Origin of the sequence: Nonomuraea sp. NPDC050536 (assembly GCF_044457685.1) — a bacterium.
Taxonomy (GTDB): Bacteria; Actinomycetota; Actinomycetes; order Streptosporangiales; family Streptosporangiaceae; genus Nonomuraea.
Genome location: NZ_JBITHD010000008.1, coordinates 287,209 through 379,129 on the forward strand (window position 1 = coordinate 287,209; position 91,921 = coordinate 379,129).

A 91,921-nucleotide genomic window follows, 5' to 3' on the forward strand; every position below is an offset into this window, starting at 1 on the left:
GTCGTGGCGATGACTCGCCAGCCGCGTCGAGCGAGCTCGTTGGCGAGGACGAGCCCCAACCCTCGAGAGGCTCCGATGATGAGAGCTTGGCGGTTGGACGTGGTGGACACATTCACTCCTTCGCGGTAGGCCTCTCAATCTAGACGCAACGTCGCGTCTAGACAAATGTACGGCACCGCTGACGGGTAATGTGTCCCGCATGCCCGCCGCGAACTCTCAGCCCCGCAGGGCACGCTCCGGCCCCCGGCGCGACGAGGCCGCACGTCTAGCCGTGCTTCATGCTGCGGACGATCTGCTCGTCGAGCACGGCTTCGGCGCTCTGACCATCGAGGCGATCGCGCGTCGTGCCGGCGTCGCCAAGCAGACGATCTACCGTTGGTGGCCCTCGAAGGTCGAGATCCTCCTTGACACGCTCATCGAAGACAGCGACAAGCGCTTTCCCGTCCCTACGGACAAGCCCACGGCAGAAAGCATCCGTGGCTACTTGCGCGGCTTCGCGGGATTCCTCACCCGCGACCCTGCCGGCAAGGTCCTGCTCGCACTCATCGCCCAGGCGCAGCACGATCCCGACACGGCCAAAAGCTTCCACCAGCGCTATCTCGGTCCACGCCGTGAACAGGAACGTGACATGCTCGCGCGTGGAATCGACGCCGGCGAGATCTCACCCAGCCTCGGCCCCGACGCCACGATGGACGCTCTTGTCGGCCCGATCGTCTATCGCGCCCTGACGGGGGCGAGTATCCCCCACGATCTGGTGGACACCCTTGTCGAAGACCTGCTCCGGCCCCGCTCCAACTAGGTGTCCGCCCAGCTCTTCGCCGGCCCGATCAGCCAGGCGTAAGGGGCCTGTAGCGCGCGAGGGGCGCCCCCTCAGCGCTATGTCGCTTCGTGGCGGCTGTGGGTGTTGCGGTGGGCCGTGCGCCAGGCTTTCGGGCTGGAGCCGAACTCGCCGCTGAACCAGCGTGAGAACGTGCTGAGGGCGGAGAATCCCAGTAGTTCCGCGATCTGGGTGAGCGGGCGGTTCTGGTTGCCGAGGTACTGATGGGCGAGCTGTACGCGGGTGGAGTTGAGCACCGATGAGAACGTCTCGCCGGATCGGGCGAGGTGGCGGTGCACGGCCATCGGCGCTTCCGCCGCCGCTTCGGAAAGTCCATCCGGGAAGGCTACGGGCTGTCGGAGACCAGCCCGTTGGCGACCTGCACGCCCCGTGCGTGACGGCTGGTTTCGCACCGGCGACCTGGCCTCCCGGGACAAGGACGGCTGGCTCTACATCGTCGACCGGGCCAAGGACATGATCATCCGAGGTGGTTTCAACGTCTACCCACGCGAGGTCGAAGAGGTGCTGCTCTCCCACCCCGCCGTCAGCCTGGCCGCCGTCGTCGGGGTGCCCCACGTCACCCACGGCGAGGAGGTCAAGGCATTCATCGTTCCCGTACCCGGTTCGGAGATCACCGCGGAGACCCTTGTCGCCTGGTGCCGCGACACCATGGCGGGTTACAAGTACCCCCGCCTGGTCGAGCTTCGCGACAGCCTGCCCATGAACGCCACCGGCAAGATCCTCAAGTGCGAACTCCGCACCGAGACGGCACCGCTCGGCGGACAGTAGCCATAAGTACGGCGGCACGCTGCCGCGGAGGCATCGACGCGAACCCCCACAGGCTCGGCGACCGGCCAGAATGAGGGGCGGGACAACCCTGATCGAGAGGCGTCGATGACTGAAGAGAGCGCGGAGGTGTTCGTCTCGGTCGCGGAGCGGGTGAGACGGAGCCTCGCGGACGCATCACCAGGAGAGCGGCAGGTCGCCCGGATGCTGCTGGCCAACTATCCGGCGGCCGGGCTGGAGACGGCCGCGCGGCTGGCCAAGCGCGCGGGGGTGAGCGCGCCGACGGTCGTGCGGTTCGTGGCCGGACTGGGTTTCGCCGGCTACCGGGCGTTCCAGCAGGCGCTGCGCGAGGAGATCGAGGCCCGGCGGGCGTCGCCGCTCACGCTCGGCCAGCAGGTCGGGGAGGGAGGCCTGAGGCTGTCCGCGGCGGCGGCCTTCCGTCAGCGGCTGGACGAGTCGTTCGCCGCGCTGTCCGACGCCGAACTCGACGAGGTCCTCGCGCTGCTGGCGGACACGACGCGGCGGATCACACTGATCGGCGGCCGCTACTCGCACATCCTCGCCGAGTATTTGGACCTGCACCTGAGGCTGCTCCGCCCGGCAACGAGGGTGCTCGACGCGCGGCCGGAGAACATGGCGGCGTTCTGCGCGGACGCGGGGCGCCGGGATGTGGTCGTGGTGTTCGACTATCGCCGCTACCAGCGAGACATCGTGGAGTTCGCGCGGCGCGTGCACGATCGGGGCGCCAAGATCGTGCTCTTCACCGATCCCTGGCTGTCACCCGCTTCGGACGTCGCCGACCTCGTCATTCCGGCCCGCGTCGAGGCGCCGAGCCCGTTCGACAGCCTCGTCCCGGCGATGGCACTGATCGAGACGGTGGTCGCGGGCGTGACCCAGCGGCTGGGCGAGGCCGGCGAGGCCCGCCTGCGGCAGGTCGAGGAGATCGCGGGGCAGGTCACGATGGACTAATGAAACAAAAATTTCAAACCTGACTCTTGACGGGCGCCATGAATGTTCTATTTCATGCTGGGAAGTGGGCCGCGCGACCGCCGGCCCGACTCCGCCCCCTCTCGGGAGGTGCCATGCCGGAACAACTGCGCCCGCCTCGCAAACTACGACTATGGGAAGCGCTCGCCCTGTCCGTCGGGCTCATGGGCCCCACGCTCGCCATGGCGCTCAACGGCGCGGGCGTGGCGGGCACGGTGGGCAAGGCGGTGCCGCTCGTCTTCGTCCTCGGCCTGATCGGCGTGGCGTTGGTCGCCTATGGATTCGTCCGGCTGACGCGCCATTTCAACCACGCGGGCTCGGTCTACGCGCTGGCCGGAGTGACCCTTGGTCCCCGTGCCGGATTCTTCGGCGGATTCGCCCTGGTCGGCACCTACCTGTTCTTCGCTGTGTGCACGCTGGCCGCCACGGCGGTGTTCGCCGAAGCCTTCGTGCACGCTCTCGGCCTGTCCTGGGGGGTGCCCTGGTTCGCCGTTGCCGCCGTGGCCGCCGCGGGTGTCTGGGCGGTCAACTCCCGCGAGTCCCGCGTGACGGCTCGCACGCTGCTGCTCGTCGAAGGCGTCGGCATCGTCGGCATGCTCGTGCTCAGTGCGATCATCGTGGCCCGCGCGGGGGCGGGCACCGCGCCCGGCGGTCAGACGCTCGACCTGTCGGTCTTCGGTATGGAGGGCACCACCGTGGGCGCGGTGATGACCGCCACCGTGTTCGCGTTCCTGTCCTGGGCCGGATTCGAGGCGTGCGCGTCGCTCGGCGAGGAGACCGCCGACCCGCGCCGCAACATCCCGCGTGCCCTGGCCGGCAGCGTGCTGCTGACCGGTGTGCTGTACGTCTTCGTGATGTTCGCCCAGACCATCGGCTTCGGCACCGGCGAGCGCGGGGTGTCCGCCTTCGCCGGGGCGGAGTCGTCGCTGTCCGCCCTCGCCGAGGCCTATGTCGGCACCTGGTTCTCCCTCGTGATCGCCTTCACCGCGATGGCGTCCGCGTTCGCGGCCTCCATCAGCTCGGCGGCGGCGGCGAGCCGGCTGCTTCTCGCGCTCTCCCGCGACGGCTTCGGCCCACGTGTCCTGGCCCGCACCGACCCGCGCACGGGGGTGCCCACCGTCTCGCTGGTCGTCGCCCTCGCCGTGGCCGTGCTCGCCGACGTGGCCCTCGACCTGGGCGGAGTGAGCGCCTTCGACGCCTACTACTGGTTCGCCACCCTCGGCGTGCTCTGCCTGCTGGTGGCCTATGCCGTCGCGGGGGCGGGCGTCGTCGCGTTCATCGTGAAGGGGCGCGGCCGGATCCCGAGGCGCGAGATCGCGATCCCGGTGCTGGCGATCGCCTACCTGTGCTTCGTCTTCTACAACCAGTCGGTGGGGCAGGACAGCCCACTCAGCTACTTCCCGTGGATCGCCGCGGCCTGGTGCCTGGCCGGCCTGGCTGTCGTGCTGGCCGCTCCCGGCCTTGCCGGTCGGATCGGGGAGAGCCTCAGCGCCGAGCTGGCCCGTCCCGAGGAGCAGGCGGTCGCCGGGGCCGGAGGGACGGCATGAACGTCTTCATCGCGACCTGCGACCTGGCCGGGCACACGCGCGGCCGTGCCGTACCCGCCTCCAGAGAGGCCGCGGTGCTGCGCGGTGGCACCGGCTGGGTGCCCGCCGACCTGGCCCTGACCTGCTTCGGGACCATCGCCGAGAATCCGTTCGGCTCGACGGGCGACCTGCGGCTGCTGCCCGCCCCCGCCACGCGCGCCGACATCCCGGCCGACGGCGACGTCCCGGGGACGCGGCTGTACCTGGCCGGGCAGACGCTGCCGGACGGTACGCCGTGGGAGTGCTGCCCCCGCACCTTCCTCGCCGACGCCGTCGAGGAACTGCGGGCGGAGGCGGGACTCGTCCCGGTGGCCTCGTTCGAGCACGAGTTCACGCTGGCCGCACCAGGATCGCCGGATTCCGCGGGGCCGTTCTCCTTCGAGAGATACCGGACCGCGGAGCCGTTCGGCTCCGATCTGGTGGCACTCCTCGAAGGGAACGGGTTCGCGCCCGAGACCTGGCTGCCCGAGTTCGGCGAGGCGCAGCACGAGATCACGCTCGCCCCCACCGACGCCCTCGCCGCCGCCGACCAGGCGGTGCTGCTGCGCGAGCTCGTCCGCGACCTAGCCAGGCGGCGCGGGCGGCGCGCCTGCTTCGCGCCCATCCTGCACCCGGCGGGCAGCGGCAACGGCGTGCACATCCACCTGTCGTTCAAGGGCGGGGCCATGCATGACCCCGGCAGGCCGGGAGGCCTGTCGGAGCAGGCCGCCAGGTTCTGTGCGGGGATTCTGCGGCACGCCGCCGCGCTCACCGCGGTGACCGCGGCGAGCCCGGTGTCGTTCCTGCGCCTCACCCCACACCGGTGGAGCGCGGGCGGGGTGTTCCTCGCCGAGCGGAACAGGGAGGCGATGCTGCGCATCTGCCCTGGTTCGGAAGCCGAGTTCAACGTCGAGTTCCGCGCCGCCGACGCGACCGCCAACCCTTGGCTCGCGCTCGGCGTCCTGCTCAGGGTCGGCCTGGAGGGGATCCGCCGCGGCTACCCGGAGCCGGTCGTCTGGCCGGAGTCGGTGACCGAGGATGAGCTCGCGGCCGTGCCGCCGCTGCCCAAGTCGCAGGACGAGGCGCTCGACGCACTCGAGGCCGACGAGGTCGTGCGCGGCCTGTTCGCGCCCGACCTCATCGACACGTATCTGTCGGTCAAGCGGACGGAATCGCGCGCGCTCGACGGTCTGGATGACGTGGAAAGCTGCAGGAGGATCGCTGATGTCTTCTGAGTCCCTCGATCAGTCGATCGAGGCCATCGCGCTGGTGGACCACCATGTCCACGGCGCCTCGGGCCACGACCTGTCCAGGGAGGAGTTCGAGGAGCTCATCACCGAGTCGGACCGGCCGGTACCCGGCTGGATGAGCCAGTTCGACTCCCAGATCGGCTTCGCGATCCTGCGGCACTGCGCGCCCGTGCTGGGTCTCGACCCGCACGCGCCGCCCGACGCGTATATGGCGCGGCGTGCCGAGCTCGGCGCCGCGGAGGTGAACAGGCGGCTGCTCACCGCGAGCGGGATCGGCCACTTCCTGGTGGAGACCGGCTATCGCGGCGACGAGATCCTCGGCACCGCGGGCATGGCCGAGGTCACCGGGCGGCCCGCCGAGGAGGTCGTGCGCTTGGAGGCGGTGGCCGAGCAGGTGGTGTCCGAGGGTGTCAGTGCGGCCGGGTTCGCCGCGCGCTTCGCCGAACTGCTGTGGAAGCTCAGCGGTACGGCCCGCGGTCTCAAGACCATTGTCGCCTACCGCCACGGGCTCGATCTCGACCCGAGCCCGCCCACCCCCGCCGAGGTCACGGCGGCAGCGGGGCGATGGCTGCGGGCGATCGAGGAGACCGCGACGGTCCGGGTCGACGATCCGGTGCTGCTACGCCACCTGATCTGGACCGGGATCGAGCGCGGGCTGCCGCTGCAGTTCCACATCGGCTACGGCGATCCCGACGTCGACCTGCACCGCTCTGACCCACTGCTGTTGCGGGGGCTCATCGAGAGGGCCGAGCCCAGTGGGGTTCCCCTGCTCCTGCTGCACTGCTATCCGTTCCACCGCAACGCGGGCTACCTCGCCCAGGTCTACCCCAACGTCTACTTCGACGTGGGCCTTGGAGTGAACTACACCGGAGCGCGCAGCGTGGCCGTCGTGGCGGAGAGCCTGGAGCTGGCGCCGTTCGCCAAGATTCTCTTCTCCTCCGACGCCTGGGGCCCGGCCGAGCTGCACCACCTGGGAGCCTTGCTGTGGCGCCGGGCGATGACCCGCGTCCTCGGCGGTTTCGTGGCCGACGGGGAGTGGTCGCCGGCGCAGGCGGTCCGGGTGGCCACCATGATCGGCAAGGAGAACGCGCGTCGCGTCTACCGCCTGGGAGACGACGCGTGACGGATCGCATCGAGCGCACCCCAAGCCAGACGCGCGAACGCCTGCTAGCCGCGCTGCGCGCCGAGCTCCCCGCCGCCTGCGAGCTGCGGCGCAGGCTGCACGCCGAGCCGTGCGTGTCCGGGCAGGAAGGGCCGACCCTCAAGCAGGTGCTCGACGCCCTGCCCGCCGCGGCGGCGCCGGATCCGGTGGCCGGCACCGGCGCCCTGGTCCGCATCGGCGGCGACGGCCCCGCGGTCGGAGTACGCGGCGAGCTCGACGCCCTGCCGATCACGGAACAGACGGGGGTGCCCTGGGCGGCCGGCAACGGTGCCATGCACGCCTGCGGCCACGACGTCCACCTCGCCGCGTTGGTCGCGCTGGCCAGGGCGGTCGACAGGGCCGGCGGGCCGGCGCCGATGATCGCGGTGCTGCAGCCGCGGGAGGAGACCTACCCGTCGGGCGCGCTCGACATCGTCGAGTCGGGCGCGCTCGTCGCACACCAGGTGCGGGCCATGGTCGCCGCGCACGTCCAGCCCGTGCTCGGCGCCGGAGTGGTGGCCTGTACCCCAGGCCCGGTCAACGCCTGCGCCGACGAGTTCACACTGACCGTCAGGGGCAGCGGCGGACACGCCGCCTACCCCCACCTGACCAGGGACCCGATACCGGCGCTGGCCCAGATCATCGTGGCCGCGCAGCAGCTCGTCAGCCGCGACGCCGACCCGATGGTGGGCACCGTGGTCACCTTCGGGACGCTTGAGGCGGGCACCGCGCCCAACGCCATACCGGGTGAGGCCGTCACCCGGGGCACGCTCAGGACGATGTCGGAGTCCTGGCGGCCCCAGCTCCACGAACGCCTTCGCGCGGTCGCGGAGGGCGTCGCCAAGGCGCACGGGTGCGAGGCCGAGGTGCGGATCCTGCGTGGTGAGCCGGTGCTCGTGAACGACGCCCGCCTCGCCGCCGAGGCCGCCGCGCTGCTCGGCGGCTTCGGCCACACGGTGTCGGCGCCGCTCCGGTCGTGCGGCGCCGACGACTTCGCCTACTTCGCGGCGGATGTGCCGTCGCTGATGCTCTTCGTCGGCACCGACACGGCGGCGGGGCTGCATGCTCCCACGTTTCTGCCCGCGGACGAGAGCGTGGCGGCGGTCGCGGAAGGTCTGCTGGCCGCCTATCTCGCGGCGGCGCGGATCCTCATCGAGCCTGTGGGCGCCGAGAACCGTGGGGGCGCGCCCGTCGGGCAGCGGCGGTAGACGAGCCGGCTCGCGGGTCGTCCGACTGCGAGCCCTGATCACCATGGCGAGGAGTTGCCCCCTTCAGAAGATCAGAGACTGAAGCGGGTGCCGCAGGTGGCGTTACCCGGATGCTACGACCTCGCCGGCCGTGACCTGGGGAGGGTTCGGAAGCAGGGAGGCGAGCTGCTCCCGCACGAAGCCCGCGGCCCTTCTGGTGGATTCTTCGGCTCCAGCTTGATCTTCATAGACGCTGGTGGAAAGCATCACCCCATCTCCAGCGTCGACCCAGTAGTAAGCCACGAACCCGGGAACCTGGCTGATGAGCGCTACGAACCCCTCGCTCACTCGGCGTCCCGCCTCGGCGGGATCGGTTACCCCCTCGTATCGCCGTACCGTTGCGTACATGGATGAACTCCCCCTGGGCTCAAAGATCACTCCGTGCGGGAGGACATACCCCCGCCATGCGTCCTCCGACGCCAAGGGACTGTAAATACGACGGAACTCGTCGACCACGTCTCTCCTGCTGTCGGCCGGCAGGACGCGCTACCTCTCCGATGGGGAGTTGTCGTCCGTCTCGATGCTCGCGATTGCGGTCGCCAGACCAGCCAACGCCGTGCGCGGATTGGTCTGGATCTCGGGGAAGCGCTCAAGGGCACGGATCTCCAGCTGCGAGAGGTTACGCGTCACCAGCGCCGGCCCGGCGGGCGTCTCGTGTTTGATCAGCAGGATCGAGCCCACCCGCAGGCACGCCTCCGGCACATCGGCAAGGCTGGTGACCAGCGTGGAGACGGCTTCGGCCAACTTCCCGTCCACCTCCGCCTGCCGGGCATCCAGAGCGATCAGCTCCACGGCCCGCTCCGCCTTGACCAGCCGCTCCACGACCTCGCGGGTCTGCATACTCCGCCCCAGCGCCGCCTTGGCCCGCCGCCAGATCGAGCCCCGCTCGATCTGGGTCACCTGGGGCGGGTCGTAACCCAGCTCCTCCGCCAGCCGGTCAAGAGCCGCGAACACCCTGGCGGCGATCTCCTCGTCGTTGATGTCCAGATAGGCCTCGACCTCCATCGTGGCCGGCGCAGAATCCCCAGTGAAGATCACCGGCAGGCCGCCGGGCCCTTCCACGACGTCTCCCGCTAAGACGGCCGCTGCCACTGCCTCCCTGTTCGTTCGCAGCTCAGCCGCCCCGTCCTGGATGCATCGCAGCGCCTGGGACGCTGACAGCCCGAACCGGCCCATGAGAAAGCCCTGGGCGCGCTGCACATTCGCCTCTTGCTCGGCGGCTTGCTTGTCGGCGTAGCGAGCCAGGCTCATCTCGATCGCCGGAGCCAGATCGCCGGCGTAGAACGGCTTGACTATGTACCCGTAACCACCCGCTTCCTTGGCCTTCTCCACCAGGTCGTGCTGGCTGAAGGCGGTGAGGAAGACGACGGGGGCGATGCCCTCGGCGTTGATCTCGGCGGCCGCCTGGATGCCGTCCTTGATGGGCATCTTGATGTCCATCAGCACGACGTCCGGGCGCAGCTTCCGCGCCAGTTGGACGGCGGTCTCGCCGTCAGCCGCCTGACCGACGACCTCGTACCCGCTTTCGGTGAGATTCTCGGTGATGTCGAGGCGGATGAGCGCTTCGTCCTCGGCGACGAGGACCTGCGTCGGATGCGGCACCGGGCCTCCAAAGAGGAAGGGGACCTCGGGCCCGACGCTATCCCAGGACCATGCCTCAGGACGACCCGGCGACCGCTTCGTCCCCATGCCTGACCGATGCCCGACCATGTTCTGCCACATGATCCGTCGTACAGGCGTTCGCGAAACAAGCCGAGCGTCTCCTGCTGCTTCGCCGACGCGATCTCCAGCTTGCCGTAGAGCGCGTCCGTCACCATCTAGTAGATCGCCTGGAGCCCTCGGCGGCGTCGGCCGGCCGCGGTGAAGCGGAACAGTCGCGGCCGACCATCCCCATCAGCCGGTCCGCTCTCCCGGGAGCCGGGACTGCACGAAGGTCCGGAACCGTTCGGCGATAACGGCGGGGGCGTTCAGGTCGGGTGCGTTGTGGTCGAGACCGGGCAGGATCTCGTGCCGGGCGTCGGGCATGATGTGGCCCAGGTAAGGGAGCACACGGGTGAGGTAGTCGGGGGATTTGTCGCCGCCGAGCAGCAGCGTCGGGGAGTCTACGCTCGCATATCTGGCACCGTCGGAGTCCAGGCGGATGATCTCGCGGATCTCGGCGGGGGTCGTCGCCATCATCGCCCGCGTGTCACGGCCGTCGGCCCCGCGCAACAGCATGAACGCCAGCGCGCGGAACACCGGCGTCGGCGCGTCGCCGATGGGGGTCAGGCGAGTGGCCTTGAGAAAGACCGCCATAGCCGCGGCGTGCCTGCCCTCCTCCAGCAAGCGAGTGAACGACGGCAGCCAGTGTGCCGGGAATGACCCGCCGATGCTCACGCCCGGCTCGTAGACCACCAGCGCGGCAACCCTTCGCCGCAGCCCGAGGTGTAGAGCGATCAGGCCGCCGTAGCTGTGCCCGAAGACCAGGCCTGCGCCCGTGTGATCCATGACGGCCAGCGCGTCGTCGACCTCGGTCTCCACGCTGTAGTCCGGCCCCTGTGGATCGCTCTGGCCGCGCCCACGCCGCTCGATCACGTGCACGCTGTGAGCGCCGGACAGCTCTTGTGCCAGGGCCTGGTAGTGGTGGGCGCGCCGGTTGTTCCCAGGTATCACGACCAGCCCGGGGCCCTGTCCCACACTGAGTGCGGCAATCGTCGCCCCATCCCGCGAGGTCACTTCTCCGGTCCGCCACTCCATCGATGCCTTGCCGCTCACTTACGTCCTCCTTCACGGTGGTGGAGGCATGAGCATGGCCGCCGACGCTGTTATCCAGCTGGCAAAACGCTGGCGCGCAAGCTCGTCGGCCGTGGAGACACTTCAGCGGAGGCTCGGGGTGATTGAGCCTCCGCTGAAGCAGATCATTCACTTCTTGAAGGCGTCCTTCACCTTCTCTTTGGCTTGCTTGAGACTGCCCTTGGCCCTTTCCGCCTTCCCCTCCGCCTGCATCGATTCGTTATCGGTGGCGTCGCCAAGGCCGTCCTTGATCCTGCCTTTGATCTCTTCAGCTTTCCCCTTGGCCTTATCCTGACCAGCCATATCGCGGCCTCCCCTGTTGGATACTCGCGCTCCGGCTACCCGTAGCGGGCGAAACCATGCATCGTCCGTGCATGAGGCGTGTGCGCGACTGCCTGACGGGTAGTCGGCTGCAGGTGCGCCCCTCAAACGCATCGGAGGGTTCCATGCCTCCCCCGAGCATCACGTACGGCGGGCGTCCGCTCCGCCGGAAGGTCCCACCGGCCTCGACAGGCCGCCGTGGGTGGGCATACTCAAACGCACCGCCAAGGAACCACAGCGCTGATCATCGTGATGGCCGTCGGCGCGGTCGCCGTCGTCTTCACCGGGCAGCTCGCCGACCAGGCCGGGCGGGTGCTGGGCATCGGTCAGGTCGCCGTGACTATCTGGGACGTCGTCAAACGGCCCGTCCTCATCGTGTTCCTCATCTGGCTGTGGATCACCAACATCGCGGTCCTGCTCGGTGTGGAGTTCGACGCCGAGCCGGCCAGGGCCCGCGCCATCGAGGCAAGCCACCCGGCCACCGAGGAGCCGTACCTCCCGCCACGCGACGCGCAGAAACACCAGCCGGAAGATCAGCGGGCCTTGGCCGTGGCGCGGCGGTTGGCCTTCTTGATGGCGTCGACGAGTTCGTTCTTCGATGGTCCGGCGCAGCCCTTCCTCGGCCTACACCCGTGGCCGCCCGGTTCTTCGGTCAACACCCGATCGCCTCGAGCCGGAGGCTCCCTCCAGAGATCACGCGCTCGTACACGGCCTCGGTTTGCTCGGCGATGCGCGGCCAGCCGTAGCGCAGGTGGGCTCGGCGGGCTCCCGCGGCGCCGAGCGCCCTGCGCCTGGCCGGGTCGGCCAGCAGCCCGCGCACGGCCCTGGCCAGTGCTACCGGGCGGCGCGGCGGCACCAGCAGGCCCCAGCCGGCGACCGTGTCGAGGTGCCCGCCCACGGCGGAGGCGACCACGGGCACGCCACAGGCCATCGCCTCGACCGGCGCGATCCCGAACGGCTCGTACCACGGCACCGTCACCACCGCGTCGGCCGACCGGATCAGATCGGGCACGTCCTTGCGCGGCACACTGCCGACCAGCCGTACTCGCCCGTCCAGGCCGTATCGATCGGCCAGATCGTGCAGCCGCGCCGACTCCGCATCCTCCGGGTCGCCGCCCGCGATCACCAGTTCCACACCGGGGAGCCGGCGCAGCGCGTGGATCACCGTGTCGATGCCCTTGCGCGGCACCAGCCGGCCGATGCTGAGCAGCCGCCCGCCGCGGGGGATGCTCCACCATCGGCCGTCGTGGGCCTGGTTGTGCGGTGGGATCGGGTAGAAGCGGTCGAGGGCCACGCCGCACGGCACGACCGTGATCTTGCTTGGGGACAGGCCCATGGCCAGCAGTTCGCCGACCTCGTCGCTGCAGGTGGCCACGATCGCATCGGCGTGTTGGCCGATCTCGCGCTCGGTGGCGATACGGTGCGGCGGACTGGTGTCGGACTCGCCCTGCCAGCGCCGCTTCACGGTGCCCAGCGCGTGGTAGGTCTGCACGACGGGGATCCGCCCCGTCGCCATGAGCGCCGCCTGGCCGCTCATCCAGAAGTGCGCGTGCACCAGGTCGAGGTGCTCGTTGCGCCAGCGTTCGCGCAGGATCCGCGCGAAGTGCGGCATGTGCTGCGGTAGTTCGTCCTTCGGGACCGGTTCTGGTGGTCCGGCGGGTACGTAGTCGACTTCCACTCCGGGTGCCATCGGCACCCGGTCGGGTGGTTCCGGCGATGTGCGCCGGGTGTGTACGACCACGGTATGGCCGCGCTCGGCCAGCGCCGTGGCCAGGGCGGCCACGTGGACGTTCTGACCGCCCGCGTCGACCCCACCGATCGCGGCCAGCGGATCGGCGTGTTCGGAGATCATGGCTATTTTCATGCGATCAGTTCCCTCACTGCTTTGACCACCTGCTCGGCGGGGTCATGGAAGATCGCGTTTATTCCGAGAAATCTCATCTGCTTTCTCCCTTAAATGACTCCGCAACCGCTACCGAGCGAAGCGGCTCTGAAACCTCGCCACGTCTCGACCAGGGGAAACGCCTAATACGGCTACTCTGTGTAGTCGTTTGCGGTGGTGATCTCCGGGTAGCCGGAGCCCAGGCAGCAAGGGAGGTGCGCGGTGTTCGAAGGCGGTCGTCCCGGCGCGGTCCTGTTCGACCGGGACGGGAGCGCGGGCAGCCTCAGTGGCGCCAGGTCAGCGCGGCAGACGGTCCCAAGGCGAGGGAGGTTGGGTGTTCGGCAGGCGCCGGTGGGTGGGGGCGGTTCAGCCGCGGCCGACGGTCTGGTGTTCGGGCTCGACGATGGCGACGATGCGTTCCTGTGCTCGGGCGTAGGGCTGGCCGGTGTATTTCCTTGAGATCTGGTCGATGATCTCCCGCGCTGCGTCACCTTCGAGCCATTCGATCACCCGGCCGCGGACGATGACAGGCTCGAACGGGTTGTCGGCGGGCGTCAGGGAGAGCGCCACCCGCGGGTCGCGGCGCAGGTTGCGGGCCTTGCGCGAGTGCGGACCGGTGAGAAAGACGATGTGGTCGCCGTGGGTGCCGACCCAGAGCGGGACGGTGTGGGGCGAGCCATCAGGCAGCACGGTGGCCAGGTGGGCCAGCGAGGTGCCGTCGAGAGCGCGGCGTACGTCGGGATTGAGCATGTTCTTCTCCTAGCGGGTGTCGTTGGTGAGCCACACGGCATGGTCGTCGGCTGGGGTGGTGCGGTCGAAAGGAGGGCGAACCCGGTGTCGGCGGTGCAGGTGGTGGGGCGGTGCCGGTGGTGGCGCGGTGTGGGCGGTGTGGGTGCTGAGCATCGCGGGCCGCCGTGGTGAGGGTCAGTGAGGGTCAGCGCTGGACCTGGTAGTGGAGGTGGGTGACGCCCGGCGTCGGGACGGCTTGGAGCAGGTGCAGGCGCACGTGCCCGGGCAGCGTCTGGAAGAAGGGGCGGCCGCCGCCGAGCAGGATCGGCACCTGGTGGAGGATCACCTCGTCGACCAGGCCCGCCTTCAACGCCTCGGTCGCGACGCCGCCGCCCATGAGGCCGACATCCTTGCCATCGGCGGCCTTGAGAGCCGCCGCGACCGCGTCTTCGATGCCGGTGGTGATCAGGGTCTGCCGGTCGGTGATCTCCGGCGCCGGCCGATGGCTGAGGACGACCAGCCGGGCCGCCGGGTGCGGGCTGCCGCCCCCGAAATGGTCGGAGTCCTCATAGGTGTTACGGCCCGCCACGACCGCGCCCACGCGCCCGGCGAGGGCGTCGAAGACCCGGGCGCTGGGCTCGCTCAGGTGGAACCCGTCGAATACCTGGCTGGGCGTGTCGCCGTCGAAGTACCAGTCGAAGAGCATCGTCGCGTCGCCCAGTCCGCGCCCGGCACCCGGGTCGCGACCGGTGATGTAGCCGTCGACCGATACCGCGTGGGCGGTGATGACCTTGCTCATCCGCGTGATCCTTTCGGAGTTCCTTCAAGAGACTCCATGACCATAACATCGAGAGTTCCTTGAGGGAACTCCAATCGCTAGACTGATCTCATGCAACGCACGAACTTCGGTCAGATGGCCTGCTCCATCGCGCGCACCCTCGACGTCATCGGGGAGCCGTGGTCGCCGCTGATCCTGCGTGACGTCTGGGTAGGCATGAGCCGGTTCGACCAGCTCCAGGCCGATCTCGGGATCTCGCGCAAGGTGCTGACCGAGCGGCTGAACCACCTCGTCGACCAGGGCGTGCTCGAGCGCCATCCCTACGACCAGCGGCCGCGCTACGAGTACCACCTGACGGCCAAGGGCGCCGAGCTGGTCGACCTGCTCCTGGTCATGACCCGCTGGGGAGACAAATGGCTCGCGGGCGAGGCCGGCCCGCCGGTGCTCTACCGCCACCACGCCTGCGGCGAGATCAGCCACGTCGACCTGCGCTGCGCCCACTGCGGCCAGCCGATGCACGCCGGCGACGTCGACCCACTGCCAGGCCCCGGCGCAGCCGCGTGATCGAGAGCCACTCCCCCGGCCCGCGGCGGAGTCCGCGTACGCGATGCCGGACTCGGCCGTCACTCCACGAGCTGAGGGGTTGGTCAGGAGAACCCGCGGGCCATTGCCGCGCCAGCGCGACACCACCGTGTCACCCGCTCTGAGCTGGGTGCTCGTGGTGCTCGCCGGCGTGGAGGGCTCCTACAGTGGGTGTTTGTGCTTTACGGAAGATCTGCGGAAATCAGCGCACTCGACGAGGTGATCGCGCGGGCTCGCGACGGCTTCGGCGGCGCAGTGGTGTTGCGGGGGGAGGCGGGGGCGGGCAAGACCGCTCTGCTCGACGCGGCGGCCGCGCGCGGTGGCGCGATGCGGGTCTTGCGGACCACTGGCGTCGAGTCGGAGTCCGACCTCGCGTTCGCGGCGCTGCACCAGGTGCTGTGGCCGGTGACCGGCTCGCTCGACGCGTTGCCCGAGCCGCAGCGCGTCGCCGTGCACGCGGCTCTGGGGATGGCCGTCGGCGGCGCCGGCGATCGGTTCCTGCTGGGAGCCGGTGTGCTCTCGCTGCTGGCCGAGGCCGCCGCGCCGGACGGGCTGATTTGCGTGGTCGACGACTTCCAGTGGGTCGACCGGGCTTCGGCCGATGCGCTGCTGTTCGCCGCCAGGCGGTTGAGGACGGAACGGATCGCGATGCTGCTCGCCGTACGCGGAGACGCTTCTGTCAAGGGCGTGCCGCTGACGGTGGACGTGCGCGGCCTGCCCGAGTCCGATGCGGCCGAGCTGCTGGAGTCCCGCCACGGCGTGCTGCCCGCCCAGGTGAAACGGGACCTCGTCTCACTGACCGGCGCGAATCCGCTCGCCCTGGGCGAGATCGCCGCCCGCCTGACGCGCGCGCAGCTCGCCGGGCGCGAACCGTTTCCGGACCCGCTGCCCGGTGGCGCCCGGCTCTTCGGCGATCGGGTGACCGGGTTGTCCGCCCCCGCTCGGCTGGTCGCCTTGGGCGCCGCCGTCGAAGCTGACCTCGACCTGGTCCTGCGCGCCACCGACCGGCTGTTCGCCGAGCAACAGGTACGGCCCGCCGCCCGATCGGCCGGGGCTGGGCGGGTGGCGTTGGCCGAGCTGGAGGAGACCGGGCTGGCCGAGGTGTCGGGCACGAGCGTGCGCTTCCGTCATCCACTCATCCGATCCGCGATCCACGAGGCGGCCGCTCCCGCCGACGTCCGCCGCGTACACGCCGTCCTGGCGGAGCTGACCGCGGATGACCGCCGCGCCTGGCACCTGGCCGGAGCCGCCCTGGGTCAGGACGAGCGGGTCGCCGCCGCGCTGGTGACCGCCGCGGAGCGGGCGCGCGACCGCGGCGGGTACGGCGCCGCCGCCACGGCCCTGGCCAGGGCCGCCGAGCTGACCCCCGAGCCGCGCACCCGTGCCGTCCGGCTGAAGGACGCCGCCGTCGCGGCCTGGCTCGGCGGCCGCCCGGGACAGGCGGAGTCGCTGCTGGCCGAGGCGCGCGAACGGGCCGACGGGGATGCCATCCTCGCTATGGAGATCGCCCAGCTCCGGGGCCGGTTCGAGCTGAACTCGGGCAACGCCGCGGAGGCCGTACGGATCCTGGCGGCAGGCGACAGCCTGGACATGCTGGCCGACGCCGCGGAGGCGGCCGCGTACGTCGGCGACACCGCGGCCATCATCGAGCTCGGCCGCAGGGCCGCGGCGCACCCCGAGGGGTTCTTGCGGGACACGGTGGCCGGGATCGGCCTGACGCTGGACGGCGACGCTGCCGGGCCGGTCCTGCTGCGGCGGGCGCTGGCGCGGGCAGGCGAGCTGGAGGACGCGGCGGGGTACCTGTGGGCGGCGGCCGCGGCCAGCCAGCTGGGCGAGTCGGACCTGGCCACCGAGATGGCCGGCCGGGCTGAGCGAGTGGCCAGGGTGTCGGGGATGACCGGGCAGCTGCCCGTCGTGCTGGAGTTCGTGGCGACGGCCGAGCGCATCGCCGGGCGGCCGGCACGCAGCCAGGCCATCTCCGAGGAGGGCCTGGAGCTGGCGCGGGAGGCCGGGTACGAGAACACGGTGGCCGCGCACCTGGCCAACCTGGCCGTGCTGGCTGCGTTGCGGGGTGAGGAGGAGTCCTGCGAGCGGCAGGCCCGCGAGGCGCTGGCCATCGCCGTCCCGCATCGGGTGGGTTTGCGGGTGGGGGTGGCCGCGTACGCGCTGGCGCTGCTCGACCTGTGCCTGGGCCGCTATGCGGCGGCACACGACCGTTTCACGGCCATCGCCGCGGCGGGACCGGGCGCGGGGCACCCGACCGTGGCGTGGCGGGCGGCACCGGACCGCGTCGAGGCCGCCGTGGGCGCCGGCGACGAGGCCGGCGCGCGGGCGGCGCTGGAGGCGTACGAGCGATGGTCGGAGCACGCCGCGACGGCCGAGTCGCGCGCGTTGCTGGCCCGCTGCCGGGGCCTGGCCAACTCGTCAGAGGACGCCTTCGGCGAGGCGCTGCGGCTGCACACCAACCCGTTCGAGGCGGCCAGGACAGCGTTGCTGCTGGGTGAGCGCCTGCGCCGCGCGCAGCGGCCGGGCGAGGCGCGGGCGCATCTGCGGATGGCGTGGGAGACGTTCGAGCGGGCGGGTGCCCGGCCGTGGGCCAGGCGCGCGCAGGAGGAGTTGCGGGCGGCGGGCGAGAGCGGGCAGGCCCCTCCCCCGGCCGTGCTCGATGCGCTGACCCCGCAGGAGCTGCGCATCGCGGGCCTGGTCGCCGACGGGTTGTCGAGCAAGCAGATCGCCGCCCAGCTCTTCCTGAGCCCGCGCACGGTCGAGTACCACCTGTACAAGATCTATCCGAAGCTGGGCATCGGCTCACGTACGGATCTGGCGCGACTAGTAGTTCTACAGAAGGCGCCAGTAGCCGAAGACCACATGCTGTGAGGCATGCAAAACGTGAACATCTGGAGTGAAGAGTTCGGCGCCGAGACGGACACGCCGATCCTGCTGATCATGGGTTCGATGTCGCAGGGCATCCTGTGGCCGGACGAGTTCGTCGGCCGGCTGACCGCCGGAGGCCGCCGGGTGATCCGGTACGACCACCGTGACACCGGCATGTCGGGCACCGTCGACTTCGCGGCGCAGCCGTACACGTGGGACGACATCAAGAACGACGTCTACCGCGTGATGGACGCCCACGGCCTGGAGAGCGCGCACCTGGTCAGCCACTCGGCGGGCGGGCTGCTCGGCCAGTTCATCGCCGTGGAACGGCCGGAGCGGGTGCGCTCGCTGACCGTCATCGCCTCCTCGCCGCTCGGCGGCGGTGAGGGTCAGGTGCTCGTCCGGGCCCTGATGGGGCAGCCGCAGCCCGAGGGGAGCCTGCCGGAGCCGGCGCCGGAGTTCGTGGCCTTCTACCGCGCGCTGATGACCGCGCCGCCGCCGGAGGGCCGGCGCGCGCTGGTCGACGGCATGATCGCTGAGCAGCGCGTGCTGCACGGCACCGGGCTGCCGTTCGACGAGGACGCGGCGCGCCGGCTGCAGGAGCGGATCTACGACCGGGCCCGCGACCTGTCGGCGGCGGCCAACCACCGGATGGCCGCGATGGCCAAGCCCGACTTCGAGCCGGTGGGCGTGCTGCACCAGGTGAAGGCGCCCACGCTGGTCATCGAGGGCAGCCACGAGCCGGTCAAACCGGGTCACGGCGCGATCATCGCCGAGCAGATCCCGGGGGCGCGGCTGATGATCGTGGCCGGCATGGGGCACACGCTGCCGCCGGAGGCGCACGAGGAGCTGGCCGCCGCGATCCTCGCGCACACAGCCGAGTGACGTGCGCTCTTCAAGGACCCGGGTGACCACGCCATCTGATCACCAGGCAAGCTTGCTGCGGCAACCGCCATCACAGGAGCAACGGAAGGACTGACACATATGATCTTCACCCAAGCCGAACTCGACTACCTGGCCACGCAGCACGTCGGGCGGCTGGCCACCGTCTCGCCCGACGGGCAGGTGCAGAACAACCCGACCAATTTCTTCGTCGATGCCGACGCCGGCACGGTCGTCATCGGCGGGGGCGCGCTGGGCAGGTCGAAGAAGTTCCGGAACGTCCAGCAGGGCAGCACGGTCGCGTTCGTCGTGGACGACCTGGCGACGGTCGATCCGTGGGCGCCCCGGGGCATCGAGATCCGGGGCAAGGCGGTGGCGCTGAGCGACCAGGAGCCGCCCCTGCCGGCTCTGTCCCGGGAGATCATCAGGATCACCCCGACCAGGATCGTCTCCTGGGGGCTGGACGGGCCGCGCACGAGCCGCGCCGTGTGATCTGCGAACCGCGGGCTCGCTCTGTCGATGAGGCCGGCTGTCGTTCGTGTAGTCGGTGTACGAGCCGGCCGGCGGCCGGCGCATCGCGACGAAGCCAGGAGGCGTCATGTCCGAGCCGAAGGTCTTGCTGAGTGGCCTCGGAATTCCCGAGTCGCCCCGGTGGCACGAGGACCGGCTGTGGTTCTGCAACTGGATCGACCGGCAGATCGTGGCCGTTGGCCTCGACGGCACGCCGGAGGTCTTCCCCGCCCGAAGTCAGGGCCAGCTGATGGGGTACTCCATCGACTGGCTGCCTGACGGAAGACTGCTCATGACCGGGGACGAGCTGCGCCGCCAGGAGCCCGACGGCTCGATGGTCACGCTGGCCGAGCAGAAGGGGAACGAGATCGTCGTGGACAAGCACGGCAACATCTACCTCAACGGCGCGGACTTCAACTTCTCCGGTGGCGAAGCGCCCAAACCCGGCTACATCAAGCTCGTCACCCCCGACGGCCAGGTACGCCAGGTCGCCGACGACATCCAGTTCCCCAACGGTATGGTCATCACCCCCGACGACCGGACGCTGATCATCTCCGAGTCGTTCGCGGGCCGGCTCACCGCGTTCGACATCGACGCCGACGCTGGGCTGTCCAACCGGCGAGTCTTCGCCGAAGGTCTCGGCCCGGACGGCATCTGCCTCGACGCCGAAGGCGCGGTCTGGGTCTCCACCAGCGAGTTCTCGATCGTCCGCGTCGCCGAGGGCGGCGAGGTCCTGCAGCGCGTCGAACTCCCCGAAAACCGGGCACCGTTCGCGCTGGCGCTCGGTGGCCCGGACCGGCGAACCCTGTTCATCATGACCGCCGAGTGGCGCATGGCCGACGACGTCGCCACCAACCTCGACCGGCTGAACACCGGGCCCCGTACCGGAGAGATCTTGACCCTCCCTGTCCGGATACCGGGCACCGGCCGGCCCTGACCGCGATCAGAACCGCGAGGCCTGGCCGCCGCCGACCACGAGGGGGTACACCAGGAGCACGAACTCGTATTTGGGCTGGCTGTTCAGTTTCCGCGTTCTCGGATCCTCCGGGTCGGCGGGGCTGGACTCCTACGGGATCTATACGGCGCCTATACGAGCGCTGATCACCCTGAGCGCGACTGTCCGATCGCGCTCAGTGGAGGCTGACGGTGTTCAAGCGATTAACGCGGCGCACCGCGTTACCGTCCCTCGTCGTCCTGGCGCTGGTGGCCTGGACGCTCGTACCGAACCAGGCCGGCGCAACGACGATCCCGATCAAGACCCAGGCGCCGGCCAAGGCCGGCTGCCCCGACGAGATGCCCACCCAGATCGCCGCTGAGCTGGCCGCCAAGGTGTGCGGCAAGCGAATCAGGGCGGCCGCCATGACCACGCAGACCGACGAGTACTACGTCAACCCTGACGGCACCATGACGCTGGAGCACCGCTACCGGCCGGTGCGCGTCAAGCGCGGGCAGGAGTGGGTCGCCGCCGACGCGACGCTGGCGGTCAGCGCCGACGGCTCAGTCGCTCCCAAGGCCGCCGCGGCGAGCTACCGCTTCTCCGGCGGCGGCGAGGGCCCGATGGTCACCGCCGAGGCCAAGGGAACCCAGGTCAGCCTGGGCTCGCCGGTCGGGCTGCTGCCCAAGCCGGTGCTGGACGGCGCCCGCGCCACCTACCCCGACGTGATCCCCGGGGTGGACCTGGTGCTCACCGCCGACGTGGACGGCTTCGCCGAGCGCCTGGTGGTCAAGAACCGCCAGGCCGCCGCGGACCCGCGCCTGGCCGAGCTGGCCTTCCCTGCCCAGGCCAAGAAGGGCGTGCTGAAGGCCGACAAGTACGGCAACGTGCAGGTGGTCGACGGCGACGGCGACCCGGTGTTCACCGGCGCGGCGCCCGAGATGTGGGACGCCGCCGAGGAGGCCGCGACCCTCAGGAACACCGGCGTCCCCGGCAGGCGCGCCAGGATGGGGCTCAAGCTGTCCGGCGGCAAACTCAAGGTCACCCCGGACGCGGCGCTGCTGACGAACCCCAGCACCATCTATCCGGTGACGCTCGACCCGAGCTTCACCGCGGCTCGCTCCAGCTGGACCTACGTCGACTCGGCCTACCCGAGCAGCGCCTACTACAACTCCTCCAACGACGCCACCGCCGGCACCTCCAACTCCGGCGGCTACAAGCGGCGCTCGTTCTTCAACATGGGCCTGTCGGGCATGGGCACCGGCAAGCACATCGTCTCGGCCACCTTCCAGCTCTACGAGACCTGGGCCTGGTCCTGTTCGGCCAGGAACGTCGGGCTGTACAGGACCGCGGCGATCACCTCCTCGACCAACTGGAACAACCAGCCCGCCTCCAACCTGACCATCGGCTCCAAGAACGTGGCCTACGGCTGGTCCTCCAGCGGCAGCGGCGGCCCGTCGAGCTGCCCGGCCAGCTGGGTCGGCTGGGACGTGGCCAGTGCGCTGCAGGACATCATGAACGCCGGCGGCACGTCGATCACGTTCAAGGTCCAGGCCAGTAGTGAGACCGACAACTACTACTGGAAGCGCTTCGAGAACAACCCCCACATCTCCATCACCTACAACACCGTCCCGGCCACACCCACGAACCTGGCGATGGCCCCCTGCTCGACCTGCACCAACCCGGCCACCACGAACGCCACCCAGCCGACGCTGTCGGCCAAGGTGAGCGACGCCGACGGGCAGGCGCTCCGCGCCGACTTCGAGATCTGGACCTCCGACCATGTCACCAAGCTGAGCGGCGGCTCGGTCTCCGGCGTCGCCTCCGGCGGCACCGGCTCGTGGAAGGCGGCCTCCGCGCTGGCCAACGGCACCTACGGCTGGCGGGTGCGCTCCTACGACGGCACCGACTACAGCGCCTGGTCGGGCTGGTTCGGCTTCACCGTGAACGCCACTCCCCCCGCCGCCCCCGCCGTCTCCTCCACCGACTACCCGGAGGGCGACTGGGCCAAGGGCGCCGGCCAGGCGGGCCAGTTCACCATCACGCCGTCCGGCTCCGGTGTGGCGGCCGTGTTGTGGGCCTTCGACGGCGGCGCCCTGCAGTCGGCGGCCAGCACCGGCTCGCCGTACACGCTGAGCTGGACGCCGGCCACGGACGGCCCGCACACGCTGCAGGCGTGGGTGCGCAACACCGCGGGCAGCGTGTCGGCGGCGACCACGTACACCTTCAACGCGGGCACCTCGGCCGTGACCTCGCCGACGGACGGGCAGAGCACGGCCCGCCGCACGGTGCTGTCGGCCGGCGGCAGCCCCGGGCTGACGGCGGTCACCTTCTCCTACCGGCGCGGCGAGGCCGACACCTGGCACCAGGTACCCGCCGCCGACGTGCGCAAGCGCTCGGACGGCTCGGCCATCACCTGGCCGGTGGCGATGAGCTCGGGCGTCTCGCCCGACCTGGTGTGGGACACCACGCACACGCTGGCCGAGGACGGGGTCATCCAGGTGCGCGCGGAGTTCACCACCTCCTCGGGCACGGCGGCCTCGCGCAGCGTGGACCTGGTAGTGGACCGCGACGCCGAGGGCGCGACCACCCAGCCGGTCGGTCCCGGCTCGGTCAACATGCTCACCGGCGACTTCAGGATGGCGGCCACCGACGCCAACGTGTTCGGGGTCGGCCTTATGCGCTCGTTCTCCTCGCGCGACCCGCGCCGGGGCTCCTCGCTGCAGGGCGTGGCGGCCATCTTCGGCAACGAGTGGACCCCGAACGGCCTGGCCCAGGCGGGGCAGGGCACGTTCGTGCAGCTCCACGCCACCTCGGCCACCTCGATCGAGCTGACCGGTGAGGACACCTCGGTGGCCTTCACCAAGAACGCCGACGGTTCCTTCACCGCGCAGCCGGACGCGACCAACATGAAGCTGACGTACGACGCGGCAGCCGACCGTTACACGCTGACCGACTCCACCTCCGCCGAGCGGACGGTCTTCGCCAAGGTGGACCCGTCGGCCACGGCCTACCTGGTCCGCGCGGTGTACCCGGCGGTCGGTCAGGGCAGCACCGTGTTCGTGTGGGAGCCGGTCGCGGGCACCGCGCTGGCCAGGCCTATCAAGATCATCGCACCGACGTGGGCGGTGGCCGCGCAGTCCGACTGCGACGTCGACACCCTGGCCGCGCTGCCCAAGGGCTGCCGGCTGATCAAGATCGACTATGCCACCACGACGACCGCGGGAACCCAGCTGGGTGACGTGGCCGGGCAGGTCAAGACCATCAGCCTCTGGGAGGGCGGGACGAGCGCGCCGCAGGGCCTGTCGGAGTACCTCTACGACGACCTGGGCCGGCTCCGTGAGACCTGGAACCCGAACACGCCCGACGTCAAGACCCGCTACGACTACGACCTCAGCGGACGGGTCAACCGCTACTCCCCGCCCGGCGAGCTGCCGTGGACGCTGACGTACGGCAAGGCCGGCAACCCCGACATCGCCTCCGACGGGATGCTGCTCAGCGCCTCCAGGCCGACGCTGCGGCCCGGCACACCGAGCGAGACCAACGGCACCGCCACCAGCTCGGTCGTCTACGACGTGCCGATCAGCGGCGCGGGCACGCCGTACCCGCTGGACCCGGCGACGGCCGCAGCCTGGGGCCAGAACGATCCCCCGGTGGACGCGACCGCCGTCTTCCCCGCCGACCAGGTGCCCGCCAACCACACCGGGCGCGGCGGGCTGGCCGCATCCGACTACGGCCGGGCCACGATCACCTACCTGAACGCCTCTGGCCAGCTGGTCAACCGGGCCGAGCCGGGCGGCGCCATCTCCACCAGCCAGTACGACGGGCAGGGCAACACCGTGCTGAGCCTGTCGCCGGGCAACCGGGCGCTCGCGCTCGGGCAGGGTGCCAACGCCGCCGCCGACCTGACCCAGCTCGGGCTGATCAACACCACGACCGCCGAGCGGGCGCGGCTGCTGTCGGACCAGAGCGAGTTCAGCGCCGACGGGCAGCGCACGCTGGCCGAGTACGGACCCCTCCACCTGATCAGCCTGGGCGGCGCGACGGTGGCGGCCAGGAAGCACACCGTCAACGCCTACGACGAGGGCAGGCCGAGCGACGCCAAGGTCTCCAACCTCGTCACCACCGTCACGGTCGGCGCCTGGGTGCAGGGCCGGTCGACCGACGGCGACCAGCGGGTCAGCAAGGCCTACTACGACTGGAACAGCGGCAAGAAGGTCAAGACCGTCGACGACCCCGGCGGGCTGGCCATCACCAAGACCACCACCTACGACACCGAGGGCCGGGTGATCGGCACCACCTCGCCCAAGGGCACCGACGCGGGCACCCAGACCAGCGAGTACTACACGGCCGACGGCACCGGCACCTGCGGCGCCAAGCCTGAGTGGGCGGGGCTGCTGTGCCGTACCAAGGCCAAGTCCACGATCAGCGACGGCGGGACGAACCCCACTGAGCTGGTCAGCAAGGTCTACACCTACGAGGCCGGCGGGCGCGTCACCGGCGCGGCCGAGAACGCCAACGGCGTCACCCGGACCACCACGACCACCTACGACCCGGCGGGCGAGATCGTGAAGACCACCGTCACCGGCGGGGTCGGTACGGCGGTGCCCGACGTGACCACCACCTACGACGCGGCCGGCCACGTGCTGCAGACCACGGCCACCGGCGGCACCACCATCACCAGGACCTACGACGTGCTGGGCCGCCAGATGTCCTACACGGACTCCGACGGCGGCACGACCAGCGTGGAGTACGACGCCCTCGACCGGATCACCAAGAAGACCGACGGCGCGCCGTCCACCGTGACCTACGGCTACGACGCCACCACCGGCCTGCTCACCACGATGACCGACTCGGTCGCGGGCACCTTCACCGCCACCTACACCCCCGACGGGTCTCTCACCAAGGAGACCATGCCCGGCGGGGTCAGCTACGGCGTCACCAGGGATCCGTTGGGGGCGCCGACCTGGCGCGGCTACCAGAACGCCGCCGGGGTCAAGCTCCTGGACGACTCGGTGACCTGGTCGATCCACGGCCAGCAGCTCACCCACAACGGCCTGTCCAGCCAGCTGTTCGGCTACGACAAGCTGGGGCGGCTGACCGGGGTCGACGACACCGTGAACGGGACCTGCGCGCGCCGGGCCTACGGCTACGACGCCGACTCCAACAGGACCTCGCTCACCAGGAGCGGCTGCGACGGCTCCGGCGCGGTCGCCGAGAACCACGCCTACGACGGCGGGGACCGGCTGGCCGACTCCGGATACACCTACGACGCCTACGGGCGCACCACCGCCACGCCCGCCGGGCTGACGGTCGACTACTACAACACCGACCTGGTCAAGTCCATCACCTCGGGCTCGCTGCGGCAGTCCTACACCCTGGACCCGCAGCTGCGCCGCAACACCACCACGGTGGAGCAGCTTCCCGGCGGGGTCGTCGGCAAGCGCGTCGAGCACTTCGACGCCGACGACGACACCCCCGCCTGGATCGTCGAGGGCGGGACGGTCACCAGGAACGTCCACTCGATCTCCGGCGGCCTGGCGGCCGTCACCTCGGCGACCGGGGACGTCCGCCTGCAGCTGACCAACCTGCACGACGACATCAACGTGGTGCTCAACCTCACCGACGGGGTCCCGCTGGCGCTGGACTTCGACGAGTTCGGCAACGCGCGGCCCGGCCAGCCCACCACCCGGTACGGCTGGCACGGCGCGGCCGAGCGGGCCTCGGACACCCCCGACGGCTCCATCCTCATGGGCGTGCGCGTCTACCAGCCCAAGCTGGGGCGGTTCCTGCAGACCGACCCGGTGGCAGGCGGCAGCGCCAACGCCTATGACTACGCCAACCAGGCACCGACCTCCAACGCGGACCTGGACGGCAAGAAGTGGTACTGGTGCACGAACTTCTGGCACTTCGCCTTCTACCACTGCGGGATCAACTACGTCTGGTACCACAGCGCCTGGCGCTACGTGTACTGGGTGAAGACCCCCGCCGGCTGGTGGGTCCGCGGCGTGTTCTATGACTACTGCACCAGCTCGCCCGACAAGCCGTTCGGCTTCGACTTCCGTGCGGCGTGCATGATGCACGACTACGGATACGCCCTGCGCGGGATGGGCTACATCTCCAGCAGGCACCAGGCGGACAACGTCTTCTACTACGTCCTGTACTACGGCGTCTGCCCGCACTATTTCTTCAGGTCCTTCTGCAGGGGCATCGCCTACAAGTACTACCTGGCCGTCTGGTACTTCGGCTGACACGGACACCGGCGGGACAGAGGACACCGTCCCGCCGGTGTTCGTACGGCATGTCTTGACGGGAGTCAAACCATCATGCACATTGAAGCGAATTTGATCTTCTTTGTGCAGGGGACGCGATGGAGTACGCCGTCTTAGGCCCGCTTCAGGTCTCAGCCGATGCCCGGCAGCTCCCGCTGGGAGCTGGTAAACCACGCGCCCTGCTCGCCGAGCTGATCTGCCGAGCAGGGCGCGCCGTCTCCCCCGCCGAACTCGTCGAGGCGCTGTGGGGCCGGCGCCCGCCCCGTACCGCCACCGACAACCTCCGTCTCTACGTTCACCAGCTGCGCAGGACGCTGGGCCGCGACCGGATCGTCCGCACCGGCACCGGCTACGTGCTGGTGGTCGAGCAGGGCGAGCTGGACGCCGCCCGCTTCGAATCCCTGGCCGAGCAGGGCGGCACTGCACTGGCCGCCGGGGACCACGAGCGGGCGGCCGCGCTGCTCAGGCAGGCGCTCGCGCTCTGGCGCGGCCCCGCCTACGCCGGGCTCGACCTCACCCAGGGGTTGCGCGACCACACCCACCGGCTGGAGGAGGAGCGTCTGGCCACGCTGGAGAACCGGATCGAGGCCGACCTGGCCCGCGGCCGGCACGCCGCCCTCATCGCCGAACTCAGCCACCTGGTGGCCGAGCACCCGCTGCGCGAGCGGCCCCGCGCCCAGCTCATGCTGGCCCTGACCCGGTCGGGACGGCAGGCCGAGGCGCTTGCCACCTACCAGGACGCCCGCCGGGTCTTCGCGGCCGAGCTGGGGCTCGATCCCGGCGCCGAACTGCGTCACCTGCACCAGGCCATCCTGACCGGCACGCTGCCTGTGGACACCGCCACCGTCCCCGCCGACGAGCCCGCCCTCGCCCAGCTGCCGGCCGACATCTCCGACTTCACCGGGCGCACCGAGGAGCTTGCCGAGCTCGTGGACCTTCTCGGCGTCGACCCTCCGCCTGGGCCCGGCCCGGTGCGCGTGTGCGTGATCACCGGGATGGGCGGGGTGGGCAAGACCACCCTGGCCGTCCACGCCGCCCACCGGATCGCCTCCCACTACCCCGACGGCCAGCTCCACGCGAACCTGCACGGCGCCGAGGCCACGCCCGCCGACCCCGCCCAGGTGCTGGCCGCCTTCCTGACCGCGCTCGGGGTGCCGCGCTCGACGCTGCCCGAGACGGCCGAGGAGCGGGCCGCGGTCTTCCGCAGCCGGCTGGCCGAGCGGCGGATGCTCGTGGTGCTCGACAACGCCGCCTCCGAGCAGCAGGTACGCCCGCTGCTGCCGGGCACGGGCGGCTGCGCCGTACTGGTCACCAGCAGGGCGCGGCTGGCCGGGCTGTCGGGGGCGACGCTGATCGAGCTGTCGGTGCTGCCGAGCGGGCAGGCCGTACAGCTGCTGTCCAGGATCGCGGGCCCCGAGCGGGTGCGCGCCGAGCCGGAGGCGGCGGCCGAGATCGTGCGGTTGAGCGACCGCATCCCGCTGGCCGTACGGGTGGCCGGCGCGCGGCTGGCGGGACGGCCGCACTGGTCACTGAGCCGGCTGGCCGGGCAGCTCACCGACGAGCGGCGGCGGCTCGACCAGTTCAGCGCGGGCGACCTCGCGGTGCGGGCCAGCCTGGCGCTCAGCTACGTGGGGCTGGACCACCAGGCGCGCCGGGCCTTCCGGCTGCTCGGCACGCTGGATGTGCCCGACTTCGCCGGGTGGGTGGTCGCCGCGCTGCTCGACCTGCCGGTGGGGGCCGGCGAGGAGCTGGTCGAGAAGCTGGTGGACGCCCAGCTGGTGCTGATCGCGGGCGTGGACCCAGCCGGGCAGCTCCGCTACCGCTTCCACGACCTGGTGCGCCTGTACGCCCGCGAGCTCGGCGCCACCGAAGACGACCCGCACGCGGCGACCCAGGCCCTGAGCAGGGTCTTCGGGGCGTGGCTCGCGCTGGCCGAGCTCGCCACAGAAAAGCTGCCCGGCACCACCACCTCGGCCATCATCCATGGGCCGGCTCCCCGCTGGGACTCCCCCGACGGCGCCGCGTGGAAGTACCCGGCCGAGCGCGACCCGATCGCCTGGTTCGACGCCGAGCGCGCCGCCTTCATCGCGGCGATCCGGCAGGCGTGCGCGCTCGGCCTGAGCGCGCTCGCGTGGGACACGGCCTGCTGCGTGGAACGCTACTTCGACGTGTGCGGGCTGTTCGACGACTGGCGCTCGCTGCACGAGCGCGTCCTCGACGCGTGCCTCGCGGCCGGCGACCGGCTGGGCGAGGCGGTGGTACGGCGGGGCCTCATGCACGCCACCACGTGGATGGAGTCGGGCGGCGAGGCGATGGCCGCCCAGTACGACGGCGCGGGGCGGCTGATCGAGATGTTCACCGAGCTCGGCGAGCAGCGCGGGCTGTGCGACGCCTACGTGCTGCGCGCCTGGGGCCAGGCGGCCAGGGGCGAGATGGCGCAGGGCCTGGAGTCGGGGCGGACCGCGCTGAGCCTGGCCGAGGAGACCGGTCACCTGGGCGGGCAGGCCAGGGCGCACGTCTGCATGGCGGTCGCGTACGGCACGCGACGCATCACCATGGCGATCGAGCACCTGCTGCTCGGGCTGGAGCTGGCCGAGAAGCTGGGCAACCCGCGCTTCGAGGCCACGACGCTGCAGTTCCTGGGGCTGGCGCACGGGCACGCCAGGGAGTTCGAGGCGGGGCTTGAGTACATGGTGCGGGCGCTGGCCATCTACCGGCAGATCCGCGATCCGCTCCTGGAAACCATGGGACTGGTGGCGCTGGCCAGGCTCTACGCCGTTCACCACGACCCGCGGGCCCGGGCGGCCGCTGAGGCGGCCGAGGCGCTCAGCCGCTCCCACCGCCTGGCCCACCATCGGGCCGACGCGCTGTGGGTGCTGGGCGAGGTGGACCTGGCCGAGGGGCGGATCGAGGAGGCGGTGTACCGGCTGGAGGAGTCGGTGCGGCTGTGGCGAACGCGGGGGTGGCAGGAGTTCCTGGCGGGTGCGCTGGCGAGCCTCGCGCAGGCGTACGCGGCGGCCGGGGATCAGGCGGCGGCGGACCGGGCACGCCGGGAGGGGGCGGCGCTTTCTACCTAGTCGAAGATGAGTACCCGAGCGCTTAACCGGCGATCTCCCCAAGCGGAGCCTGTAACTGGAGTTAAGGAGTTTCATGCCTCTTTCTGGCGCTCTTTGGGCTGTTGCCATGGTGGCGGCCGGGACCGGGCTGCTGCTGCTCTGCCTGGTCACCGGCGCCGACGTCGCCCCCGACGCCGCGCGCGAGGTCTTCGACTCGCCAATCCTGATCCCCTCGTTCCTGCTCCTGGCCGTGCTGGCGGGCCTGGCAGGCTGGCAGGCGCCGCGGATGGGATTCCTGTACGGCCCGCTCGCCGCCGCCCCGTTCCTCGTCCACTTCGTGGTCGGCGTCATCAGGAACCGGGGTGACCAGGGGCTGTGGCCGATCGGTCTCATCTACCTCATCGGTCTCACCGTGCTGCCGGTCGCCGCGGCCCTGACCACATCCCTCATCGCCCGCACTCGCCACTGACTGGCCTTCAGCGGCGGTGCGCGCGGGCCAGCCAGAGATCGAGGCCGGGATTCAGCAGGCGAGCGGGCGGCTTGGGCAGCCACGCGCAAGCGGCCAGGTCGCGATGAACCACGGCCTGCGCGGACCAGCCGTGCGGGGCCAGCAGTTCCACCGGGTCGGTGAAGGAGCCCACGAACGGCGCGCCCCTTTCACGCATCTGGTGGTGAAAGCCGGCCTTCGCGGGATCGGTGAGGAACCGGACGTGCGGGCCGTCGAAGGTCAGCCACGAGCCCTGCGCGGCCAGTTCGCTGATCGCCGACAGCAGAGCGGTGCCCTCCGCCGGGGTGAGGTAGTAGAACAGGCCCTCGGCGATCCAGTGGGCCGGCTCGGCCGGGGAGTATCCAGCCGCCAGCAGCGCATCGGTCCACCCGGCACGCAGATCGGCCTCCACCACCCGTACCTCGCACCGCGCCTGGAACCCGGCTGCTTTCAGAAGCTCGGTCTTTCCATCCAGCTGGCCCGGGAGGTCCACCTCGAAATACGCCAGATCGGGTGGTACGGGCAGCCGGTAAGGGCGTGCGTCGGTGCCCGCTCCCAGGCAGACGACCTGTTTCAGCCCGGATTCCAGCAGCGTGATGTCGCCGAGCCTGCCCCTGATCGGCACGATCGGGGAGGGGAGCCCGGCGGCTTGGATCACGTCGAGCGCCGCCTCGGACGCGGGAGTGACGAAGGCGGCGGCGCAGGGGTCGTGCAGGTAGGCGTCGGGCTGGGCGTGTTCGCGGGCGCGGATGACGGCCATCCAGTCGCTGGTGAGCTTGACTGAAGCAGGTCGTACCTCACCGCTCATCGGATGATGGCCTTCCGTTGTTGGTCGACAGCACAGAGTAATCATCCCTGATGGACCGCCCCGCTGTCCTGGTGGGATCCCGTTCCCGACGGGGAACGGGATCGGCGGGGTGTCAGATGGTCAGCACGTTGCGGAAGCGGGCCCTGTTCATCGACTGAAACGCCTCTTCGGCAGACTCCAGCGGGTAGGCCTGGACGAGCGGCCGGACGCCGGTGAGGGCCGCGAAGTTCATCGCGTCCTCGCTGTCCTGGGCGTGGCCGCTGTACCAGCCAGTGACTTCACGCCGGCCGAACACCAGCAGGTCGCCGCTGATCGGGATGGGCCGGTGGTCGTGGTCGGAGGCGATGACCACCAGGCGGCCGTTGGGGCGCAGTCCCTGGGCGATGTCGGCTTGGGCGGCGGCAACGCCGACCGTGCCGAGGATGACCTGGGCGCCGCCGAGCTTCGCCAGGGCCTCGCCCGCGCTGCCGGAGTCGCTGTCGATGTAGTCGTCCGCGCCCAGGTCGCGGGCCAGGCTCTCCTTGTCGCTGCCGCGATTGACGGCGACGACGCGGAAGCCCATCTTGTCGGCGTACTGCACGGCCAGGTGGCCCAGGCCGCCGAGGCCGTGTACGGCAACGGTGTCGCCGGGGCGAGCCCCGCTGTTGCGCAACGCGTTGTAGGTGGTGACGCCCGCGCACATCATCGGTGCGGCCTCCTCGAAGGAGAGTTGCTCGGGGATCCGGGCGAGCGCGGCCTGCGGGGCGAGCAGGTACTCCGCGTAGCCGCCGTCGTAGCTGACGCCCACGATCGTGCGCCGTTCACAGTTGACGAAGTCGCCGCGACGGCAGAACTCGCAGGTGAAGCAGTGGCCGCCGTGCCAGCCGACGCCCACCCGCTGGCCGGGCTGCCAAGCCGTGACGCCCTCGCCGACGGCGTCCACGACGCCGGCGACCTCATGGCCGGGAATGCGCGGGAACCGCACGCCGAGCAGGCCGAAGCGGGCGACGGCGTCGCCGCCGCACACCCCGCAGGCATGCACGCGGACCCGGACCTGGCCGGGAGCCGGGTCAGGCACGGCGACGCGGGTGACAGAGAAGGGCGCGCCCGGCTGGGTGATCTGGACCGCGCGCATGGTGGTGGTGCTCATGATGTGCTGCATCCCTTCGGTATGACGATCAGTTATCGCGTTTCTTGCAGGCCCGGGCCCCGCGCGGAGACCACACGCCTGAGCGCTGTTAGCAGTGATACTAGTCAGGCGTTATCAATGATGCAAATGTCGATAGCAGAAATTGGTTACCATTGATGCATGGTGAGGCGTGAAGACATGCGGGAGCGGATCATCGCCGCAGCGGCGGACCTGCTCGAAACAGAGGGGCAGGAGTCGGTGACGACCCGCTCGGTCAGTGCCGCGGCCGGGGTCCAGCCACCTGCCATCTACCGGCTGTTCGGGGACATGCAGGGCCTGCTGGACGCGGTCGCCGCCGACGGCTTCACCCGCTACCTGGCCGAGAAGAAGGACCAGGCGCCCTCCGGCGACCCGATCGACGACCTGCGCATCGGCTGGGATCTGCACGTGGAGTTCGGGTTGCGGCATCCGGCGCACTACCGGCTGATGTATCAGCAGCACGCCTCCGACGAAGCCGCCCGGCAGGCGCAGGAGATCCTGCGGGAGATGCTGCGTCGCGCCGCCGCGGCGGGCCTGCTGCGCGTGCCGGTGGAGCGCGCAGCGCAGATGGTGCACGCGGCCTGCATGGGCGTCACCCTCAGCCTGATCTCGCTGCCGCCAGAAGAGCGGCAGCTGACCGTGTCGACCGCGGTGCGCGAGTCCGTCCTGGCCGCGATCGCCGTGCAGGAGCCCGGCGCGGCCGAGCGCGACCCGGTCCGGCACGCGGTCGCGCTGCGGACCCTGGTGGAGGAGATGGAGGGCGGCTTCACCCCCGGCGAGCGGATGCTGCTCGCCGAACTGCTCGACCGGATCGCCGGCCGCACCTGACCCTGCCGCCGGGCGCGCAGGGCCGGGAAATCCTGCCTCACGCTACGGACCAGCTCACCGAGACCGGCGTCACCGCCATCGGCGCCGCCGTACGCGATATGTCCGGCCAGACGGCGGCCGCGATCAGCGTGGCGATGCCGACCGTCCGCTTGGGTGTCAGGTCACACCTTCAGCACCTGGTCGGCGGTTGACTTGAAGCGCGAGGGGCGACCCGCCCCCATACGACCGAAGCCGTGGTACGCAGAACGAGCTCACCGTTGGAGTCCCGATAGTCACCGACCACGTCTTCGACCTCAGCGCGGAACTGGGCGGTTTCCTCGGGTGGCATCAGCGCGCGGGCAAGGGAAGCGGTCGAGTGGAAGTACTCGATGTAGTGACCGACCGGCTGGCGGAACAGCAGGGGCGCCGTTTCGTGCCGTCCCTGTGGCGCGACCTGCTGTCGTGATCAGCCCAGTGGGCTGGAGGCCAGGCGCCGCATGGGCCTGGGCATTCTCGCCGAAGCTCGCATCCGAGTGATCCCCGGCGACACACCCACTTCCACAGAAGCAGGAGTGGACGTGACCGGGATAGCGTTGGGGCATGTGGACGGTGCTCGGTGCGCCGATCGACTCCTCGGGTGCCGGTCGGGGAGAGGAGCACGCGCCGCAGGCCTTGCGCCGCGCCGGGCTGCCGGGGGTGTTCGGGGCAGCCGACGCTGGTGACGTGGCGCCGCCGCTGCGGGACCCGGTGCGTGATCCGGCCACCGGGATCATCGGTTTCTCGGAGCTGTGCGCCTGCTCGCAGGCGTTGCGTGAGGCCGTGGCGGCCACGCTGACGGGGGGCGAGCGTCCGCTGGTGGTCGGCGGGGACTGCACGCTGCTGCTGGGGACGATGGCTGGTGTACGCGACGCCGTGGGGCGGGTGGGCCTGTGGTTCGTGGACGGCCACGCGGACTACTACGACGGGACCTCATCGCCCTCGGGTGAGGCGGCCGACATGGATCTTGCGATCCTCACGGGGGACGGACCGCCCGGCCTGGTTGACCTGGCCGGAGAGGTCCCCTTGATCGAGCCCGCTGACGTGGTGATCCTCGGGCACCGGCCTGCTTCGCTGAGCCTGGAGACGGCGGAGGAGCTCGGGCGGGTCCCCGACGCGATGGGGCGCGTGAGCGCGGAGGAGATCGCGGCGGCGGGACCCGAACGGGTGGGCCGGAGGTGGGAGCAGGCGCTGGCGGCGCGGGGCCCGGTGTGGCTGCATCTCGACGTCGACGCCCTCGATGAGGCCGCACTGCCTGCGGTGAGCTATCCCCAGCCTCGCGGGCTCGACTGGGAGGCGTTCGTGGCTCTGCTGCGCCCCATGCTGGCCTCGCCCGCCCTGGTGGGACTCAGCGTGGCCGACTTCAACCCGGACCTGGACGTCGACGGCGGGCACGCTCGGCGACTCGTCGACGCCCTCGCCCGCGCCCTCCCGTAGCCGCACGGACCAGCGGTTGCTGACTCGAAGGGATGAATTACGCGACTCGGCTGGGCTGGTGGCGCTTGCCGTACGCCAGTCACACGAGCGTCCAGCACTGGCCCTTGACGGCCGCACCCCGGGACTAGCTGCCGTCGTCGTCTTCAACTGAGATGGGAGCCGCGTCTCAGTCCGGCTGCGCGTCGTGGATCGCGGCGAAGGCGAGGAGTAGTTCGGCGGTTCGTTGCGGATCCTCGATGATGGGAGTGTGTCCGCTGCCGGGCAGCAACTCGACGCGCGCCCCCGGAACGACGCGATACAGGGCGGCGGACGAGGATCGCAACCTCCGATCCTGCTCGCCGAAGATCACCAGCAGTGGCTTGCCGAGGGGCGTCAGCCGATCGGGGAGTGCCTGCTGCTCCAGGTAGTCGCCGGCCGCCTGTGTTGCCATGACGAACGCGTGGAAGGTCATGCCGCGCATCTCGTCCAGGAACTCCCGAGGGATCTCGAAGCCCTCGCCGAACGCGGCGCTCGCGGCCTGGCGGAGCTGCTCGTCGGTCAGTTGCTCCCACTGCGAAGGGTCAATGGCGGACCCCTGCGCGATGACCGCGTCCAGGCGCGGCCCGGTGTTGATCAGTACGAGCGCTGACACCAGTTCGGGTCGTTGGTCCGTGAGGGCGGTGGCGACCATGCCGCCGCTGGAATGGCCGACGACTACGGCGTGCCGTACACCGAGCCGGTCCAGTGCCAGGCCGACCCGGCGGGCCTGGTCCGGGATCGCGTAGCTGCCGTCGGCCGGTTCGGCTGACCGGCCGTACCCGAGCTGGTCGATCCGGATGACGCGATGGGACTCGGTCAGCAGCGGGACCAGCGCGTCCCACGAACGGGTGGAAGCCGCGGACCCGTGGATGAGCAGGAGTACGGGGGCGTCGCGAGGGCCGTCCTGACGCACGTACATGTCGCCGTCGGCCAGGGGGAGGGTCGAATCCTCTGTGGCCACGGCGTGGTCGCTCAGGTTCGGCTCGCGGTCGGAAACAGTCATGAGGCCACTGTTGCCGCCTGTGCGCGGTGTCGTCTTGGACGAATGTTCCCGTCGATCGGCCCACGTAGCATGGGACGAATGCGGCCTACCGCGAACGATCGTGCCGATACGGCTGTGTGGGACGTCGCGTCTCCGCGGCGGCTCGGCCGGGTGGCCGGTGTCACCATGGCCGGCTTCGGTGTTCCCGATGTGGGAGCGATCCGGATGATTCCGCACCCGGGCGTGACGCTCGTGCTGGAGTTCGGTGCCACCCGGCCTGTCCTGGACGATGCCGCCGGACGGCGGCAGCGGGGCAGTCTGGTCGCCGGAGTCGGGTTCGGATACGGAGGCGCGGTCCGGGCGAGCGGCGAGAACGTCGAGTGCGTGCAGGTACGCCTGTCGCCGCTGATCACACGCGCGATTCTAGGCGTCTGCCCGGCCGACCTGGACGGCACCATGGTCTCCCTCGACGACCTGTGGGGCCGGGAGGCGTCGCGGATCGGTGAGCAACTGAGCGAGATCTCCTCCTGGGAGGACCGCTTCGCGTTGACGGAGGCCCTGCTCGCCCGCCGCCGTCGGGCCGGATCGTTCGTGGACCGGGAGGTGGCCTGGGCCTGGCACCGGATCGTTGTCAGCCGTGGTCTGGTCCGGGTCGACCAGCTGGCGTCCGAGGTCGGATGGAGCCGCAAACGCCTGTGGTCCCGGTTCCAGTCACAGCTCGGCTTGCCGCCCAAGCGCGCGGCGATGCTGGTGCGCTTCGACCATGCCGTCCACCGCCTGGTCGCGGGACACGACCCGGCCGGAGTCGCGGTGGAGAGCGGCTACACCGACCAGTCGCACCTGCACAGGGACGTCGTCGCGTACAGCGGAGTGACCCCGGCGAACGTTGCCGGCGAGCCGTTCCTGACGATCGACGACGTCGCCTGGCCCAACCGCGGGACACCACTGGCCGCCGCCGGAGTCGAGTAGCCGTGGTCCGTGGACAGGACACGAAGGGATCTGGCAAGTCTGGTGGGTGACCCCCGATTTCGGCGCACGAACCGGCGGCTCGCCGCTGTCCTATGCTCGGGACCATGACCATTCAGCGGATGGACAACGTCGCCATCGTCGTCGAGGACCTGGATGCCGCCGTCGCGTTCTTCACCGAGCTCGGCATGGAGCTGGAAGGCAAGGGGCAGATCGAAGGCCTCTGGGCGGACCACACCGTCGGACTCGACGGCATCCGGAGCGAGATCGCGATGATGCGGACCCCCGACGGCCACAGCAAGCTGGAGCTGACGAAATACCACACCCCCGCGGCGATCGGCGCCGAGGCGGAGAACCCGCCGCCCAACACGCTGGGCCTGCATCGCGTCATGTTCGCCGTCGACGACATCCACGACACCATCGCCCGTCTGCGCCCCCACGGCGCCGAACTCCTCGGCGAGGTGGCGCAGTTCGAGAGCATCTTCCTGCTCTGCTACCTCCGCGGCCCCGCCGGCATCATCGTCGCCCTGGCCGAACAGATCGGCTGACCCGAGCCTGCCGCGGCCAGGCTTTTCGTGTTCTTGGTTGTCTCGACCAACCCATCGCGTTTGAATAAGTTTTGCGTAGCTTATCTGGCGCAGGGGGTGGCCATGGACGCGCTCGCCGAGTGCTACCGGACGCATGCGCCGCTGGTGCGGTCTTATCTGCGCCGGCTCATCCCCGTTCAGGAGCTCGACGACGTGACCCAGGTGGTCTTCGCCGAGGTCTGGCGGTGCAGGCACCGCTTCGATCCGGCCAGGAGCCTGGAAACCTGGATGCTGGCCATCGCGCACCGGCGTGCTGTCGACCATCTGCGGAGCCGACGCCCGGCCACCGTACCGCTGGATTCGATCGCCGAGCTGCCCGGTCACGACGGGCGGCTCGATGGTGAGGCGCTGGCCACCCGCGATGTGGTCGGGCGGGCCCTGGCCGAGCTGCCCGCGGCCCAGCGCGAGGCGATCGAGCTGGCCTACTGGGGCGAATTCAGCCAGCGGGAGATCGCCGAGCGTCTGGGCCTGCCGTTGGGCACGGTCAAGGCGAGGACCGCCCGTGGTCTGCACCGCCTGCACACGTTGCTGGGGGCGGCATGACCAGGCCGAGGATCGTCCCGCACGCCGACCTGGCCGCGGAGTACGCGCAAACCCTGCGCAACCACCAGGGAGGAGACTCATGACGTTGTGCCTGGTGACGGGGGCGACCGGCTACATCGGCGGACGCCTCGTGCCCGAGCTGCTCGACGCCGGTCACCGCGTGCGCTGCATGGTCCGCTCCCCCGCCCGGCTGCGCGACCTGCCGTGGGCGAGCCGGACGGAGATCGTGGCCGCCGACGCCCTCGATCCACGGGCCACCCGTACCGCCCTGGAAGGGGTCGACGTCGCGTACTACCTGATCCACACCATGGGCGGCGGCAAGGGCTTCGCCGAGAGCGACCGCGAAGCCGTCCAGGTGTTCGCCGCAGCAGCCGCGGCCGCGGGCGTGCGCAGGATCGTCTACCTGGGCGGGCTCACCTCCGAACAGGACCTGTCCGCGCACCTGCGTTCCCGGAGCGAGGTGGGCACGATCCTCCTCGATGGTCAGGTGCCCGCCGTCGTGCTGCGCGCCGCGGTGATCATCGGGTCGGGCTCGGCCTCGTTCGAGATGCTGCGCCACCTCACCGAGCGGCTGCCGGTGATGACGACCCCACGCTGGGTGCGCAGCCGTACCCAGCCCATCGCGGTCCGCGACGTGCTGCGCTATCTGCGGGCGTGGGCCTCTATCCCCGACCAGGTCAACCGGGCCTTCGACATCGGCGGTCCAGACGTGGTGACCTACGCCGAGATGATGCGTGGCTACGCCGCGGCCGCCGGTCTGCCACCGCGCCTGATCATCCCCGTGCCCATGCTGAGCCCCTGGCTGTCCAGCCAATGGGTCGGCCTGGTCACGCCGGTCCCCGCGGCCATCGCGCGCCCCCTGGTGGAGTCGCTGCGCAACGAAGCCGTCTGCCACGAGCACGACATCGCTGCCTACGTCCCCGACCCGCCCGGCGGCCTGATCGGCTTCCGGTTCGCGCTCACCCTCGCCCTGCGGAAGATCAAGGAAGCCGACGTCGCCACCCGCTGGTCCTCGGCCTCCACGCCCGGCGCCCCCAGCGATCCCCTGCCCACCGACCCCGACTGGGCCGGCGGCAGCCTCTACATCGACCACCGCACACGGACCTGCGACCTCCCCCCGCAAACGGTGTGGAAGGTCATCGAGGGCATCGGCGGCGCCAACGGCTGGTACTCCCTTCCCGTCGCCTGGAAGGCCCGCGGCATGCTGGACCGGATCGCCGGCGGAGTCGGGCTGCGCCGCGGACGACGAGACCCGCGCAGGCTCCGCGTCGGCGACTGCATCGACTTCTGGCGCGTCGAGGAAATAGAGCCAGGCCGGCTGCTGCGGCTGCGCGCCGAGATGCGACTGCCCGGCCTGGCCTGGCTCGAGCTAGGCGTCCACACGGAGAACGGACGGACCATCTACGAGCAGCGCGCGATCTTCCACCCGCACGGGCTGCTCGGCCACCTGTACTGGTGGGCACTGTCCCCCTTCCACGGGCTGATCTTCGGAAGGATGCCCGGGAATGTGCTCGCCGCGGCCCGCTGATCAGCTCGCCGCTGCCACCAGTCGCGTTACGGCCTGCCGCAGCGAATCCACCCTGATCACCGTACGCGGGAGCACCTCCCGCCATCCCGGCCCCCCGACCACGACCCGGCACGGCGGACGCACCGTCGGCAACCCCGCAAGCGGCGCGGGATCGCCGGTCACGGCCTGCTGCGACCAGACGAATACGGCGCACGGCCCCAGCGACCGCATCGCCCCCGCCAGCGCTGTGTACGGCGTGCGCGCGCCGAGCACCCGCACCGCCACCCCCATCCGGCCGGCCAGCACCGCCGCAAGCGCGTACACCGGCAGACTGTGCTGCTCGTCCTCGGCACACGCCAGCAGCACGGGCCGCTCGCCGACCGGCTCGGCGGGAGGCAGGATAAGGGGCTGCAGCGCCGCCAGGACCCGGTCGGAGAACACGTGCTCGACCTCGATGCCCCCACCCGTGCGAGCCTGGCTCCCGCTGATGGTGCCGAACACCGGAAGCACCAACCGCTCCCATGCCCAGGCCACGCCATGCCGTGCGATCGCCGCCCCGAGGCCCGCGTCCACCGCCCCGTCATCCAGCCTCGCCGCGGCTCTGGCCAGCATCGCCGCCGACGGCACGGGCGCGCCCGCGTCCCGCCGGCCGCGCCCGGTGCTCGCCTCGGACCGCGGCTCGCCGTACGGACGAAGGAGCAAAGCCGCCCGCGCGGCCTCGGCAGGCGCGACACCCTCGTGGATGAGCCGGTTCATCTCCTCCAGGCGGCGCAGGTCCGCCCGGTCGTAGCGGCGATGCCCGCCCGGGCTGCGCCCGCTCGGCCCGATGCCGTAGCGCAGATTCCAGGTACGCAGCGTGGGCGCCGGCACGCCGAGCCGCCGGGACACGGCGCCGATGCCGTAGCCCGCCTCCTCCGCCGATTCCCCACGACCAACCATCGCACTGCCTATTCTTTCGGACCCGAGGCTCTCACGGTTGCAACCAGCGGCGCGCTCACCGCGAATGCACCGGTGATGGAGACAGTGATCGTCCTGTTCAACCGGGACCTGCGCATCCACGACCACCCCGCGCTGAGCGCCGCGTGCGCACAGGCCCGCGAGGTCGTCCCGCTGTTCGTCCTGGACCCCGCCATCCCGACCGGCCACCGCACGGGGTTCCTGCTCGACTGTCTGGCCGACCTGCGGGAATCCCTGCGCTCGCGCGGTGGCGAGCTGTTCGTACGGCACGGCGACACGGTCACCGAGACGATGCGCCTGGCCCACCACCTGGGGGCGCGGTCCGTCTTCACCAGCGCCGACGTGAGCGCGCTCGCCCAGCACAGGCAGCGGCGGCTGGCCGCCGAGCCGATCGAGCTGCGCACGTTTCCCGGCGTGACCGTTGTCCCTCCCGGCCTGCTGCGACCGGCGGGCGGCGACCACTACCGCGTGTTCACGCCGTACTGGCGGGCCTGGACCCAGGCGACCAGACGACCCACCGCGCCCGCACCCGCCACGGTCCCCACCCCCGGCGGCCTGGACCCCGGAACGCTGCCCGGCGGCCCGAGCCGTGAGAGGATGCGCGGCGGCGAGACCCTCGCCCGCCAGAGGATGCGCTCATGGATCCGGCAGAGCCTGGACGGCTACGCGGCGGCGCACGACGACCTGGCCGGCGACCACACCTCACGGCTCAGCCCCTATCTCCGCTTCGGCTGCCTGTCACCCCTGGAACTGTCCCTCCACGGCAACGCGGCCTTCACCCGGCAGCTGTGCTGGCGCGACTTCCACCACCAGGTCACCTACGCCTTCCCAGAGATCGGCCACCGCGACTACCGGCCACGCGGCCACCAGTGGCGTGACGACCCAGATGCCGCCGAGGCATGGGCACACGGGATGACCGGCGTACCGATCGTGGACGCGGGCATGCGCCAGCTGCTGGCCGAAGGCTGGATGCACAACCGCGCCCGCCTCATCACCGCCGCCTACCTGGTCAAGCACCTGCACATCGACTGGCGGTACGGCGCCCGCCACTTCTTCCAGCACCTGCTCGACGGCGATGTCGCCAACAACTGCGGCAACTGGCAGTGGGTCGCCGGCACGGGCAACGACACCCGCCCGAACCGCACCTTCAACCCGATCCGCCAAGCCAAACGCTTCGACCCCGACGGCGCGTACGTACGCAGACACGTACCCGAACTCGCCGACACGCCCACCGCCCTCATCCACGAGCCCTGGCTGGCCGACCAGGCGACCCGCGCCTACCCCGCACCACTGTTCTGAACAACACAAGAACTATTGGCTGGGCTGGTCGCTCACCTGGACGATGATCTTGCCTCGCTGGGCGCCCGACCTCATCCGCGCGTACGCCTCGCCGGCCTCGGACAGGTCGAAGACGCTGTCGATCACCGGCCGGCCGAAGGTGCCATCGTCGATCCGCGCCAGGACCCACTCCACGCCCCGCCGAAGCCGGTCGGCATCGCGCACCTCGTTGATGAGCGAGTAGCCGACCACGCCCGCCCGCTTCTGCACCAGCGGCAGGATCGGGAAGGCGACGTCGTTGGTGCCCGACAGGCCGCCGTAGATGTAGGCGACGCCGTTCATCGCCAGCGCCTCGACGTACTCGGCGATGAAACCGCCACCGATGCCATCCAGGACCAGGTCGGCCCCGCGGCCGCCGGTGGCGGCCAGCAACGCGGGGGCGAACGCCTGTTCCTCGATGGCGATGACCGCGTCGGCCCCCTGATCGAGCAGGAAGTCACGCTTGGCAGAGGTACGGCTGGAGGCCACCACCGTGGCGCCCAGCGCCTTGGCGACCCGTATCGCGCCCAGCCATCGGCAGGTCCGACGTCGCGTAGTGGCGTCCGGCCATCAGCAGCAGGTCGGCCTGGTTGAGGCCGTAGGCCGACACCCGCAGGCGGATCTCGCCTGGTCCGGGCTCGGGCCGCTCGATGTGCCGCACGACGATACCGAGTTCGTCCGAGCCGGGTTCGACCCGGTCGAAGAGTACGGCGCGCATCACAGGCGCTCGCCCTCCTTCAGACCGGACGGCGCTCTGTAGCTGCGATTCGGGCATCGCGGCCCTCCCTGCTGGTCGGGAACGGGGTCGGTGAGGCCTCATCCAAACAGCCGACCGCCCCACGGGCAGTAGGCGATGTGCCCCACCACCGGACCCGGCCGCAGCAGTGTGCACCTTGAAGACCAGCGGCCCTGCACGACAGTCCGTGCAGGGCCCGGCGTGCCCGCGTGATCAGGAGGCGCTGTATGCCTTGATGGTGTCGGCGATCCAGGGGCGATAGTGGGTCACGTCGGTCCAGACGCCGACTCCTGGCCCACCGTCGGGGCTGGTGGAGCAACCGGCATCGCTGTCCATGCGGTCCTCCACGTCGTCGCCGTCGCGCGAGGTGGCGCCGATCAGCTCCCACCGGTTGCCCACCCGGCGGATCTGCGGACCGCCGGAGTCGCCGTTGCAGGCGCTGGCGGCGCGCCCGTGGAGGTCGCCGGTGCACACCTCCTCGCCACGGTTGAGCTCGGAGCACCGGGTGTCGGGCACGCGTACGGTGTCGAGTTCCTGCAACTGCCGCGGACCGTTCTCGCAGGCCGGATTGTCCAGGTCCTCGCAGGTCATGCCCCAGCCGATGACGCGGGTCTGCTCGCCTACCAGGCCGGGGCCGTCGGCGATGGGGATGGGCTCGAGGTTGACCCGCTGGTCCAATTGGACAAGCAGGATGTCGTCCTTGGGCACCCCCTTCATACCGGGCTTTTCCTGGTTGGGGTGGGTGATGACGCGCTTGACGGTGGTGAGCACTCCACCCTTGTCGCGCTCGAGTGAGCCGATACGTACCTGCGTCTTGCCGGGCTTCATGAGCCCCTTGCAGTGGGCGGCGGTCACGACCCAGTCGGGGGCGATGAGGGAACCGCCGCAATGGTGCTGGGGCAGTTTCTGCAGCTTGAAGGAGGCCATGAACGAGTAGGTCTCCGTCGAGTCCCGCCCGCCGATGATGGCGGGGCGGCCCGTGCTCGCTGCGGCCGTGGTCGCGGTGGTCAGTGCGAGCCCGGTGGCCGCGAGGGTGGCGAGCACCACTGATCGTCTGCCGGTTGCCTTGAACACACGTCTCCAGTCGGTAGAAGGTGCGGGCCGGGGGACTCCCAGAAGGCTCCGCGATTCGTCCTGCGGACGGCACGCACGGCGTTCTGCCAGGTCAACGCGCCGACTGCAGGTCAGGCTACCCGCGACCTCCAGTGCAACCGACACGTGCACGTGCCGTCGTCAGCCTTGGGCATGGGGCTCGTGAAGGGCTCAGTTCGTTGAGCAGACGCTGCCCCGGGGCTTGTGTGCCAGGAAGAATGCCTGTCGGCCCGATCGGGGCTTCTCGCTCTCGTCGGGCTCGCGGATCAGCTGAGCGTCAAGGACGAGCCCGGCATGGCTCACCAGTTCGGCGATGTGCTCAGGGGGCATCCAGTAGACATCGAGCGACAACTTGTGGCCGTAACCCTGGTCCAGGTGGCGACGCTCGTCACCGACCTTGAACGCGATCAGCAGATGGCCGCCCGGGGCCAGAATCCGATGAATCTCAGCGAACACCGTCGGCAACAGCTCCGGCGGTGTGTGGACGGTCGAGTACCAGGCGACGGCCCCACCGACAGCCTCGTCCGCCAGGTTCAGGGCGGTCATCGATCCCTCTTCGAACCGCAGCTCCGGATGGTCCCGGCGCGCGACGGCGACCATCTCGGGCGACAGGTCGATGCCGAAAGCGTTCACTCCGAGAGACCGCAGATGGGCGGTGACGCGGCCGGGACCACAGCCGAGGTCCGCGACTTCCCCGGCATCCGGTGCCTGCACGAGTTCGGCGAACGCCGTCAGCATGGCGCGATCCAGCGGCTTGCCGTCCAGTTCGTCGCGGAGGAGCTCGGCATAGTCAGCAGCGACGGTGTCGTAGGCCACTTGAGTGGCGCGCAGGTAGGTCGATTCGATCATGGCCAAGGACGATAGCCCTTGGAAGGGCGAGCGCGTCCACATCCGCGCCCGCCCCCCATCAGGGCGTCAGCGAGCGGCGATCTCGGAGGCCGACAGGTACTGGCCGCCGTTGCCCTTGGTCCCCTCCAGCCGCACGTAGCGGGCGGAGATGGCGGGGAACGCGGCGGTCTTGAGGCGCGCGTCGGCCGCCCAGGTGCCGGTGGCGACCTGGGTGAAGGCCTGGCCGTCGGTGCTGACGTAGACGTTGTAGGCGAGGATCGTGCCGTTCAGGTTGCCGTCGAAGCGCGGCTGGTAGGTGAGCGCGCTCACGGTCCTGACCTCCTCCAAGTTGAGCGTGATGGACTGCGGCAGCGGCGTGACCGGGTCGTACTCCGAGTGCCAGAAGGTGGAGATGTCGCCGTCCACGGCCCGCTCGGGTCCGAAGCCCGGGTGGAAGCTGGTGGCGTACACCTTGGGCTCGGTGCACGACTCGGTGACGGTGACCGGCAGCTCGGTGGTCTCGGTCCCGATCCGCACCTTCACCCGGTGCTCGCCCGGCGGGGTGTCCCTGGGCGCGGTGATCTTCAGTACGGCGTCGCCGGCCTGATGGGCGGGGATGGTCAGGTCCGCCTGCGCGGGCGTGACGGTGAGGGGCGCGGCGGCCTCGGCCGTGACGGGGCGCGGCAGCGTCGATCCGGGAGCTGGGCAGGGAGCTGGCGGAGCTGGGCGACGTCGCGGGCACCAGGGTCCAGGCGGACACGGCGATCGTGCTCGATTGGCGCAACTGGTGGGCGCTTGAGCAGGAGTCGCACCCCAGCGACCAGATCCGCATGATGGGGCGGCTGCGCGACCACTACGACCCGCTGTGGAAGCTGGGCATCACCACCGACGTCGTCCGGCCCACCACAGACCTGTCGAAGTACCGGCTGGTCGTGGTGCCGAACCTCTACCTGATCTCCGGGGAGGCCGCCCGCAACCTGGCCTCCTACGTGGAGAGCGGCGGCCATCTGGTCGTCTCGTTCTTCTCTGGCATCGTGGACGAGCGCGACCAGATCTGGATGGGCGGCTACCCGGCGCCGCTGCGCGACCTGCTCGGGCTGACGGTCCTGGAGTTCGATCCGCTGCTGCCCGGGGCGAGCACCGCCACGTCACTCGGGGAGGCCACGCTGTGGAGCGAGCACATCCAGCTGGAGGGCGCGACCGCGATGGAGACCTTCGCCAATGGCGAGCCTGCGGTCACCCGCCACGCGTCCGGCAAGGGTGTCGCCTGGTATCTCGCCACCCGTCCTGCCCCTGACGCGATGGCCGGCCTGATGGGCCGCGTCGCCCGCGAGGCAGGCGCGGCTCCGGCCGTCCCGGGGCTGCCCGAAGGGGTGGAGGCCGTGGTCAGAGTGGGGGACGACGTACGGCACGTCTTCCTGATCAACCACACCGACCAGGCCTTCGGCGAGGTTCCCGCGCGGGGGGTCACTTTGCGGACTGAACGTCCCTGACGTCGCGCGCGGCCGCGTGCAGGAGGGCGAGCATCCGGTTCCTGGCCCCCTCCGCGTCGCGGTCGCGCACCGCGTCCGCCACGTCCTGGTGCCATGCGTGCCCGAGCTTGATCGAGACCCGGTGGCCGTGGACGTAGCGGTCGCGGGCCCGCAGCCCCAGCTCGATGATCTGCCCGAGCTGCTCGATGAGCTCATTGCGCGTCGCGGCGACCAGCGCGCGGTGAAAGCGCAGGTCGGCCGCGACGATCTCCTCCGTCGTGGCGTCCGCTTGGTCCATCTCGGCGAGCGCGGCGTAGATCTCCGTAAGGTCCGCTTCCGTACGGCGGCGCGCCGCCAGAGCCGCCGCCGAGGGCTCGATCATGGCGCGGATCTCGGCCAGCTTGTCCAGGATCGACGGGTCGGCCATCGACTCGAACTGCCAGCGCAGCACGTCCGGGTCGATGAGGTTCCAGACCTCGCGCTCGCGCACGAACGTGCCCCGCTTGGGCCGCGCGTCGATCAGGCCCTTGCCCGCCAGCACCTTGAGGGCCTCTCTGATGGCCGTCCTGCTGACGTCGAACTCCGCCGCCACCGCGTCGATGTCGAGGATCGTGCCGGGCGGCAGTTCGCCGCTGACGACGCGGGTGCCCACCGCCTCGACCACCCGGCCGTGTGTCCCGCGTTCCGGATATCTGCGCATCACCACTCCGCCAGGCTGCCGTCGTCGCGGCGCCAGATCGGCGAGCGCCACCGGTGGCCGTCCGCCGCGGCCCGCTCCACGGCCTTCACGTCCACCTCGATGCCGAGGCCGGGCGCCTCCAGCAGCGGCACGTGCCCGTCACGGTAGGCGAACACGGAGCGGTCCACCAGGTAGTCCAGCAGGTCGGCCTGCTCGTTGTAATGGATGCCCAGGCTCTGTTCCTGGATCAGCAGGTTGGGGGTGGCGAAGCCGACCTGCAGGCTGGCGGCCAGCGCGATCGGGCCGAGCGGGCAGTGCGGTGCGAGCGTCACATCGTGCGTCTCGGCCATCGCGGCGATGCGCCGCACCTCCGAGATGCCGCCCGCGTGCGAGATGTCCGGCTGCGCCACCGCGATCCCCGCCTCGAACGCCGGCCGGAAGTCCCACCGGGAGAACAGCCGCTCGCCGGTGGCGATCGGGATGCTCGTCAGCGACGTCACCGCCGCCAGGTCGCGGGTGAGCTCCGGGACGACCGGCTCCTCCACGAAGAACGGCAGGTAGGGCTCCAGCAGTGGCAGCACCCGCCTGGCCATCGGCATCGACAGGCGGCCGTGGAAGTCCAGCGCGATGTCGACACCGTCGCCCACCGCCTCACGCACCGAGGCCAGGCGTGCCACGATCGCCTTCACCTCGGCGGCCGTGTCGATGGCGCGGACGTTCCCGGCGGCGTTCATCTTCACCGCGGTGAACCCGGCCTCAACCTGCTTGACGGCGGCCTCGGCCACCTCGGCGGGGGCATCGCCGCCGATCCAGCTGTAGACCCTGATCCTGTCCCGCACGGGGCCGCCGAGCAGCCGGTGGATGGGCGCTCCGTAGGTTTTGCCGGCGATGTCCCACAATGCCTGGTCGATGCCGGCCACGGCGCTCGACAGGATCGGGCCGCCCCGGTAGAAACCACCCTTGGTCAGCACCTGCCAGTGGTCCTCGATCCGCAACGGATCCGCGCCGACCAGGTAGTCGGCCAGCTCGGCCACCGCGGCCGCGACGGTCTCCGCCCTGCCCTCGATCACCGGCTCGCCCCAGCCGGTGATCCCTTCGTCGGTGTCGATACGCAGGAAGAGCCACCGTGGCGCGACCAGATAGGTCTTGAGCGACAGAATGCGCATATCAGTCAGAGTCCTTCACGACGCTCCAGCCACCGTCGACGGTCAGGGTGGCACCGGTGATGAATGAGGCCTCGCCGCTGGCCAGGAACGCCACCGCGGCGGCGACCTCGTCAGGCGTGCCGAGCCGCCCGGCCACCGTCGCGCGGGCGCTGCGCTCGCGGCCCGCCTCGTCGATGCCGTCCCAGGCCGCGGTGAGGATCGGGCCGGGCAGCACAGCGTTGACGCGTACGGCCGGGCCGTACTCCACGGCCAGTTGCCTGGTCAGCGACAGCAGCCCGCCCTTGGCCGCGGCGTAGGACGGATGGCCCGGCACGCCGAAGTCGGCATGCACGCTCGAGACCGCCACCACGGCGCCGCGCGCCTGCTCCAGCTCGCCGGCGAAGGTGCGGAAGCCCAGGTAGAAGCCGGTGAGGTTGACGGCGAGCTGGGCGTTCCAGTCGGCGAGGCCCACCTTGTCGGCGGGTCCCTTGCGCAGCGTGAACGCGTTGCTCACGAGCACGTCCAGGCGGCCGAACCGGTCGTTCACCAGCTCGCGCAGGTGCTGCCAGGCCTCCTCGGAGGCGACGTCGGTCGGCACATAGGTGACGCCGGGGACGTCGGCCGGCACCACGTCGGCGATGACGACCGCGGCGTCCTCCCCCGCCAGCCTGCTCGAGATGGCCGCGCCGATCCCCCTCGCGCCACCGGTGACGACCGCGACCTTTCCGGCGAATCGCCCGCTCACATCTCGCTCCCCTCGTCTCGCCCTCAAATAATAGTATTATTCATGGACGACGACGGTGAGCGCGACGACGAGGTTGATCGTGGTGGCCAGGATGCCGGTGCCGAAAATGTAGGACAGCAGGGGTGCGCCGAAGCACGACGGAGCGAATCGCCTGGCTCGAGACGTCGGTGTCGGAGACCTGATAGGTCAGGACACGATTTTCGCCGCCCAGTCGATTAACGTGACGGAGACGTCATTCCTCGGTCAGCCGCGCCCGTACCTGCTCCATCTTGCGCCGGAGCTCCTCCTCGGCGAAGACGTGCCGGTCCATGAGCGTGTGCGCCACCACCAGCGCGGAGCGGGCCTGGACGGGGAACCTGGCGTAGAGGCTCTCCCCCAGCCGGTCCTCGGCCTGGCGGCGCTCCAGGTTGTCCAGCACGCCGCTTGCCGACAGGCACTCGCAGGTCACCTGCATCCTGGACTCCCACACCGCAGGCTCGTGGTCCAGGCAAGGCAGGCTGATGTCGCCACGCTCACCGATGTCGGCCAGGGTGTCCATGAGCACGGGGTAGGCGTTCATGCGCGGCCTCCGGCGGCCAGTTCCTCGGCGGACTTGTCGGAGGTGCGGCCCACCTGGGGCAGGGCGACGCCGATCATGGTGTCGCGGGTGACGATCTCGGCGAGCCGTTCCTCGCTCCATCCATCGGTGCCCTCCGGACGCATGGGCATCACCATGAAGCGCGACTTCTGGTTGGAGTCGTGCACCCGGACCTCGACGTCGGCGGGCAGGTGCAGGCCGAACTCGGCGAGCACCTCACGCGGGCGGCGCACCATGCGGCGCCGGTAGCTCGGCGTGCGGTACCAGTCGGGCGACATGCCGAGGACGGGCCTCGGGTAGCACGAGCACAGCGTGCACACGATCACGTTGTGCACCTTCGGGGTGTTCTCCAGCACGTAGAAGAAGGTGTAGTCGCTCGGCGTGCCGGTGCCGGTGGGCTGCAGCCAGTCGATGCCCACCTCCTGGCAGGCCTGCGTGCCGTCGGCGAGCAGGCGCTGCTTGAACTCCGGATCGGTCCAGGCCTTGGCGACCAGTTTCGAGCCTCCGTGCGGGCCGACGCCGTCGGCCCACTCGGCGAAGCGGCGGTGGTCGTCGGCCGAGAAGATGCCCTTCTCGATCGCCAGTTCCCGCACCGCGAGCTCGAGGATCTCGAACTCGCTGACCGTCGAGGCCACCGGAAACGCGGTGTGATCGTGGTGACTTCCGCTCATCACTTTTCCTTGTCCGCCGGCTCCAGCCAGCGCTCCGAGAACTCTGTTTCCAGGGTGTCGACGTCGAATCCGGTATAGTCCGGCCACAATTCGTGCTGCTTGAAGCGGACGACATAGAAGTGCTCTTTACGCCCGTCCTGGTCGCGGCCGAACGCCTCGTCTTCGGGAATAACCCATTCGGGCCGGTATTCCACGACCACACCGGTGTGACCGCGGGTGTATTTCTGGGTGCGCGCGTGGAAAAGCGTCGTCTCGTCCCTGACGGTGACCCGGTCCCCGATGCTGAACCTCGGCTCGGCCATCACCTGCTCGCCTCCAGCCGGGCTCGCACCTCGTCGACCTTGGCGCTCAGCTCGTCGGGAGTGATGAGCCCCTGGTCGATGAGGTACCGGGCGGCCACCGTGATCCACCGGCCGTAGTAGGGCATGCCGAAGTACTGCGTCACCCCGAGGTCGTTTTCCGCCCTGCGCCGCATCTCGGCGTTCCACTCTCCGCGCCAGGCGAGGCACTCGCAGGTCAGGTAGGCGTTCATCTCCCAGTCCTCCTCCTGCTTCTCCAGGTAGGGCTGAGGAGTGTCAGGCTGCCCGCCGACGTCGTGCGGCACCGCGCGCAGCGCGGCGTACAGCTCGTTCGAGATCGTGTACGGCGAGTCCAGCGTGCCGCGCTCTTCGGGGGCCAGATTCCTGACCTTCGCCAGGAGCGCGTCGTACCGCATTCTGGCCATGTGAGTTCTCCCTCCGCCGGGAAAACCTACCCAGCCGCTTTACGCCAGTTCCCGGAGGAGATCAAAGGGCCACGAAAGAATTCTTGACCGCGAAAAAGCCACACAGACAGGAATGGGCGGTAAAGAAATGCCGGTCAACAGCTCGGCGGTGCCGTACTGGCGCGGACCACCAGCCGCGTGGGGACGAGATCGGTGCCGGGGCGGCCGGCACCACCCTCGCGGATCTGCTGGAGGACGCCCTGGACACAGCGGCGGCCGACCTCCGCGAAGTCCTGATGGACGGTCGTCAGGGGCGGGATGAAGCAGGAGGCGTCGGGAATGTCGTCGAAGCCGACGACGCTGATGTCGGCCGGGACCGTTCGCCCCCGCTCGTGGAAGGCGCGGAGCAGGCCGAGGGCCATCTGGTCGTTGGAGGCGAACACCGCGGTGCAGTCAGGCTCGTCGGCGAGCGCGAGTCCGGCGACGTAGCCCGACTCGGCGGACCAGTCGCCGTGCAGTGGCGTGGGCACCGGGCGTCCGGCTTCCTCCAAGGAGAGGCGCCAGGCCTGTGCGCGCCGTTGGCCGGCATAGGAGGTCTCGGGGCCGGTGACGTGCCAGACGGTACGGTGACCAAGATCGAGGAGATGGCGTACGGCGAGGCGGGCGCCTTCGGCCTGATCGGTGTCGACCACGCTGTAGCGATCTCCCGCATCGGAGTCCACGACGACCACATGGACTCCGGGGGGTAGCGTCACCGTGCCGGCGTCGAGGAGGTGGACCTCCATGATGACGATGACGGCATCGACGGCCAGCTCGCCCATCCGGGTGAAGGCACCCAGCACGTTGTCCTGGGTGGGGACGTCGATGGGGATCAGCGTGATCGCGTATCCCTCGGCCGCGGCGTAGGTGGCGATCGCCTCCGCTGTGTGGCTGTTGCCGGTCGAGGCGAGGTTGAAGAGGATCACGCCGATCGTGTTGAACTGCCCGTATCGCAACGCCCGGGCGGCGCTGTTGGGCCGGTAGCCCAGCTCCCGCATGGCCGCGAGCACCTGCTCGCGGGTCGTGCCGATCACGCCCGGATACCCGTTGGCGACCCTGGACACCGTCTGGGAGGACACGCCCGCGAGCCTGGCCACATCCGCCATGGATACCCGCTGCTTGCGGCGTCCGCCCGGAATGCCGGAGCGGCGCCGCTCCACGCCGCCGACGGGCGCCGCCGGGATCTGCTGGTCCGGATCGTCCAGGCCCATCGCCGTGTCGCTCCTGCCTGCCGCGTTCGCCGGGATCCTCCTGGCGGTCAAGGCGGGAACCCTTGACCTCCCCTGGGACGGGTGTCACGATACCGCAACGGAAGTTTACGTAAACATTACGCCCGTGTTCCGCGCCGCCCTTCCCTCGCATCCAACCAAAGCAGCAGCTCAACGACGATGTTTACGTAAACAAATCGTCAGCGGCTGGTCCTACGTCCACTTCCAGATCAGCAGTAGCCAGAGCACGGCGGCTGGAAGGGCTGCCATTGCCCCCTCGGGCCCCCAACCCACTGGGAGAAGCGATGACCCACCCCCACCCGAAGTTACCCAGACCGGCATCCGCTCGGACCCGTTCGCTGGTCTGCGCGCTCATCGCGCTGTTGCTCGCGCCGATCGGCGTGCTGGCCACGGCGTCGCCGGCCGCGGCCGACACCAGCCAGTTCAAGGGCGTCAACTGGGCCCGGCCCGGAGACAACTTCGTGAACGGCCCCGTCGTCCCCGAAGGCCTGAGCCAGTCCGACAGCTACGCGACCGTCAGGGCCAAAGCCAACGCCATCTACAACGGGTTCCAGAGCATCCTCGGCGCCAACACCGTCCGGCTGCCGATCAACACCTCCTCGGTCCCCGGCACGTCGTGGGGGGACAACTACACCGGCGCCATCGACGCCGCCACCGCCAGAGGCTTCAAGGTCATCCTGTCCTACTGGGAGGACGGGGCGTCCTCCGGAGGCAGGATCGTCGACATGGGCGCGTTCAACGCGATGTGGAACGCCGTCACCGCCAAGTACGGCGCCAACTCCCTGGTCTACTTCGAGCCGATGAACGAGCCGATGGGCTACAGCGCCACCGAATGGGCCGACGTCGCAGCCGCCTGGATCGCCGGCCGTCCGACGATCCCCAGGAACCGGATCATCGTCAGCGGTGAAGGGTACAACGACCGCGTCACCTCCGTGTGCGCCGACAGCCGCCTCAACGGGACCCTGCTGTCGGTCCACCTGTACGCCTTCTCGTTCGACCACGACTACCCCGGGTGGGTCACCGAACTGAAGAACCGGATCGGCTCCTGCGCCGCGCGGACCATCCTTGACGAGTTCGGCTCGCCGATGGCCGAACCCATTGTTCTCAACTACCACGACTCGAACAGCGGCGAGGACTACGTCCGGTACCTGCGCGCCATGACCGACACGGTCCGTTCCCTCGGCATGGGCTCGGTCTACTGGCCGGCGCTCGGCGGCAAGCATCAGGAGAATTCCGCCTACGACTTCTACTCGCTGTTCGCCCTCCAGGGCAGCGGCACCGACCTGACGCTCAGCACCCGTAACCAGAGCGGCGTCGATCGCGTCAAGTTCGGCTTCGGCAGTGGCTCGGGTTCGACCGGCGCCCTCCGGAACCTCGGCGCCGGCAAGTGTCTCGACGTCCCCGGAGCCACCAGCGACAACGTCCAGGTCATGGTCTACAGCTGCAACTCCGGCGACAACCAGACGTGGACCAGGACTCCGTCCGGACAGATCACCGTCTACGGCGGCACGAAGTGCCTGGACGCCTACGGCCAGGGCAGAACCAACTTCACGGTCGTCGGCATCTACGACTGCAACAACGGCGACAACCAGAAGTGGGTCTTCAACTCCGACGGCACGATCCGCGGTGTGCAATCCGGCCTGTGCCTGGATGTCGAACTCGCCAACTCCCAGGTCCAGCTCTACTCCTGCTGGGGCGGCAACAACCAGAAATGGCAGGCCGTCTCGCCGTAACACCGCCGAGCACCCCGACTGGGCCGGTCGCGGACCTCGCGTGCCGAGACCGGCCTGAGAAAGCTCACGGTTCGGGGCGGTCGGCCCAGATCCCGCGGACGTGGCGCAGATGGTGGCGCATCAGGGACGCCGCGCCTCCAGCGTCGCCGGAGGCCACGCTGTCCAGCAGACGCAGGTGCTCGCGGGCGGAGTCGCCGAGCTCGCCCCGCTCCGCCAGCCGGGAGACGCCGTAGAGCCGAGAGCGGTGCCGCAGTTCGCGGACTACGCCAAGCAGGTGGGCGTTGCCCGCGAGCGCCAGCAGGTCCAGGTGGAAGACCTGATCCGCCTCGATGTAGCCGAGCACGTCACCCTGCTCGGCGGCGCTGACGATGGCCTCGGCCCTGCTTCGCAGCGTGAGCACCCGCTCGGCGGGAATCGTCTCCGCGATCCTGGCCACGGTGGGCACCTCGATCAGGTCGCGGAGCTCGGTGATCTCGTCGAGCTCCCGCTCCGAGAGGTCCGCAACCCGGAAGCCCTTGTTGCGCACGGCCGTGACCAGGCCCTCCTTCGCCAGGTCGAGCATGGCCTCGCGGACGGGCGTGGCGGAGACCTGGAATCGCGCGGCCAGGGCGGGCGCCGAGTAGAGCACGCCGGGGCGCATCTCCCCCGCGACCAGCGCCGCCCTCAACGCGTCGGCGACTGTCTGTCGGAGGTTCTGGCGCGCGCCGAGGTCCGGAAGATTCAACGGCTCCGACATCGGCGCCTCGCCTTTCAGATGATCCAACCACCCGACAGTAGGGTGTCACATCGCGATAGGCGATGCCATCTCCGTCAGACGCCCTGCTCCGCGAAGTGACAGGCGACGTGCCGCCCCCGAACCGCCCGCAGAGTCGGCGCCTCCACCTCGCAGCGCTCCTGGGCGAGCGCACACCGCGGGTGGAAGGAGCAGCCCGAGGGGGGCGCCGCGGGCGAAGGCGGATCGCCACGCAGCACGATCCGCTCCCGCGCCGCCTCGATCTCCGGATCGGGCACCGGTACGGCCGACAGCAGGGCGCGGGTGTAGGGGTGGGCCGGATCCGGGTACAGGGACGCGACCGGCCCGATCTCCACGATCCTGCCCAGGTACATCACCGCCACCCGGGTGCACATGTGCCGTACCACCGACAGGTCGTGCGCGATGAACAGGTAGGCCAGACCCCGCTCGGCCTGCAGATCGGCGAGGAGGTTGACGATCTGTGCCTGGATGGAGACGTCCAGCGCGGAGACCGGTTCATCGCAGACGATGAGCTTCGGTCCTGAGGCCAGCGCGCGGGCGACACCGATGCGCTGGGCCTGCCCGCCGGAGAACTCGTGCGGGAACCGATCGGCGTGCTCGGCGGCCAGCCCCATCCGCTCGAGCAGGTCGACGACCTGCCGCCGGTCGAGCAGCCGGCGCGGCCCTGAGATGATCTGCCGCACCGTCTGCCTCGGGTTACCGCCGCGGAAGGTCATACCCAGGTCCTGTACGGTCAGCAACGGCGCGCCCGGCGGGCGAGTCATCGCACCACTCCTTCCCGGTGGCAGGCGACCCTGCGTGCCTGTCCCAGCAGGGCGGGCTTCTCGGTCGCACAGACGTCCAGGGCGACTGCACAGCGAGGATGGAACCGGCACCCGGGCGGGAACGCCGACGGTGAAGGCGGACTGCCGGGGATCGCCCGCAACCGCCTATCACCCGGCCCCTCAATGTCCCGCCCGGGGCCGGGTACCGACGCGAGCAGCCCCTGGGTGTAGGGGTGCCGCGGATCTTTGAAGATGGTTCGCGAGGATGCGTGCTCGGCGAGCAGTTCGACGGCGCGTTCGCGCGCGGCCCGGCGTGAGGTCCGCAGGTGCAGGCGGAGGGACTCGGCGATCTGCTCGCCCACCGTGAAGAAGGGGTGCAGCGAGGAGAGCGGGTCCTGGAAGATCATGCTCATGCGCGCGCCTCCCCCACGATGCCCAGCGTGCGTCCCCGATCGACGCCGAAGGAGACGCCGTCCACGACGCGGACGGAGCCGAACGAGACCGCCAGGTCCTCGACCCGCAGCAGACTCATGAGTACCTCACCCGCGGATCGATGACGCCGTACAGCAGGTCGACGACGAGGTTGGCCAGAGTGATGAAGAAGGCGGCCAGCAGTGTCACCCCCAGTACCACGGGCTGGTCGGACTTGGCGATCACGTCGAAGGTGAGCTTGCCCAGCCCGGGCATGGTCCAGTTTCGTGCTGGATCCAGGTGGGCGAAGTCGCTGATGGCCAGCACGGTGAGGGTTCCGCCCTTGGCGTCCGGTGACTTCTTCGTCACCGTTCCCTGACCGCTTCCGCAGCCGACAGCTGATGCCAGAACCACAAGTACGAGTAACCCGCGCTTCTTCGACATGCGTTACTCCGGGGGGTGAGAGAAGTGGCGTTGTCTTAGTGGAGCCGTGGTGTGCCCGGCGTGGTCTCCCGGTCGGTATTGCCGGCCTGCGCCTTCAGCGCCGGGGCCGGCTCGATGTAGACCGGCGCCGGATCGGGCTCGGGTGCGCAGGATTTGGCGATGAAGCCGTTGCCCGACGGCAGCGTCCCGTCCCGCAGATAGGCGACGAAGGTGTCGTCCAGGCAGGCGTTGTCGTGGAAGAGGATCTCGTGGAAGCTACCGCCGTTCTGGACGACGAGCTTGGAGCCGGGCAGAGCCTTGTGCATCGCCACGCCACCCTCGTACGGCGTGGCCGGATCCTCCGTGGCCTGGAACAGCAACACGGGAGGCAGACCTCGTCCGGTGATCTTCAACCGGCCCGGGCCCCCGTTGTACGGCCAGAACATGCAGGCGGCGTTGTACCACATGTTGTTGTAGGTGTAGAACGGCGCGACCGCGTTGACCTTGGCCTGGTCGGCTTTCCAGAATTCCCAGTCGCGCGGCCAGGCGTTCTCGGTGCACTGCACCGCGTTGTAGTTGGGGAAGGCGCCGTCGTCCTCTCCCGGTGCGGAGTAGCGGTTGTAGGCGATGTTCAGCGGACGCGTGTCGTCCTTGGTGAGGTATCCGGACAGGACCGTCGCCATCCGCGGCCAGCGCAGGAAGTTGTATCCGCCCGAATAGAAGACGTCCTCGAATTCCGACGGGCCGATCATTCCGGGCGCGGGCGTCGCTGGCACGGGCTTGGTGCGCAAGGAGTCCTCGACGGCGTAGTACTTCTTGATGACGGTGTCCGCGTCGGTGCCCAGGTGGTAGACGCTGTCGGCCTTGGCCGTCCACTCGGCGAAGGCGCGGAAGCGCCGCTCGTGCTCCTTGTCCTGCAGGATGTTGTGGTCGTACCACGAGATCGTGGGTCCGACGATGCTGTCGAGCACCATGCGCCGCACGTGCGAGGGGAACAGCTGGCCGTAGGTGGAGCCGAGCGAGGTGCCCCACGATCCGCCATAGAAGCTGATCTTCTGGGCGCCGAGCGCCCGGCGGATGCTGTCCAGGTCGCGGGCGTTGTCCACGGTGGTCATGTGCGGCAGGATCCAGCTCCAGCCGGCCGCGCAGTCGGCGGCGTACTTCGCGGCCCTGCCCAGCCAGGCCTGCTCGGTGCCGTGACCGACCTGGTAGTCGGGCCGCTCGGCGTCGAAGTAGTGCGCGTCGCACACCACGTGCGGGTCGCTGCCGTTGGTGCCGCGCGGGTCGAACCCGATCCAGTCGTAGGCTGCGGCGACGTCGGCCGGAACCTTGCCCGCGACGTAGGCGGGCATCCAGAGCCCGCTGTCGCCCGGGCCGCCGGGGTTCAGCAGGATCGGCCCCTGGCGCTGAGCTTCGGGCGCCATGGCGGGGAGCCGATTCACCTTGATCTTGATCTTGCGGCCGTGCGGGTGATCGTAGTCCAGCGGGACCTCCAGCATGGCGCACTGCAACGCGGGGGTCTCCGGATCACCGCATGGCGCCCATTCCAGCCGGCCCTGGCCGGTGTCCTGGAGTTCGGGCTCCGCGGTTGCCGGCGCGGCCCCGGTCAGCGCAACCGCGGCTACCACCGCGGTCAGTAGGGCTAACGGCACTTTCATGGTGTCCCTCCTCGGTGCCGGGCAATGAAGCCAGAGGGATCATGTGACATGTGCTATAGCACATGCCATGGTTCAGCGATTGCCGTTATAGAACCGTGATGATCGGGAGGCTACGGGGACTGATCTCACAGGCGAGTGAACACCGGGAAAATAAGTCTTGTAATCCAATGTCGCATGTGAAATTTTACATATCACATCGAGCATCCCGGCCGGCCGCTCTCCTCATCCCCCAAGGAGAAGACGGAATGTCCCCTCGACGATTAGTGGGCTCTCTGCTGACCGCTGTCGCCCTCGTCGTAGCCGGAGCAAGCACTCCGGCGCTCGCCTCTTCCCTCGCTACCGCCGTACCGGCAGCCGCGCCCCAGCAGGACGGCCGGCAGGTCACCGGCACGACCAAGGTCGCCGATCCTCACGCGTCCGACGCGGCCAACGAGCGGCAACGCCCCGCGGAGCGCGAACCGCTCCTCTCGCCCGCCGACAACGCGCCGAAGGCACTGCTGAAGGCTCAGGCCGCGGCGGGCTGTTCGGTCTCCGACTTCACGGGCAACACCGGGAGCGCCCTGGTGGCCGCCATCAAGGCCGCGTCCGTGAGCTGCATCAACTCCCTGTTCAGCGTCACGGGTTCCGACCAGTACAACGCCTTCCGCGAGGCGCAGATGATCACCGTGGCGAACGCGTTCCGCTCCGACGCCGCCTCCTACAACGGCACGAACGCGACGAGCACGGAGCAACTGGTGCTCTACCTGCGCGCCGGTTACTTCATCCAGTTCTACAACCCGGACACGGTCCCCGCCTACTCCAGCGCGCTGGCCTCAGCCATCGAAGGTGCGCTGGACACGTTCTACGCCAACGGCCACTCCTCCGACGTCACCGACGCCAACGGCGAGGTCCTCGGCGAGGCGGTCATCCTGATCGACAGCGCCTCCGAGAACGCCCGCTACCTGTACGTCGTGAAGCGGCTGCTCAACGCCTACACCAACGACTACAACTCGCTCTGGTACATGCGTAACGCGGTGAACGACACCTTCACCGTCCTGTTCCGCGGCCAGTGGGCGCCCGGTTATCCGGCCGCCGTCCAGGCCGACCCCTCCATCGTGGACACCGTCTACAACTTCGCCTCCCGCCACCTGGACCTGATCGGCGGCGACTCCGCTTTCCTGGATGTCAACGCGGGCGGCGAGCTGACCCGCTTCGTCCAGTACGCCGGACTGCAGGCCAAGGTGCGCCCGCTGGCCAAGTGGCTGCTCGACAACAGCGGCATCACGGGCACCCGGGCGGCGCTGTGGGTGCGGGTCGCGGTCGTCGCCAACGACAAGGACCCTGACAACTGCTCCTACTACGGCACCTGTGACCTGGCCAACAGGGTGAAGGCCGCGGTCCTGACCCAGAACTACACCTGTTCGCAGGGCGTGCTGCACATCGTGGCCCAGCGGATGACCACCCAGGAGTTCCAGGACGCCTGCACCAGCATGCTCAACGAGAACTCCTACTTCCACACCCTCGTCCAGGACGGCGGCCGGCCCGTCGCCAACGACTACAACACCAACATGGAGGTCGTCGCCTTCGCCTCCAGCGCCGACTACCAGAACTACGCCGGAGTGATCTACGGCATCGACACCAACAACGGCGGGATGTACCTGGAGGGCAACCCGTCCAAGCAAGACAACCAGCCGCGTTTCATCGCCTACCAGACCTCCGGCGACAACGGCTTCGCGGCCCGCATCTGGAACCTCAACCACGAGTACTCGCACTACCTCGACGGCCGCTACAACACCTACGGCGACTTCACCGCCGAGACCGTCAAGCCGAACATCTGGTGGATCGAGGGCTCGGCCGAGTACGTGTCCTACTCCTATCGCAACCTCGTCTACACCGCCGCGTTGAACGAGGCGCCCAAGCACACCTACACGCTCAGCACCCTGTTCGACACGACGTATGCCAACACCGACGTGAACCGGACGTACCACTGGGGCTACCTGGCCGTCCGGTACATGTTCGAAAAGCACCGTTCTGACCTGGCCACGCTGTTCGGTTACTACCGGTCAGGCGACTACACCGCCGGCTACAACTTCACCAAGTCGCTCAACTACAACAGCGACTTCACCGCCTGGTTGGACACGCTCTCCGGCGGCACGGGCAACAAGCCGCCCACCGCCTCGTTCACGGTGACCACCAGCGGGCTCACCGCCAACCTCACCGACACCTCGACCGACCCCGACGGCAGCATCGCCTCCCGCTCCTGGACCTTCGGCGACGGCACGTCGTCCACCTCGGCCAACCCCGCGCACACCTATACGGCGGCGGGCAACTACACCGTCACCCTGAAGGTCACCGACAACGCCGGCGCCACCGCGACCACGTCCAAGACCGTCACGGTCAGCTCGTCCAGCCTGCCGACCTGCACCGGGTCGGACACGCGTGCCATGGACAAGAACTGCCAGCGTGCCAACGTCTCCGCGACCATCGCGAACTACGCCTACTTCTACATCTGGATCCCCTCGGGGACCACGTCGCTGAACATCACGGTTTCGGGCGGTAGCGGCAACGCCGATCTCTACTTCAACCCGAGCAACTGGGCCACGACCGGCGCCTACACCGCCAAGTCCACCAACTCCGGCAACAGCGAGACTCTCACCGTCACCAATCTACGTGCCAACAACTACAACTACATCAGCCTCTACGCCGCCAGCGACTTCTCCGGCGTGACCATCTCCACCCGCTACTGATTCTGAGAGGTACGGCCTCCGGCGCCCCCGGAGCCGGAGGCCGTACCCTCTTACCTGATGGGCGGGGGATTCCCCTGCGCGCTTGCCGGCAGCGCCGGATCCCATCCGCACACGGCGCACGAGTGCTGGAAGGCAGAGTGCGCGAATTCGAGCGCTGACCGGTGCGGATCGCGGCTCGCTACGACGTCGTCCCAGTCGAGGACGTACTCGCCCAGGCCATCGTTCCAGCGTGCGGTGTCAGGCGAGAGTACGGCGTCGGCGAACCCGTCCGGCGCCGGATGGGCGTAGGCGTAGAACGCCGCCCTGCCGTATTTCGGATCGCCGGGCCACCAGCCCACCGCGACCTCCTGGGCGTCCATCGCGTTGCGCATGATGAAGTCACCAGACGGCGGATCGGCGGGCGCGCCCGAGAACAGGCTCACGGCCAGGTCGAAGGCCCCCCACCAGACGTTGACCGGGGTCGAGCGGCCCCGGTAGGGAGCGCGGAACGCGGCCAGAACCAGGGCGGCGCGGGTCGCGGCGGCGAAGTAGGAGGCCACCGCGTCCGGGTCGTAGGTAGCGTGCTCTGAGTCCTCGTCCAACGGCACGCTCCACCACACCTCCTGCGGCGTCGTGTCGATCTCGACGCTGCCGCCGAGCTCACGGACCATCTCCAGGACCTCTCGAGTCACCACGCCCACCGGACGGTCGGGCGCCAGCGCGACCCGGCGGCTACCGCCGTCGCTGTGCTCGACCAGCGCCTCGTGGACTCGAAGGTCGAGCGCCACGACCAGCGCCCCCGAGCCGTCGGGTGCGGGCAGCGGCAGGGTCTCCCAGCCCCGCGCCGTCAACCGCAGGGCGGCGTGCTGCAGCTCCGGCTCCGCCGGTGCGAGCGCCGCGGCGAGTTTGCCGAGCACCTGCGTGTGAGCGTGCAGCGTGTCGCACGTCGCGCTCCACTGGTCGTAGTTGAGCGTCGGCCACTCACTGCTCATGTCCCGCTCCAGCATCGAACTCGTCCATGTGCTTCGAGCTCCCCTCGCCCGATAAAAGTTGCGGACACGGGCGTGCCGGTGATGTCGATTTGACAGCGTGCGCGGATTCTTTACATTCGCGGCTACTCGGCGACGCGTCGAAACCTGTCAACGATGCGGCCGTGCCGGCGGTGTCACTTCAACACATCTCTTCCTCTGCCGGTTCGTCCCCAAACCCGGGCCGTTCGAGGTGGACGGTCAAACTCCGGTCTCGCGAACGCACGGGAATGGCACGGATATGCGCTGGACGGTGATACCGAAGGAATCGCCCGTGGCCTCGGCGGAGTCGGGAGTTTCGAGGCGGTCTGCCGTGAATTGTCGTGGAAAGCGCTGAATGGTGGAGGGAACCTCCTTCATCGCGGCAGCCGGTATTACGCGCAGTCGCTGCTCTCCCCCTTGAGCGCGTTCCCCAGAGTGGAGCAGAGGGGGAGGCGGAGCACGAACCGCGCGCCTTGCGGGCTGTTCTCGACGCGCAGGATGCCGCCGTGCGCGTCGGCGATCCGCCGGGCGATCGGCAGGCCCAGCCCTGTGCCCCCGGCGTACCTGTCCCGGGCGGTGTCCAGCCGGGCGAAGCGCTGGAAGACCATCTCACGCCTTTCCGGATCGATGCCCGGCCCGTCGTCGATCACCTCCAGCACCGCGACACCACGGGGGAAGCGATGAGCATCGCGCTTGAGGCTGGGCTCCTGCCGTACGCGGAAGGTGATCGTGGCGTCCGCGTGCCGTTCGGCGTTGTCGATCAGGTTCGCGAGCAGGCGCGACAGCCGGATCCTGTCGCCGATCACCTGCACCCCGGGCTCGAGCGAGTACTCGAAGTCCTTGTGGGGCTCGGGACGCCGCTCGCACACCGCGGTCACGAGTTCGGACAGGTCGATCGGCTCGCGGTCGATCGGCTGTCCCGCCTCCAGCCGTTCGATGGTCAGCAGGTCGCCCACGATCGCCTCGAGCCGGTTCACGCTGCGCAGAACCGCGTTGCCCAGCGTGGGCACGCTGGTGTCCTCGGGCGCGTGCAGGGCGTCCTCGACCTCGGCGCGTATCGCGGCGATGGGGGTACGCAGCTCGTGCGAGGCGTCCGAGGTGAAATGACGCTGCTGTCGCATCGCGGCCCCCAGCCGCGAGAGTGTCCCGTTGACGCTGTCGGCCAGGTCGTGGATCTCGTCTCGGCTCGGCGGCAGGGGGACCAGGCGGTCGGCGGAGGTATCGGTGATCTTGTCGAGTTCCTCCCGGATCGCGGTCACCGGTCTGAGGCACTTGGTGACGATCCGATGACCGAGGGCGGTGATGGCCAAGGCCATGACCACAGCGGCGCCGATCACCGTGCCGGCCAACCATGGTTTGACGTACGGAGGGACCGTGGGCGAGGAACTGTAGACCACCCAATCCTGTCCCGCCCGGTAGGCCGACTGCGCGACCACGATGTTGCAGTCGCCGGAAGGGAACACCCCGCCGCAGACGATGCGGGTGGCGATCTTCCTGTGGTCCGGGGTGAACCCGGCTATGGCCGGCTTACCGTGTAGCTGCGGTGTCGACGTGGTGACCGTACCTTTCGGGTCGACGATCTGCACGTAGCGGTCGCTGTGCTCGACCAGCGGCACGCTCACCTGGTCGTGCTCGAGCTGGTGGGCCACCCGACCGCCGTCCGCGGTGATCTCGTCGATGCGATCTTCGGTCGCTGAGCGATGAATCGCGGCCATCACCGTCCAGGCCAGCATCGCAGACAGCAACGCCGCCACCGCCCCGGTGAAAAGCGTGATACGGGTGGTAATCGTCCAGCGTCGCTGAGTCTTCATACGGCATTCCCCTCACCCAGTCGAGCACGCGGACCGTTGCCGGATGTGCACGGGGAGTTCGGGTGATGGCATTGGTGGTTCCCAAACCTCGCCAAGTCCTCGAACCGCGCAAGTCCGGCGTCGCGCAGCCCGGTGAGGTGAAGAGACTCAGCCGAGGGGACGCTCAGCGCGCACGAGTGACGGCGGCCAAGGCGGCGGCAGCCAGGGGAAACAGGGCGATGACAGCCGGCGTGCGGGGCAGGGTCATCCACTCCGCCAATGCGCCGGTGATGGCGGAGCCGACCCCACCTCCGACGAAGAACGTCAGGTTGAGCAGCCCCATCCCCGCACCACGCAGCGGACCGGGCAGTCGTGCCGACATGTCGCCGGTGACCGCGACCTGGGTGACGGCGAACGCGGCCAGGCAAAGAGAGGCCGCGAGCACTGCCGGCCAGGGACCGCCCCAGCCCGTCGCCGTGACGATCAGAGCGGTCGTCGCGGCCAGCGCGGTGGCGGCCAGCAACAGGCGGCCCTGGCGCGCATCGAGCAGACCGGCTCGACGGGACAGCACCGCGCCGATGACGGCGCCTGGGAGGAGCGCGACGCCGATGGTGAGGACGCTCCAGCCGTATGACCTGGCCAGGATTTGCGGAATCGCATACATGGTGGCGAAGAGGCCGCCGAAGACGCCGACACCGATCGAGGCCGCGATCCGGAAGGTCGCGTCTCCGATGACCTGGCGCGGGACGAAGCCGTCCGGACGCCGGGCTGTCCACCAGCCCAGCGCGCCGGCGGCGAGCATGAGCACGGCCACGAGGGCAAGGACGACCGGGCTGCCGAGCTTGAGCGTCCTGGACTGGATGAGCACGAGCAGCGTGCTGACGGTCACGGTCAGCGCGGCGGCTCCGGTGACGTCGATCGGGCGACGCGATCCAGGCCGTACGGCGAGCCGGACGCAGAACGGGACTGCCAGGATCGACAGCACCGGCAGCACGAGGGTGATGCGCCAGCTCAGCCAGGTTGTCACCGCGCCGCCGAGCAGCGTGGCCGCGGACGCGAAGACCGCAATGACCACGCCGTAACCGGCGAGCACCCGGGGGCGTTCAGCGGAGTCCACACCTGCGAGCAGGGCGACACCGGCCGCCGCCATGCCCCCGGACCCGGCGGCCAGTACCAGCCGTCCTGCGACCAGGACGCCCAGGTTCGGCGCCGCGAGGCACACGAGCGCGCCGGCGGTGAGCATCAGCGACGCGATCAGCAGCGCGGCGCGCACACCCCGCGAGTCCGCCAGCCGTCCGAAGACCGCGGTGCCGACACCGAGTGCCAGCGCGTGCGCGGTGAGGACCCAGGCGACCTCCGCGGGGCCGGCGTGCAGCGCGCCGGCGACCTTGGGCAGCGCCACAGCGGCGGCGGTGACGCCGAAGACCGACGGGCCGAACACTCCGCCGAGCCGCACAGCCGTCGACAGCGGGCCGACCTGCTTGTCGACGGCCGGAAATATGGTGGCAGTCACTTCGACTCCTTTCGAGATCGGGACCCATTCCAGCCCGGGAAGAAGCCGCGAACCAGAAGCGGTTATGACCTGCAGTCAGCACCGATCGAGATGAATCGAGGGCGCGCGTGGAGCTGCGACAGCTGGCGTACTTTGTGGCGGTCGCCGAAGAGGGTGGCTTCGGCCGCGCGGCCGAGCGGCTCAGCATCGTGCAGTCGGCGGTGAGCCAGCAGATCCGCCGGCTTGAACGCCAACTCGGCGTGCCGCTGTTCGACCGTTCGACCCGGCACGTGCGACTGTCCGGGGCGGGTGAACGCCTGCTGCCCGAGGCTCGCGCCGTCCTCGCCGCCGCGCACCGCGCCCGGCAGGTCGCCGCCGACATCCGGGAGGGCACCGACGGTGTCCTGCGCCTGGGGATCGTGCAGGGGCCGGGCGACCGGATCTACCGCACCCTCAACGAGCTGGCCGCCGTGGCGCCGCGGCTCCAGGTCCGCCCGCGGCGTCTTCCCCTTCCCGCCCGCCTGTCCGCGGTACGCTCCGGCGAACTCGACGCGGCGCTGGTCCGCGCGCTCACCGATGCGCCCGGCCTGGAACTGCTCCCGATCTGGACGGACACGCTGTACGTGGCGCTGCCCGCCGAGCATCCGCTGGCGCGTTCTGCCGAGGTCAGGCTCGAAGACCTGGCGAGCCTTCCCCTCCGGCTGGCTCCTCGCGAAGACAACCCGCCCTTCCACGACCTGGTCACTGATGCCTGCCGGGTCGCCGGGATCGCCCCGCCGCTCGGGCCGCCGTTCACGACGTTCCAGGAGACCCTCTCCGACATCGGCGTCGGCGTTCCGTCCTGGACGGTCTTCTACGAGGTGACCGGCCTGCCGGAGATCCCCCGGGTCGCGATCCGCCGGCTCGCCGAACCCAGGTTGACCACCTCGCTGGCCGTCCTTCCAGGCGTGCCTTCACCCGCCGTCCGCCACCTGCTGACCACCCTGACCCGCGTCACAAAGCCGTGACGAGCCACGGCGGAGCGGCGACATCCTTTGCCCGATCGGGATAGAGGTAGCCGTTCTCGGGGGGCTTGATCCGGGGAATCAATCGACGTGAAAGGTGACACTTCGGGCAGAGGGGGGCTCTTGTCCAAGCGATGCGACTGGTGCGGCACGGTGATCAGGAACGGTTCGGAGCACTACAGCCTGACCCCTGATTCCTCCTTGATCCTCACAAGCGACCCCAGGCTCGGCGGCCGTCGCCTCCCGAGCGCCTGTTCCAAAGAGCACCTGGCCGAGCTGCATGACCACTACCGGCGCCGCCCGTTCGTCCAGGAAGAACTCTGGGCCGGACGGATCGCCCGTGCCGTGCAGAACGCCACGGAAGAGCTCACCGCCAAGGATCTGATAGATGCCACCGGGCTGAACCTCGAGCAGATCGAGCGCTGCAGGGCCTGGCTGGAAGCCCAGCTGTACCGCCATACGCTCGTCCCCAGATTCCCGAGGGCCACCCCAGCCCCCCAGCGATGATTCTCAGGCTGCGTAGCAAGAGCATCGCCGACAAAGGCGGCTAGCCCAGCGATCGATAGACGCCGACGAAGGCGGCGTAAAGGCTGCGAGGCAGAGCGGCCCGGGCCTGCGGGTGGACATTGCAGAGTCTCCTCCTTCCATGAGCACGCTCCGAGTCGGTACGGCGCGCCCACTGCGTGTTGCTGAACCACGACTACCCGCACCACCGGCGGCAAACGCACCCAACCGACGACCGACGGCACCTAGAGACACCCCAGGCCGGCCCGAACCCGCGCCCGCCGGACGCGATCACGAGGATGGGACGATCCCGTCGATGGTGACCAGGAGGTGGCGGGGACCGCGCAGACGCGGGTTGGGCCGGTAGGGAGGCGGGTCGGTGACCAGCCGCGGATTCCGCAACCGGCGGACGAGTTCGGTCAGCGCGAGCTGCGTCTCGAGCCGGGCGAGGGGCGCACCGAAGCAGTAGTGGATGCCGCTGTTGAAGCCCAGGTGCTCGTTGTCCTCGCGGTCGGGGTCGAACTGGTCGGGATCGTCGAACCGGTCGGGATCACGGCTGCCGGCGGCCAGCGCGAGTGTGATGGTGGCGCCCTTGGGGATGGTGGTGCCGGCGATCTCGATGTCGGTCAGAGCGATACGCCGCAGAGCGAAGTGCACCGGCGGCTCGAAGCGCAGCAACTCTTCGACGATGCGGTCGACCGCATCGGGCTCGTCGCGCAGCCTGTCAAGGATGGCGGGACGGCGAAGCAGGGTCAGCATGCCGTTGGAGATGAGGTTGACGGTGGTCTCATGGCCGGCCACGAACAGCAGGATGGCGTTGACCAGCAGTTGCTCGCGCGACAGCCCTCCCCGCGCGGGATCGTCTTCGGCCAACGCCGAGAGCAGGTCGTCGCCCGGGTTTCGCAGGTGGCTCTCGATCACGTCGTTCAGGTACGCGCCCATCTCGCGTTCGGTGGTGGTGAGCAGTCGCACCGGATCCTCGGTCCTGGGATCGAGCCCCTCGATGAGCGCGTCGGCCCACTTGCTGAAACGCGGCTCGTCCTCGCGGGGGACGCCCAGCAACGAGCAGATCACCGCGACCGGCAGCGGGTAGGCGAAGTCGTCGACGATGTCCACCTGGTTCCTGTCCCCGAACCCGTCGATCAGCGTCGTGACGATCTCGGCTGTCCGGCCCCGCAAGCCCTCGATGCGGCCAGGCGTCTCAGGCGGTCCGAAGTGCCGCATCACCGCCTGCCGGCACGCGTCGTGGGCAGGGGGGTCGAGGTTGATGAAGGAGGCCGGCATATCCGCCGCGCCCTCCTCGGCTCCTTGTGGCCTGCCGCCCGAGGCCCTGAGCCGTTCGGAGCTGACGCGCGGATCGTGCAGCAGCGCGACGATCTCCCGGTAGGTGCTGACCACGTAGCTGCCGTCGTCCTGCCGTGCCACGGGCGTCTTACGCAGTTCGGCATACAACGGGTAGGGGTTGGCGCGGTTGGACTGGTCCAGGATCTGCTCGTAGACGCTGGTCATGGTGACGTTCCTTCTGCGGAGTCGTTCGCGGCCGATCAGGAGTGGCGGAGCACCAGCGAGGCGCGGCGTTCGCCCGGGTCGTGCCCGGTCACCACGACGGTGGCGTTCTGCGTGGCCGCGACGTGGTCGGGGACTTCGGCCGGAACAGGGCGCAGCTCGACGGGCCCGTCGGCCGTGGCGAGCTCGGGCGGGAACGGCGCCGCCTGCTCGATCAGGCGCTGGTAGAAGTCCAGCCACATCGATTGGTCGAAGGTGACTGCGGCGGTAGTGCGGCCTTGATAGCCGTAGGCGGCGACGAAGCGCCGGTCGGCGACCGAACCCTGGGTGATCACGACCTGGTCGGCGAAGGTCGGGACCCCGACGGATTTGATGTTGAGGCCGAACTGGCTGGACCAGAAGACCGGCAGCCACAGATGCGGCCAGCGCTGGCTCTGGTCGCTCAGCATGTTGTGGGCGGCGACCTCCGCCTGCGCGACCGCGTTGCCCCAGTGCTCCAGGGTCACGAACTGGTAGCCGTAGACCGCGTGCGGGAAGCGGGCGATGTCCCCGGCGACGAAGATGTCGTCGGTGACGACGCCGTTGACGTCGACGGCCCGGCAGCCCGCGTCGCAGGCCACCCCCCACACCCCGGCGGCAAGACCAGAGCCGTCCAGCCACTCGACGTTACGGACTCCGCCCAGCGCGACCACCGCCGTGTCCACCTCCAGCGTGCCGCCGTCGGACAGGCGCGCGGAGCGCAACCGGCCGTCCGAGTCGCCCTCCAGAGCGGTGACCGAGGTGCCGCAGCGCAGGTCCACGCCGTGCTCGCGCTGGATGTCGGCCGCTATCGCACCGATCACCCCGCCCAGGGCCCCGAACAGCGGGGTCGGACCCCGCTCGACGACCGTCACCGGACGGCCCAGCTCGCGGCAGACAGAAGCGCACTCCGATCCGGTGAACCCGGCGCCGATGATCAGGACCCGCCCGTCGCTGGCGGCCAGATGCTGCCGCAGGCGGGCCGAATCCTCCATCGTGCGCAGCACGAACACCCCGTCCAGGGCGGCCTCATCCGCCTTCGGCCACGGCCGGGCGCGAACCCCCGTGGCTATCAGCAGCCGGTCGAATGCCACCTGCCGGCCGTCAGCGAGCAACACCTGCCTGCTCGGCAGATCCAGCCCGGTCGCCCGCCGGCCCAGCAGCCACTCGGCGTCCAGCTCGCCCAAACGGGGCAGCAGGGTGTGCTCGGGCGAGACCCGTCCTGCCATCACCTGTTTGGACAGCGGCGGCCGATCGTAGGGCTCGTGTGGTTCGTCCCCGATCAGCGTCAACGGTCCGGTGAACCCTTCCCGCCGCAGCACACCGGCCGCCCGCAAGCCCGCCAGCGAGGCACCGACGATGACGATACGCCCCTCCCACCGGGAGGCCTGGGCGTTCCGGGCGGTCGCCCGCGCGCGCACCTTCCCGTTCGCCAGGTGGGTGGCGGGCCCGTCGACGTGGATGGCCTGGACGGGGCACGCCGACACCGCCCGCCGTACCCGATCATGCTCGGCCTCGTCCGGGTTCGGGTCGTAGACCAGAGCTTCCTGCCCGTGCATGGCGAAGGTGCCGGGCGCCGCGAAGACGCACTGGCCGTACCCCTGGCACCGCGTGAGATCGACGACTACGCGCATCACAACCCCCGGTGAGACGGGGGCACGTCTTGAACGCCCGCAGGCGGGACCGGACCCGGCCGTCCCAGCCCCCGAACACGAGAACGGCCATGGCGTCGGCACCTCATCGGATGCCGATCCTCGCCGAAGCGTCTCCCCCGGACGTACCGCTCTCCCTACCCGCCGGACAGACCCATCGAAACCAGAACCCGGCGGGTGTTAGGGGTCGGTGCGGTGGGGTATAGCGAGCGGAATGTTCACACGAGTCCAGCACACTCTCGAACAGGCGAACTGCCGCTACCCGATGCACGCCGACCCGGAGACCGGTGAGTGGACCTGGTCGGACGACGGCGGCTGGTCCGGTGGCTTCTGGCCCGGCCTGCTGACCCTGACCGGCGAGCGGGCCGCCGCGGCCGAGGCCACCGCGAAGCTCCGCAACCGCCTGCAAGCTCCCACGATGCTCCGCGGCTTATTGTTCTGGTATTCGGCGGGCCTGATCGGCGACCCCATGGCGGTCGAGGCGGCGCACGCGCTCGCGAGCACCTACGACCAGGCGGCCGGCGTCATCCCACCCGGCGACGAGGACATCGAGCAGTACGGCTGGCCCCGCAGAGGCGCCTGCGTCGACGGCCTCCCAGGCACGACCCCCCTGCTCGCCCTCGTGCCCGAGTACCGTGACCTGGCCGAGTCCCACGCCCGAGCCCACTACGCGATGTGCGTACGCCCCGACGGCTCGGTCTCCCAGACGGCCACCGCCACGTCCCGTACCACGATCAACGGCTACTCCCCCACCAGCACGTGGTCGCGCGCCCAGGCGTGGGCGATGCTCGGCTTCACCCAGGCCGCCCACCTCTTCCCCGGCCTGGTGGGCCTGGCCACCGAGGTGACCGACTGGTACCTCGGCCACGTCCCGCCGGACCTGGTCTGCTACTGGGACTTCGACGACCCGGCCATCCCGGACGCGCCCCGCGACACCTCGGCCACCGCGATCGCGGCCGCGGCGATGGCCGCCCTCGCTCCGCTGACCTCCGACCGGTACCGCGAGGCGGCCGCCGACGCGGTCGCGGCGCTCACCAAGAACCACGTCAACCGGCACGGCGGCCTGATCGACGGCTGCTACAACCGCGTCAAGGGCCTGGCCACGAGCAACGAGCTCATCTGGGGCGACTACTTCCTGCTGGAGGCGACCCTGACGCTCGAAGAGGGTACCCACGAGTACTAGTTGTTCCTCGGGGAGGGCAGTTGCGGCCATCGAGACGCCTCATCGTCCGATCGTGAGGATCGGCGTTCGCGCATGAGCGTCACCACGGGCGCCGTGTAGATGGCCACCCCGAAGGTGATCACAGGCAGCAGCGTGGTGAGCACCGAGATGGCGTACACGCTGGTGCAGGGCAGATCGGCACCCATCATCGACAGCAACACCAGGACCCCGGCCGTCAGCGCCATCCCGGCGATGATCGCGGCCACGAGGCCGACGACCAGGTCGAAGACGATCAGCTTGCGGATCTCGGCCGCGCCATACTTGGCGATGACGTGGGAGGCGTCGAGCTGGAGGGTGTCCCGGATACGGCCGGCGGTGGCACAGGCGATCGCCATGGAAGCCAGCAGCGACGTCACCCCCAGGGTGGCCAGCGAGGCCGTCAGCACTTGCGAGTCGGCGTTGCTGCGCGCGGTCACGTCCTGCACCGTGAGGACGCTGTAGCGGTTACCGACCACCTGGGCGATGCGCTGCCTGACCGGCGCGGGCGTCTGGGCGGGATCGACCGTCACCTCCAGGCCGCCCACCGTCAGCTGGCCGACGAGCTGGTGCGCCAGCTCAGGACCCACGCCCAGGACGCCGCTGTGCACCAGATCCTCGTTCACGTCCACCTCGACGATGCCGGACACGCGCAGCCGCAGCGGCGTGCCCGCCTTGTCATCGGCGATCAGCGTGCTGCCTACCCGGACGACGAGCGACTTGGCGGTCAGCTCGTCCAGCACTGCCTCGTCGGGCAGGGCGGGCAGATTGCCGTCGATCACGTGGATCAGCGGCATCCCACCCTCGGGCAGCAGCGTCGCTCCCACCGCCGCGGCCGAGGAGCCTTCGGACCGCACCCAGACCGGGCCGCTGTAGATCTCCCGCACGGAGGCGACGCCGTCGATCGAGGAGATCTGCTTGACCAGGGACCCGTGCAACGAGGGAAGCCCCGCGGTTGCCGTGTCGGCGGGCACCACGGCGAGGTCGAGCCGCTGCCGGCCGAAGCACTGCAGGAAGCGGTCCTCCGCGGCGCCGCCGCTGTGGATGGCGGCGCCGACGAGGAAAGCTCCCGCGAGCGTGCCGAGCAGGCAGAGCACGATTACCCAGCAATGGGCGCGGACCCTCCTGATGCCCATAACGCTAACATTCCGTGAAATATCCGAGATCTTCACGCCACGAGCCAAGAAATAGCCAAATATCGGCCTAAATAAGGTAAGGACGCGATCCACTCACTTCGTCAATGGTCTGCTTCAGAGAGTGTGCAGGTCGACGGCGTCGGCCATGGCCTGGTAGCCGGCGGGGTTGGGGTGGAGGTGGTCTCCGCTGTCGAAGGCCGGGCGGATCCGATCGGGGTCGGCGGGGTCGGCGACGGCGCGTTCGAAGTCGACGACGGCGTCGAATTCGCCGCTGGTCCTGATCCACGCGTTGACCGCATCACGGGTGGCCTCGGCCTCGTCGGCGAGACTGGCCGGCAGGAGGGTGCCGCCGATGATCCGGACTCCTCGCGCGTGGGCGGTGCGGATGAGTTGCCGGTAGCCGCCGATCAGGTCGTCAGCGCTGACCTTGACCGCGGGTGTCGTGCAGGGGGTGGGTTCCTGCATGCCCAGCAGGATGTCGTTGATGCCCTCCAGCACGATCACGGTCTTGACGCGAGGTTGGTCGAGCACGTCCCAGCGGAAGCGCGTCAGTCCTCGCTCGCCCAGGCACGCCGAGTCGTTGAGCAGGCGGTTGCCGGCGATGCCGAGGTTGAGCACCGGCCGCCGGCCTTTCAGCCTGCGGGCCAGCGCGTCCGGGTAGCGGTCGTCGGCGTCCTGGGTGGCGGCGTATCCGTCGGTGATGGAGTCGCCGAAGGTCGCCACCGCGGCCGCGTCGCCGTACACGTCCACTCCGGACAGGTAGAACCAGGAGCTGTTGGTCTCGGCGAAGGCGGCCGCGCCGAGGTCGCGGATGTGGTCGCCGGAGGCTCGGTAGGTGGTGGCCTGGGCGAGGTTGTGGTAGGTGGCCGGGCCCGTGGCGCCCTGGAAGTACAGCGTCACGGTCAGCCGTTCTCCCGGCTTGACCGCGAGCCGGACGGGATCGCTGGCGGCCCGCCCGCCGGTGGGGATGTCGACGGAGGGGGCGTGTGCGAAGGTCAGCGGACGGAGCGTGCCCGCCTGTACGGCGGCGCCCGGGCCGGCCTTGCCCACGCTCGCGCCGGTGAGCCGGAGTGGGGTGGTGCCGTAGGCGTTGGAGAGCCGGATCCGGACCGTCGAGCCGCCGGCGGTGACCCGGACCGCCTGCCGTACGGAGTGGTTGGCGAAGCCCTTCTCCGCCCAGGTGGGATACCAGACGTCGGGCGACGGGTGCTGGACGGCGGTCGCCCACGCCGCTGTCCATCTGCCGGTCTCCGTGTCGGCGGGTGCCGGTGTCGCTGTCAGGGTGGCGATCAGTGCGGCGACGGCCGCGACTTTCAACATGTCGGTGCTCTTTTCAGTCCAGGACAGGGAAGTTGGCGCGGAACATGCCATAGGGATCGCGGTGGCGCTTGATCTCGCGCAGCCGGGCCAGGGTGTCGGCGGGGAAGGCTTGGGCGGCTTTGTCCGCTGGTGCGAGGAAGGTGTACGGCTTGCGCCCGCTGATCGCCTGGCCCAGCGCCTCGACCAGGGCGGCCTGCCTGGCCTGCACCGCATCGGCCAGGTGGGGCAGCCGCAGGCCGAGCAGGTAGAGCATGTACGGCTCGGCCAGCGCGCCACCTGCGCCGCCGGCGGGATCGGTCTCGGCGAGCGCCCCGCCGAGATGCCGGACCTGCAGGTTGAGCAGCGGCGCGAGGTCGGCGCCTGTGAGCGTCTCCAGCGTTGCCTCGTCCAGGCCGGTCAGCAGTTCGGTGCGGGCCAGCATGGGGCTGGGCTCGACCGGCTCGGCTGCGATCGCGCCCAGGTCGGCGAGGTTCATCGGGCCGCGGCTGTCGGAGAGGCTGCCGCCAATCTCGTCGAAGGCGGTCAGCAGCGCCTTGGCCTCGACATCCCCGCCGAGGTAGGTCACGTCCACGGCGACCATCGGCGGTGCGGGCGGCGGCGGGGCGATCCGGTTGATCCACACCGACAGCTCGCGCGGCGCGTCCGCGGTGATCTTGCCGAAGGCGTCGAACACGGCGCCGGCGCGGGCGGCCGGCCAGACGATCCGCCCGCCGTACACGCTGGGCGCCGGGTACAGCGCCAGCTCGATCGAGGTGATCAGCGCGTAGTCGCCGCCGCCACCGCGCAGCGCCCAGAACAGCTCGCTGTCGGATTCGGCGGTGACCCGCACCTGCTCGCCGCCTGCGTCGACGATCTCGAAGGCGCGCACCGAGTCGGCTGCCCAGCCGTACCTGCGGCCGAACCAGGAGATGCCGCCGCCGGCGACGAACCCGGCGACTGTCACGGCCGGGCTGCTGCCGGCCGGCCCGGTGAGGCCGTGCTTGCCGGTCTCGGCCATCACCCGGCCCCACTGCACTCCGGCGCCGACCCGGGCGATGCGCGCCTGCGCGTCGACCTCCACCCAGTCCAGGCGGCCGGTGCGCAGCAGGATCACGCCCTGCACATCGCCCGAGGCGCCATGGCCCGACGGCTGGGCGGTGACCGTCAGCCCGGCTTCGCGGGCGTACCGCACCAGGGCCGCCACATCCGCGGCGTCCGCGGCCTCCACAACGGCGGCCACCGGCTGGTGGACGCCCACCGCCCACGGGCGGGCCGCCTCGTCGAACCCGTCCTCGCCGGGAAGCAGCACCCGTCCCCTGACCGCATGACGTAGATCCATAGCTGTTGTCTCCTTCGGGGATTACCAGGGAAGAGGGCCTTCGTGCTGGACGAATCCGGCGGTGGGGCCGTCGGCGTCCAGCAGGGCCATGGCAACGATCGGCGCGGCGCCCTCTTCGGGGGTCTTGATGCCTTCGTTGTGATTGATGTCGGTCTTGACCCAGCCGGGGTCGACCGCGTTGACCTTGATCGGGGTGTCCCACAGTTCCTTGGCGTAGGACACGGTGATCATGTTCAAGGCCGCTTTGGAGGAGCAGTAGACCAGGTTGAGCATCGGCCACAGCGGATGGTCCTGGTCCAGGGTCCGCCCGATCGAGCCGCGTTCGCTGGAGACGTTCACGATGCGTCCCGCCGGCGAGCGGCGCAGCAGCGGCAGCATCGCGTTGGTGACCTCGATGACGCCGAACACGTTGGTCTCGTAGACCTGGCGGGCCTCCGCGGTCGTGCTCTGGCTGGGGAGCCCGTCATCGAAGGTGATCCCGGCGTTGTTGACCAGGATGTCGAGCTTGCCGTACTCCTGCTCGATCCAGGTCGCCGCGGCTCGGACACTGTCCGCGTCGGTGACATCGAGCCGCACGTACGGCAGGCCGAGCCGCTCGGCCGCGGCGCGCCCCCGCTCCTCGTCGCGGGCGCCGATGATCGCGGTGACGCCTGCGTCGGCGAGCCGGCGTGCGATCTCGAAGCCGATGCCCTTGTTCGCGCCGGTAACGAGCGCGATCGCTACCATGCCGCACCCGCGATCTGCCGGGTGGTGGCGTTCAGCCGGTTCCACAGGTTGACGGTGGAGATCGTCATGATCAACGCGGCCAGCTCGGCCTCGGAGTAGTGGTCGGCGACTTCGTCCCACACCTCGTCGCTGACCTGGCCGTCATCGGCGATCCGGGTGACCTGCTCGGCGAGTGACAGCGCGGCGCGCTCGGCATCGGTGAAGTACGGCGCCTCGCGCCACGCCGCCACGGCGAACAGCCTCTCGTCGCTCTCGCCCGCCTTGCGCAGATCCTTGGCGTGCATGTCGACGCAGACGCTGCAGCCGTTGATCTGGCTGGCCCGAAGCAGGACCAGGTCCGCGGTCACCTTGGGCAGTCCAGCCTGATCGGCAGCCTTGGTGAGGTCCGTGAGCGCCTTCATGGCGCCGGGGAGGACGAGTGCCGGGTTCTTCATGCGTGGTGATCGACTCATGTGACCAGCATGGGGAGGGTGGTTAATACGATCGCGATGCGATGTCGATGCATCGCCTATGGCTCCGCTGTTGCTGCCGCTACCAAAGGGGCAAATGTAGGATTCGCGGGTGGATGTGCGGTTAGCGATCCTGGGCCCTGTCGAGGTGTCAGCCGGTGGCCGATGGCTTCCTGCGCTGGCCCCGCGTCACCGCGGGTTCCTGGGGTACCTCCTGCTGCATGCCGGCGTCGTGCTGAGCGTCGAGCGGCTGATCGACGCGATGTGGGGGCCGACGCCACCGGACACGGCCCGTGCACAGGTGCACGCCGCACTGACCGCGATCCGGCGCACGCTGCGCGCCGCGGATGCGGCCCACCTGGTGCAGACCCGCCCGGCAGGATATGTGATCACCCCGGAGCCTGGGCAGCTCGACCTGCGGGAGTTCGCCACGCTCGTGGCCGAGGCGGAGTCCGAGCCGGCCTCGGCCGTACAGACGCTGCGCGAAGCGCTCGCCCTGTGGCGCGGGCCCGCCTTCGCCGACGTCCAGGCCCATTTCGCCGAGGGCGCCAGGGCTCGGCTGGAGGATCAGCGGCTGGCCGCGATCGAGCGGCTGGCGGAGCTCGAGTTCGCCGCCGGAAGGCATGCGGAGCTCATCGACCTGCTGGTCGCCGAGCTGACCGCGCATCCCTTGCGGGAACGGCTGGCGGGGCAGCTGATGCTGGCTCTGCACCGAGCCGGGCGCCAGGCGGACGCGCTGGCGGTCGGCCGTGACTACCGCCGCACACTGGCCGAGGAGCAGGGGCTGGATCCGGGCCATGCCTTCCTGGCCGTTGAGGAGACCGTCCTGCGCGGCGAGCCACCCGCGGAGGCCGAGCGGCCCGCCACCACCGCCAGGCCCGTGGCGGCCTCCCTGCCCTACGACATCGCCGACTTCGCCGGCCGCTCCGTCCAGGTGGAGGAGCTGTGCGACCCCGCCTCCCAGGCGGTGACGATCTACGCGATCGACGGCATGGCCGGCATCGGCAAGACCGCGCTGGCCGTGCACGCCGCGCACCGGCTCGCCGAGCGCTACCCCGACGGTCAGCTCTTCGTCGACCTGCACGCCCACACAGCGGGTCAGCGGCCGCTCGAGCCCGCGGAAGCGCTGGAGGAGCTGTTGCGGCAGCTCGGTGTACCGACCGAGCGCATCCCCGCGTCCCTGACGGAAAGGGCCGCGCTGTGGCGAGCCGAGCTGGCCGGCCGCCGCGTACTGCTGGTGCTGGACAACGCCGCCGACGCCGCCCAGATCCGGCCCCTGCTGCCGGGCGCCTCGAACAGCCTGCTGCTCATCACCAGCCGCCAGCGGCTCACCGACCTGGACGGCGTGCGGCCTCTGTCCATGGATGTGCTGCCCCTGCCCGACGGCGTCGCGCTCTTCACCGGCATCGTGGGCGAGCGCGCGGCCACCGAGCCCGACGCGGTCACGGAGGTCCTGCTGCTGTGCGGGTTCCTGCCGCTGGCCGTCCGCATCGCCGCCACCCGCCTGCGGCACCGCCCCCGCTGGAGCGTGGCCCATCTTGCCGAACGCCTGCGTGACGAGCGCCGCAGGCTCACCGAGCTGGCCAGGTCGGACCGTGGTGTGGCGGCCGCGTTCACCCTGTCGTATCGGCAGCTCACCGCCGAACAGCAGCAGCTCTTCCGCCTGCTCGGGCTGCATCCCGGCCGCGACATCGAGCCCTACGCGGCCGCCGCGCTCGCCGATCTCCCCGTGGAGCGGACCGAGGACCTGCTGGAGGACCTGCTGGATGCGCACATGCTCCAGCAGCGGGCCTTCGGCCGCTACACCTTCCACGACCTGCTCCGCCAGTACGCCGCCCGGCTCGCGGTTGAGCAAGAGCCGCCGCATGCCGGGCACGTGGCGCTGACCCGGCTGCTCGGCCACCAGCTGACCACGGCATCGGCCGCCATGGACGTGCTCTACCCCGACAGCACCCACCGGCGACCGCGCATCGAGCGATCCGCGCCCCCACCGGTCCCCCTCCATGACGCGCGGCAGGCGCTGGCCTGGCTGGACGCCGAACGAGCCAACCTCGTCCTGGCCGCCGATCGCGACGTGACGCATACCTGCCTGCTGGCCACCACGCTGTACCGCTATCTCTACGACCACGCCCATCACGACGATGCTCTCGCTCTGTACGGCAAGGCACTGCGGGCCGCCCGATGCCGCGAGGATCCGACCGGTGAAGGGCGGGCACTGACCGATCTCGGCTGGGTGCATCAGGTGCAGGGCAGCCACGAGGTCGCCCGTGACCACTTCGATCTAGCTCTGGCCGCCTGCCGTACGGCTGAAGACCTGCGAGGTCAGGCTCGGGCGCTGGTCGGCTTGGGCCGGGTGAGTACGGACGAAGGCGAGCACGAGCGGGCCAGGGAGGCGAACCTGCGCGCCCTTGAGCTGTTTCGAGCGATCGGCGACAGGTTCGGCGAGGCCGTGACGCTGGACTACCTCGGCATCGTCCACGAGCGGCTGGGCGAGTACGCGCAGGCGGCCGACCTGCATCGCCAGGCGCTGGAGCTGTCCCGGGAGATCGGCAGCCGAGGCGGTGAGGCCGACGCCCTGGACAACCTCGGGGTGGCCTGCACCCGGCTGGGCCGGCATGCCGAGGCCCGCGACCATCACGAGCAGGCATTGGAGCTGTATCGACGCTTCGGCTACCGGCGAGGCGAGGCCAAGGCGCTCAACAGCTTGGCCGAGATCGCGGTGACCATGGGCGACCCCGGCCAGGCCGTGCGACTGCACACCGCCGCTCTCGACCTGGCCGTGGAGCTGAACAACCGAAGCGAGGAAAAGCGCGCCCGCGAGGCCATCGCCCTGCTCTGCGATCAGCGCCCCATCCCCAGCCCCGCCAGCGACAAGGACCAAACCGGCATAGACCCCGAAGGAGGACACCGATAGAGCGGAACATGGGGCGTCTGCTCACGGGACGTTTCATATTCGCGGTGACCTGGATGTAGCAGCGGGCGCCGCGCATACAGGGCGGGGTGCGGCGGGAGTCGCGTTCGCGCCGGGTTGGGGTTTGTCCGAGGCCGCGGCAGGGTTCGCCGGTGTCAGGCGTGGGTCGCCCGGAACGCGGCGGTGCCCTCGCGGCTGAGCCAGGTGGTGAAGTCCATCAGGCCCGGGTGCTCCTCGCGCAGGGCGCCGACGTCAGCATGCCAGCCGCCACCGTGGTTGGCGAAGTCGTAGCCGGCCACGGCGTCGGCATCGCGACCGACCAGCGCCTCGCGCGGGATCTGCCGGTAGCTGACGGGCTGCCCCAGCGCCCGTTCCATGGCCCGGACGATCTGCGGCATGGTCAGCTCGTCGCCGGCCAGCTCGATCGTACGGCCGGCGTACTCGGCCGGGCGGGTGAAGGCCAGCGTGGCGAACGCGCCGATGTCAGTGGCGGCGATCAGCTGGACCGGCACGTCCGGCAGGAAGACGTCCGCCAGGACGCCGTCGCGCACACCCAGCCGCGGGTGAACCTGGTTGTCCATGAAGCGGACCGGCCGGAGCGCGGTCATGGGCAGGCCCAGGTCGCGGGCGTATCGCTCCAGGGTGTCCTTGGTCTGCCAGCGCGCGATCCCGTGCGGGGCGTCGGCCGCGCCGACGGAGGCGTACACGAAGCTGCGGACGCCGGCCGCGATGGCGGCGTCGGCGACGTTGCGGCCATAGCGGAGCTCGTCGTCGATGGTGAAACCGGGCGGCGTGCCGGGATAGCCGACGGTGGGCTGCACGCTGAAGACGCCGTCGGCGCCGCGGACGGCCGCGTCGAGCGAGGCGCGGTCGCCCATGTCGCCGCGGACCAGCTCGGCGCCCGCGGCGGCGAGCGCCCGCGCGGCGGGAGAGCCGGGGTCGCGGACGAGCGCGCGGACCCGCTGCCCGGCGGCCAGCAGGCCGCGCGCGGTGGCGCCGCCCTGGGCACCGGTGGCGCCGGTCACGAGAACGGTGGTCATGTTTCCTCCCGATGGCTCAGGTGTTGAGCAGGTGGTGCGTATGGCCGAAGGCCAGGTCGTCCGTTCGGCGCTGAACTCCATCGCGAAGTGCTCGGCGGTGGCCGGGAGTTCATGGCACCTCCTAAACGGGGAGTATCCCCGGTTACTGCTGCGGTACGATACGGGGACAGTCCCCGTTTATGCAATCCCGGGAGGCGACGATGCGGGCCGACGCCCGGCGCAACTACGACCGGCTGGTGGCCACGGCGCGGGTGGCCTTCGCCGAGTTGGGGGCCGACGCGCCGCTCGACGACATCGCCCAGCGCGCGGGCGTCGGCAACGCCACGCTCTACCGGCACTTCCCCACCCGGCAGGCACTGCTGGAGGCGGTCTTCCGCGACCACGTCGACGCCCTGTGCCGGCGGGCAGAGGAGCTGATGTCCGCGCCGTCGCCTGGCGCCGCACTGAAGGAGTGGCTGGGCGCGGTGATCGCGCAGGGCAGCACGGAGCGCGGGCTGGCCGCGTCGCTGCTGGCGGCGCTGGGGCACGACGGATCGTCGTGCCGTGAGGCGGTGTTCGAGGCGGCGCGGGGGCTGCTGGCACGGGCGCAGGAGGCAGGCGACGTCCGGCCGGACGTGCCGGTGGGGCAACTGTTCAAACTGGTGAACGCCATCGCGCTGGTCACCGAGACGGAGCCGGACCCAGCCGCCCAGGCGACCGCCCTGCTTGATCTGGTCTTCCACGGACTGAGCCCACACCCATGAGCAACGGCCGCAGTCTCGGATAGGCATGATGAGCACGTCGCGGCGGCAACGCACATAGCCAGAGAGACAGCACCAGCCGAGTCTGGCTTGGCACGGATCGTGGGTTCTTCAGACTGGATGCGACGTCGATGGGAGGAGGAGGTCGGCGATGCGGGCGATGCCGGAGCGGATTGCGTGCTCGTTGAGGTCGCCGAAGCCGAAGACGATGGCTGGAGGGGCGGGGGCACGATGGACCCGGTACCGCTGCATGCCGTGCAGGTGGATCGAGCGCCGTCTGGCGGCCGCGATGATCGCGGCCTCGTCCGTGCCCTCGGGTAGCGTTGCCGCCGCGTGGAGGCCGGCGTCGAGCCCGGTCAGGCGCAGGTGCGGGGCGTGCCGGCGTAGTGCTTCGGCGAGTGCGACCCGCTTGGCGGCGTACGCTCTGCGCATCCGGCGCAGGTGGGCGTCGTAGCGCCCGGACTCGATGAGTCGGGTGAGCGCGAGCTGGTCGAGGCCGGGCGATCCAAGGTCGCTGCGGCGCTTCTCCTCGGCGATCGCCGGTGCGAGATGCGACGGCGCGAGGATCCAGCCCAGTCTCAGGCTGGGGCCGAGGGATTTGCTGACCGTTCCGATCATCACGACGCGGTCGGGTGCCAGTCCCTGCAGCGCTCCGACCGGCCGGCGGTCGTAGCGGAACTCCGAGTCGTAGTCGTTCTCGATCATGACGCCGTCATGTTCCTCGGCCCACCGCAGGAGTTCCTGGCGTCGTGCGGGGGCGAGCACGACGCCGGTGGGTGTCTGGTGGGCCGGGGTGAGGATGACGGTTGTGGCGGCCGTTCGGCGCAGCTCGTCGACGACCATGCCCTGGTCGTCGACGGGCACCGGCACCGGGTTCAGCCCGGCACGGCGGACGTGCATGGTCATCTCGCGGTGGCCGGGGTCTTCGACGGCCACGGTCTGGGTGCCGTGTTCCCGCAGGACTGTGAGTGTGAGTGCGACGCCTTGGGTGAATCCGCTGCAGATGACCACGTCGTGGGCGCTGATCGACGCGGCGCGGACCCGCTGGGTGTAGGAGGCGAGCACTTCACGCAGCCGTGGTGAACCGGCTGCCCGGCCGTAGCCGATATCGCTGCGCGAGGCGGTCCGGGCGGCTTCACCGCAGGCCCACAGCCAGTCGCGCATGGGGAAGCTGTTCAGGTCCGGCCGGCCAGGAAGGAAGTCGATGCCCGCCTCGACCGGTGACGCGACCGCGGGCTGCTCGATCATCGACTGTCGCAGGGTCAGGGCGACCTGCGTCGTGCCACCGCCGGTTGCTGTCAGGTATCCCTCGGCCGCCAGTTGTTCGTAGGTGCCCTGGACCAGTCCGCGCGAGACGCCGAGGTCGGCCGCCAGCTTCCGTGAGGACGGCAGCCGCTCGCCGGCCTCCAGCCGTCCGGATCGGATCGCCGTACGCAGTGCCTCCTGCAGCTGTGTGCCGAGCGTGCCGCGTACGCCCCGATCCAGGTGCAGCATGATCTCCGGCGTGAAACCGGACCATTCAACTGCCATGGAACTGGACCTTAACAGGGTGCCAATGGCCCCCCTACGGTCTAGTCACCGGAACCCACGAGGAGACACCCCCGGCGACGTTCGTCGCCATGCCGGTGCCACCGGCAGGCCTGGCGTGGATCCATCGATTGCAACCCGCAAGCTGATCGCTGGAGGCGACGCATGAGTGACACAGAGCCGCAGACCGCAGACGGGAAGGTGCTCTGGCACTTCCTGATGTCGCTGGACGGTTTCGTGGCGGGGCCGAACCACTCCATGGACTGGATGACCGGGTTCTCAGTCCGCCCTGGCCTGCAGAGTGAGTACATCGAGACCACAGGCGCCGTGCTGGGAGGCCGAGACGGCTGGGATGTCATCAATGACAGCCGCCCGTACGGCGGCGCCTGGCACGGACCGATCTTCGTGCTCACCCACCACCCCGAGGACGCCAAGCCGGCCGACGGTGTCACGTTCCTGAACTGCGACCCGGCCGAGGCCGTGCGGATCGGGCTGGAGGCGGCCGGCGGCAAGAACCTCGAAGTGTTCTCGCCGACCATCGGCCGCCAGCTTCTCGAACGGGGACTGATCGACGAGATCGACCTGCACATCGCACCGATCCTGCTCGGCGAGGGCATCCGGCTGCACGACCACCCCGGCGGCAAGCCGATCCGCCTCCACCGCCTCGGCGAACACGACCCCACATCAGCCGTGAACGTACGCTACCGGCCCACCACAACGGCGAAGATCCCAACCGAGACACCACAAGGAAGGCACTGACGTGCCCCACGGCCTGCCGCCGGAGGCACGGTGGCGGTTAGTCATCCCGCTGCGGTTCCTGCTCGCGCTGCCGTACCTGCTGTTCGCACTGCCACTCAGCAAACCGGTCGCGGCCGGCGCGGCCGCGGTGACTGCGCAGTACCTGCCGGCGGGCGCGGCGATGACCGTGATGGCGGTGGCATCGCTCGCCGGCACCGCGGCGCTCAATCCAGGCCTGCGGCCGTCGAACGGGAAGCCGCCGCCCAGGCCGAAGCTGGAGATGGTCCGGTGAGCCGACTCGTCGACATGCCCGACGTGCGGCGACACTACCTCCTGATCCGGGGCAGGGACTCGCGGTTCGACAACGTCACCGACGGGCGGCTCCTCGTCACACCTCCACCTGGTGCTGGGTGAGAAGGCCGCCAGGCAGGCCGATATATGAACGTTCAAAGCCGGTGAGGCAGAGGGGAGATCGGCGCGGGCTTGCCGAGCAATCGGCGCTGGTCATGGCACATCTCCACGGAAGAGCGGCAGTCGTCCAGCTGGGCTGCCTCGCCACCGTTCGCAAAGGCGATCCCATTCGGGGAGCGACAGAAATCGCATTACGGACACATGGCCGTACGGAAGTTCTAGTCGAAGATCGCGATATGTGACATATTACGCGCCGAACCCCCTACCTTCAGGAGGAGCGCGTGCGAAAGTTCCCCGCCCTGCTCGCGTGCCTGGCGTTAGCGCTGGTCTCGCTCCAGGGCCCGGCCCACGCCGACCCCGCCACCGGTTCGCCGCCGGCCAAGTCCGGTACGGCGAAGCCGGGCGACGGCCACCACCCGGACGAGCCGTACGACCCCATCGCCATCGCGGAACGGGCGGACAGGACCTCCGCGATGCAGGAGGTGCTGGCCGCCCCGAGCCTTGCCCAGGTCAAGGTGGGCAAGCGGTATGTTGAACGTTCACTCGAACGCAAGGACCGTGACTTCGCGATCCTCGCCGAGTTCGGCGACAGGATCGACAACGAAACCCAGCACAACGGTCAGATCCGCTACGGCGGCACGCCCGGTCCGCAGCACAACATGATTCCCCGCCCCGATGCGAGCTACGACAACCACACGCTGTGGCGCCGCGACTTCAACCAGGCCTACTACCAGCGCAGCCTCTTCGACGACGCCGCCGGCGCCAACTCTCTGCGCAACTTCTACCGCCTGCAGTCCTCCGGCCGGTACGACCTGAACGGTGCGGTCTCCGACTGGGTGCGCCTGCCGTACAACGAAGCCCGGTACGGCACGCCGCGCTGTGATCCGGGCCTGGACTGCGACCTGCCGCTGTTCGACTTCGCCAAGGATGCGGGCAATGCCTGGTACCAGGCCGAGCGGGCCAAGGGCCGCAGCAGGGAGCAGATCATCGCGGAGCTGAAGTCCTTCGATGTCTGGGACCGCAACGACTACGACCACGACGGGAACTTCAACGAGCCGGACGGCTACCTCGACCGCGTACAGATCATCCACGCGGGTGTGGACGAGACCTGGGGCGGCGGCGCGCAGGGCGCCGACGCGCTGTGGGGGGTCAACCACGACGCCTACTGGAACCTGCGCGGCACCGACGGGCCGGAGTTCAACAAGCAGGGCGGCACCCAGATCGGTGACACCGGGATCTGGATCGGCAAGTTCCTGACAGTCGGCGAGAACAGCGGCGTCGGCCTGCTCGCCCACGAGTTCGGCCATGACCTGGGCCTGCCCGACCTGTACGACACGGCGGGCGGCGACAACGGCGTGAAGTTCTGGTCGCTGATGTCGGACGCCTCCTACCTGGCCGAGCGGAACGGGCCGCTCGGCGAGTATCCCGGGGACCTGGATGCCTGGAGCAAGCTGCGGCTGGGCTGGCTGTCCTACGACCGCGCGCAGGCGGCCACGGCCTCCACGCACACGTTGGGCGTGAGCTCGTACAACACCAAAGATCCGCAGGCGCTGCTGGTCTCGCTGCCACCGCACATCGAGCAGACCGAGCTGACCGATCCACCGCAGGGGCAATGGCAGTGGTGGAGCGGGCGGGGCAATTACCTCAACAACACCCTCACCCGCGAGATCGACCTGGCCACCGCCACCTCGACGACGCTGACCGCGAAGACGTGGTTCCGCATCGAGCAGGACTTCGACTACCTGTACGCCGAGGTCTCCACCGACGGCAAAGTGTGGAAGGGCGTCGGTGGCACCCTGGCCGGTCGGCCCATCCCCAGCGTCAATGGCGTGCCGGGGCTGACCGGGCACAGCGACTGGGCCGACCTGGCCTATGACCTCAGCCCGTGGTCGGGCCAGAAGGTGCTGTTCCGGCTGCGCTATTTCACCGACACCAACACCGTCGAGAACGGTTTCGTCATCGACTCCATCGCGTTGCCGGGGGTCTTCTCCGACGACGCCGAACAGGGTGACAACGGCTGGTCGGTCAGCGGCTTCAGCCGTACCGGCAAGATCGGCGTCAAGGAACACCCGCGCGCCTACCTGGTGGAGAACCGCCGCTATGTGGGCAATGGGACGTACCTCAAGACCGGTCCCTACAGCGCCGGGTTCCTCAACGATCCGAAGCGGGCCCAGATCTACGAGCGCTTCCCGTACCAGGACGGCGTGCTCGTGTGGCTCTGGGACAGCCTCTACTCCGACAACAACACCAGCCAGCACCTCGGCGAGGGCATGACGCTGCCGATCGACGCGCGGGCGATCCCCCTGCTGTGGCGCGACAACACCAAGGCGAACGGGCGGCTCCAGGTGTTCGACGCCATCTTCGGCCTGGGCAGGACCGACCAGCTCCGTCTGCACAAGGACGGGGCGCTGACGGTCTTCCCCGCCCAGCCGGGAGTGCCCGCCTTCGACGACCACACCGGCGTCTACTGGTACAGCACCTACCCGCTGCTGGGCGTCCGGCCGCCGGATACCAACACCCGGATCGAGGTCGTCGCGGAGGCTGAGCGCGGCCTGCGCACCACGGTACGGGTCGGCCCGTCCACACCGCTGACGTAGCACGTTCAACGGATGGCCGGGCTGCCACGCCCGGCCATCCGCGCACGTCACGGCTCCAGCGGAAAGTGGCAGGCCACCTCTCGTCCACGATGGACCTGGAGCAAGGGGCGCTCCACCGAGCAGATCTCCTCGGCCTGCGGGCAGCGGGGGTGGAAGTGGCAGCCCGGCGGCGGTGCGGCCGGGGAGGGAGGGTCGCCCTGGAGCACGATCCGTTCCCGCTTCCGCTCGACCTTCGGATCCGGCACCGGTACGGCCGACAGCAGCGCACGAGTGTAGGGATGGGCGGGGCTGTCGTAGAGCGCCTGCCGGTCGCCGATCTCGACGATCCGGCCCAGGTACATCACCGCGACCCGGTCGCTGACGCGGCGCACCACTGACAGGTCGTGCGCGATGAAGATGTAGGTCAGGCCCAGCTCGCGCTGCAGCTCCTCCAGCAGGTTGACGATCTGGGCCTGGACGGAGACGTCCAACGCCGAGACCGGCTCGTCGGCGATGACCAGCTTGGGCCGGGTGGCCAGGGCCCGGGCGATGCCGATCCGCTGGGCCTGGCCCCCGGAGAACTCGTGCGGGTACCGGTCGACGTGCTCGGGAATCAGGCCGACCATGTCGAGCAGTTCCCCCACCTTGGCCCTGACGTCGGAGATCCCCTGGACGACCAGCGGATTGGCGATGATCTGGCCGACGGTCTGGCGGGGGTTCAGCGAGGAGTACGGGTCCTGGAAGATCATCTGCAGGTCGCGCCGTAGCGGCCGCAGCTCCCGCTGCTTGGCGTGGGTGATGTCCCGGCCCTGGAAGTGGACCGACCCTCCGGTGGGCTCGAGCAGCCGGACGATCGCGCGCGCGGTGGTGGACTTGCCGCAGCCGGACTCGCCGACCAGGCCGAGTGTCTCGCCCTGCCGTACAGAGAAGGAGACGCCGCTCACCGCTCGCACGCTCTTGAAACGCATCTCCAGGTCGCTGACCTCGAGCATCAGGAACTCCCCAGGTGACAGGCGGCGAGGTGGGCAGGCGACCACTCGGCCAAGGTGGGCAGGCTGGTCTCGCAGACCGCCATCCGGTGTGGACACCGGGGGTGGAAGGAGCAACCGGGCGGCGGGTCGAGCAGCGAGGGCGGGGACCCGGCAATGGTCCGCATCGGTGTGTCGTCCGAGTCGTCCAGCCTGGGCAGGGAGTCGAGCAGACCATGGGTGTAGGGGTGGCGCGGCGCGTCGAACAGGGAGTCGGCCGTGGCCTGTTCCACGACTCGCCCGCCGTACATGACCAGGACCTGGTCCGCGACCCTGGCGATCACGCCGAGGTCGTGGGTGACCATGATGACGGCCAGGCCCCTTTCCTGCTGGATCCTCTTGATCAGCTCCAGGATCTGGGCCTGCACGGTCACGTCCAAGGCGGTGGTCGGTTCGTCTGCCACCAGCAGGTCGGGTTCGCAGGCCAGCGCCATCGCGATCATCACGCGCTGGCGCATGCCCCCGGAGAACTGGTGCGGGTGATCTCCGACGCGCTCCCGTGGCGCGGGGATGCCGACCTCACCCAGCGTCTCCACCGCCCGGCGCTTGGCGACCCGTCGCGAGGCGCCGAAGTGCAGACGGTAGGCCTCGGCGATCTGCTCGCCCACGGTGTAGTAGGGGTGCAGCGACGACAGGGGATCTTGGAAGATCATCGCCATCCGGTGGCCGCGCAGCCGGCGCAGCGTCTCCTCCGGCGCACCGACCAGCTCCTGCCCGTCGAACCGCACCGACCCCGTCACGGACGCGCCCAGATGCAGGCCCAGCAGCGCCAGGCTGGTCACGGACTTACCCGAACCGGACTCGCCGACGATGCCGAGCGTGCGGCCGCGGTCGAGGCTGAAGCTCACCTCCTGGACCGCGTGCAGGCCGCCGAAGGAGACGCCCAGCCCGTCAACGTCAAGAAGCATGGCGCACCCTCGGATCCACGACGCCGTAGAGCAGGTCCACGACGAGGTTGGTGAAGACGATGAAGAACGCGGCCAGCAGCGTGGTGCCCATGATCACCGGATAGTCCTGCCCGGTGATGCTGTCCGCGGTGAGCTTCCCGATACCCGGCAGGCCGAAGATGGACTCGGTGATGATCGCGCCGCCCATGAGCCCGCCCAGGTCCATGCCGAAGAGAGTGACGATCGGCGTCAGCGCGGCGCGCAGCCCGTGTTTGACCACGACCGTCCGGCGGCGCAGCCCCTTGGCACGGGCGGTGCGGATGTACGGCTCCGCCATCGTCTCGATCATCGAGGAGCGGCTCTGCCTGGCGTACATCGCGGCCGACAACATCGCCAGCGCGGCCCAGGCCAGCAGCAGGTTCTGCGCCCACGCCAGCGGATCTTCCCCGAAGGGGACGTAGCTGGGGTACGGCATGAGCCCCAGCCATCGAACGGAGACGAACAGCAGCATCGGGCCGACGAAGTAGATCGGCAGGGCCGCGGTGACCACGGTCGAGCCGACCAGCAGCCGATCGGTGACCGTGTCCTTGCGCAGCGCCGATGTCACGCCCACGGCGAGCCCGCCGACGAGCCAGAGCACGCTCGCGCCGATCGCCAGGGAGAAGGTGATCGGCAGGCCCTCCATCAAGATGTCCCAGACCAGTTGCCCGGTCTGCCAGGAATAGCCCAGGCAGGGGAAATGGCAGGCGATGGCGTACTGGCCGGTGCCCAGGGAGCGGCCGGCGAAGATGCCGGTCACGTAGTCGGTGAACTGGGTCATCAGCGGCCGGTTCAGCCCCATCTGGCTGCTGATCTCGGCCAGCCGTTCCGCTGTGCAGCTCTTGCCGCAGGCGATGAGCGCGGGGTTGCTGGGCAGGAGCGTGAAGATGACGAAGGTGGTCAGGCAGATCGCCAGCAGCACGCCCGCCGCGGCCGCCAGTCGGCGCACCAGGTAGAGGATCATGACCGCGCCCCTTTGGGGTCAATGGCGTCACGCAGCCCGTCACCGAGCAGGCTGAACCCCAGGATGACGAGGAAGAGGCAGAGGCTGGGGATCGCGAAGTAGGTGGGGGTCACGTCGTAATAGGTCACCGCGTCGGCGAGGATCTGACCCCACGAGGGGGTGGGCGGCCGGATGCCGATGCCGAGGTAGGACAGCGCCGCCTCGGCGCTGATCATGCCGGGCACCAGCAGCGTCGCGTAGGCGATGATCGGCCCGGCGACATTGGGCAGGATCTCGCGGCGCAGGATCCTGCCGACGCCGGAACCGCTGATCCTGGCGGCCTCCACGAACTCGCGTTCCCTGACCGACAGCGTCTGCCCCCGCACGATCCGGGCGATACCGGGCCAGCTGAACAGCCCGATCACCGTGATCAGCATGGCCAACCGATTGATGTGCGGCGTTACCGACATGATCGCGATCATGAAGATCAGGCCGGGGAACGACATGAGCAGATCCATCAGACGGCTGATCGCCGTGTCCACCCAGCCGCCGAAGAACCCGGCGGTGACGCCGAACAACGCGCCGAGCGTGAGGACCACAGCGGCCCCGGCGAATGCGACCAGCATCGAGACCTGGGTGCCCATCACGACCCGGGAGAACAGGTCCCGGCCGCTCACCGGCTCGACGCCGAACCAGTGCTCGGCGCTGAAGGCCTTGCGCGGCAATCCCGCCAGGTTGGGGTCGATGGCGGTGGGGTCAGGTTGGGTGGGGTCCCAGCCGCCGAGCCGTACCAGCAGCGGAGCCGTCAGGGCCAGCAGCACGAAGAAGCAGACGATGCCGAGCCCGATCATGGCGGATCTGCTACGGCGCAGCCTGTCGAAGGCCAGCCGCCAGGGCCCCTTGGATGGTGTGATCACTTCGAGAGGTTCGGGTCCTTGAGCCCGATCTCGGCGAAGTCGGGGTTGCCCTCCCAGATCGGGTTGCCCTTGACGTCCGCCACGTTCGAGCCGTACAGGTTGTTCTGCTTCACCAGCGAGATGGGAATGTAGGCGCCGGTGGCCATGACCTGCTCCTCCAATCCCAGCCAGGCCTTGTCGGCGGCGTTGGCGTCGGTCATCGAGTCGATCTCGTCGATCTTCTTGTCGATCGCCGGGTCCTTGAGCAGCGCGGCGTTACCGCCGTGGTAGGCCTCACTGATGAGACGGCTGTCGGTGATCATCGGCAGGAACGTGGAGCCGGAGGGATAGTCCGGGCACCAGCCACCGAACTGCAGGTCGGGCATCTTCGCCGGAGTGCTGTTGATGCCGCTCACCGCGGAGGTGTCCACCAGGTCGATCTGCAGATCGAACCCTGCCCTCTTGAGCCCCGTCTGCAGCGCCTCGGCCTGCGGCTTGCCTCCGGTGTTCGTGACCATGCGGATCTTCACCGGGGGCTGCACCCCCGCCTCGGCCAGCAGTGCCTTGGCCTTGTCCACGTCGCCGGTTGGCGGAATGCGCAGGATGTCGCGCTGCACGCCCCCGGTAAGGCCCGGCGGCAGGATGGCGCCGACGACCTGGGCCACCTGCGGGCCGCCGGCCGCGGTCTGCAGCGCGGTCTTGTCCACCGCGTACTGCGCGGCCATGCGGACCTTCTCATTGTCGAAGGGCGGCTTCGACGTGTTGAGGTAGATCAGGCCGGTGCAACCGTCGACCATGCTGCTCATCCGCTGCTGCGCCCGCGGGCTGGTCAAGATCTTGGGCAGCACGGACAGGGCGACGTCGGTATAGCCGATCGCCGAGCGGTCGGGCCCCTGGTCGGCGATGAGGCGGGTGTCACGGGCCGCGCCGCCCACGGACATGTTGACCACGATCCGGTCGGGGCGGGCCTTGCGCACGGGGTCCGTGGCAGGGTCCCAGTGCTCGTTGCGCACCAGGACGAGCTCCACCTTCCGCCGGTACTTCTCGATCTTGTAAGGGCCGGAGGAGAACGGGCGGTCGTCGTACTTGACTCCGGCCTCCTTGGCCTGCGGCACAGGGGCGAACGTGGGCAGGGTCACGGTCTCGGAGAATTCGGCGACCGGGCGCTTGAGGTGGAAGATGATCGTCTTGTCGTCGGGCGTCTCGATGGAGTCCAGGTGCTTGCCGGCGAGCGGGCCCGCGTACTTGTCGCTGACCAGGTATTTGCGCGCATAGTCGGGGCCCCCGGTGAGCTCCGGGGCGAAGGAGCGCTCGACGTTGTACTTGATGTCCTGCGCCTTGACCGGAGTGCCGTCCTCGTACTTCACGCCGTCCTTGAGGGTGAAGGTCCAGACCTTGCCGCCCTCGGACGGCCTGCCCAGGTCGGTGGCGAGGTCGGGGACGACCTCGGAGCTGCCTGCCTTGAAGGTCGTGAGCGTGCGGTAGAGCAGGCGTGTCCCGAAGCCCATGTCCCGCATGGTCCAGTTGCGTGCGGGGTCGAGATGGCCGAAGTCGGCGTTGTTGAAGACGGTCAGCGTGCCACCGTTGACGGGTTCGCCTCCTGCGCCGGTCGGGCGGGACTTGTCGTTGCCGCCGCTGCACGCGGACAGGCTCAGCATCAGGACTGTGGCCAGCGCGAGCAGGCCCTTGTTCCTTGTCACACGTCGCTCCCGGGTTTGAACGGGTGATGGACGATCTGAACGTGATCGACAGTAAATGTGTGACATTGCACAGACAAGCGGGCGTAATCAAATTGTTTTGAACGTTCATATCGACGACCTGAGTAAGGCCGGCAGCCCGGCCGCCAGGCGGTCGTAGTCGGTAGTCTGGTTGTAGATCTGCGCCGACAGGCGGAGCAGCCCACCTGGGTCGATCTTGATCTGGCACCCGAGGCGGTCGCGGACCTGCTCGCAGAGGGCGTCGGCCTGCGCCTTCGTCCTGCCGAGGCCGGCCGCGAGCCGTACCACCCGCATCGGCAGACGGGGATCTCCGGGCGGGGCGTCCACGCACAGGCTCGCCGCGTCCAGAGCCTCCGCGACGACTCGCTGCCCGTAGGCCGCCAGCGCCGCGTTGTGTCCCCGTACGCGCTCGGGCCCGAGCCACTCCAGCAGGTCGAGCCCGTACGGCGCGGCCAGCATGGCGGTGTAGTCACGCGTGCCCTGCCACTCCACCGCCTCCGGAAATCCCTCGCCGTAGGAGACGATCAGCGGCCTGACCCGCTCCCGCCAGTGCGGCGCGACGTGCAGCACCGCGGCTGGGCGCGGCGCGAAGGCCCACTTGTGCAGATTGCCGACCCAGAAATCGGCACCGATCGCCTCGAGATCCACCTCCAGAATGCCGGGCGCGTGCGCCCCGTCCACCAGCGTGACGACGTCTCGGGCGGCAAACTCCTTGACCAGCCGCTCGACCGGCAGCAGCCGAGCGGCGGACGAGCTGATGTGATCGAAGACCGCGAGCCGGGTGCGCGTCGTGACGCCGCCGAGGAGCGCTTCGACGGGATCGTCGCCCAGGCCGACCTTCACCAGCTTCGCCCCGGTCTCCGCGGCGCGCCTGCGCAGCGCGTGCTCCACCGCCGCGTACACGTGATCGGTGTAGAGAACCTCGTCCCGCACCCCGAGCGGCACGGACTCCAGCGCGACGGCGACCCCCTCGGTCGCGTTGGCGACGAAGGCGGCCCCAGAAGTGTTGAGGAAGGCCGCCACCCGCTCCCGCGCCCGCCCCAGCCGGGCGGGCAGCCGGGCGAAGAACAGGTCAGGGGCACGCTCCATCTCCGCTCGCAGCCACGACTGCCGCTCCTGCACCTCGATCGGCACCGCGCCGTAGGAACCGTGGTTGAGCTGGATGACCTCCGGTTCCAGTGAGAACATCTCCCTCGCGCCGGGGATCGGTGTCATCTCCACAAGACCTCCCAATGGTCAACGGGCATTCAACTCTTGATCACAATCAGGCAACGTCAAATGTGACATGGTACTGCTCCCGGACGGAATCTCCGCCCGGATGACCAAGGGGAGGGAACCATGCACAAGATCGCCAGCAGGCTCGCCGTCGGCGCGCTGCTCGTCGGCGCGCTCGCCGCCGTTGCCCCCGCAGCATCGGCCTCGGCCGCCACTACGGTCACCAAGTGCAGCAACTGGAAGCTGGTCGGCAACCGGTACTTTCAGTCCTGCATCGACGTCAGCGGCACCCAGGTCAGCACCTACGGTCTGGTCAGCTCCGCGGGCGTCACCGCTCCGAGCGACACCGGCGTCGGCCTCATCAGCTACAACGAGACGGCGAGCGCGCTCCTGGGCAACAAGCAGGGCACCGTGCACGTCGACAACAACACCGTGCGCTTCGACGGCTACACCACCGTCGCCGCCACGGGCCAGCGAATTCGCTCCACCGTGTACGTCCCGGGCCTGATCGGCACGGGCACCCTCGTCGGGACCGACGGCGCCACGTTCTGCGAGCCGATTCTCACCGGGCCGGCGGGGCCTGACGGCAAGCGGCAGTGCATCGAGGAGATCACTGTCTGGGCCTCCGTCACAGGCTGAGGCTACACCCGTGGGGGGGGGCGGGGGGGGGGGGCCCCCCCCCCCACCGGGGGGGGGGCCCGCGCGCCGGAAAATTTTTTTTTTAAAAAAAGTGGGAATTATATACCCGACCCGGCCCGGGGCAAAAAGGGGCCCCCCCCCC

At 69.8% G+C, this 91,921-nt stretch carries 85 protein-coding genes and 1 pseudogene (1 of these 86 cut by a window edge); 35 read left to right on the forward strand and 51 right to left on the reverse strand.

The features are described 5' to 3' along the window. On the reverse strand, positions 1-110 hold the start of the coding sequence (locus ACIBHX_RS24285; RefSeq protein WP_397069485.1) for an SDR family NAD(P)-dependent oxidoreductase. 586 nt of this gene lie to the left of the window's left edge; only the first 110 of its 696 coding nucleotides appear in the window; its start codon is at positions 108-110; its stop codon lies off the left edge, out of view. Positions 111-199: 89 nt separating this feature from the next. Here ACIBHX_RS24285 and ACIBHX_RS24290 point away from each other — a divergent pair, with 89 nt between their 5' ends. Further along, on the forward strand, positions 200-799 hold the full coding sequence (locus ACIBHX_RS24290; protein WP_397069486.1) for a TetR/AcrR family transcriptional regulator: 600 nt from the start codon (positions 200-202) through the stop codon (positions 797-799). Positions 800-876: 77 nt separating this feature from the next. Here ACIBHX_RS24290 and ACIBHX_RS24295 read toward each other — a convergent pair whose 3' ends face one another. Then, a complete protein-coding gene (locus ACIBHX_RS24295; RefSeq protein WP_397069487.1) occupies positions 877-1,122 on the reverse strand; it encodes a helix-turn-helix domain-containing protein in 246 nt (81 codons plus the stop codon). On the opposite strand from ACIBHX_RS24295, the pseudogene ACIBHX_RS24300 reads away from it, so the two are divergent. The 6 genes and pseudogenes from ACIBHX_RS24300 to ACIBHX_RS24325 all read left to right on the forward strand — a co-directional run. Then, positions 1,093-1,606: pseudogene (locus ACIBHX_RS24300) on the forward strand (hypothetical protein); the annotation flags it as partial. The gene ACIBHX_RS24295 and the pseudogene ACIBHX_RS24300 sit on opposite strands and share 30 nt — an antisense overlap. A gap of 105 nt (positions 1,607-1,711) precedes the next feature. After that, a complete protein-coding gene (locus ACIBHX_RS24305) occupies positions 1,712-2,572 on the forward strand; it encodes a MurR/RpiR family transcriptional regulator (RefSeq protein ID WP_397069488.1) in 861 nt (286 codons plus the stop codon). Between the two features lie 113 nt (positions 2,573-2,685). Further along, the gene (locus ACIBHX_RS24310; protein WP_397069489.1) at positions 2,686-4,137 is read left to right on the forward strand and encodes an APC family permease; all 1,452 of its coding nucleotides are present in this window, start codon (positions 2,686-2,688) and stop codon (positions 4,135-4,137) included. Beyond that, entirely contained in the window at positions 4,134-5,390 is a 1,257-nt protein-coding gene (locus ACIBHX_RS24315) for a glutamine synthetase (protein WP_397069490.1), read from the forward strand. Before ACIBHX_RS24310 ends, ACIBHX_RS24315 begins: the two co-directional genes overlap by 4 nt. Next, the gene (locus ACIBHX_RS24320) at positions 5,380-6,528 is read left to right on the forward strand and encodes an amidohydrolase family protein (protein ID WP_397069491.1); all 1,149 of its coding nucleotides are present in this window, start codon (positions 5,380-5,382) and stop codon (positions 6,526-6,528) included. The genes ACIBHX_RS24315 and ACIBHX_RS24320 overlap by 11 nt, the downstream gene beginning before the upstream one ends. Further along, complete coding sequence (locus ACIBHX_RS24325) at positions 6,525-7,754, forward strand: M20 family metallopeptidase (RefSeq protein WP_397069492.1); 1,230 nt, start codon at positions 6,525-6,527, stop codon at positions 7,752-7,754. Before ACIBHX_RS24320 ends, ACIBHX_RS24325 begins: the two co-directional genes overlap by 4 nt. Before the next feature lie 102 nt (positions 7,755-7,856). Here ACIBHX_RS24325 and ACIBHX_RS24330 read toward each other — a convergent pair whose 3' ends face one another. The 8 genes from ACIBHX_RS24330 to ACIBHX_RS24365 all read right to left on the reverse strand — a co-directional run bounded on the left by ACIBHX_RS24330 (position 7,857) and on the right by ACIBHX_RS24365 (position 14,296). Then, entirely contained in the window at positions 7,857-8,249 is a 393-nt protein-coding gene (locus ACIBHX_RS24330) for a hypothetical protein (protein ID WP_397069493.1), read from the reverse strand. A 30-nt stretch (positions 8,250-8,279) separates the two neighbouring features. Continuing rightward, positions 8,280-9,395 carry a response regulator gene (locus ACIBHX_RS24335; RefSeq protein ID WP_397069495.1) on the reverse strand — a complete coding sequence of 372 codons (1,116 nt, stop codon included), beginning with the start codon at positions 9,393-9,395 and terminating at the stop codon, positions 8,280-8,282. A gap of 291 nt (positions 9,396-9,686) precedes the next feature. Next, on the reverse strand, positions 9,687-10,547 hold the full coding sequence (locus ACIBHX_RS24340) for an alpha/beta fold hydrolase (RefSeq protein WP_397069496.1): 861 nt from the start codon (positions 10,545-10,547) through the stop codon (positions 9,687-9,689). 147 nt (positions 10,548-10,694) lie between these two features. After that, entirely contained in the window at positions 10,695-10,868 is a 174-nt protein-coding gene (locus ACIBHX_RS24345) for a CsbD family protein (protein WP_397069497.1), read from the reverse strand. 159 nt (positions 10,869-11,027) lie between these two features. Continuing rightward, the gene (locus ACIBHX_RS24350; protein WP_397069498.1) at positions 11,028-11,408 is read right to left on the reverse strand and encodes a hypothetical protein; all 381 of its coding nucleotides are present in this window, start codon (positions 11,406-11,408) and stop codon (positions 11,028-11,030) included. Positions 11,409-11,538: 130 nt separating this feature from the next. Next, entirely contained in the window at positions 11,539-12,750 is a 1,212-nt protein-coding gene (locus ACIBHX_RS24355) for a glycosyltransferase (protein ID WP_397069499.1), read from the reverse strand. A gap of 384 nt (positions 12,751-13,134) precedes the next feature. Beyond that, entirely contained in the window at positions 13,135-13,518 is a 384-nt protein-coding gene (locus ACIBHX_RS24360; RefSeq protein WP_397069500.1) for a PPOX class F420-dependent oxidoreductase, read from the reverse strand. Between the two features lie 184 nt (positions 13,519-13,702). Further along, the gene (locus ACIBHX_RS24365; protein ID WP_397069501.1) at positions 13,703-14,296 is read right to left on the reverse strand and encodes a dihydrofolate reductase family protein; all 594 of its coding nucleotides are present in this window, start codon (positions 14,294-14,296) and stop codon (positions 13,703-13,705) included. A gap of 90 nt (positions 14,297-14,386) precedes the next feature. Here ACIBHX_RS24365 and ACIBHX_RS24370 point away from each other — a divergent pair, with 90 nt between their 5' ends. The 8 genes from ACIBHX_RS24370 (at position 14,387) to ACIBHX_RS24405 (ending at position 29,854) form a co-directional block, all read left to right on the forward strand. Next, positions 14,387-14,839 carry a winged helix-turn-helix transcriptional regulator gene (locus ACIBHX_RS24370; protein ID WP_397069502.1) on the forward strand — a complete coding sequence of 151 codons (453 nt, stop codon included), beginning with the start codon at positions 14,387-14,389 and terminating at the stop codon, positions 14,837-14,839. Positions 14,840-15,034: 195 nt separating this feature from the next. Then, the gene (locus ACIBHX_RS24375) at positions 15,035-17,734 is read left to right on the forward strand and encodes a LuxR C-terminal-related transcriptional regulator (RefSeq protein WP_397069503.1); all 2,700 of its coding nucleotides are present in this window, start codon (positions 15,035-15,037) and stop codon (positions 17,732-17,734) included. A 3-nt stretch (positions 17,735-17,737) separates the two neighbouring features. Continuing rightward, positions 17,738-18,616 (forward strand): alpha/beta fold hydrolase, encoded by an 879-nt coding sequence (locus tag ACIBHX_RS24380; RefSeq protein WP_397069504.1) that lies wholly within the window; start codon positions 17,738-17,740, stop codon positions 18,614-18,616. 99 nt (positions 18,617-18,715) lie between these two features. Next, on the forward strand, positions 18,716-19,105 hold the full coding sequence (locus ACIBHX_RS24385; protein WP_397069505.1) for a PPOX class F420-dependent oxidoreductase: 390 nt from the start codon (positions 18,716-18,718) through the stop codon (positions 19,103-19,105). A 106-nt stretch (positions 19,106-19,211) separates the two neighbouring features. Next, on the forward strand, positions 19,212-20,060 hold the full coding sequence (locus ACIBHX_RS24390; RefSeq protein WP_397069506.1) for an SMP-30/gluconolactonase/LRE family protein: 849 nt from the start codon (positions 19,212-19,214) through the stop codon (positions 20,058-20,060). 209 nt (positions 20,061-20,269) lie between these two features. After that, entirely contained in the window at positions 20,270-26,308 is a 6,039-nt protein-coding gene (locus ACIBHX_RS24395; protein WP_397069507.1) for a phospholipase A2, read from the forward strand. Between the two features lie 119 nt (positions 26,309-26,427). Then, on the forward strand, positions 26,428-29,406 hold the full coding sequence (locus tag ACIBHX_RS24400; RefSeq protein ID WP_397069508.1) for an AfsR/SARP family transcriptional regulator: 2,979 nt from the start codon (positions 26,428-26,430) through the stop codon (positions 29,404-29,406). Between the two features lie 106 nt (positions 29,407-29,512). Next, positions 29,513-29,854 (forward strand): hypothetical protein, encoded by a 342-nt coding sequence (locus tag ACIBHX_RS24405; protein ID WP_397069509.1) that lies wholly within the window; start codon positions 29,513-29,515, stop codon positions 29,852-29,854. A 7-nt stretch (positions 29,855-29,861) separates the two neighbouring features. Here the strand turns inward: ACIBHX_RS24405 and ACIBHX_RS24410 are convergent, their stop codons facing one another. Continuing rightward, on the reverse strand, positions 29,862-30,680 hold the full coding sequence (locus ACIBHX_RS24410; RefSeq protein WP_397069510.1) for a class I SAM-dependent methyltransferase: 819 nt from the start codon (positions 30,678-30,680) through the stop codon (positions 29,862-29,864). A gap of 112 nt (positions 30,681-30,792) precedes the next feature. Next, the gene (locus tag ACIBHX_RS24415) at positions 30,793-31,809 is read right to left on the reverse strand and encodes an alcohol dehydrogenase (protein ID WP_397069511.1); all 1,017 of its coding nucleotides are present in this window, start codon (positions 31,807-31,809) and stop codon (positions 30,793-30,795) included. A 159-nt stretch (positions 31,810-31,968) separates the two neighbouring features. Between ACIBHX_RS24415 and ACIBHX_RS24420 the strand changes: the two genes are divergently transcribed. The 3 genes from ACIBHX_RS24420 (at position 31,969) to ACIBHX_RS24430 (ending at position 34,107) form a co-directional block, all read left to right on the forward strand. Continuing rightward, on the forward strand, positions 31,969-32,655 hold the full coding sequence (locus ACIBHX_RS24420) for a TetR/AcrR family transcriptional regulator (RefSeq protein WP_397069512.1): 687 nt from the start codon (positions 31,969-31,971) through the stop codon (positions 32,653-32,655). Positions 32,656-32,687: 32 nt separating this feature from the next. Continuing rightward, positions 32,688-32,846: an IclR family transcriptional regulator C-terminal domain-containing protein gene (locus tag ACIBHX_RS24425; RefSeq protein ID WP_397069577.1), complete on the forward strand. Its 159-nt coding sequence runs from the start codon at positions 32,688-32,690 to the stop codon at positions 32,844-32,846. 388 nt (positions 32,847-33,234) lie between these two features. Beyond that, positions 33,235-34,107, forward strand: a complete 873-nt coding sequence (locus ACIBHX_RS24430; protein WP_397069513.1) for an arginase family protein — start codon at positions 33,235-33,237, stop codon at positions 34,105-34,107. 166 nt (positions 34,108-34,273) lie between these two features. Here the strand turns inward: ACIBHX_RS24430 and ACIBHX_RS24435 are convergent, their stop codons facing one another. After that, positions 34,274-35,128: an alpha/beta fold hydrolase gene (locus tag ACIBHX_RS24435; protein ID WP_397069514.1), complete on the reverse strand. Its 855-nt coding sequence runs from the start codon at positions 35,126-35,128 to the stop codon at positions 34,274-34,276. Positions 35,129-35,206: 78 nt separating this feature from the next. Here ACIBHX_RS24435 and ACIBHX_RS24440 point away from each other — a divergent pair, with 78 nt between their 5' ends. From ACIBHX_RS24440 to ACIBHX_RS24455, 4 genes are all read left to right on the forward strand, one after another. Continuing rightward, complete coding sequence (locus ACIBHX_RS24440) at positions 35,207-36,076, forward strand: helix-turn-helix domain-containing protein (RefSeq protein WP_397069515.1); 870 nt, start codon at positions 35,207-35,209, stop codon at positions 36,074-36,076. Positions 36,077-36,195: 119 nt separating this feature from the next. Beyond that, positions 36,196-36,621 carry a VOC family protein gene (locus ACIBHX_RS24445; protein WP_397069578.1) on the forward strand — a complete coding sequence of 142 codons (426 nt, stop codon included), beginning with the start codon at positions 36,196-36,198 and terminating at the stop codon, positions 36,619-36,621. Between the two features lie 102 nt (positions 36,622-36,723). Continuing rightward, positions 36,724-37,203 carry an RNA polymerase sigma factor gene (locus ACIBHX_RS24450; protein ID WP_397069516.1) on the forward strand — a complete coding sequence of 160 codons (480 nt, stop codon included), beginning with the start codon at positions 36,724-36,726 and terminating at the stop codon, positions 37,201-37,203. Between the two features lie 79 nt (positions 37,204-37,282). Further along, positions 37,283-38,731 (forward strand): SDR family oxidoreductase, encoded by a 1,449-nt coding sequence (locus ACIBHX_RS24455; RefSeq protein ID WP_397069517.1) that lies wholly within the window; start codon positions 37,283-37,285, stop codon positions 38,729-38,731. On the opposite strand, the gene ACIBHX_RS24460 is transcribed toward ACIBHX_RS24455, so the two are convergent. Further along, the gene (locus tag ACIBHX_RS24460; RefSeq protein WP_397069518.1) at positions 38,732-39,649 is read right to left on the reverse strand and encodes a MerR family transcriptional regulator; all 918 of its coding nucleotides are present in this window, start codon (positions 39,647-39,649) and stop codon (positions 38,732-38,734) included. Positions 39,650-39,724: 75 nt separating this feature from the next. Between ACIBHX_RS24460 and ACIBHX_RS24465 the strand changes: the two genes are divergently transcribed. Further along, entirely contained in the window at positions 39,725-40,966 is a 1,242-nt protein-coding gene (locus ACIBHX_RS24465) for a cryptochrome/photolyase family protein (RefSeq protein WP_397069519.1), read from the forward strand. Positions 40,967-40,978: 12 nt separating this feature from the next. Here ACIBHX_RS24465 and ACIBHX_RS24470 read toward each other — a convergent pair whose 3' ends face one another. From ACIBHX_RS24470 to ACIBHX_RS24490, 5 genes are all read right to left on the reverse strand, one after another. Further along, entirely contained in the window at positions 40,979-41,476 is a 498-nt protein-coding gene (locus ACIBHX_RS24470) for a zinc-binding dehydrogenase (RefSeq protein WP_397069520.1), read from the reverse strand. Continuing rightward, positions 41,442-41,702, reverse strand: coding sequence for a hypothetical protein (locus ACIBHX_RS24475; RefSeq protein ID WP_397069521.1), 261 nt, complete (start codon positions 41,700-41,702; stop codon positions 41,442-41,444). The genes ACIBHX_RS24470 and ACIBHX_RS24475 overlap by 35 nt, the downstream gene beginning before the upstream one ends. 231 nt (positions 41,703-41,933) lie before the next feature. Beyond that, the gene (locus ACIBHX_RS24480) at positions 41,934-42,764 is read right to left on the reverse strand and encodes a S1 family peptidase (RefSeq protein WP_397069522.1); all 831 of its coding nucleotides are present in this window, start codon (positions 42,762-42,764) and stop codon (positions 41,934-41,936) included. A 219-nt stretch (positions 42,765-42,983) separates the two neighbouring features. Continuing rightward, positions 42,984-43,661: a class I SAM-dependent methyltransferase gene (locus tag ACIBHX_RS24485; protein WP_397069523.1), complete on the reverse strand. Its 678-nt coding sequence runs from the start codon at positions 43,659-43,661 to the stop codon at positions 42,984-42,986. Positions 43,662-43,727: 66 nt separating this feature from the next. Beyond that, positions 43,728-44,183, reverse strand: a complete 456-nt coding sequence (locus tag ACIBHX_RS24490) for a discoidin domain-containing protein (RefSeq protein ID WP_397069524.1) — start codon at positions 44,181-44,183, stop codon at positions 43,728-43,730. 221 nt (positions 44,184-44,404) lie between these two features. Between ACIBHX_RS24490 and ACIBHX_RS24495 the strand changes: the two genes are divergently transcribed. Further along, positions 44,405-45,133, forward strand: coding sequence for a beta-galactosidase (locus ACIBHX_RS24495; protein WP_397069579.1), 729 nt, complete (start codon positions 44,405-44,407; stop codon positions 45,131-45,133). Here the strand turns inward: ACIBHX_RS24495 and ACIBHX_RS24500 are convergent. The 8 genes from ACIBHX_RS24500 to ACIBHX_RS24535 form a co-directional block, all read right to left on the reverse strand. Further along, positions 45,108-45,812, reverse strand: a complete 705-nt coding sequence (locus ACIBHX_RS24500) for a FadR/GntR family transcriptional regulator (RefSeq protein WP_397069525.1) — start codon at positions 45,810-45,812, stop codon at positions 45,108-45,110. The two genes, ACIBHX_RS24495 and ACIBHX_RS24500, sit on opposite strands and share 26 nt — an antisense overlap. Next, positions 45,812-46,957 carry a galactonate dehydratase gene (gene dgoD / locus ACIBHX_RS24505; protein WP_397069527.1) on the reverse strand — a complete coding sequence of 382 codons (1,146 nt, stop codon included), beginning with the start codon at positions 46,955-46,957 and terminating at the stop codon, positions 45,812-45,814. The genes ACIBHX_RS24500 and dgoD overlap by 1 nt, the downstream gene beginning before the upstream one ends. A gap of 1 nt (position 46,958) precedes the next feature. Then, entirely contained in the window at positions 46,959-47,681 is a 723-nt protein-coding gene (locus tag ACIBHX_RS24510) for an SDR family NAD(P)-dependent oxidoreductase (protein ID WP_397069528.1), read from the reverse strand. A gap of 232 nt (positions 47,682-47,913) precedes the next feature. Then, positions 47,914-48,240, reverse strand: a complete 327-nt coding sequence (locus ACIBHX_RS24515) for a ScnB (RefSeq protein ID WP_397069529.1) — start codon at positions 48,238-48,240, stop codon at positions 47,914-47,916. Further along, complete coding sequence (gene scnC, locus ACIBHX_RS24520; protein ID WP_397069530.1) at positions 48,237-48,929, reverse strand: thiocyanate hydrolase subunit gamma; 693 nt, start codon at positions 48,927-48,929, stop codon at positions 48,237-48,239. The genes ACIBHX_RS24515 and scnC overlap by 4 nt, the downstream gene beginning before the upstream one ends. Continuing rightward, on the reverse strand, positions 48,929-49,231 hold the full coding sequence (locus ACIBHX_RS24525) for an SH3-like domain-containing protein (protein WP_397069531.1): 303 nt from the start codon (positions 49,229-49,231) through the stop codon (positions 48,929-48,931). The genes scnC and ACIBHX_RS24525 overlap by 1 nt, the downstream gene beginning before the upstream one ends. Further along, entirely contained in the window at positions 49,231-49,653 is a 423-nt protein-coding gene (locus ACIBHX_RS24530) for a hypothetical protein (RefSeq protein WP_397069532.1), read from the reverse strand. The genes ACIBHX_RS24525 and ACIBHX_RS24530 overlap by 1 nt, the downstream gene beginning before the upstream one ends. Before the next feature lie 134 nt (positions 49,654-49,787). Continuing rightward, positions 49,788-50,933 carry a LacI family DNA-binding transcriptional regulator gene (locus ACIBHX_RS24535; protein ID WP_397069533.1) on the reverse strand — a complete coding sequence of 382 codons (1,146 nt, stop codon included), beginning with the start codon at positions 50,931-50,933 and terminating at the stop codon, positions 49,788-49,790. A 251-nt stretch (positions 50,934-51,184) separates the two neighbouring features. Here ACIBHX_RS24535 and ACIBHX_RS24540 point away from each other — a divergent pair, with 251 nt between their 5' ends. Further along, positions 51,185-52,633: a ricin-type beta-trefoil lectin domain protein gene (locus ACIBHX_RS24540; RefSeq protein WP_397069534.1), complete on the forward strand. Its 1,449-nt coding sequence runs from the start codon at positions 51,185-51,187 to the stop codon at positions 52,631-52,633. 64 nt (positions 52,634-52,697) lie between these two features. On the opposite strand, the gene ACIBHX_RS24545 is transcribed toward ACIBHX_RS24540, so the two are convergent. From ACIBHX_RS24545 to ACIBHX_RS24570, 6 genes are all read right to left on the reverse strand, one after another. Continuing rightward, entirely contained in the window at positions 52,698-53,396 is a 699-nt protein-coding gene (locus ACIBHX_RS24545) for a GntR family transcriptional regulator (protein ID WP_397069535.1), read from the reverse strand. Between the two features lie 47 nt (positions 53,397-53,443). After that, positions 53,444-54,151 carry an oligopeptide/dipeptide ABC transporter ATP-binding protein gene (locus tag ACIBHX_RS24550; RefSeq protein WP_397069536.1) on the reverse strand — a complete coding sequence of 236 codons (708 nt, stop codon included), beginning with the start codon at positions 54,149-54,151 and terminating at the stop codon, positions 53,444-53,446. Then, complete coding sequence (locus tag ACIBHX_RS24555; RefSeq protein ID WP_397069537.1) at positions 54,148-54,564, reverse strand: oligopeptide/dipeptide ABC transporter ATP-binding protein; 417 nt, start codon at positions 54,562-54,564, stop codon at positions 54,148-54,150. The genes ACIBHX_RS24550 and ACIBHX_RS24555 overlap by 4 nt, the downstream gene beginning before the upstream one ends. After that, positions 54,561-54,683: a hypothetical protein gene (locus tag ACIBHX_RS24560; protein ID WP_397069538.1), complete on the reverse strand. Its 123-nt coding sequence runs from the start codon at positions 54,681-54,683 to the stop codon at positions 54,561-54,563. Before ACIBHX_RS24560 ends, ACIBHX_RS24555 begins: the two co-directional genes overlap by 4 nt. Continuing rightward, a complete protein-coding gene (locus ACIBHX_RS24565) occupies positions 54,680-54,931 on the reverse strand; it encodes an ABC transporter permease subunit (protein WP_397069539.1) in 252 nt (83 codons plus the stop codon). The genes ACIBHX_RS24560 and ACIBHX_RS24565 overlap by 4 nt, the downstream gene beginning before the upstream one ends. Before the next feature lie 110 nt (positions 54,932-55,041). Beyond that, a complete protein-coding gene (locus tag ACIBHX_RS24570; RefSeq protein WP_397069540.1) occupies positions 55,042-56,643 on the reverse strand; it encodes an alpha/beta hydrolase in 1,602 nt (533 codons plus the stop codon). A 245-nt stretch (positions 56,644-56,888) separates the two neighbouring features. Between ACIBHX_RS24570 and ACIBHX_RS24575 the strand changes: the two genes are divergently transcribed. Further along, positions 56,889-59,369 carry a collagenase gene (locus ACIBHX_RS24575; RefSeq protein WP_397069541.1) on the forward strand — a complete coding sequence of 827 codons (2,481 nt, stop codon included), beginning with the start codon at positions 56,889-56,891 and terminating at the stop codon, positions 59,367-59,369. Between the two features lie 50 nt (positions 59,370-59,419). On the opposite strand, the gene ACIBHX_RS24580 is transcribed toward ACIBHX_RS24575, so the two are convergent. The 3 genes from ACIBHX_RS24580 to ACIBHX_RS24590 all read right to left on the reverse strand — a co-directional run bounded on the left by ACIBHX_RS24580 (position 59,420) and on the right by ACIBHX_RS24590 (position 63,661). Further along, a complete protein-coding gene (locus ACIBHX_RS24580; RefSeq protein ID WP_397069542.1) occupies positions 59,420-60,340 on the reverse strand; it encodes a DUF5996 family protein in 921 nt (306 codons plus the stop codon). Between the two features lie 410 nt (positions 60,341-60,750). Continuing rightward, the gene (locus ACIBHX_RS24585) at positions 60,751-62,169 is read right to left on the reverse strand and encodes a sensor histidine kinase (RefSeq protein WP_397069543.1); all 1,419 of its coding nucleotides are present in this window, start codon (positions 62,167-62,169) and stop codon (positions 60,751-60,753) included. Between the two features lie 163 nt (positions 62,170-62,332). Beyond that, positions 62,333-63,661 carry an MFS transporter gene (locus ACIBHX_RS24590; protein ID WP_397069544.1) on the reverse strand — a complete coding sequence of 443 codons (1,329 nt, stop codon included), beginning with the start codon at positions 63,659-63,661 and terminating at the stop codon, positions 62,333-62,335. Between the two features lie 107 nt (positions 63,662-63,768). Between ACIBHX_RS24590 and ACIBHX_RS24595 the strand changes: the two genes are divergently transcribed. Then, a complete protein-coding gene (locus ACIBHX_RS24595) occupies positions 63,769-64,647 on the forward strand; it encodes a LysR family transcriptional regulator (RefSeq protein ID WP_397069545.1) in 879 nt (292 codons plus the stop codon). Positions 64,648-64,797: 150 nt separating this feature from the next. Then, positions 64,798-65,151: a hypothetical protein gene (locus ACIBHX_RS24600; protein ID WP_397069546.1), complete on the forward strand. Its 354-nt coding sequence runs from the start codon at positions 64,798-64,800 to the stop codon at positions 65,149-65,151. 288 nt (positions 65,152-65,439) lie between these two features. Here the strand turns inward: ACIBHX_RS24600 and ACIBHX_RS24605 are convergent, their stop codons facing one another. Together ACIBHX_RS24605 and ACIBHX_RS24610 are read right to left on the reverse strand one after the other, a co-directional pair. Beyond that, complete coding sequence (locus ACIBHX_RS24605; protein WP_397069547.1) at positions 65,440-66,657, reverse strand: cytochrome P450; 1,218 nt, start codon at positions 66,655-66,657, stop codon at positions 65,440-65,442. 35 nt (positions 66,658-66,692) lie between these two features. After that, entirely contained in the window at positions 66,693-68,306 is a 1,614-nt protein-coding gene (locus tag ACIBHX_RS24610) for an FAD-dependent oxidoreductase (RefSeq protein WP_397069548.1), read from the reverse strand. Between the two features lie 232 nt (positions 68,307-68,538). Between ACIBHX_RS24610 and ACIBHX_RS24615 the strand changes: the two genes are divergently transcribed. After that, entirely contained in the window at positions 68,539-69,507 is a 969-nt protein-coding gene (locus tag ACIBHX_RS24615) for a hypothetical protein (RefSeq protein ID WP_397069549.1), read from the forward strand. On the opposite strand, the gene ACIBHX_RS24620 is transcribed toward ACIBHX_RS24615, so the two are convergent. The 5 genes from ACIBHX_RS24620 to ACIBHX_RS24640 all read right to left on the reverse strand — a co-directional run bounded on the left by ACIBHX_RS24620 (position 69,504) and on the right by ACIBHX_RS24640 (position 74,474). Then, complete coding sequence (locus ACIBHX_RS24620; protein WP_397069550.1) at positions 69,504-70,658, reverse strand: hypothetical protein; 1,155 nt, start codon at positions 70,656-70,658, stop codon at positions 69,504-69,506. The two genes, ACIBHX_RS24615 and ACIBHX_RS24620, sit on opposite strands and share 4 nt — an antisense overlap. A gap of 114 nt (positions 70,659-70,772) precedes the next feature. Next, positions 70,773-71,978 carry an SGNH/GDSL hydrolase family protein gene (locus ACIBHX_RS24625; protein WP_397069551.1) on the reverse strand — a complete coding sequence of 402 codons (1,206 nt, stop codon included), beginning with the start codon at positions 71,976-71,978 and terminating at the stop codon, positions 70,773-70,775. A 13-nt stretch (positions 71,979-71,991) separates the two neighbouring features. After that, entirely contained in the window at positions 71,992-73,296 is a 1,305-nt protein-coding gene (locus ACIBHX_RS24630; protein WP_397069552.1) for an FAD-binding oxidoreductase, read from the reverse strand. 21 nt (positions 73,297-73,317) lie between these two features. After that, positions 73,318-74,022, reverse strand: coding sequence for an SDR family oxidoreductase (locus ACIBHX_RS24635; protein ID WP_397069553.1), 705 nt, complete (start codon positions 74,020-74,022; stop codon positions 73,318-73,320). After that, positions 74,016-74,474, reverse strand: a complete 459-nt coding sequence (locus ACIBHX_RS24640; RefSeq protein WP_397069554.1) for a carboxymuconolactone decarboxylase family protein — start codon at positions 74,472-74,474, stop codon at positions 74,016-74,018. Before ACIBHX_RS24640 ends, ACIBHX_RS24635 begins: the two co-directional genes overlap by 7 nt. A 109-nt stretch (positions 74,475-74,583) precedes the next feature. Between ACIBHX_RS24640 and ACIBHX_RS24645 the strand changes: the two genes are divergently transcribed. After that, a complete protein-coding gene (locus ACIBHX_RS24645) occupies positions 74,584-77,385 on the forward strand; it encodes a BTAD domain-containing putative transcriptional regulator (protein ID WP_397069555.1) in 2,802 nt (933 codons plus the stop codon). Positions 77,386-77,537: 152 nt separating this feature from the next. Here ACIBHX_RS24645 and ACIBHX_RS24650 read toward each other — a convergent pair whose 3' ends face one another. Beyond that, positions 77,538-78,422 (reverse strand): NmrA/HSCARG family protein, encoded by an 885-nt coding sequence (locus tag ACIBHX_RS24650; protein WP_397069556.1) that lies wholly within the window; start codon positions 78,420-78,422, stop codon positions 77,538-77,540. Positions 78,423-78,601: 179 nt separating this feature from the next. On the opposite strand from ACIBHX_RS24650, the gene ACIBHX_RS24655 reads away from it, so the two are divergent. Continuing rightward, positions 78,602-79,165, forward strand: a complete 564-nt coding sequence (locus ACIBHX_RS24655) for a TetR/AcrR family transcriptional regulator (protein ID WP_397069557.1) — start codon at positions 78,602-78,604, stop codon at positions 79,163-79,165. A 108-nt stretch (positions 79,166-79,273) separates the two neighbouring features. Here the strand turns inward: ACIBHX_RS24655 and ACIBHX_RS24660 are convergent, their stop codons facing one another. After that, complete coding sequence (locus ACIBHX_RS24660) at positions 79,274-80,692, reverse strand: PLP-dependent aminotransferase family protein (protein WP_397069558.1); 1,419 nt, start codon at positions 80,690-80,692, stop codon at positions 79,274-79,276. 162 nt (positions 80,693-80,854) lie between these two features. On the opposite strand from ACIBHX_RS24660, the gene ACIBHX_RS24665 reads away from it, so the two are divergent. The 3 genes from ACIBHX_RS24665 to ACIBHX_RS24675 all read left to right on the forward strand — a co-directional run bounded on the left by ACIBHX_RS24665 (position 80,855) and on the right by ACIBHX_RS24675 (position 84,435). Further along, complete coding sequence (locus tag ACIBHX_RS24665; protein WP_397069559.1) at positions 80,855-81,448, forward strand: dihydrofolate reductase family protein; 594 nt, start codon at positions 80,855-80,857, stop codon at positions 81,446-81,448. 1 nt (position 81,449) lies between these two features. Then, on the forward strand, positions 81,450-81,719 hold the full coding sequence (locus ACIBHX_RS24670; RefSeq protein ID WP_397069560.1) for a hypothetical protein: 270 nt from the start codon (positions 81,450-81,452) through the stop codon (positions 81,717-81,719). Positions 81,720-82,119: 400 nt separating this feature from the next. After that, positions 82,120-84,435, forward strand: coding sequence for an immune inhibitor A domain-containing protein (locus ACIBHX_RS24675; protein ID WP_397069561.1), 2,316 nt, complete (start codon positions 82,120-82,122; stop codon positions 84,433-84,435). 47 nt (positions 84,436-84,482) lie between these two features. Here ACIBHX_RS24675 and ACIBHX_RS24680 read toward each other — a convergent pair whose 3' ends face one another. From ACIBHX_RS24680 to ACIBHX_RS24705, 6 genes are all read right to left on the reverse strand, one after another. Then, positions 84,483-85,406, reverse strand: a complete 924-nt coding sequence (locus ACIBHX_RS24680) for an ABC transporter ATP-binding protein (RefSeq protein ID WP_397069562.1) — start codon at positions 85,404-85,406, stop codon at positions 84,483-84,485. After that, a complete protein-coding gene (locus tag ACIBHX_RS24685) occupies positions 85,406-86,350 on the reverse strand; it encodes an ABC transporter ATP-binding protein (RefSeq protein ID WP_397069563.1) in 945 nt (314 codons plus the stop codon). Before ACIBHX_RS24685 ends, ACIBHX_RS24680 begins: the two co-directional genes overlap by 1 nt. Beyond that, positions 86,340-87,332 (reverse strand): ABC transporter permease, encoded by a 993-nt coding sequence (locus ACIBHX_RS24690; RefSeq protein WP_397069564.1) that lies wholly within the window; start codon positions 87,330-87,332, stop codon positions 86,340-86,342. Before ACIBHX_RS24690 ends, ACIBHX_RS24685 begins: the two co-directional genes overlap by 11 nt. Continuing rightward, positions 87,329-88,228: an ABC transporter permease gene (locus tag ACIBHX_RS24695; RefSeq protein ID WP_397069565.1), complete on the reverse strand. Its 900-nt coding sequence runs from the start codon at positions 88,226-88,228 to the stop codon at positions 87,329-87,331. The genes ACIBHX_RS24690 and ACIBHX_RS24695 overlap by 4 nt, the downstream gene beginning before the upstream one ends. Continuing rightward, a complete protein-coding gene (locus ACIBHX_RS24700) occupies positions 88,225-89,907 on the reverse strand; it encodes an ABC transporter substrate-binding protein (RefSeq protein ID WP_397069566.1) in 1,683 nt (560 codons plus the stop codon). Before ACIBHX_RS24700 ends, ACIBHX_RS24695 begins: the two co-directional genes overlap by 4 nt. Positions 89,908-90,012: 105 nt before the next feature. Further along, positions 90,013-91,140, reverse strand: a complete 1,128-nt coding sequence (locus ACIBHX_RS24705) for an aminotransferase class V-fold PLP-dependent enzyme (RefSeq protein WP_397069580.1) — start codon at positions 91,138-91,140, stop codon at positions 90,013-90,015. Positions 91,141-91,263: 123 nt separating this feature from the next. Here ACIBHX_RS24705 and ACIBHX_RS24710 point away from each other — a divergent pair, with 123 nt between their 5' ends. Continuing rightward, the gene (locus ACIBHX_RS24710) at positions 91,264-91,779 is read left to right on the forward strand and encodes a hypothetical protein (RefSeq protein ID WP_397069567.1); all 516 of its coding nucleotides are present in this window, start codon (positions 91,264-91,266) and stop codon (positions 91,777-91,779) included. Positions 91,780-91,921: the final 142 nt, after the last annotated feature.

Coding starts and splice junctions, on each gene's coding strand:
- ACIBHX_RS24575 (WP_397069541.1), top strand. CDS start 56,889: ATGTCCCCTCGACGATTAGTGGGCTCTCTGCTGACCGCTGTCGCCCTC.
- ACIBHX_RS24385 (WP_397069505.1), top strand. CDS start 18,716: ATGATCTTCACCCAAGCCGAACTCGACTACCTGGCCACGCAGCACGTC.
- ACIBHX_RS24660 (WP_397069558.1), bottom strand. CDS start 80,692: ATGGCAGTTGAATGGTCCGGTTTCACGCCGGAGATCATGCTGCACCTG.
- ACIBHX_RS24500 (WP_397069525.1), bottom strand. CDS start 45,812: ATGCGCAGATATCCGGAACGCGGGACACACGGCCGGGTGGTCGAGGCG.
- ACIBHX_RS24460 (WP_397069518.1), bottom strand. CDS start 39,649: ATGGTTGGTCGTGGGGAATCGGCGGAGGAGGCGGGCTACGGCATCGGC.
- ACIBHX_RS24615 (WP_397069549.1), top strand. CDS start 68,539: ATGTTCACACGAGTCCAGCACACTCTCGAACAGGCGAACTGCCGCTAC.
- ACIBHX_RS24455 (WP_397069517.1), top strand. CDS start 37,283: ATGACGTTGTGCCTGGTGACGGGGGCGACCGGCTACATCGGCGGACGC.
- ACIBHX_RS24365 (WP_397069501.1), bottom strand. CDS start 14,296: ATGAGCAAGGTCATCACCGCCCACGCGGTATCGGTCGACGGCTACATC.
- ACIBHX_RS24355 (WP_397069499.1), bottom strand. CDS start 12,750: ATGAAAATAGCCATGATCTCCGAACACGCCGATCCGCTGGCCGCGATC.
- ACIBHX_RS24625 (WP_397069551.1), bottom strand. CDS start 71,978: ATGTTGAAAGTCGCGGCCGTCGCCGCACTGATCGCCACCCTGACAGCG.
- dgoD (WP_397069527.1), bottom strand. CDS start 46,957: ATGCGCATTCTGTCGCTCAAGACCTATCTGGTCGCGCCACGGTGGCTC.
- ACIBHX_RS24465 (WP_397069519.1), top strand. CDS start 39,725: ATGGAGACAGTGATCGTCCTGTTCAACCGGGACCTGCGCATCCACGAC.
- ACIBHX_RS24620 (WP_397069550.1), bottom strand. CDS start 70,658: ATGGGCATCAGGAGGGTCCGCGCCCATTGCTGGGTAATCGTGCTCTGC.
- ACIBHX_RS24610 (WP_397069548.1), bottom strand. CDS start 68,306: ATGCGCGTAGTCGTCGATCTCACGCGGTGCCAGGGGTACGGCCAGTGC.
- ACIBHX_RS24555 (WP_397069537.1), bottom strand. CDS start 54,564: ATGAGCATGATCTTCCAGGACCCGCTCTCCTCGCTGCACCCCTTCTTC.
- ACIBHX_RS24390 (WP_397069506.1), top strand. CDS start 19,212: ATGTCCGAGCCGAAGGTCTTGCTGAGTGGCCTCGGAATTCCCGAGTCG.
- ACIBHX_RS24710 (WP_397069567.1), top strand. CDS start 91,264: ATGCACAAGATCGCCAGCAGGCTCGCCGTCGGCGCGCTGCTCGTCGGC.
- ACIBHX_RS24440 (WP_397069515.1), top strand. CDS start 35,207: ATGCGGCCTACCGCGAACGATCGTGCCGATACGGCTGTGTGGGACGTC.
- ACIBHX_RS24430 (WP_397069513.1), top strand. CDS start 33,235: ATGTGGACGGTGCTCGGTGCGCCGATCGACTCCTCGGGTGCCGGTCGG.
- ACIBHX_RS24305 (WP_397069488.1), top strand. CDS start 1,712: ATGACTGAAGAGAGCGCGGAGGTGTTCGTCTCGGTCGCGGAGCGGGTG.
- ACIBHX_RS24640 (WP_397069554.1), bottom strand. CDS start 74,474: ATGAGTCGATCACCACGCATGAAGAACCCGGCACTCGTCCTCCCCGGC.
- ACIBHX_RS24570 (WP_397069540.1), bottom strand. CDS start 56,643: ATGAAAGTGCCGTTAGCCCTACTGACCGCGGTGGTAGCCGCGGTTGCG.
- ACIBHX_RS24580 (WP_397069542.1), bottom strand. CDS start 60,340: ATGAGCAGTGAGTGGCCGACGCTCAACTACGACCAGTGGAGCGCGACG.
- ACIBHX_RS24550 (WP_397069536.1), bottom strand. CDS start 54,151: ATGACTCGCCCGCCGGGCGCGCCGTTGCTGACCGTACAGGACCTGGGT.
- ACIBHX_RS24515 (WP_397069529.1), bottom strand. CDS start 48,240: ATGAACGCCTACCCCGTGCTCATGGACACCCTGGCCGACATCGGTGAG.
- ACIBHX_RS24560 (WP_397069538.1), bottom strand. CDS start 54,683: ATGAGTCTGCTGCGGGTCGAGGACCTGGCGGTCTCGTTCGGCTCCGTC.
- ACIBHX_RS24655 (WP_397069557.1), top strand. CDS start 78,602: ATGCAATCCCGGGAGGCGACGATGCGGGCCGACGCCCGGCGCAACTAC.
- ACIBHX_RS24475 (WP_397069521.1), bottom strand. CDS start 41,702: ATGCGCGCCGTACTCTTCGACCGGGTCGAACCCGGCTCGGACGAACTC.
- ACIBHX_RS24635 (WP_397069553.1), bottom strand. CDS start 74,022: ATGGTAGCGATCGCGCTCGTTACCGGCGCGAACAAGGGCATCGGCTTC.
- ACIBHX_RS24360 (WP_397069500.1), bottom strand. CDS start 13,518: ATGCTCAATCCCGACGTACGCCGCGCTCTCGACGGCACCTCGCTGGCC.
- ACIBHX_RS24665 (WP_397069559.1), top strand. CDS start 80,855: ATGAGTGACACAGAGCCGCAGACCGCAGACGGGAAGGTGCTCTGGCAC.
- ACIBHX_RS24420 (WP_397069512.1), top strand. CDS start 31,969: ATGGTGAGGCGTGAAGACATGCGGGAGCGGATCATCGCCGCAGCGGCG.
- ACIBHX_RS24415 (WP_397069511.1), bottom strand. CDS start 31,809: ATGAGCACCACCACCATGCGCGCGGTCCAGATCACCCAGCCGGGCGCG.
- ACIBHX_RS24680 (WP_397069562.1), bottom strand. CDS start 85,406: ATGCTCGAGGTCAGCGACCTGGAGATGCGTTTCAAGAGCGTGCGAGCG.
- ACIBHX_RS24685 (WP_397069563.1), bottom strand. CDS start 86,350: ATGCTTCTTGACGTTGACGGGCTGGGCGTCTCCTTCGGCGGCCTGCAC.
- ACIBHX_RS24605 (WP_397069547.1), bottom strand. CDS start 66,657: ATGACCAGCGTCTACGAGCAGATCCTGGACCAGTCCAACCGCGCCAAC.
- ACIBHX_RS24380 (WP_397069504.1), top strand. CDS start 17,738: ATGCAAAACGTGAACATCTGGAGTGAAGAGTTCGGCGCCGAGACGGAC.
- ACIBHX_RS24445 (WP_397069578.1), top strand. CDS start 36,196: ATGGACAACGTCGCCATCGTCGTCGAGGACCTGGATGCCGCCGTCGCG.
- ACIBHX_RS24435 (WP_397069514.1), bottom strand. CDS start 35,128: ATGACTGTTTCCGACCGCGAGCCGAACCTGAGCGACCACGCCGTGGCC.
- ACIBHX_RS24345 (WP_397069497.1), bottom strand. CDS start 10,868: ATGGCTGGTCAGGATAAGGCCAAGGGGAAAGCTGAAGAGATCAAAGGC.
- ACIBHX_RS24530 (WP_397069532.1), bottom strand. CDS start 49,653: ATGGCCAGAATGCGGTACGACGCGCTCCTGGCGAAGGTCAGGAATCTG.
- scnC (WP_397069530.1), bottom strand. CDS start 48,929: ATGAGCGGAAGTCACCACGATCACACCGCGTTTCCGGTGGCCTCGACG.
- ACIBHX_RS24400 (WP_397069508.1), top strand. CDS start 26,428: ATGGAGTACGCCGTCTTAGGCCCGCTTCAGGTCTCAGCCGATGCCCGG.
- ACIBHX_RS24320 (WP_397069491.1), top strand. CDS start 5,380: ATGTCTTCTGAGTCCCTCGATCAGTCGATCGAGGCCATCGCGCTGGTG.
- ACIBHX_RS24370 (WP_397069502.1), top strand. CDS start 14,387: ATGCAACGCACGAACTTCGGTCAGATGGCCTGCTCCATCGCGCGCACC.
- ACIBHX_RS24405 (WP_397069509.1), top strand. CDS start 29,513: ATGGTGGCGGCCGGGACCGGGCTGCTGCTGCTCTGCCTGGTCACCGGC.
- ACIBHX_RS24630 (WP_397069552.1), bottom strand. CDS start 73,296: ATGGATCTACGTCATGCGGTCAGGGGACGGGTGCTGCTTCCCGGCGAG.
- ACIBHX_RS24690 (WP_397069564.1), bottom strand. CDS start 87,332: ATGATCCTCTACCTGGTGCGCCGACTGGCGGCCGCGGCGGGCGTGCTG.
- ACIBHX_RS24540 (WP_397069534.1), top strand. CDS start 51,185: ATGACCCACCCCCACCCGAAGTTACCCAGACCGGCATCCGCTCGGACC.
- ACIBHX_RS24705 (WP_397069580.1), bottom strand. CDS start 91,140: ATGACACCGATCCCCGGCGCGAGGGAGATGTTCTCACTGGAACCGGAG.
- ACIBHX_RS24410 (WP_397069510.1), bottom strand. CDS start 30,680: ATGAGCGGTGAGGTACGACCTGCTTCAGTCAAGCTCACCAGCGACTGG.
- ACIBHX_RS24295 (WP_397069487.1), bottom strand. CDS start 1,122: ATGGCCGTGCACCGCCACCTCGCCCGATCCGGCGAGACGTTCTCATCG.
- ACIBHX_RS24585 (WP_397069543.1), bottom strand. CDS start 62,169: ATGAAGACTCAGCGACGCTGGACGATTACCACCCGTATCACGCTTTTC.
- ACIBHX_RS24290 (WP_397069486.1), top strand. CDS start 200: ATGCCCGCCGCGAACTCTCAGCCCCGCAGGGCACGCTCCGGCCCCCGG.
- ACIBHX_RS24485 (WP_397069523.1), bottom strand. CDS start 43,661: ATGATCGAATCGACCTACCTGCGCGCCACTCAAGTGGCCTACGACACC.
- ACIBHX_RS24525 (WP_397069531.1), bottom strand. CDS start 49,231: ATGGCCGAGCCGAGGTTCAGCATCGGGGACCGGGTCACCGTCAGGGAC.
- ACIBHX_RS24650 (WP_397069556.1), bottom strand. CDS start 78,422: ATGACCACCGTTCTCGTGACCGGCGCCACCGGTGCCCAGGGCGGCGCC.
- ACIBHX_RS24310 (WP_397069489.1), top strand. CDS start 2,686: ATGCCGGAACAACTGCGCCCGCCTCGCAAACTACGACTATGGGAAGCG.
- ACIBHX_RS24315 (WP_397069490.1), top strand. CDS start 4,134: ATGAACGTCTTCATCGCGACCTGCGACCTGGCCGGGCACACGCGCGGC.
- ACIBHX_RS24450 (WP_397069516.1), top strand. CDS start 36,724: ATGGACGCGCTCGCCGAGTGCTACCGGACGCATGCGCCGCTGGTGCGG.